General features: G+C 45.7%; 110 protein-coding genes, 1 tRNA gene and 1 pseudogene (2 of these 112 only partly in view). 58 read left to right on the forward strand and 54 right to left on the reverse strand.

Annotated elements, in window-relative coordinates:
• Positions 1-1269 carry the 3' portion of a glutamine--tRNA ligase/YqeY domain fusion protein gene (locus ICV89_RS09095; RefSeq protein ID WP_215308344.1) on the forward strand. Its footprint begins 504 nt before the window's first position, so the window shows 1269 of its 1773 coding nt (coding positions 505-1773); its start codon lies off the left edge, out of view; the stop codon is at positions 1267-1269.
• On the opposite strand, the gene ICV89_RS09100 is transcribed toward ICV89_RS09095, so the two are convergent.
• Entirely contained in the window at positions 1250-2137 is an 888-nt protein-coding gene (locus tag ICV89_RS09100; protein WP_215308345.1) for an SDR family oxidoreductase, read from the reverse strand. The two genes, ICV89_RS09095 and ICV89_RS09100, sit on opposite strands and share 20 nt — an antisense overlap.
• Positions 2138-2173: 36 nt before the next feature.
• Between ICV89_RS09100 and ICV89_RS09105 the strand changes: the two genes are divergently transcribed.
• Together ICV89_RS09105 and ICV89_RS09110 are read left to right on the forward strand one after the other, a co-directional pair.
• Positions 2174-3214, forward strand: coding sequence for a CDP-6-deoxy-delta-3,4-glucoseen reductase (locus ICV89_RS09105; protein WP_215308346.1), 1041 nt, complete (start codon positions 2174-2176; stop codon positions 3212-3214).
• A 51-nt stretch (positions 3215-3265) separates the two neighbouring features.
• On the forward strand, positions 3266-4459 hold the full coding sequence (locus tag ICV89_RS09110) for an acetylornithine transaminase (RefSeq protein WP_215308347.1): 1194 nt from the start codon (positions 3266-3268) through the stop codon (positions 4457-4459).
• An 85-nt stretch (positions 4460-4544) separates the two neighbouring features.
• On the opposite strand, the gene ispH is transcribed toward ICV89_RS09110, so the two are convergent.
• Positions 4545-5510: a 4-hydroxy-3-methylbut-2-enyl diphosphate reductase gene (gene ispH, locus ICV89_RS09115; RefSeq protein ID WP_215308348.1), complete on the reverse strand. Its 966-nt coding sequence runs from the start codon at positions 5508-5510 to the stop codon at positions 4545-4547.
• 3 nt (positions 5511-5513) lie between these two features.
• Positions 5514-5960 carry a peptidylprolyl isomerase gene (locus tag ICV89_RS09120; RefSeq protein WP_215308349.1) on the reverse strand — a complete coding sequence of 149 codons (447 nt, stop codon included), beginning with the start codon at positions 5958-5960 and terminating at the stop codon, positions 5514-5516.
• A 30-nt stretch (positions 5961-5990) separates the two neighbouring features.
• On the opposite strand from ICV89_RS09120, the gene radC reads away from it, so the two are divergent.
• The 3 genes from radC to rpmG all read left to right on the forward strand — a co-directional run bounded on the left by radC (position 5991) and on the right by rpmG (position 7243).
• The gene (radC, locus tag ICV89_RS09125; RefSeq protein WP_370624501.1) at positions 5991-6686 is read left to right on the forward strand and encodes a DNA repair protein RadC; all 696 of its coding nucleotides are present in this window, start codon (positions 5991-5993) and stop codon (positions 6684-6686) included.
• 144 nt (positions 6687-6830) lie between these two features.
• Complete coding sequence (gene rpmB, locus ICV89_RS09130; RefSeq protein WP_011903570.1) at positions 6831-7064, forward strand: 50S ribosomal protein L28; 234 nt, start codon at positions 6831-6833, stop codon at positions 7062-7064.
• A gap of 11 nt (positions 7065-7075) precedes the next feature.
• The gene (rpmG, locus tag ICV89_RS09135; RefSeq protein WP_015421876.1) at positions 7076-7243 is read left to right on the forward strand and encodes a 50S ribosomal protein L33; all 168 of its coding nucleotides are present in this window, start codon (positions 7076-7078) and stop codon (positions 7241-7243) included.
• A 76-nt stretch (positions 7244-7319) separates the two neighbouring features.
• Here rpmG and ICV89_RS09140 read toward each other — a convergent pair whose 3' ends face one another.
• Genes ICV89_RS09140 through purN form a run of 3 tightly spaced genes read right to left on the reverse strand, consistent with a single transcriptional unit; the run spans position 7320 to position 10757 of the window.
• Positions 7320-8513 carry a fatty acid desaturase gene (locus ICV89_RS09140; protein WP_215308351.1) on the reverse strand — a complete coding sequence of 398 codons (1194 nt, stop codon included), beginning with the start codon at positions 8511-8513 and terminating at the stop codon, positions 7320-7322.
• A 28-nt stretch (positions 8514-8541) separates the two neighbouring features.
• Positions 8542-10131 carry an RsmB/NOP family class I SAM-dependent RNA methyltransferase gene (locus ICV89_RS09145; RefSeq protein ID WP_215308352.1) on the reverse strand — a complete coding sequence of 530 codons (1590 nt, stop codon included), beginning with the start codon at positions 10129-10131 and terminating at the stop codon, positions 8542-8544.
• Positions 10128-10757, reverse strand: coding sequence for a phosphoribosylglycinamide formyltransferase (gene purN / locus ICV89_RS09150; protein ID WP_215308353.1), 630 nt, complete (start codon positions 10755-10757; stop codon positions 10128-10130). The genes ICV89_RS09145 and purN overlap by 4 nt, the downstream gene beginning before the upstream one ends.
• A gap of 51 nt (positions 10758-10808) precedes the next feature.
• On the opposite strand from purN, the gene ICV89_RS09155 reads away from it, so the two are divergent.
• The 5 genes from ICV89_RS09155 to dut are packed head-to-tail and all read left to right on the forward strand — an operon-like array spanning position 10809 to position 16834.
• Positions 10809-11765 (forward strand): bifunctional riboflavin kinase/FAD synthetase, encoded by a 957-nt coding sequence (locus tag ICV89_RS09155; RefSeq protein ID WP_215308354.1) that lies wholly within the window; start codon positions 10809-10811, stop codon positions 11763-11765.
• Positions 11740-14619: an isoleucine--tRNA ligase gene (gene ileS, locus ICV89_RS09160; protein ID WP_371817892.1), complete on the forward strand. Its 2880-nt coding sequence runs from the start codon at positions 11740-11742 to the stop codon at positions 14617-14619. Before ICV89_RS09155 ends, ileS begins: the two co-directional genes overlap by 26 nt.
• A 30-nt stretch (positions 14620-14649) precedes the next feature.
• Positions 14650-15144 carry a signal peptidase II gene (gene lspA, locus ICV89_RS09165; protein WP_046330735.1) on the forward strand — a complete coding sequence of 165 codons (495 nt, stop codon included), beginning with the start codon at positions 14650-14652 and terminating at the stop codon, positions 15142-15144.
• Between the two features lie 9 nt (positions 15145-15153).
• On the forward strand, positions 15154-16365 hold the full coding sequence (gene coaBC / locus ICV89_RS09170) for a bifunctional phosphopantothenoylcysteine decarboxylase/phosphopantothenate--cysteine ligase CoaBC (RefSeq protein ID WP_215308356.1): 1212 nt from the start codon (positions 15154-15156) through the stop codon (positions 16363-16365).
• 19 nt (positions 16366-16384) lie between these two features.
• Positions 16385-16834, forward strand: a complete 450-nt coding sequence (gene dut / locus ICV89_RS09175; RefSeq protein WP_215308357.1) for a dUTP diphosphatase — start codon at positions 16385-16387, stop codon at positions 16832-16834.
• Positions 16835-16892: 58 nt separating this feature from the next.
• On the opposite strand, the gene clpA is transcribed toward dut, so the two are convergent.
• On the reverse strand, positions 16893-19199 hold the full coding sequence (clpA, locus tag ICV89_RS09180) for an ATP-dependent Clp protease ATP-binding subunit ClpA (RefSeq protein ID WP_215308358.1): 2307 nt from the start codon (positions 19197-19199) through the stop codon (positions 16893-16895).
• Positions 19196-19552 (reverse strand): ATP-dependent Clp protease adapter ClpS, encoded by a 357-nt coding sequence (clpS, locus tag ICV89_RS09185; protein ID WP_046331280.1) that lies wholly within the window; start codon positions 19550-19552, stop codon positions 19196-19198. Before clpS ends, clpA begins: the two co-directional genes overlap by 4 nt.
• A 275-nt stretch (positions 19553-19827) precedes the next feature.
• On the opposite strand from clpS, the gene ICV89_RS09190 reads away from it, so the two are divergent.
• Both ICV89_RS09190 and ICV89_RS09195 read left to right on the forward strand, forming a co-directional pair.
• Positions 19828-20031 carry a cold-shock protein gene (locus ICV89_RS09190; RefSeq protein WP_011903586.1) on the forward strand — a complete coding sequence of 68 codons (204 nt, stop codon included), beginning with the start codon at positions 19828-19830 and terminating at the stop codon, positions 20029-20031.
• Positions 20032-20167: 136 nt separating this feature from the next.
• Positions 20168-20608 carry a DUF192 domain-containing protein gene (locus ICV89_RS09195; protein ID WP_215308359.1) on the forward strand — a complete coding sequence of 147 codons (441 nt, stop codon included), beginning with the start codon at positions 20168-20170 and terminating at the stop codon, positions 20606-20608.
• Between the two features lie 94 nt (positions 20609-20702).
• Here the strand turns inward: ICV89_RS09195 and ICV89_RS09200 are convergent, their stop codons facing one another.
• The 3 genes from ICV89_RS09200 to argF are packed head-to-tail and all read right to left on the reverse strand — an operon-like array spanning position 20703 to position 23289.
• Positions 20703-21008, reverse strand: a complete 306-nt coding sequence (locus ICV89_RS09200; RefSeq protein ID WP_215308360.1) for a pyrimidine/purine nucleoside phosphorylase — start codon at positions 21006-21008, stop codon at positions 20703-20705.
• 45 nt (positions 21009-21053) lie between these two features.
• Positions 21054-22283 carry an argininosuccinate synthase gene (locus tag ICV89_RS09205; RefSeq protein ID WP_215308361.1) on the reverse strand — a complete coding sequence of 410 codons (1230 nt, stop codon included), beginning with the start codon at positions 22281-22283 and terminating at the stop codon, positions 21054-21056.
• A gap of 58 nt (positions 22284-22341) precedes the next feature.
• Positions 22342-23289 (reverse strand): ornithine carbamoyltransferase, encoded by a 948-nt coding sequence (argF, locus tag ICV89_RS09210; RefSeq protein WP_215308362.1) that lies wholly within the window; start codon positions 23287-23289, stop codon positions 22342-22344.
• A gap of 152 nt (positions 23290-23441) precedes the next feature.
• On the opposite strand from argF, the gene ICV89_RS09215 reads away from it, so the two are divergent.
• Positions 23442-23756, forward strand: a complete 315-nt coding sequence (locus ICV89_RS09215) for a DUF3579 domain-containing protein (RefSeq protein ID WP_215308363.1) — start codon at positions 23442-23444, stop codon at positions 23754-23756.
• 75 nt (positions 23757-23831) lie between these two features.
• On the opposite strand, the gene rpsT is transcribed toward ICV89_RS09215, so the two are convergent.
• Positions 23832-24098, reverse strand: a complete 267-nt coding sequence (gene rpsT, locus ICV89_RS09220; protein ID WP_215298755.1) for a 30S ribosomal protein S20 — start codon at positions 24096-24098, stop codon at positions 23832-23834.
• A gap of 153 nt (positions 24099-24251) precedes the next feature.
• Between rpsT and murJ the strand changes: the two genes are divergently transcribed.
• Both murJ and ICV89_RS09230 read left to right on the forward strand, forming a co-directional pair.
• Entirely contained in the window at positions 24252-25805 is a 1554-nt protein-coding gene (gene murJ, locus ICV89_RS09225) for a murein biosynthesis integral membrane protein MurJ (RefSeq protein ID WP_215308364.1), read from the forward strand.
• A 5-nt stretch (positions 25806-25810) separates the two neighbouring features.
• Positions 25811-26653, forward strand: coding sequence for a SirB1 family protein (locus tag ICV89_RS09230; protein ID WP_215308365.1), 843 nt, complete (start codon positions 25811-25813; stop codon positions 26651-26653).
• 19 nt (positions 26654-26672) lie between these two features.
• Here ICV89_RS09230 and ICV89_RS09235 read toward each other — a convergent pair whose 3' ends face one another.
• Positions 26673-27332, reverse strand: coding sequence for a DedA family protein (locus ICV89_RS09235; protein WP_215308366.1), 660 nt, complete (start codon positions 27330-27332; stop codon positions 26673-26675).
• A gap of 67 nt (positions 27333-27399) precedes the next feature.
• Between ICV89_RS09235 and miaA the strand changes: the two genes are divergently transcribed.
• Entirely contained in the window at positions 27400-28404 is a 1005-nt protein-coding gene (gene miaA, locus ICV89_RS09240; protein WP_215308367.1) for a tRNA (adenosine(37)-N6)-dimethylallyltransferase MiaA, read from the forward strand.
• A gap of 14 nt (positions 28405-28418) precedes the next feature.
• Here miaA and purM read toward each other — a convergent pair whose 3' ends face one another.
• A complete protein-coding gene (gene purM / locus ICV89_RS09245; protein WP_371817844.1) occupies positions 28419-29471 on the reverse strand; it encodes a phosphoribosylformylglycinamidine cyclo-ligase in 1053 nt (350 codons plus the stop codon).
• 73 nt (positions 29472-29544) lie between these two features.
• Here purM and ICV89_RS09250 point away from each other — a divergent pair, with 73 nt between their 5' ends.
• From ICV89_RS09250 to panB, 6 genes are all read left to right on the forward strand, one after another.
• Positions 29545-30534: an AI-2E family transporter gene (locus tag ICV89_RS09250; RefSeq protein ID WP_215308368.1), complete on the forward strand. Its 990-nt coding sequence runs from the start codon at positions 29545-29547 to the stop codon at positions 30532-30534.
• Between the two features lie 12 nt (positions 30535-30546).
• Entirely contained in the window at positions 30547-31305 is a 759-nt protein-coding gene (hda, locus tag ICV89_RS09255) for a DnaA regulatory inactivator Hda (protein WP_215308369.1), read from the forward strand.
• Between the two features lie 6 nt (positions 31306-31311).
• Entirely contained in the window at positions 31312-31992 is a 681-nt protein-coding gene (locus tag ICV89_RS09260; protein WP_215308370.1) for an HAD family phosphatase, read from the forward strand.
• Positions 31989-33389 (forward strand): polynucleotide adenylyltransferase PcnB, encoded by a 1401-nt coding sequence (gene pcnB / locus ICV89_RS09265; RefSeq protein WP_215308371.1) that lies wholly within the window; start codon positions 31989-31991, stop codon positions 33387-33389. Before ICV89_RS09260 ends, pcnB begins: the two co-directional genes overlap by 4 nt.
• A gap of 71 nt (positions 33390-33460) precedes the next feature.
• On the forward strand, positions 33461-33988 hold the full coding sequence (gene folK / locus ICV89_RS09270) for a 2-amino-4-hydroxy-6-hydroxymethyldihydropteridine diphosphokinase (protein ID WP_215308372.1): 528 nt from the start codon (positions 33461-33463) through the stop codon (positions 33986-33988).
• Positions 33989-34005: 17 nt separating this feature from the next.
• Positions 34006-34821 carry a 3-methyl-2-oxobutanoate hydroxymethyltransferase gene (panB, locus tag ICV89_RS09275; protein WP_215308373.1) on the forward strand — a complete coding sequence of 272 codons (816 nt, stop codon included), beginning with the start codon at positions 34006-34008 and terminating at the stop codon, positions 34819-34821.
• A gap of 14 nt (positions 34822-34835) precedes the next feature.
• Here the strand turns inward: panB and dnaJ are convergent, their stop codons facing one another.
• The 5 genes from dnaJ to hrcA all read right to left on the reverse strand — a co-directional run bounded on the left by dnaJ (position 34836) and on the right by hrcA (position 40976).
• Complete coding sequence (gene dnaJ, locus ICV89_RS09280) at positions 34836-35966, reverse strand: molecular chaperone DnaJ (protein ID WP_215308374.1); 1131 nt, start codon at positions 35964-35966, stop codon at positions 34836-34838.
• 99 nt (positions 35967-36065) lie between these two features.
• On the reverse strand, positions 36066-37997 hold the full coding sequence (gene dnaK, locus ICV89_RS09285) for a molecular chaperone DnaK (protein WP_215308375.1): 1932 nt from the start codon (positions 37995-37997) through the stop codon (positions 36066-36068).
• Positions 37998-38170: 173 nt separating this feature from the next.
• Positions 38171-38731 (reverse strand): nucleotide exchange factor GrpE, encoded by a 561-nt coding sequence (grpE, locus tag ICV89_RS09290; RefSeq protein WP_215308376.1) that lies wholly within the window; start codon positions 38729-38731, stop codon positions 38171-38173.
• Between the two features lie 82 nt (positions 38732-38813).
• On the reverse strand, positions 38814-39908 hold the full coding sequence (gene hemH, locus ICV89_RS09295) for a ferrochelatase (RefSeq protein ID WP_215308377.1): 1095 nt from the start codon (positions 39906-39908) through the stop codon (positions 38814-38816).
• A 45-nt stretch (positions 39909-39953) separates the two neighbouring features.
• Positions 39954-40976, reverse strand: coding sequence for a heat-inducible transcriptional repressor HrcA (hrcA, locus tag ICV89_RS09300; protein ID WP_215308378.1), 1023 nt, complete (start codon positions 40974-40976; stop codon positions 39954-39956).
• A gap of 37 nt (positions 40977-41013) precedes the next feature.
• On the opposite strand from hrcA, the gene ICV89_RS09305 reads away from it, so the two are divergent.
• Together ICV89_RS09305 and recN are read left to right on the forward strand one after the other, a co-directional pair.
• Complete coding sequence (locus ICV89_RS09305; protein ID WP_215308379.1) at positions 41014-41919, forward strand: NAD kinase; 906 nt, start codon at positions 41014-41016, stop codon at positions 41917-41919.
• Between the two features lie 26 nt (positions 41920-41945).
• The gene (recN, locus tag ICV89_RS09310; RefSeq protein WP_215308380.1) at positions 41946-43616 is read left to right on the forward strand and encodes a DNA repair protein RecN; all 1671 of its coding nucleotides are present in this window, start codon (positions 41946-41948) and stop codon (positions 43614-43616) included.
• On the opposite strand, the gene glnE is transcribed toward recN, so the two are convergent.
• Positions 43613-46438, reverse strand: a complete 2826-nt coding sequence (gene glnE / locus ICV89_RS09315) for a bifunctional [glutamate--ammonia ligase]-adenylyl-L-tyrosine phosphorylase/[glutamate--ammonia-ligase] adenylyltransferase (RefSeq protein WP_215308381.1) — start codon at positions 46436-46438, stop codon at positions 43613-43615. The two genes, recN and glnE, sit on opposite strands and share 4 nt — an antisense overlap.
• A 79-nt stretch (positions 46439-46517) precedes the next feature.
• Here glnE and ICV89_RS09320 point away from each other — a divergent pair, with 79 nt between their 5' ends.
• The 4 genes from ICV89_RS09320 to ICV89_RS09335 are packed head-to-tail and all read left to right on the forward strand — an operon-like array spanning position 46518 to position 54184.
• Complete coding sequence (locus tag ICV89_RS09320) at positions 46518-50687, forward strand: YhdP family protein (protein WP_251370829.1); 4170 nt, start codon at positions 46518-46520, stop codon at positions 50685-50687.
• Positions 50688-50691: 4 nt separating this feature from the next.
• Positions 50692-51525 (forward strand): carbon-nitrogen hydrolase family protein, encoded by an 834-nt coding sequence (locus ICV89_RS09325; protein WP_215308382.1) that lies wholly within the window; start codon positions 50692-50694, stop codon positions 51523-51525.
• A 24-nt stretch (positions 51526-51549) separates the two neighbouring features.
• Positions 51550-53040, forward strand: coding sequence for a metalloprotease TldD (tldD, locus tag ICV89_RS09330; RefSeq protein WP_251370830.1), 1491 nt, complete (start codon positions 51550-51552; stop codon positions 53038-53040).
• A 19-nt stretch (positions 53041-53059) separates the two neighbouring features.
• Complete coding sequence (locus ICV89_RS09335; RefSeq protein WP_215308383.1) at positions 53060-54184, forward strand: 3-deoxy-7-phosphoheptulonate synthase; 1125 nt, start codon at positions 53060-53062, stop codon at positions 54182-54184.
• Positions 54185-54236: 52 nt separating this feature from the next.
• On the opposite strand, the gene ICV89_RS09340 is transcribed toward ICV89_RS09335, so the two are convergent.
• Complete coding sequence (locus tag ICV89_RS09340; protein ID WP_215308384.1) at positions 54237-54806, reverse strand: cob(I)yrinic acid a,c-diamide adenosyltransferase; 570 nt, start codon at positions 54804-54806, stop codon at positions 54237-54239.
• A gap of 42 nt (positions 54807-54848) precedes the next feature.
• On the opposite strand from ICV89_RS09340, the gene ICV89_RS09345 reads away from it, so the two are divergent.
• The 5 genes from ICV89_RS09345 to proC are packed head-to-tail and all read left to right on the forward strand — an operon-like array spanning position 54849 to position 60370.
• Entirely contained in the window at positions 54849-56339 is a 1491-nt protein-coding gene (locus ICV89_RS09345) for an FAD-linked oxidase C-terminal domain-containing protein (protein WP_251370956.1), read from the forward strand.
• Positions 56339-57487, forward strand: coding sequence for a glycolate oxidase subunit GlcE (gene glcE / locus ICV89_RS09350; protein WP_215308386.1), 1149 nt, complete (start codon positions 56339-56341; stop codon positions 57485-57487). The genes ICV89_RS09345 and glcE overlap by 1 nt, the downstream gene beginning before the upstream one ends.
• A 20-nt stretch (positions 57488-57507) precedes the next feature.
• The gene (glcF, locus tag ICV89_RS09355) at positions 57508-58785 is read left to right on the forward strand and encodes a glycolate oxidase subunit GlcF (RefSeq protein ID WP_215308387.1); all 1278 of its coding nucleotides are present in this window, start codon (positions 57508-57510) and stop codon (positions 58783-58785) included.
• A complete protein-coding gene (locus ICV89_RS09360; protein WP_215308388.1) occupies positions 58785-59510 on the forward strand; it encodes a YggS family pyridoxal phosphate-dependent enzyme in 726 nt (241 codons plus the stop codon). Before glcF ends, ICV89_RS09360 begins: the two co-directional genes overlap by 1 nt.
• Positions 59507-60370, forward strand: a complete 864-nt coding sequence (gene proC, locus ICV89_RS09365; RefSeq protein ID WP_215308389.1) for a pyrroline-5-carboxylate reductase — start codon at positions 59507-59509, stop codon at positions 60368-60370. The genes ICV89_RS09360 and proC overlap by 4 nt, the downstream gene beginning before the upstream one ends.
• Here proC and ubiA read toward each other — a convergent pair.
• The gene (gene ubiA / locus ICV89_RS09370; protein WP_215308390.1) at positions 60353-61204 is read right to left on the reverse strand and encodes a 4-hydroxybenzoate octaprenyltransferase; all 852 of its coding nucleotides are present in this window, start codon (positions 61202-61204) and stop codon (positions 60353-60355) included. The two genes, proC and ubiA, sit on opposite strands and share 18 nt — an antisense overlap.
• A 48-nt stretch (positions 61205-61252) precedes the next feature.
• Complete coding sequence (gene recG, locus ICV89_RS09375; RefSeq protein ID WP_215308391.1) at positions 61253-63340, reverse strand: ATP-dependent DNA helicase RecG; 2088 nt, start codon at positions 63338-63340, stop codon at positions 61253-61255.
• A 30-nt stretch (positions 63341-63370) separates the two neighbouring features.
• On the opposite strand from recG, the gene queA reads away from it, so the two are divergent.
• The 5 genes from queA (at position 63371) to secF (ending at position 68894) form a co-directional block, all read left to right on the forward strand.
• Positions 63371-64405: a tRNA preQ1(34) S-adenosylmethionine ribosyltransferase-isomerase QueA gene (gene queA, locus ICV89_RS09380; protein WP_215308392.1), complete on the forward strand. Its 1035-nt coding sequence runs from the start codon at positions 63371-63373 to the stop codon at positions 64403-64405.
• An 8-nt stretch (positions 64406-64413) separates the two neighbouring features.
• The gene (gene tgt, locus ICV89_RS09385) at positions 64414-65571 is read left to right on the forward strand and encodes a tRNA guanosine(34) transglycosylase Tgt (protein ID WP_215308393.1); all 1158 of its coding nucleotides are present in this window, start codon (positions 64414-64416) and stop codon (positions 65569-65571) included.
• A gap of 133 nt (positions 65572-65704) precedes the next feature.
• A complete protein-coding gene (gene yajC, locus ICV89_RS09390; protein ID WP_215308394.1) occupies positions 65705-66031 on the forward strand; it encodes a preprotein translocase subunit YajC in 327 nt (108 codons plus the stop codon).
• 25 nt (positions 66032-66056) lie between these two features.
• Positions 66057-67916 (forward strand): protein translocase subunit SecD, encoded by a 1860-nt coding sequence (gene secD / locus ICV89_RS09395; RefSeq protein WP_215308395.1) that lies wholly within the window; start codon positions 66057-66059, stop codon positions 67914-67916.
• 3 nt (positions 67917-67919) lie between these two features.
• Positions 67920-68894: a protein translocase subunit SecF gene (secF, locus tag ICV89_RS09400; RefSeq protein ID WP_215308396.1), complete on the forward strand. Its 975-nt coding sequence runs from the start codon at positions 67920-67922 to the stop codon at positions 68892-68894.
• A 14-nt stretch (positions 68895-68908) separates the two neighbouring features.
• On the opposite strand, the gene ICV89_RS09405 is transcribed toward secF, so the two are convergent.
• Positions 68909-70279 (reverse strand): 3-deoxy-D-manno-octulosonic acid transferase, encoded by a 1371-nt coding sequence (locus ICV89_RS09405; RefSeq protein ID WP_251370831.1) that lies wholly within the window; start codon positions 70277-70279, stop codon positions 68909-68911.
• Entirely contained in the window at positions 70276-71655 is a 1380-nt protein-coding gene (gene purB / locus ICV89_RS09410) for an adenylosuccinate lyase (RefSeq protein WP_215308397.1), read from the reverse strand. The genes ICV89_RS09405 and purB overlap by 4 nt, the downstream gene beginning before the upstream one ends.
• Before the next feature lie 93 nt (positions 71656-71748).
• Between purB and ICV89_RS09415 the strand changes: the two genes are divergently transcribed.
• Positions 71749-72363 carry a glutathione S-transferase N-terminal domain-containing protein gene (locus tag ICV89_RS09415; RefSeq protein ID WP_215308398.1) on the forward strand — a complete coding sequence of 205 codons (615 nt, stop codon included), beginning with the start codon at positions 71749-71751 and terminating at the stop codon, positions 72361-72363.
• Positions 72364-72387: 24 nt separating this feature from the next.
• Here ICV89_RS09415 and mnmA read toward each other — a convergent pair whose 3' ends face one another.
• Positions 72388-73503 (reverse strand): tRNA 2-thiouridine(34) synthase MnmA, encoded by a 1116-nt coding sequence (gene mnmA, locus ICV89_RS09420; protein WP_215310389.1) that lies wholly within the window; start codon positions 73501-73503, stop codon positions 72388-72390.
• Positions 73504-73676: 173 nt separating this feature from the next.
• On the opposite strand from mnmA, the gene ICV89_RS09425 reads away from it, so the two are divergent.
• The 4 genes from ICV89_RS09425 to ICV89_RS09440 all read left to right on the forward strand — a co-directional run bounded on the left by ICV89_RS09425 (position 73677) and on the right by ICV89_RS09440 (position 77646).
• Complete coding sequence (locus tag ICV89_RS09425; RefSeq protein WP_215308399.1) at positions 73677-74807, forward strand: Re/Si-specific NAD(P)(+) transhydrogenase subunit alpha; 1131 nt, start codon at positions 73677-73679, stop codon at positions 74805-74807.
• 24 nt (positions 74808-74831) lie between these two features.
• Positions 74832-75170 carry a proton-translocating transhydrogenase family protein gene (locus tag ICV89_RS09430; RefSeq protein ID WP_215305241.1) on the forward strand — a complete coding sequence of 113 codons (339 nt, stop codon included), beginning with the start codon at positions 74832-74834 and terminating at the stop codon, positions 75168-75170.
• A gap of 34 nt (positions 75171-75204) precedes the next feature.
• Positions 75205-76572 carry an NAD(P)(+) transhydrogenase (Re/Si-specific) subunit beta gene (locus tag ICV89_RS09435; RefSeq protein WP_215308400.1) on the forward strand — a complete coding sequence of 456 codons (1368 nt, stop codon included), beginning with the start codon at positions 75205-75207 and terminating at the stop codon, positions 76570-76572.
• 108 nt (positions 76573-76680) lie between these two features.
• Complete coding sequence (locus ICV89_RS09440; RefSeq protein ID WP_215308401.1) at positions 76681-77646, forward strand: tripartite tricarboxylate transporter substrate binding protein; 966 nt, start codon at positions 76681-76683, stop codon at positions 77644-77646.
• Between the two features lie 86 nt (positions 77647-77732).
• On the opposite strand, the gene groL is transcribed toward ICV89_RS09440, so the two are convergent.
• Positions 77733-79385, reverse strand: a complete 1653-nt coding sequence (gene groL / locus ICV89_RS09445; RefSeq protein ID WP_215308402.1) for a chaperonin GroEL — start codon at positions 79383-79385, stop codon at positions 77733-77735.
• Between the two features lie 26 nt (positions 79386-79411).
• Entirely contained in the window at positions 79412-79702 is a 291-nt protein-coding gene (locus ICV89_RS09450) for a co-chaperone GroES (protein ID WP_215308403.1), read from the reverse strand.
• A gap of 318 nt (positions 79703-80020) precedes the next feature.
• Between ICV89_RS09450 and ICV89_RS09455 the strand changes: the two genes are divergently transcribed.
• The 4 genes from ICV89_RS09455 to dacB are packed head-to-tail and all read left to right on the forward strand — an operon-like array spanning position 80021 to position 85500.
• On the forward strand, positions 80021-80848 hold the full coding sequence (locus tag ICV89_RS09455; RefSeq protein ID WP_215308404.1) for a diguanylate phosphodiesterase: 828 nt from the start codon (positions 80021-80023) through the stop codon (positions 80846-80848).
• Positions 80848-81471, forward strand: coding sequence for a response regulator transcription factor (locus ICV89_RS09460; RefSeq protein ID WP_046330786.1), 624 nt, complete (start codon positions 80848-80850; stop codon positions 81469-81471). The genes ICV89_RS09455 and ICV89_RS09460 overlap by 1 nt, the downstream gene beginning before the upstream one ends.
• Positions 81472-81478: 7 nt before the next feature.
• Positions 81479-83905, forward strand: coding sequence for a response regulator (locus tag ICV89_RS09465; RefSeq protein ID WP_215308405.1), 2427 nt, complete (start codon positions 81479-81481; stop codon positions 83903-83905).
• Between the two features lie 38 nt (positions 83906-83943).
• Positions 83944-85500, forward strand: a complete 1557-nt coding sequence (dacB, locus tag ICV89_RS09470) for a D-alanyl-D-alanine carboxypeptidase/D-alanyl-D-alanine-endopeptidase (protein WP_215308406.1) — start codon at positions 83944-83946, stop codon at positions 85498-85500.
• Here the strand turns inward: dacB and ICV89_RS09475 are convergent.
• The 7 genes from ICV89_RS09475 to ICV89_RS09505 form a co-directional block, all read right to left on the reverse strand.
• Complete coding sequence (locus ICV89_RS09475; RefSeq protein WP_215308407.1) at positions 85446-86540, reverse strand: L-threonylcarbamoyladenylate synthase; 1095 nt, start codon at positions 86538-86540, stop codon at positions 85446-85448. The genes dacB and ICV89_RS09475 overlap by 55 nt on opposite strands.
• A gap of 2 nt (positions 86541-86542) precedes the next feature.
• A complete protein-coding gene (locus tag ICV89_RS09480; RefSeq protein WP_215308408.1) occupies positions 86543-87727 on the reverse strand; it encodes a 5-(carboxyamino)imidazole ribonucleotide synthase in 1185 nt (394 codons plus the stop codon).
• A gap of 4 nt (positions 87728-87731) precedes the next feature.
• Positions 87732-88226 (reverse strand): 5-(carboxyamino)imidazole ribonucleotide mutase, encoded by a 495-nt coding sequence (gene purE / locus ICV89_RS09485; protein WP_215308409.1) that lies wholly within the window; start codon positions 88224-88226, stop codon positions 87732-87734.
• 80 nt (positions 88227-88306) lie between these two features.
• Complete coding sequence (locus ICV89_RS09490; RefSeq protein WP_215308410.1) at positions 88307-89203, reverse strand: phosphoribosylaminoimidazolesuccinocarboxamide synthase; 897 nt, start codon at positions 89201-89203, stop codon at positions 88307-88309.
• Positions 89204-89210: 7 nt separating this feature from the next.
• Entirely contained in the window at positions 89211-90275 is a 1065-nt protein-coding gene (gene fba, locus ICV89_RS09495; RefSeq protein ID WP_215308411.1) for a class II fructose-bisphosphate aldolase, read from the reverse strand.
• Positions 90276-90336: 61 nt separating this feature from the next.
• The gene (gene pyk / locus ICV89_RS09500; protein ID WP_215308412.1) at positions 90337-91773 is read right to left on the reverse strand and encodes a pyruvate kinase; all 1437 of its coding nucleotides are present in this window, start codon (positions 91771-91773) and stop codon (positions 90337-90339) included.
• 2 nt (positions 91774-91775) lie between these two features.
• Complete coding sequence (locus ICV89_RS09505; RefSeq protein ID WP_215308413.1) at positions 91776-92987, reverse strand: phosphoglycerate kinase; 1212 nt, start codon at positions 92985-92987, stop codon at positions 91776-91778.
• Positions 92988-93198: 211 nt separating this feature from the next.
• Between ICV89_RS09505 and ICV89_RS09510 the strand changes: the two genes are divergently transcribed.
• Genes ICV89_RS09510 through ICV89_RS09530 form a run of 5 tightly spaced genes read left to right on the forward strand, consistent with a single transcriptional unit; the run spans position 93199 to position 96523 of the window.
• Positions 93199-94122, forward strand: coding sequence for a branched-chain amino acid transaminase (locus ICV89_RS09510; RefSeq protein WP_215308414.1), 924 nt, complete (start codon positions 93199-93201; stop codon positions 94120-94122).
• A 14-nt stretch (positions 94123-94136) separates the two neighbouring features.
• Entirely contained in the window at positions 94137-94328 is a 192-nt protein-coding gene (locus tag ICV89_RS09515; RefSeq protein WP_082091923.1) for a zinc-finger domain-containing protein, read from the forward strand.
• A 45-nt stretch (positions 94329-94373) separates the two neighbouring features.
• Complete coding sequence (waaF, locus tag ICV89_RS09520; protein ID WP_215308415.1) at positions 94374-95411, forward strand: lipopolysaccharide heptosyltransferase II; 1038 nt, start codon at positions 94374-94376, stop codon at positions 95409-95411.
• A gap of 34 nt (positions 95412-95445) precedes the next feature.
• The gene (locus tag ICV89_RS09525) at positions 95446-95880 is read left to right on the forward strand and encodes a nuclear transport factor 2 family protein (protein WP_215308416.1); all 435 of its coding nucleotides are present in this window, start codon (positions 95446-95448) and stop codon (positions 95878-95880) included.
• Positions 95881-95893: 13 nt separating this feature from the next.
• Positions 95894-96523: a DUF2946 family protein gene (locus ICV89_RS09530; RefSeq protein ID WP_251370832.1), complete on the forward strand. Its 630-nt coding sequence runs from the start codon at positions 95894-95896 to the stop codon at positions 96521-96523.
• On the opposite strand, the gene ICV89_RS09535 is transcribed toward ICV89_RS09530, so the two are convergent.
• On the reverse strand, positions 96524-98221 hold the full coding sequence (locus ICV89_RS09535; protein ID WP_251370833.1) for a M48 family metalloprotease: 1698 nt from the start codon (positions 98219-98221) through the stop codon (positions 96524-96526).
• 44 nt (positions 98222-98265) lie between these two features.
• Here ICV89_RS09535 and moaC point away from each other — a divergent pair, with 44 nt between their 5' ends.
• Complete coding sequence (gene moaC, locus ICV89_RS09540) at positions 98266-98739, forward strand: cyclic pyranopterin monophosphate synthase MoaC (RefSeq protein WP_215308418.1); 474 nt, start codon at positions 98266-98268, stop codon at positions 98737-98739.
• A 76-nt stretch (positions 98740-98815) separates the two neighbouring features.
• On the opposite strand, the gene ICV89_RS09545 is transcribed toward moaC, so the two are convergent.
• From ICV89_RS09545 to ICV89_RS09575, 7 genes are all read right to left on the reverse strand, one after another.
• Positions 98816-99313: a pilin gene (locus ICV89_RS09545; RefSeq protein WP_215308419.1), complete on the reverse strand. Its 498-nt coding sequence runs from the start codon at positions 99311-99313 to the stop codon at positions 98816-98818.
• A gap of 119 nt (positions 99314-99432) precedes the next feature.
• Positions 99433-100140 carry a TerC family protein gene (locus ICV89_RS09550; protein ID WP_215308420.1) on the reverse strand — a complete coding sequence of 236 codons (708 nt, stop codon included), beginning with the start codon at positions 100138-100140 and terminating at the stop codon, positions 99433-99435.
• A gap of 81 nt (positions 100141-100221) precedes the next feature.
• A complete protein-coding gene (sucD, locus tag ICV89_RS09555) occupies positions 100222-101115 on the reverse strand; it encodes a succinate--CoA ligase subunit alpha (RefSeq protein ID WP_215308421.1) in 894 nt (297 codons plus the stop codon).
• 14 nt (positions 101116-101129) lie between these two features.
• Complete coding sequence (gene sucC / locus ICV89_RS09560) at positions 101130-102299, reverse strand: ADP-forming succinate--CoA ligase subunit beta (RefSeq protein WP_215308422.1); 1170 nt, start codon at positions 102297-102299, stop codon at positions 101130-101132.
• A gap of 157 nt (positions 102300-102456) precedes the next feature.
• Entirely contained in the window at positions 102457-102999 is a 543-nt protein-coding gene (locus ICV89_RS09565; protein WP_215308423.1) for a regulatory protein RecX, read from the reverse strand.
• A gap of 7 nt (positions 103000-103006) precedes the next feature.
• Entirely contained in the window at positions 103007-104095 is a 1089-nt protein-coding gene (recA, locus tag ICV89_RS09570; protein ID WP_046330807.1) for a recombinase RecA, read from the reverse strand.
• A 117-nt stretch (positions 104096-104212) separates the two neighbouring features.
• Positions 104213-104746 carry a DUF2878 domain-containing protein gene (locus ICV89_RS09575; RefSeq protein WP_215308424.1) on the reverse strand — a complete coding sequence of 178 codons (534 nt, stop codon included), beginning with the start codon at positions 104744-104746 and terminating at the stop codon, positions 104213-104215.
• A gap of 440 nt (positions 104747-105186) precedes the next feature.
• On the opposite strand from ICV89_RS09575, the pseudogene ICV89_RS11020 reads away from it, so the two are divergent.
• From ICV89_RS11020 to ICV89_RS09585, 3 genes and pseudogenes are all read left to right on the forward strand, one after another.
• Positions 105187-105384: pseudogene (locus tag ICV89_RS11020) on the forward strand (hypothetical protein); the annotation flags it as partial.
• The gene (locus ICV89_RS09580; protein ID WP_251370834.1) at positions 105385-106296 is read left to right on the forward strand and encodes a hypothetical protein; all 912 of its coding nucleotides are present in this window, start codon (positions 105385-105387) and stop codon (positions 106294-106296) included.
• Between the two features lie 59 nt (positions 106297-106355).
• Entirely contained in the window at positions 106356-107282 is a 927-nt protein-coding gene (locus ICV89_RS09585; protein WP_215308426.1) for a DUF5655 domain-containing protein, read from the forward strand.
• A 1252-nt stretch (positions 107283-108534) separates the two neighbouring features.
• Here the strand turns inward: ICV89_RS09585 and ICV89_RS09590 are convergent.
• The 7 genes from ICV89_RS09590 to ICV89_RS09620 all read right to left on the reverse strand — a co-directional run bounded on the left by ICV89_RS09590 (position 108535) and on the right by ICV89_RS09620 (position 112909).
• On the reverse strand, positions 108535-109092 hold the full coding sequence (locus ICV89_RS09590) for a surface-adhesin E family protein (protein WP_215308427.1): 558 nt from the start codon (positions 109090-109092) through the stop codon (positions 108535-108537).
• Positions 109093-109524: 432 nt separating this feature from the next.
• Positions 109525-109761, reverse strand: coding sequence for a hypothetical protein (locus ICV89_RS09595; RefSeq protein ID WP_215308428.1), 237 nt, complete (start codon positions 109759-109761; stop codon positions 109525-109527).
• Positions 109762-109935: 174 nt separating this feature from the next.
• A complete protein-coding gene (locus tag ICV89_RS09600; RefSeq protein WP_215308429.1) occupies positions 109936-110697 on the reverse strand; it encodes a hypothetical protein in 762 nt (253 codons plus the stop codon).
• A gap of 149 nt (positions 110698-110846) precedes the next feature.
• Positions 110847-111368, reverse strand: coding sequence for a hypothetical protein (locus ICV89_RS09605; protein ID WP_215308430.1), 522 nt, complete (start codon positions 111366-111368; stop codon positions 110847-110849).
• 25 nt (positions 111369-111393) lie between these two features.
• Complete coding sequence (locus tag ICV89_RS09610) at positions 111394-111843, reverse strand: hypothetical protein (protein WP_215308431.1); 450 nt, start codon at positions 111841-111843, stop codon at positions 111394-111396.
• Complete coding sequence (locus tag ICV89_RS09615; protein WP_215308432.1) at positions 111840-112409, reverse strand: hypothetical protein; 570 nt, start codon at positions 112407-112409, stop codon at positions 111840-111842. Before ICV89_RS09615 ends, ICV89_RS09610 begins: the two co-directional genes overlap by 4 nt.
• Entirely contained in the window at positions 112409-112909 is a 501-nt protein-coding gene (locus ICV89_RS09620; RefSeq protein WP_215308433.1) for a hypothetical protein, read from the reverse strand. Before ICV89_RS09620 ends, ICV89_RS09615 begins: the two co-directional genes overlap by 1 nt.
• A 41-nt stretch (positions 112910-112950) precedes the next feature.
• On the opposite strand from ICV89_RS09620, the gene ICV89_RS09625 reads away from it, so the two are divergent.
• Entirely contained in the window at positions 112951-113358 is a 408-nt protein-coding gene (locus ICV89_RS09625) for a hypothetical protein (protein ID WP_215308434.1), read from the forward strand.
• On the opposite strand, the gene ICV89_RS09630 is transcribed toward ICV89_RS09625, so the two are convergent.
• From ICV89_RS09630 to ICV89_RS09645, 4 genes are all read right to left on the reverse strand, one after another.
• Entirely contained in the window at positions 113355-113936 is a 582-nt protein-coding gene (locus ICV89_RS09630; RefSeq protein ID WP_215308435.1) for a recombinase family protein, read from the reverse strand. The genes ICV89_RS09625 and ICV89_RS09630 overlap by 4 nt on opposite strands.
• Before the next feature lie 200 nt (positions 113937-114136).
• Positions 114137-114213 (reverse strand) — tRNA-Met (locus tag ICV89_RS09635).
• 70 nt (positions 114214-114283) lie between these two features.
• Positions 114284-115018, reverse strand: a complete 735-nt coding sequence (locus ICV89_RS09640) for a fumarylacetoacetate hydrolase family protein (protein WP_215310391.1) — start codon at positions 115016-115018, stop codon at positions 114284-114286.
• 178 nt (positions 115019-115196) lie between these two features.
• Positions 115197-115343: the 3' portion of a hypothetical protein gene (locus ICV89_RS09645; RefSeq protein ID WP_215308436.1), read on the reverse strand. The gene runs 264 nt beyond the window's last position; the window shows 147 of its 411 coding nt (coding positions 265-411); its start codon lies beyond the right edge, outside the window; its stop codon occupies positions 115197-115199.

Here is a 115343-nt window from a genome sequence, read left to right on the forward strand (position 1 = left end):
AATAGTCCGTACCGCGATCGCACTTCCGATGAAAACCTAGCTTTATTTCGCAAGATGCGTGATGGTAAATACAAAGATGGTGAGCATGTACTGCGCTTAAAGATCGACATGGCGCATCCAAATATCGTGATGCGCGATCCCGTGGTTTATCGTATTCGTCATACGGATCACCACCGCACCGGCAGCAAGTGGTGCATCTATCCTTTATATGATTTCACACACTGCATTTCTGATGCCCTAGAAAATGTTTCTCACTCCATTTGCACTCTGGAATTTGAAAATAATCGCCCACTCTACGATTGGATTGTTGCCTCATTAGCCGAACTGAGGATCTTCAAAAATCCTGTTCCGCATCAATATGAATTTGCCCGCCTCAACTTAACTTACACCATCACTAGTAAGCGCAAGCTCTTGCAATTGGTAGAAGAAAAGCATGTGGATGGATGGGATGATCCACGAATGCCAACCATCGTTGGCATTCGTCGTAGAGGTTACACACCGGAGAGTATTCGCTTGTTCTGTGAACGCATTGGCGTCTCTAAAGCAGATAGCTGGATTGACATGAGCACCCTAGATCAAGCTTTACGGGACGATCTTGAAGCTAAGGCGCCGAGAGCCACAGCGGTCCTCAAGCCTCTCAAGCTTCTTATTGAAAACTGGGATACATCCGCAAGCGAGCCTTGCTCAGCACCGCGCCATCCACAGCATCCCGAGTGGGGTAATCGCGAGTTTCATTTCACAAAAGAATTGTGGATTGAAGAAGATGATTTCATGAAAGAGCCCATCAAAGGCTTCTTCAGACTCTATCCACCAATTGGTGATCAAGCCGGTGGACGCGTGCGTTTGCGTCATGGCTATGTGATTGAGTGCACCGGATTTGAAGTGGATGCCAATGGCAAGGTGATTCAGGTGAATGCAATGCATTTTTCAGATAGCAAGAGCGGTACCCCCGGCTCAAATAATTACAAGGTAAAGGGCAATATTCATTGGGTCAGTGCAGCAGAAGCTATACCTGCACAAGTGCGCCTTTACGATCACCTGTTTAATGACCCGCATCCGGATAGCGGGGATAAAAATTTCCTTGACGCAATCAATCCTCACTCGAAGGAGACAATTACTGCGTACTTAGAACCTTGTATGAAAGACGCTAAAGCAGAAGATCGCTTTCAGTTTGAGCGCCATGGCTACTTTGTTGCGGATCAAAGTGACTCCAAAGCAGGTCAACCGGTATTTAATCGTACGGTCGGACTTAAGGATTCTTGGAAATAGTTTTTAAAAACTCTGCAACGCTGGGATAGCGTAAGGGAGTTTTTAATTCAGAAAGCCTCGTATTCGTTACGCGCCGTGACTCCCGCATAAACGACCACAGCATAGGGGATACGATTTTCTCTAACTGCTCAGCCGGCAATCTGGGGGGTCGCTCCAAACCAAAGGTATCAGCCACTTCATCAAAGTAATCACCCATCTTGGTTTCACCACCGTCACAGGCGTTAATGACACGCTGTGGTTTACCGTGATAGACGGCGGCACAAATCAATCTTGCCAAATCATCACTCTGAATATGATTTGAGTAGGCATCCTCCTCCGCAATGAGGGCAGGCGTTCCTGCCTGAATGCGCTCAACTGGTAAGCGGTCGGCAGCGTAGATACCCGGCACACGCAGAATGGTAAGGACTGCACCATGAGCCGGCGCCCAAAGACGCAGGCATTGTTCTGCATCCACCCTTCTCTTAGCTCTCTCACTTTGAGGTTTAACCGGTGTTACTTCACTCACCTTACCGCCCGCGTGATCACCATAGACACCTGTTGTACTCACATAAATCAAGCGCCCAACGGTATCGGAGCCTTGGGCTAAAATTCGGAGAAGGTTGCGAGTTCGGCAATCACGATGACCTGTATTTTGGGGTGGTGCCAAGTGGATCACGGTTTGCGCTAATCCACTTAAACGCCACAAGCTATCGGGCTTATCCAGATCCCCCAAAATCGGAATCGCGCCAACCGCTCTCAACTCCTGAAAACGTGCTTTCTGGGAAGTTAAGGCATATATGTGATGACTTCGAGCGAGCTGCTTGGCAACACGCAGACCAATGTCACCACAGCCAACGATCAGGATTCGAGATTTACCAAAAGATTGCATAGATCACATCGTAACGATTTATTGAAAGGAATGAGAGTGTCTTATCAAGTCACGCTCAAGGCGAGCGGCAAACAATTTACTGTACAAAAGGATGAAACCCTTCTAGAAGCAGCATTACAACAGGGCATCACCCTGCCCTACGGGTGTAAAAATGGTGCCTGCGGATCCTGTAAAGGCAAGATTCTAGAAGGTCAGGTAGAGCATGGCCAACATAGCGCTACTGCCCTAAGTCCAACCGATGAAGCTGCCGGTGGCACCTTGTTTTGCTGCGCCCACCCCAAATCCGACCTTCTCATTGAAGCTCGTGAAGTTCAGGGTGCTGGTGATATCGCCATTCGGAAAGTACCTTGTCGCGTCAACACTATCGTAAAACCGAGCGCAGATGTGGCCATTCTTCAATTGCAATTACCCGCTGCTGAGCGCTTTCAATTTTTAGCCGGACAGTACTTAGAATTTCTTCTCAAGGATGGGCAGCGCCGCGCCTACTCTATTGCCAGTGCACCCGATCAAGAAGGCCCCCTTGAATTGCATATTCGCCACTTGCCAGGCGGACTCTTCACCGACCAAGTCTTTGGTGCAAAAGACCCCGCTTTAAAAGAGAAAGATATTCTGCGTTTTGAAGGTCCATTGGGTAGCTTCTTTTTAAGAGAAGATTCTAAGAAACCCATCATCTTTGTTGCAGCAGGTACAGGCTTTGCGCCGATTAAATCCATCGTCGAGCAAATGCGGCTCAAAAAAATCCAGCGCCCAATTCATCTGTATTGGGGTGGGCGGCGCCCAAGTGACCTCTACCTCAATCAGCTCTGCCAGTCATGGGCAAAAGATATTCCAAACTTCAAATACATCCCAGTCATTTCGGATGCCCTACCGGAGGATCAATGGACTGGGCGTACAGGCTTTGTACACCAAGCCGTGATGGCCGACCATCTCAGTATGAGCCCTTACCAGGTCTATGCCTGCGGCGCTCCTGTGATGGTCAATGCGGCTCGCCAGGACTTTGCATCCCAGTGCAGTCTGCCCGAAGAGGAATTTTTTGCAGACTCCTTTACCAGCGCTGCTGATCTTGCGACAAACTAATCTGCTAAGCGCGATAATAGAAACCTCATTTGATTTCACTTTGCATACGATATGAATAAGCCAGCCCAATCCGTAGATGCCCACTCAGTGATGTTTATTACCCCGCGACCAGAGTTGACTATGGTTGAGGGTAAAGGCTCATGGCTGACTGATAACAACGGCAAGCGTTATTTAGATTTCTTGCAAGGCTGGGCAGTGAACTGTCTCGGCCATAGCAACCCTGGCATGATTGAAGCGCTCAACACACAAGCAAAGAAGCTCATTAATCCGAGTCCTGCTTTTTATAACGAGCCAATGATTCGCTTATCGAATCTTCTGACTGAAAACAGTTGCTTTAACAAAGTATTTTTCGCCAATAGCGGAGCTGAGGCTAATGAAGGCGCCATCAAGTTGGCGCGCAAATGGGGGCAACTGAATAAATCAGGCGCCTTTGAAATCATTACTTTTGACCACAGCTTTCATGGTCGTACCTTAGCAACGATGAGCGCATCTGGCAAACCAGGCTGGGACACCATGTTTGCCCCACAAGTTCCCGGCTTTCTTAAAGCCGATTTAAATGACTTAGATTCCGTCAAAAAACTGGTAACCGATAAAACAGTTGCAGTCATGCTTGAGCCAGTACAAGGTGAAGGTGGCGTCATTCCCACTACCAAAGAATTTATGCAAGGCCTGCGTAAATTCACTAAAGAAAATAATATTCTGTTAATCGTCGACGAAGTCCAAGCCGGCTGTGGCCGAACTGGCAGCCTCTTTGCTTATCAGCACTACGGTATCGAACCAGACATCATGACCTTGGGCAAGGGCATTGGTGGTGGCGTGCCATTAGCCGCACTGATGGCAACCGATGCGGTTGCTTGTTTTGTGCCTGGCGATCAGGGCGGCACCTATAACGGCAATCCATTGATGGTTGCAGTAGGGATCAGTGTGATCGAGCAATTATTGGCACCAGGCTTTCTAGAGTCTGTGCGTGCCAAGGGTGAACTGCTAAGCAAAGAACTCCTTGCCATCTCTGCAGAATTTAATCTGGATGGCGAGCGCGGTGAGGGGTTGTTGCGCGCCCTGATGTTGAGTAGTGATATCGGCGGGAAGCTGGTTGAACTAGCTCGCGATAGAACTCCAGAGGGCTTATTAATTAATTCACCGAGACCTAATTTGCTACGCTTTATGCCAGCACTCAATGTTACTGATGATGAAATCCGTCAGATGTGCAATATTTTAAGAGAGCTGTTCAAGCAAGTAAGCTAAACAATACTTTGATTGAATGTAATAAAGGGGCTCTAAGCCCCTTTATCTTTTATTGCAGTAATCACTCTAACAATGGCGCTACTTGCTAGCCAACTAAATTCTTTGGCAGCGAGAACGTGACATCCTCCACCACGCCTTCCAGGTTACGAATACTGCGCGGCCCAAATTCTTGAATCTTTGCCACAATCGAGAGGGCTAGGCTTTCGGGGGCTGATGCGCCTGCGGTGAGGCCTACGCGCTTCTTACCTACAAACCATTCGGCCTGCAGCTGCTCTGGCGCATCGACCATGTAGGCCGGTACACCCAGTTTTTCAGCTAATTCACGCAAGCGATTCGAGTTGGAGCTTGCCTTACTTCCGACCACAATAACTACCTCAACCTGAGGAGCCATAAATTTCACAGCATCTTGGCGATTTTGAGTGGCATAACAAATATCTTGCTTGCGGGGTTGCACAATATTCGGGAATTTTTGAATTAAGGCATCAACAATTTCTTTGGTCTCATCGACGGAGAGTGTCGTTTGCGTGACAAAGGCAATTTTTTCATTCTCAGTAAAAGGCAACTTAGCAATATCTGCTACTTTCTCAATCAGATGAACACCTTCCTTAACCTGCCCCATCGTCCCCTCGACCTCCGGGTGCCCCGCATGGCCAATCATCAACACTGTAAATCCATCCTTGCACATCTTGATGACCTCAACATGTACCTTTGTAACCAAAGGGCAAGTTGCGTCATATACCTGCAAGCCACGCGCCTCAGCATCTTGCCGAACTTCTTGAGAGACGCCGTGGGCACTAAACACCACAATGCCGCCTTTAGGAACTTCATGCAACTCTTCCACAAACACAGCGCCCTTTTCACGCAGCTCGTTCACGACATAAGCATTGTGAACAATTTCATGACGCACATAAATTGGTGCACCAAAGCGTGTCAGCGCTTCATTCACAATATTGATTGCACGATCAACACCCGCACAAAAGCCACGGGGCTGCGCCATCAAAATTTCAGCAGCGCTTTCTGCGGCTGTTGGTGTAATAGTTTGCTTATTCATAGACTACAAAATCGCAACAATTTGAGCTTCGAAGGTAACAGGTCTTCCAGCAAGCGGGTGATTGAAATCAAACCAAGCGCCCTCTTCATTAATCGATTGCAATACACCCGCGTATTGAGCGCCTCCTGGCGCATTAAATTCAATGACATCACCAGGATTAAATTCCACATCTTCATCCCGACCCTCTTTAAGTGCATTCAGAGAAACCCACTGAATTAATTCTTCTTTGCGCTCACCAAAACTTTCTTCTGGCGGCAATAGGGCGCTCTTCTTATCACCCACAGCCAGTCCGATTAATACCTTTTCAAAACAAGGCGCAAATTGTCCAGAACCCATCAACACCGTCGCAGGGCGATCGATAAAAGTATTGATGTAGTCATCCCCGCTCGGCAAAGTCAGCCGATAGTTGAGGGTCAGAAAGGAATTGGGCAAAACCGTAAGCTTAGTCATAAGGTAATTGTATCTAGGCCCGACCGGAGCGTGCACTTGCCGATTACGGAATGGCCAAAAATAGAGCAACCTCGCGAAAAACTGCGTGCTCTTGGTGCGGCAGCCCTGAGCGATGCCGAGTTACTTGCGATCTTTCTGCGTGTTGGCATCAAAGGTAAAACTGCCGTAGCCCTAGCTGAGGACCTTCTCCACCATTTCGGCAATTTACCGCGTCTAATGTCCTGCACCCCTGAAGAATTAACCCAGATTCATGGCATGGGCATTTCTAAGTGGTCACAAATCCAAGCGGCCCATGAGCTTGTCAAGCGTAGCCTTGAGGAAACCCTCTCCCAGGAGCCTGTCCTTACGTCACCAAGCTATGTCCGCGAGTTCTTGCAGGCTAGATTTGGGCGCCTGCCACACGAAGTCTTCCTGTGCCTATACCTTGACTCCCGCTTACGCCTGATTGAATGCCAGGAGCTCTTTAGAGGCTCTCTAAGCCACACTGCCGTCTACCCGCGAGAAATCCTCAAGGAGGCCCTTGCCAGGAATGCTAGCGCCCTGATCGTGGCACATAACCACCCCAGCGGAAACCCACGACCGAGCATTGCTGATCAAGAATTAACCAAGACACTAGCAAAAGCCTTGCAGTTAATAGATATCCCCCTGCTTGATCACTGCATTGTGAGCGATGGCGGTTTTTTCTCATTTTCTGATGAGGGTCTTATGAAAAATGATGATAAATAGAAGTGATCACTAACTTAATGGTATATTGTGCCCAGTATTAGCAACTATTTTTCCTCACCCTCAAAACTAAAGCCAATAAGGGGTAGATCAAAGTAGCTGGAGACTGATACAATCTTCTTTTTTCGCAATTAATGGAGTTATGTCATGGCAAAAGTTTGCCAAGTCACTGGGAAGAAGCCGATGGTTGGCAACAATGTATCCCATGCAAACAATAAAACGAAGCGTCGCTTTTTGCCGAATTTGCAAAACCGTCGTTTCTGGGTTGAATCTGAAAACCGTTGGATTAGCTTGCGCTTAACCAATGCTGGTTTGCGCGTTATCGACAAAAACGGCATTGATGCTGTGCTGTCTGATCTGCGTGCACGTGGCGAAATTTAAGGAGCGCACAAATGGCTAAAGGCGGCAGAGAAAAAATTAAATTAGAGTCATCAGCTGGTACTGGTCACTTCTATACAACATCAAAAAATAAGCGTACAAAGCCTGAGAAAATGGAGATCATGAAATTCGATCCAACCATTCGTAAGCACGTTGCTTACAAAGAAACCAAGCTCAAGTAATTTATCGATTCGATATTTATTTCAGCAATAAAAAACCCGCTACACCAGCGGGTTTTTTATTATCTTTAATTTTCCACTAGGCGTAGCGACGCAATCTCAAAGAGAAGTCGCGCAGACTCGATAAACCACTCTCCTCAGCGCGCTGACACCAAACATGCAATTGAGCTAACAGTTGATCGCCTGTGGCATTAGAGCGACTCCAAATCGCTTGCAAGTCACGGCGCATCTCAACCATCTTCCGTAGCTGAATATTGGTTGCCATCAACTCTTCAAGCTTCATTTTTTCTTCGGTAGTTAAACGAGATTCATCCTTACCCAACCAAGTGCGCGCGTCTTTTAAGTGAGCGGCCAATACCTGCATATGCTGGACTTCATTACTAAAGAAATTACTCAAGGTCTTGCTATAGCGGGCCATGATTTCATAACGGTTGGCAATGACGGCTTCGAGTGTGCTCTGATCTGCAGGACGTAAATTGCTCAGCACCGGCTTTGGAGAAGTCTTTTTCACCTTGGCCAGGCCAACAGCACTCATGATTTGAATGTACATCCAACCAATATCAAACTCATACCATTTACTCGAGAGCTTAGCGCTTGTGGCGAAGGTATGGTGGTTGTTATGCAACTCTTCTCCGCCAATCAAAATACCCCAAGGCAAAATGTTTCTTGAGGCATCTTCGCAATCGTAATTACGGTAACCCCAGAAGTGGCCAATACCGTTAATGATTCCAGCGGCAGTAATGGGAATCCACAACATCTGCACAGCCCACACAGTCAAGCCAATGGCACCGAACAAGAGTACGTCGATAATCAACATCAAGGCTACACCTTGCCATGAATACTTTGCATAGAGGTTGTGCTCAAGCCAATCATCTGGAGTACCGTGGCCAAACTTGTCTAAGGTCTCTTGATTGTGTGACTCTTTTTTGTATAACTCAGCGCCACGAGAAAGCACAGTATTGATACCCAAAATTTGCGGACTATGTGGATCATCCACAGTCTCACATTTGGCATGATGCTTGCGATGAATCGCTGCCCACTCTTTGGTTACCATGCCAGTTGTTAGCCAAAGCCAAAAACGGAAAAAATGGGATGCAATCGGGTGCAGCTCCAAGGCGCGGTGCGCTTGGCAGCGATGCAGAAAAATAGTCACTGCAGCAATGGTGATGTGGGTGGCAATCAAAGTAAACACAAGGATTTGCCACCAAGCCCAATTTAAATAGCCATTGGAAAGCCAATTAAGGAATAAATCAAAGCCAGAAACTGTGTTCAAAAGGGTATCCCCAAAGAAATCTAAACCCTTATTTTAGCTCTTTATCAGCTTTCTTGCTTTTGACTTTTACCGGCTTTTCGTCATCTTTATCGACAGTTAGCGCTGAAATAGCCGCTTTCTTCTGAAAAACAGCCCCAAAGAAGCCATCAGTCCCATGAATATGAGGCCATAACTGCCACCACGGGTTGTCAGGACTGCAACCCAAAGGCATTTTATCCTTTGGAAACAATGCCTTAAGAACCTCAGCTGCAGGAACCACTTCAAAATTAGGATGCTTTACCAAGAAATCCTCTGCAATTTGCTGGTTTTCTTGTGGCAACAGGCTGCAGGTGGCATAAACCAAGCGGCCACCGGGTTTAAGTAAACGACTTGCAGAGGCCAAAATATTCATCTGCTTTTGATTCAGCTCCAAGACGCCTTCTGGGGTCTGGCGCCATTTGAGATCTGGGTTGCGTCGCAATGTACCCATGCCACTGCAAGGAGCATCCACTAAGACGCGATCAATCTTTCCAGCTAAGCGCTTGATCTTGGAATCATTCTCACTATCAATCCAGACAGGATGCACATTAGACAGGCCACTACGGGCTTGTCTAGGCTTTAAATTAGCTAAGCGACGTTCGGATGTATCGAGAGCATACAGACGGCCTGTGGAGCGCATGATTGCCCCAATAGCCAAAGTCTTGCCGCCGGCGCCAGCGCAAAAGTCCACCACCATCTCGCCACGCTTAGGTGCCAGCAAGTAAGCCAATAGCTGACTACCTTCATCTTGAACCTCAAACATTCCCGTCTTAAAGCTAACGGTATTTTGCAAAGCAGGCTTACCCATAATGCGAACACCATCCGGTGCGTACGGAGTTGGAATAGCTTGATATCGACCACCTAAAGCATTCATCTCGGCCAGCAATTGCTCGCGAGTCGTTTTCATGGTGTTCGCACGTAAATCCAAAAGGGCTGGATGCATGAGTGATTTAGCTAATGCTTCACGTGATTCTTCGCCGGGGTACTTTCCAAATGCATCCCAAAGCCATTCAGGCAAATTATTACGAACCAAGGGATTGAGTGCCGCTGGATCAACCGTTGCAAAACGCTGCAACCATTCGTATTCACCTGTTTTCAACACATGAGCTAAGTCAGCAATAGCGCTCTCTGCACGGTTAGCAGAGCCCAGGCCACCTTCAGAAAGAGCAGACAGCAAACCCAATAGGGCTAAGCGTCTAGCCTGTGAACCCTCGCCACTTGAAGCAAATTGTGAGAACTCATTCTTCCGACGCAGGATGGCAAAAGCACTCTCAGCAATCAAGGCGCGATCACGATTACCCAGCTGAGGCTCTGAGCGGAAATAGCGACTTACTACACGATCGGCCGGTTGCTCAAAATTGAGGAGCTCTGGAAGCAGGCGCTCCAAATGAATCGCATGCTGAGGTAGAGCCTTGGCATTAGAAAAGTTTTTTTGACCTTCTGGTGCAATGATGTTGCCACTCGCATTACGACGCTCTGGGCGACGTAATGGATCTTTAGAATTAGCGGCATAACTTTTTTGTGGGCCTAAGCGTGACCCAGATCTTGATCCAGATTTACTGCCAGCGCTAGCTGCGCGAGATGAACGTTCTTTACTCATAATTTTATTAATTGCGACTCCGGTGGTTTAACCTGAACTTGATTACCTTCTATTCGCAATCGTCCATCTAGGAACCATTTTACGGCCCGTGGGTAAATCTGATGCTCCGCAGCCAAAACTCGCGCTGCTAAGCTATCCGCATCATCGCCGGGAAGCACTGGAACTGAGGCTTGGCAGATAATAGGACCCTCATCCACGCCCTCGGTAACAAAATGCACGCTGGCACCATGTTCAGCCACCCCAGCCTCCAATGCCCGTTCATGAGTGTGCAATCCTGGGAAAGCTGGCAGCAAAGCTGGGTGAATATTAATCAGACGACCCTCAAAATGGCGAATAAAGCCCGGGGTCAGAATTCTCATAAAACCCGCTAGAACCACTAAATCAGCCCCTAATTCATCGATTTTTGCCATGAGAGCGGCATCAAAGGATTCGCGAGTAGTGTGTTCGCGATGTTCAATGGCAAAGGCCGGAATGCCCTGAGAGCGAGCAAAATCAAGGCCTTTGGCAGCAGAGTGGTTGGCAATTACCCCGGTAAAAGTAACCGGCCACCGCTCTTTTTGAGCTGTTTTGACGATAGCCTCGAAATTAGATCCGCGGCCTGAGATTAAGGTGACGATAGATGGCATGCCCACAATATAATTGATGGTTACCCCGAAAGCGACCCTGAAAGCGATTTAGTGAACGTATTCCGCGGCCCCATCCAGTTTTCTGCAGGACCGGCTTGTGCTTTAACCATTGGTAATTTCGATGGCGTGCACAGGGGTCATCACGCCCTCCTCAAGAAGCTGAAGGATGGCGCGCAAGAACGTGGTTTGGTTAGCTGCGTCATGACCTTTGAACCACATCCCAAGGAATTCTTTTCTCCAGAACAAGCGCCGCCACGAATTCTGAATTTGCGGGACAAGCTTGCTGCCTTTGCCGGCATTGGTATCGATCGCGTAGTAGTGGAGCACTTTAATTCCGCATTTGCTCGCCTCACTCCCGAAGAATTTGTTTCTGAGATTATTGTCAAGCAACTCAATGCCAAATGGATTTTGATCGGGGACGATTTTTGCTATGGCGCAAAACGTGCCGGCAACTTTGCAAGTCTCAGAGCAGCAGGTGAACAATTGGGTTTTGAAGTTTCTAGCATTCACACCGTGCAAGAAGATGGCGAAAGAATTTCTAGCTCTGCGTTACGCAATGCCTTGGCTAACGGAGATATGGATCAAGCTAATACATTATTAGGTCGTCCTTACGGCATCTCCGGTCACGTTATTCATGGGCAAAAGCTGGGTCGTACTTTAGGATTCCCAACCTTAAATCTCGCTGTTGCGAATCATCTGCATCACCGCAAGCCCGCCTGCTCTGGCATCTTTACTGCACAAGTCCTAGGGCTTGGAGATAAGCCGCTGCCTGCCGTAGCCAGTCTTGGCGTGAGACCAACGGTTGAAGATGAAGGTCAAGGTCGCGTATTACTTGAGACTCACATCTTTGATTACAACGCAAATGTCTACGGAAAAATTATTACCGTGGAGCTCTTAGAAAAAATTCGTGATGAGGCAAAGTATTCTGACCTCGATACACTTACCAAAGCGATTGCATCTGATGCAGCGCATGCTAGAAATTATTTCAAGAAAAAATCTTATGTCTGAAAAAGAAAACTCTTATCCCGTTAATCTTCTAGAAACATCGTTTCCGATGCGAGGAGATTTGCCAAAACGTGAACCGCAATGGGTTGCACAGTGGCAGAAAAATAAACTCTACGAGAAGATTCGTGCAGCGCATTCTCATCAGCCAAAATTTATTTTGCATGATGGTCCTCCCTATGCAAACGGTGACATTCATATTGGTCATGCAGTAAATAAGATTCTTAAGGACATGATCGTAAAGTCCCGCTGGTTAATGGGCTATGACTCTGCATACGTTCCTGGCTGGGATTGCCATGGTATGCCAATTGAGATTCAGATTGAAAAGCAGTTTGGCAAGAATCTACCGACAGCTGAAGTACAAGCTAAAGCACGCGCATATGCAAAAGTGCAGGTGGACAAGCAAAAAGTCGACTTTGAGCGTTTAGGCGTTTTGGGTGACTGGAATAATCCTTATCTCACCATGAACTACCGCAATGAGGCTGATGAAATTCGTGCACTCGGGAAGATCTGGGACAAAGGCTATGTTTTCCGTGGCCTCAAACCAGTGAACTGGTGTTTCGATTGCGGCTCCGCATTAGCTGAAGCTGAAGTGGAATACCAAGACAAGACTGACCCAACAGTAGATGTGGGATTTGCTTTTGATGATGCGCAGCGCCCACAACTCGCCAAAGCATTTGGCCTTGCTGAGATTCCAGTCAAGCCTGGAATGATTGTGATTTGGACAACAACACCTTGGACTATCCCATCCAATCAAGCACTGAATGTTCATCCCGAACTCAGCTATGCTTTAGTAGACGCTGGCGATAAATTGCTCATCTTGGCAGAAGACCGAGTAAAAACTTGCCTAGAAGATTTTGGACTTGAAGGAAAAGTAATTGCTACTTGCTTGGGTAGTCAGCTGGCAAATATTTCTTTCTGGCATCCACTGGCTTCATTGCATGAAGGATACAAACGCCTCTCGCCAATCTACCCTGCCCAATACGTCACCTTAGATACTGGTACTGGCGTAGTGCACTCTGCACCAGCCTATGGCGAGGAAGACTTTAAGTCTTGCAAAGCAAACCACTTAGCTGATAAAGATATCTTGAACCCTGTCATGGGCAATGGTGTTTATGCCTCTTGGCTCCCTCTCTTTGCCAATGAATATATTTGGAAAGCCAATCCCAAGATTGTGGAGGCCATGCGTGAAGCAGGCAGCCTCTTGCGAGATAAGACCTATACCCACTCTTATATGCATTGCTGGCGTCACAAGTCGCCGATTATTTATCGTGCGACCTCGCAGTGGTTTGCGAGCATGGATAAAAAACCATCTGATGGCAAAGCCAGTCTGCGTGAATTAGCCTTAGCCGGGATTGAAAGCACTGAGTTCTTTCCGGCATGGGGTAAGCAACGCCTAAACAGCATGATTGCTAACCGTCCTGATTGGACACTATCTCGTCAACGCCAATGGGGCGTACCAATGGCTTTCTTTGTTCACAAGGAAAGTGGTGAGCCTCATCCTCGTACGGTAGAGCTGCTTGAGGAAATTGCAAAGCGTGTTGAAAAAGAAGGTATTGAAGCTTGGCAAAAACTTGAAGTAGCCGAACTACTTGGTGAAGAAGCTGCTCAATATGAAAAGAATCGTGACACCTTGGATGTATGGTTTGATTCTGGTACTACGCATTGGCACGTTATTCGTGGCTCGCATCGTGCGGAACTCTATCGCCCAGAATCTGAAAATGCAGAGGGTCGTTTAGCCGACCTTTATTTAGAGGGCTCAGATCAACATCGCGGCTGGTTCCACTCCTCTTTACTCACTGGCGCCATGCTAGATGGCAAGCCACCCTACAAAGCACTACTTACGCACGGCTTCACGGTTGATGGCCAAGGCCGCAAGATGAGTAAGTCTGTAGGTAATGTGATTGCTCCGCAACAAGTTGCGGATAAGTTAGGTGCGGAGATTATTCGTTTGTGGGTAGCTTCTACTGACTACTCTGGTGAGATGACCATCTCCGATGAAATTCTGAAACGTGTAGTGGAAAGTTACCGCCGTATTCGTAATACATTGCGCTTTTTATTAGCCAACCTATCTGACTTTGATCCAAGCAAGCATGCGATGCCTGCAAGTGAATGGCTAGAAATTGATCGCTACGCTGTTGCACTCGCCAATCAGTTACAGCAAGATGTTCAAGCCCACTACAAGGCTTATGAGTTCCAACCTGCTGTAGCGCGCATGTTGACTTTCTGCTCAGAAGATTTAGGTGGCTTCTACTTAGATATTCTGAAAGATCGCCTCTATACGAGTGCGCCGGATTCGAAAGAGCGGCGTGCAGCGCAAAACGCCCTCTTCCACATCACCCGTAACCTACTCAAATGGCTGGCTCCTTTTCTCTCGTTTACGGCTGAAGAGGCTTGGCTATCATTTCCACATGATATGAATGAAAAAGCTAAAGAGTCTATCTTCATGGAAGAGTTCGGCGCTTTCCCAGAAATTACCCAGGCTACTGAGCTCCTTGCCAAATGGAATCGTGTTCGAGAAATCCGCTCTGAGGTAACTAAAGCCATTGAGATTGAGCGTGAAACCGGCAATGTAGGCTCATCTCTGCAAGCTGAACTCACTATTAAAGTGGGTGATATCGATTTTGCAATTCTGCATTCTCTCGAGGACGATCTGCGTTTTGTGACCATCACCTCTAGCGCCAATCTAGAACTCAGCAATGCAGGCCTCGAGGTGCTTGTTCGCGGTAGTCAATACAAGAAATGTGGTCGTTGCTGGCATCACACTCAAGATATTGGCCTCAACACTGAACATCCAGAGTTATGTGGTCGCTGCATCAGTAATCTTTTCGGAAGCGGTGAATCCCGCCTTTTTGCATAATCAATATAGTAAAAAGATCGCCACTACACCATGAGCACAAACCTCTCTTTTCTCCGTTATCTAGCAATTGCAATTGTTACGCTCTTGCTAGACCAACTGAGTAAATGGTCTGCCTTGAGTAATTTACAGCTGGGCGTTCCTGAACCTGTTTTGCCATTTATGAACTGGTTGTTGCTGTTTAACCCAGGTGCAGCGTTTTCATTTTTAGCGCAAAGCTCTGGATGGCAACGGTGGTTCTTTACAGTCCTGGGCTTAGCGGCATCCGCTTACATTCTTTGGCTACTACGAAAGAGCTTGGGTGACAAGATGCTCTGCTGGGCTCTTAGCCTCATTCTGGGAGGTGCACTAGGGAACGTCTTAGACCGCATCATGTATGGCGCAGTAGTAGACTTCATTGACCTACATTACGCTAACTGGCATTGGCCAGCCTTCAATATTGCCGATAGCGCCATTTGTATCGGTGCAGCCCTCATCATTTGGGGCGAGTTACGTAAGTCATTTGGCAAAAACCCCCAATCCCTTTAAGCTGGCGTAATGCAATCACTTTTAAATAAGAAAATCGTTCTCGGCATTTCTGGTGGTATTGCGGCCTATAAGTCTGCAGAGCTAGCACGTCAGTTGATACAAGAAGGTGCCAGCGTCCAAGTGGTAATGACAGAAGCTGCTCAGCAATTTGTTACGCCCGTCACTATGCAGGCACTCACAGGCAATCCTATATTCACAAGCCAATGGGATAGCAGTATTGCCAACAACATGGCACATATTGAACTCTCTAGGGCTGCAGATGCAATTTTGATTGCGCCAGCAAGTGCAGATCTGATGGCTAAGCTCTCGCTCGGCTTGGCTGATGATTTGCTCAGCACCTTATGCCTGGCAAGAGATTGTCCGCTTCTCTTGGCTCCTGCCATGAACAAGCAAATGTGGGAGCATGCGGCCACACAAAGAAGTGCAGAACGGCTCATTGCTGACAAAGTCACATTGCTAGGCCCAGCCAGCGGATTCCAAGCGTGTGGTGAAGTCGGCTTTGGGCGCATGCTTGAGCCTGCAGAAATTACCGAGCAACTCATAGCCTTTTTTCAAAAGAAACTGCTCCTCGGCAAGCGAATACTGATTACGGCTGGACCCACTTTTGAAGCGATTGACCCGGTGCGCGGCATCACTAACCGTAGCTCAGGCAAGATGGGTTTTGCAATTGCCCGCGCAGCTGTTGAAGCTGGTGCAGAAGTGCACTTAATAGCAGGCCCTTGTGATCTCACCACACCATTAGCCGCAACTGGAAAAGTTACCCGCACTAATGTAGTCAGCGCCAAAGAAATGCATACGGCCACAATGCAATCTAGTGACTGTGATGTCTTCTTTGCGGTTGCTGCAGTGGCTGACTGGGGCATTGCTAAGCCAGCCAAAGAAAAAATGAAGCGTCAAGCTAAGCAGGCCCCGAATTTAGAATTTGTGACCAACCCAGATATTCTTGCTGATGTAGCTAAAACGGTCAAAACCAAAGGCGGTAAGTTGCGCCCATACTGCGTTGGCTTTGCAGCCGAGTCTACTGAGCTCCAAAAGCATGCAGAAGAAAAGCGCAAACGCAAAGGCATTCCGATGATCGTCGGTAATATTGGTCCAGATACCTTTAGCAGTGATCTTAACCAACTACTCATCGTTGATGAAGGCAGTAGCAAGAAAATGGCCAAGGCCGAAAAGCTTCAGCTTGCACGTCAGCTGATTCAGTTAGTCGCCAAGAAAATTTAATCTCGTTTTAGGAAATTCTATGCAACAACTTCAAGTCAAAATTCTCGATGAGCGCATGCGCGATCAATTGCCTGCATATGGAACCCCTGGAAGCGCTGGATTAGATCTGCGCGCCTGCATTGATGAAGTCATTGAAATTGCTGCTGGACAAACAGTCCTCGTCCCAACGGGTTTAGCGATTTATGTAGAAGATCCACGCTATGCCGCATTCATTTTGCCGCGCTCTGGTCTTGGCCATAAGCATGGGATCGTTCTCGGTAATTTAGTGGGATTAATCGATTCGGATTACCAAGGTCAACTGATGGTGAGCACTTGGAATCGTAGCTCTACCGCATTCAAATTAGAGCCCATGGAGCGCTTAGCGCAACTGGTAGTGATGCCAGTTCAACAGGTAGAGCTCAAGGTCGTTGAGGAGTTCACTGAGAGTAGTCGTGGGGCTGGTGGGTTTGGAAGTACAGGCCGCAGTTGATTTAGATTTTTCGGAGTTAGCTAATAAAAAACCACCCTTAGGTGGTTTTTTATTTTCCTTAAATCTCCTCGACTGGGGCTACATCAGCTTTTGGCCGCTTACCCGGCACTACTGGGGCATCAAACTGAAGTTGAACTTTGCCATCAGCATCAATATCGACATCCACATGACCGCCCTGGGCCAATTTACCGAACAACAATTCATCGGCAAGTGCTTTTCGTACTGTATCTTGAATGATTCGCTGCATTGGTCTTGCGCCCATGAGCGGGTCAAAGCCGTGTTTCGCTAAATGGGCACGCAATGCCGGGCTAAATGTAGCGTCTACCTTCTTCTCATGGAGTTGCTCCTCTAGCTGCATCAAGAATTTATCCACCACACGCATGATGATGGTCTCATCGAGCGCCTTGAAGGAAACAATCGCATCTAAACGATTACGGAATTCTGGCGTGAAGAACTTTTTAATATCCGCCATCTCATCACCGGACTCACGCGCATTAGTAAAGCCGATGGTGGACTTCTGCATTGCTTCAGCACCAGCATTGGTTGTCATGATGATGATGACATTACGGAAATCCGTCTTACGACCATTGTTGTCCGTGAGAGTGCCGTGATCCATGACCTGCAAGAGAATATTGAAAATATCTGGATGTGCTTTTTCAACCTCATCAAGCAAGAGGACGCAATGCGGCTTCTTGTTTACGGCCTCAGTTAGCAAGCCACCTTGATCAAAGCCTACATATCCTGGAGGCGCGCCAATTAAACGACTAACCGCATGACGCTCCATGTACTCCGACATATCAAAGCGCAGGAGCTCGATGCCCAAGATGTAAGCGAGCTGTTTGGCAACTTCCGTTTTACCAACCCCAGTTGGGCCGGAGAATAGGAATGATCCAATCGGTCTATCGATTTTGCCAAGACCGGCACGAGTCATTTTGATTGCGCTCGCTAGGGCCTCAATGGCAGGATCTTGACCAAACACCACGCTCTTAATATCCCGATCTAATGTTTGTAGCTTGCTACGATCATCCACCGTTACAGATTGTGGCGGTATACGAGCGATTTTTGCGACGATCTCTTCAATCTCCGGGCGACCAATGGTTTTCTTTTGCTTAGACTTGGGCAGAATGCGCTGTGCAGCACCAGCCTCATCAATCACATCAATTGCTTTATCTGGTAAATGACGATCATTGATATAACGCGAAGACAATTCAGCTGCGGCTACCAACGCTGCAGAAGCGTACTTAACGCCGTGATGTTCTTCAAAGCGTGATTTCAAACCACGCAAGATTTGCACGGTCTGATCAACGGTTGGCTCAACCACATCCACTTTTTGGAAGCGACGCGACAGAGCCGCATCTTTTTCGAAAATGCCTCGGTACTCAGTAAAGGTAGTTGCACCGATACACTTGAGCTGGCCATTCGATAGCGCAGGCTTTAATAAATTGCTCGCATCCAATGTACCGCCAGATGCAGCACCCGCACCAATTAAGGTGTGAATCTCATCAATAAATAGAACGCCATGGGCACTGTCTTTTAAAGACTTCAGAACACTCTTCAAGCGTTGCTCAAAATCTCCACGGTACTTAGTACCCGCTAATAGCGCACCCATGTCTAATGAATACACTGTGGCATCAGCCAAGATCTCAGGGACATCACCCTTCACAATTCTCCAAGCTAAGCCTTCAGCAATCGCAGTCTTACCTACGCCTGCCTCGCCTACCAATAGCGGATTGTTTTTACGACGACGGCAAAGCACCTGAATCACGCGCTCGACTTCACTATCGCGGCCAATCAGCGGATCAATCTTGCCCTGCTTAGCAAGCACATTGAGGTTCTGAGTGTATTGCTCTAAAGGACTCTCCTTGCCGCCAGACGATGCATCCTCGGTCTCTTGGCTTGCCTCGGCAGGCTTAACGCTCTCAACTTGATCTTTACGTACACCGTGGCTAATAAAGTTCACTACATCCAAACGAGTGACCCCTTGCTGTTGCAAGAAATACACCGCATGAGAATCTTTTTCACCAAAGATAGCCACTAGAACATTCGCCCCCGTAACTTCCTTCTTCCCATTGGAGGTGGATTGCACATGCATGATGGCGCGTTGGATCACGCGCTGAAAACCCAGGGTTGGCTGGGTATCGACTTCATCATTACCCGGAACTACGGGCGTGTTGTCGTTAATAAAATTTTTGAGCTGGGCACGAAGCTCAGCAATATTGACAGCGCAGGCTTTTAAAACCTCCACTGCAGTCGCATTGTCTAGTAAAGCGGCAAGCAAATGCTCTACCGTAATAAATTCATGTCTTGAAGCTCGCGCATCAACAAACGCCATGTGCAAACTCACTTCTAATTCCTGGGCAATCATGCTTCCTCCATAGTGCACTGTAGTGGGTGACCCGCTTCGCGGGAGAGCTCGATAACTTGATGCACTTTTGTTGCTGCAACATCACGTGTAAATAAACCGCAAATGCCTTTGCCAACCAAATGAACCTGCAACATGATCCGTGTAGCTGTCTCATGATCCTTATTAAAATACTCCTGAATGACCATCACCACAAATTCCATTGGCGTGTAATCGTCATTTAATAGTAAAACTTTATACATCGAAGGCGACTTTAGTTTCTCGGCCTGCTTTTCGAGAAGAATAGTGTCTTCAATGTGGGGGTTGTTTGGATTGCCAACCGTTGGATTTTTCGTTGTACGACTCATATGAAACATTCTAAACACAGATGTGAAATTAGGATTTGGTGGCTTTGTTGCATAAAAACCATCCAGAAAGTGCCTTAAACACTATATTGGGGCATTTTTCGATAAAAAAAGGGGGGTTAAATAGTAACTATATTTACCCACCCCCTTGACACCCCACCATAAAGGGCAAACAATCAGGGGGTAGGATTCATTTGAAGTCCTATTTAGGCGTGTTGTAGAGCGAGACTGATTAAAAAGTATTCACCCTCATCACGGTTGTTTTAAGTTTATGTAATGGAGTTCGCATGGCGACCGGAATTGTTAAGTGGTTCAATGATGCAAAAGGTTTTGGCTTTATCAAACCTGATGATGGTGAAGAAGAGTTGTTTGCGCATTTCAGCGCAATCACAATGCCTGGGTTTAAAACACTCAAGGAAAACCAAAAGGTAACGTTTGATATTACCCAAGGTCCTAAGGGCAAACAAGCTACTAATATCCAAGCAGCTTAATCTGCTTTAGATCATTACTAAAACCCAGGACTTGTTCCTGGGTTTTTTTTCGTCTGCATTTTCTTGTCTTGCCAGCCCTGCCTTAGAATGACCCTCACCCACCAAGTACACTCAGAACATCATGTATTTACCCCATATGAAACAATTCATTTTTTCTCTTACGGCGATCGCTGGGGTCTTTTCAGCACCATTGTTTGCACAACAGAATGTCGGCCTACCTACAGTTGAACTCAAAACTGGGATCTATCGTATTCAGGCAGAGTTAGCCGATACACCCAAAGCACGCGAGGTCGGGCTCATGAATCGTACTAGTATGCGCACGAACTCTGGCATGCTTTTTATCTTTGAGCAAAAAGCAGGACATTGCTTCTGGATGAACAACACAAAGATTCCTCTATCGATTGCCTTTATTGCTGATGATGGCAAGATTGTGAATATCGAAGAGATGCAAGCGGAGACTACCAACAACCATTGCCCTAAGGCAGCAGTACGTTATGCACTTGAGATGAATAAGCAGTGGTTCTCTGAGAGAGTCATCGTGCCTGGCACAGTCATTCAAGGGCTTCCTAAAAAATAAGGGAGTACTCGTAGCTATAAAACAAAAAACGCAGACCAAAGTCTGCGTTTTCTTTTGGGCAAGAAAGAAAAGTTTGCTTTACTCGCCGACTCACTTATTCAAAATGGCATACGTAGTGCACTGGAGACTCGGCACGAATGATGAAATAACCGCCTTTTTCCACTTCCCAGCTTTGACCCGCTTTGAACTCGACCTCTGGGGCGCCGTTAATACTGACAAACGCATTACCATCAACTACTTCCATAACTTCCTTTGTGCTGAGGTCAAAACGTAAAGTACTTGGCAATACCACGCCAACTGATTTACGAACGCCATTTGGCAAAGTCACAGTATGAGATACGCACTTACCATCAAAAAATACATTAGCTTTTTTGCCTACAGAAACTTGATCAAATTGCATCTTTATTCTTTCTAATCTGAATTACTAGTTTGTTGTTTATCTTGGTTATTTAGCACGCTTACGTCTTGCAGTTTCAGCAATTCGCATACGCAAAGCATTGAGCTTAATAAATCCACCCGCATCGGCTTGGTTGTACGCACCACCATCATCATCAAAGGTGGCGATTGTCTGATCAAACAAAGTATTCGCTGAATCGCGCGATATCACAGAGACAGATCCCTTGTAGAGCTTCAGACGCACAACCCCGTTAACCATTTGTTGCGTGTGATCGATCAAGGTTTGCAGAGCTAGGCGCTCTGGCGCCCACCACAGTCCGTTGTAGATGAGGCTTGCGTAACGTGGCATGAGATCATCTTTGAGGTGAGCGACTTCACGGTCCAAAGTAATACTCTCAATACCGCGGTGCGCTTTCAACAAGATAGTGCCGCCAGGGGTTTCATAGCAGCCACGGCTCTTCATGCCTACAAAGCGGTTCTCAACTAAGTCAAGACGACCAATGCCATGCATGCCACCAATACGATTAAGTTCAGCCAGCAACTCATGTGGTTTATAAGCTTTACCATTGATAGCAACTGGATCACCAGCACGGAATTCAATTTCAATAATTTCTGGGGCGTCTGGAGCCTTCTCTGGAGAGACCGTCCAACGCCACATGGACTCTTCCGCTTCAGCATTCGGGTTCTCAAGATGACGACCTTCGTAGCTGATGTGCAATAAATTAGCATCCATCGAATACGGTGAGCCACCTTGCTTATGCTTCATTTCTACTGGGATGCCATGCTTTTCTGCATAGGCCATCAATTTTTCTCGGGAGAGTAAATCCCACTCGCGCCATGGTGCAATTACCTTAATTCCTGGCTCGAGTGCGTAATAGCCCAACTCAAAACGTACTTGGTCATTACCTTTACCAGTAGCGCCATGCGATACAGAGTCCGCACCAGTCGCGCGAGCAATTTCAATTTGACGCTTAGCAATCAACGGACGCGCGATGGAGGTACCCAAAAGGTACTCGCCTTCGTAAATCGTATTGGCGCGGAACATGGGGAACACAAAGTCACGTACAAACTCTTCACGCAAGTCGTCGATAAAAATATTTTCTGGCTTGATGCCAAACTGCAGCGCTTTGGCGCGTGCCGGCTCCAACTCTTCACCCTGACCTAAGTCAGCTGTGAAAGTAACGATCTCACATTGATAGGTATCTTGAAGCCATTTGAGAATCACACTGGTATCAAGACCGCCGGAATACGCTAAAACTACTTTTTTAATATCAGACATAATTTCTATTCAATCAAAAAATGAATCAATAAAGAACCAAGATAAATTACTTAATCACTTAGTCCAAACGGCCGCAGAGTAAATACTCCATCAAGGCTTTTTGAACATGCAAACGATTTTCAGCCTCTTCCCAAACGATACTTTGAGGACCATCAATCACTTCTGCAGAAACCTCTTCACCACGATGCGCTGGCAAGCAATGCATGAACAAGGCATCTGGTTTTGCCAATGACATTAACTCTTCATCGACCATCCAGTCTTTAAAAGCAGTCATACGAGAAGTATTTTCATCCTCGTAGCCCATGCTAGTCCATACATCAGTGGTGACCAAATCGGCACCTTTACAAGCTTCCTTTGGATCAGCGCAAATCGTCAGATGCTTTAAAGCCTTCTCGGTCAATCTGGAACTATCTAACTGATAACCACTAGGAGCGGAGAAGCGAATTTGAAAATCCAAACATTCCGCCGCCTGAATCCAGGTATAGGCCATGTTGTTGGCATCGCCTACCCAAGCAACTATTTTCCCCTGGATCGGACCGCGGGCCTCTACAAAAGTAAAGATATCAGCCAATACTTGGCAAGGATGGTACTCATTGGTCAGGCCGTTGATTACGGGCACACGAGAATTTGCTGCGAAGCGCTCAATAATCTCTTGGCCAAAGGTACGAATCATGATGATGTCCGTCATCCTAGAAATCACCTGCGCAGCGTCCTCTACAGGCTCACCACGACCCAACTGGGTATCTCGGGTATTGAGGTATACGGCATGGCCACCAAGCTGGTGTATGCCCGCCTCGAAAGAAAGGCGGGTACGAGTCGAATGCTTCTCAAAGATCATTGCTAGAGTGCGATCATGTAAGGGATGCCAAGTCTCGTAACTTTTGAACTTCGTCTTAAGCCAAGCAGAGCGCTTGAGGAGGTAATCGTATTCTGCGCGCGTCAGGTCAGCAAACTGCAAGTAATGCTTAACCTGGCCAGGCACTTGGGGCTTTGCCAAAGATGTCATTGTTGAGCTTTCTACTAGAGTTTTAGCTTGCATTTTTTGTTTGGGGCATCGAACTGCACGAAAATAGTTCCTAAAGTCATCTTAAGACCTTCGCAGACTGTTAAGCTAAGGTCTAAGTAACACCGATTCCTTACTACGATTTCTACGCCAACTTGAACCACAAAAAGCTTTTCATTCAAGGCATTACAACCTCTGGCAAACCTTTTCGGCCTAGTGACTGGGCCGAACGACTTTGCGGAGTGATGGCCACTTTTCGCCCACCAGGCGATGCTGGCGACCCCCGCTTCTCTTACTCACCTTATGCCAGACCGGTGGTTATCGCAAAAGTAACATGCGTTGTAATTGATACCAGGCTAAGAGACCTCGATCCGAGAGCGCTCGACTTTGTCATCAACTTTGCCAAAGACAATTGCCTGCCAATCGAAGAAGCCTGCGAATTCGAACCGAATCCACAATCCCAGCCCTAAAAACAAAAACCCGCTCTGATAAGGAGCGGGCTAAGACCCAGATTACTCTAAAGTCTGCCTAAATCTATAAAAGACTTACGCTGCCATCGCCTTAATAGCTGCAGACAAACGTGACTTCTGACGTGATGCCGTATTTTTGTGAGCGATCTTTTTATCAGCAATCTTGTCGATTGTGGACTGAGTTGCTGCAAATACTTTAGCAGCAGCGTCCTTGTCGCCAGCCTCAATTGCTTTGCGAACTGCCTTGATGGAAGTGCGAAGCTTTGAACGCAAGCTAGAGTTGTGTTCATTCTGTTTTACTGCCTGCCGTGCGCGTTTACGCGCTTGTGCGGTATTGGCCATCTTTAAACCTTGCTATATAAAAAATACAAAATACGGTTAACTAAAATTCTGTGTGGGTTCGCCAAATTTGTAAGCTGACTCACCAAAACCCAAGATTTTACATTAAAGGACTAAAAAAGCCCAGCCGCTTGATAAATAGGGGAAAATTAGCCCATGAATCTGCTTTCAGCTGCCGCAAAGGTCAGCTCCCTCACCATGCTCTCTAGGATTACCGGACTACTCCGGGAGACCCTAATTGCCCGTAGTTTTGGGGCTTCAGAGTGGACTGACGCCTTTAATGTGGCCTTCAGACTACCCAATTTGCTCCGTAGACTCTTTGCTGAGGGGGCCTTTTCTCAGGCATTTGTACCTATTTTGGGAGAAATCTCAAGTCAAGGAGACATAAAACAGTCCCAAATCCTCGTCAATGCAGTCGCTACGCTCTTATTTTGGGCTTTGCTGCTTACGGTACTCCTAGGTGTCATTGGCGCCCCCCTGCTGATTCTGGCTATTGCTACAGGCTTTGAGGGCGGTCCAGCCTATGAGGCAAGCGTAGTCATGACACGCATCATGTTTCCCTATATCGGTCTGATTTCGATGGTTTCTCTCTCTGCGGGGATTCTCAATACCTTTGGCCGCTTTGCCATTCCAGCATTTACACCAGTTTTGCTCAATTTAGCCCTCATTAGCAGCGCCATCTTTTTGGCGCCCCACCTGGACCAGCCGATTTATGCTCTGAGTATCGGTGTGCTCTTAGGTGGCGTCTTGCAGTTGGCCATTCAAGTTCCGGCCCTCGCTCATTTGGGCTTGCTGCCTAGAGTAGGTTTTCTACCCGGAGCAATTAAAGCAGCAGTTCAAAATCCAGATGCCCGTCGCGTCATGAAATTAATGGGGCCTGCCGTGTTTGCAGTTTCAGTCGCCCAAATTTCTCTCATTATTAATACCAATATTGCCTCTCGTTTACAAACAGGTAGCGTATCTTGGCTCTCCTATGCTGATCGCCTCATGGAATTTCCAACAGCGCTTTTGGGAGTAGCGCTGGGAACAGTCTTACTCCCAAGCCTGAGCAAAGCAAACGCAAAAAATGATTTGGTACATGCGGGCGAACTCTTAATTTGGGGATTGCAACTCACCTTTTTGCTCGCTGCGCCTTGCGCGATTGCCCTCTTTATTTTTGGAGAACCGCTAGCAGCAGTTTTGTATCACTATGGTAAGTTCAACGCATTAGACGTCTTGATGACGCAGCGCGCTCTAGCAGCTTATGGCGTTGGGCTCATTGGCCTCATTCTAGTGAAGATCTTGGCTCCCGGCTTTTATTCCCGCCAAGATATCCGTACACCAGTAAAGATTGGCTTACTGGTGTTGGTGGCAACCCAATTAGCCAATTTAGTTTTTGTTCCCTGGTTGGGTCATGCCGGCCTTGCGCTATCGGTTGGCGCTGGCGCCTGCTTAAATGCCGCATTACTTTGGGTAGGCCTGCATCGACGGGGCGCCCTACCTGGCTTTGCGTGGTTAAAGTATTTGGGGCAGCTATTACTTGCCTTAATTCCTTTTGCATTCCTCTTGTATTACGCCGCGACTGCACATGATTGGATTGCACTGCAATCGAGCCCCTGGATTCGAGTTGGCTTACTGGCTGCCTGGCTAGCCGCTGCTGCTGTAGTGTATTTCGCAGCCTTATGGCTTGTCGGAATCCGCTGGCAAAAATTCCTACGTCATGCAAAATAGCCTTTATGCCTACACAACAACTCGACTATTTCACATCCCTCGTAGCCGAAGACGAGCACTTTCCCTTAACTGAGGCAGCGGTGGCAGTTGCACAACACGCCTACCCAGATCTCGATGTTCAGGGCGTACTTGATCAGATTGATCAGTGGGGCAACAAAATCAAGCAGCGTATTACTCCTGACACGCCACCGATTCAGCGCCTGCAGTTGCTCAAACATTTCTTTTATAACGAGTTAGGCTTTGGCCCAAACCAGAATGACTTCTACGCCCCCGAGAATTCTTACCTCCACCAAATCATTGAGAATCGTCGCGGTATTCCAATCTCATTGGCGATCTTAATGATGGAGCTTGGACAGCAGATTGGTTTAAATATTCGCGGAGTATCTTTTCCAAATCATTTCATGATGCGCATTTCGTTGCAACAAGGCGAAATCATCATGGATCCATTGAATGGCGAATCCCTCTCCAAAAATCAGTTACAAGAAATGCTCGATCCCTATCTCGATGCTAAAGGCTATCGTGGTGAGCTCAGTCTGCCACTCAATATTTTCTTGCGAGCCTCTAGCTCTCGAGAAATTCTCTCGCGCTTTATGAGAAATCTCAAAATGATTTATTCGGAAGATGAGCGTTGGGAGCGCTTACTGGGCATCCAAGAACGTCTAGTAATTTTGCTGTCAGATTCAGCGGAAGAGGTTCGTGATCGCGGCTTGATCTTTGCACAACTAGAGTATGTACGACCTGCGATAGCTGATCTGCATCACTACTTAAGCGAAATGCCTGGCGCAGAAGATGCGGCAGATATTCGCGAGCATATCGCGACGCTAGAGAGTCAAACTAAACTGCATTAAGCAGCTCTATTGAGCGTTCTTAATTCTTTTTACGTTGAAATAATTTATAGATAGCAGCCAACACAATCGGAATCGCAGCTGCACATATGCCAATCAATACGATCACGTTGAGGTTTTGGCGAATGATCGGGATATTGCCGAAGAAGTATCCAGCAATAACCAAACCAAAGACCCATAAGAGCGCGCCGGTCACATTGAAAAACTGGAAGCGAGAAAAGTTCATTGCTGAAACTCCAGCAACAAATGGTGCAAAGGTACGAATGATCGGCAAAAAGCGCGCCACAATAATTGTCTTGCCGCCATGCTTCTCATAAAAAGAATGGGTTTTGCGCAAAGCTGCTTGATCGATCCAACGTGATTCGCTGCTAAAAATTCGTTCGCCAATCCACCGACCAATAAAGTAGTTCACTGTATTACCAGCAATTGCAGCAATCAACAATCCAATACATAGTGTCCACAGATTAAAGTGCTCGGTAGCGCAATAGGCTCCAGCAATAAACAATAATGAATCCCCGGGCAAAAAGGGAGCCACCACTAGACCAGTCTCGGCAAATACGATCGCAAAGAGTAAGCCATAAGCCCAGTAACCGTATTGCTGAATCACTAGGTCTAAATGACGATCAATGTGCAATAGTAAGTCGCCTAACTGCAATAAGGTATCGATCAAATCGTGCTCCATGTATTCGTTGCAAGGATATTAACAGGCTAGCAATACAGAGTGGGGCATTTCATTCTTATAATGGGTTATGCAAACTGAACCTCACATTCAGCCTACGCATTCACCTCATCAGCCACCCATACTCTGTATTGTTGGCCCTACAGGCGCAGGCAAAACTCATCTTGCGATGTCATTGGCTGAGCATGCTAAATCCATAGGTCAAACCGTTGAATTAATCAGCATGGACTCCGCTCTGGTCTATCGCGGCTTAGATATTGGCAGCGCTAAACCTACTCAGGCTGAGCGAGCTGCTGTTCAGCATCACCTCATCGATATTTTGGAACCCACCGAATCTTATTCAGCCGCGCGCTTTGCAAATGACGCCAAGCAGCTCAGTAAAGAAATTCGTGATCGCGGAAATATTCCCGTTGTAGTGGGTGGAACGATGTTGTACTGGCGGGCCTGGGCATATGGCCTCTCATCTCTACCGCCAGCAGATCCAGAAATCCGCGCCCGTCTTGATGAGCAAGGTAAAGCTATTGGCTGGCCTGCGATGCACGCTAAATTAGCTCAAGCTGACCCCATGACTGCTGCGCGTTTACAGCCTAATGATTCTCAACGAGTACAACGTGCTTTAGAAGTTTATGAAATTACGGGCAAGCCGATGTCAGCACTGTTGGCAGATTCACCAAGCGAAGATGGTAGAGAAGGGTCGACTATTCCAGAATGGATTGATCTCATTTCATTAGAGCCAAGCGATCGCTCCCGCTTACATCAGAACTTAGAAAAGCGTTTTGATGAAATGCTGAGCGGAGGATTATTAGAAGAGGTTGAACTGTTGAGAAAAAATCCAGCTCTGCATGGTGACCTACCGGCCATTCGCTCAGTGGGTTACCGTCAAATCTGGGAATATTTATCTGGTGAAGTGGATCAAACTGAAATGCGCTACAAGGCACTAGCAGCCACTAGGCAGCTTGGCAAACGACAATTAACTTGGTTGCGCGCAATTGCTGGAAGAAAGACATTTGACCCGTTCAACCCAACTGAGTTAAACGCGGCCCTAGAGTACTGCAAGCAAAGTCTAGTTAAATAGGCTTTTACTGAGTATTAAATAACGATAGTTTGTGGTGCGCCAGCAGGACGCTCTACAACCTCGCCAACCGTCCAAGCATATAAACCTTCAGCCTTGAGAGATTGGATTGCAGTGTCAGCTTGATCAGCAGACACAATGACCACCATCCCAATACCGCAGTTAAATACGCGCACCATTTCTGCATCGGCTACGCCACCCTTCATTTGCAGCCAGCGAAACAGTTCTGGCATTTGCCAACTATCGCGATGCAGTACAGCTTGAGTATTTTCTGGGAGTACTCGTGGTACGTTGTCCACTAAACCGCCGCCAGTGATGTGAGCCATGCCCTTCACATTCATTTCATTGATCAACTTCAGTAATGGCTTTACATAAATTTGTGTAGGGGCCATGACTACATCGCCTAAAGGTCGGCCACCCAAATCATCAGTCGGCTTAGCACCGGCACGTTCAATAATTTTACGAACTAGTGAATAGCCATTGGAATGTGCGCCGCTCGAAGCAATCGCTAAAACGACATCGCCTGGGGTAATCGTTGCACCAGTAATAATTTTGGATTTTTCAACTGCACCAACAGCAAAACCGGCTAGGTCGTATTCGCCTGGAGGATACATACCAGGCATCTCAGCAGTTTCACCACCGATGAGTGCGCAACCAGATAACTCACAACCTTTCGCAATACCGCCAACGACTGTGGCTGCAGTATCCACAGTAAGCTTGCCGCAAGCGAAGTAATCCAAGAAAAAGAGGGGTTCAGCACCCTGAACCAAAATGTCGTTCACGCTCATCGCCACCAAATCCTGGCCGATCGTATCGTGACGATCCCACTCAAAGGCCAATCTGAGCTTTGTACCAACCCCATCAGTACCGGATACCAAAACTGGCTCTTTGTAGCGCTTTGGGACCTCAAAGAGGGCGCCAAAGCCACCAATCCCAGCCAGCACGCCTTCACGCATGGTTTTCTTGGCCAAAGGCTTAATGCGATCAACCAAATCATCCCCGGCATCGATATCGACACCTGCATCACGGTAGGAAAGGCCTTTTGAGGAAGAATTGGTAGGTGAGTTCATGGCAGAGATAGAAGATTAGTAAGAAACGCTACTTGGTCGGTAGAATCATTGAATTCTAGAGGATTCGAGGACGATGGCTGAAATTTTTACCCCTTTTCTGACTGCATTTATTCTGGCTTATGCCCTGCGCCCAGTTTGCTTGTGGCTTGAGAGGCAGCGCCTGCCCCGCGCAGCGGCCGCCGGGATTGCCATGATTATTGGCCTTGCAGTCGTATTTTTAATCTTGACCCTCTTTATTACCCTCATCAAAACCGAAATTCCCCTGATTAAGGCTCAGTTTCCGACTTGGATCCAAAACACCCAATCCTGGCTTGGGCCTAAGTTGAGTGAATTTCACATTGATGTGGATTGGGGTACTCTGAAATCCAGTGCGACTCAAAAAATTACTACGCACCTCAACGACAACTCTGATGCACTCATGTCCTCCACCTTGGAGACCGTGCTGATGTCAGGCAGTTCGGTAATCGCAGGATTCGTTAATGCGGTTCTGATCTTGTTTGTCATGTTTTATTTATTAATCGACTGGACTCATTTTTTCAAACTCATTAGAACGATTGTTCCGGTCCGCGCACAAGAGACGATTCACCACCTCGCAATGCATGCCGATGGCTTACTCTCGCAATACCTCCGGGGCATGCTGATTGTGATTTCGATCATGTCCGTTTTCTACAGCGTAGGATTAAGTCTGATTGGCATTAAAGGTGCGGCAGCCTTAGGCGTCTTTACTGCACTCATGATTGTGATTCCCTATATTGGCATCACCCTGGGTTTTACTCTAGCCGTCCTTGCAGCTCTTTTGCAGTTTGGGCCTGGTAGCGCAATTATTGGAGTCCTCGTCCTATACGGATTAGGTCAATTCATTGAGGGCTTCTTTCTCACGCCACGCCTCGTAGGTGAGCGAATTGGCTTACACCCCGTTGCCGTGCTCTTTGCCTTATTGTTATTTGGAAAGTTATTTGGCTTCTTTGGTGTCCTACTCGCATTACCTATCAGCGCTGTGGGTTTAGTACTCTTGCAATATGGTTGGACGCGCTATATTCAAAGTCCGTGGTACCAAAAGTAAATTACTGCAGCAATGAATAGTCCCTCACTACCAAGGCAGTTTGCACTCGACATTGGCCACACACCCAAACCCAGCTTCAGTAATTTTTTAGCCGGAGAAAATCTAGCGCTGCACTCTACCTTGCAGGCAATAGCTAAATCCTGGGAAATGAATGCGCCAAGATTAGATAGTGAGAATCCTCTCAATCAACGCTGGATCTATTGGTGGGGCCCAGAAGGCTCTGGTCGCAGCCACTTACTTGGCGCCATCGGCAATGCTGCTCAGCAATTAGACTTGGAATACTTCCCCCTAACCCCTCATGAACCCATTTCCTGGGTGAGTCTGGAGGAAAGCCTGCCTGCACTATGCTCCAGCGTGACACCCTCAGTCATTACTGTTGATGATGTGGATCGACTTGATGAGCGCCTAGTAGCCTCCTTGTTTCGTATTCTGAATGCTATACAGGGTAGCGAAGCAATGCATATTTTCATGGCGGGTAATGCTGCCCCTGCCGTACTAAGACTTCGAGAAGACTTGCGCACCCGCCTAGGATGGGGTTTGATCTTTCAAACTCATCTTTTGAGCGATGATGAGAAAATAGAAGCCTTACAACAAGCAGCACAAGCACGTGGCTTAGTTTTATCGTCAGATGTATTACCTTGGTTGTTAAATCGCTTTTATCGGGATATGCCCAGTCTGATGGCATTAATTGATGCTTTGGATGCTTACTCACTAGAAACAAAACGCGCTGTCACCTTGCCCCTCGTTAGAGAGCTCTTGCAGCCTAAATAAATATTCATGACTCAATTAGCACTGTTCGATTTAGATCACACTCTTCTCCCCTGCGATAGCGATTACGAATGGGGTCAGTTCTTGGCGCGTATTGGTGTAGTCGATAGTAAATACTATGCACAGCAAAATGAACGCTTTTATCAAGATTACAAAGATGGAAAGCTCAATATCCAAGAGTTTCTGCGCTTTGCATTAAAGCCACTCTCCGAACACTCCCGCGCACAGCTTAAAGAATGGCATGAGGCCTTTATGCAAGAGGTCATTACAGGCCAACTCCGCCAACAGGCGCTTGATCTCGTGAAGCGCCACCAAGATGCTGGCGATCTTTGCTGTGTTGTGACTGCAACCAATAGCTTTGTTACTCGCCCCATCGTAGAAAGTTTTGGCATCGAGCATCTGGTAGCCACTGAACCCGCCACCGTGGGAGATCAACCTTTTGCTGATTTCACAGGTGAAGTTAAGGGGATTCCGAGTTTTCGGGAGGGCAAAATTCAACGAGTTCATGATTGGCTTGCCACTCAAAAGCTCGCATTGAATGAAATGCCACACAGTTATTTTTATTCAGACTCGATGAACGATTTACCTCTGCTGGAAAAAGTGAGCAATCCTGTTGCTACTAATCCGGATGCTCGCCTACGTGATGAGGCCTTAAAACGTCACTGGCCCATACTTGAACTGTTTGCATGATTACCAAATTTATTAAACGTATTTTGCGTCGCGATCCCATGATCCGACATACTGCAGCCCATACCTCTGGTGCGCCGAAACGAGTCCCTAAAAAAACTCACCGTATTGACCCAGACTTACTCTCTAAAAATGCCGTGAAGGTAACTCAGACACTGCAGCAGGCTGGCTATGATGCTTTTATTGTGGGTGGCGCTGTAAGAGATTTAGCTTTAGGTATTGGCCCCAAAGACTTTGATGTGGCAACCAATGCCACCCCAGAGCAAGTACAAAAACTATTTCGCAAAGCGCGCCTCATTGGTCGTCGCTTTCAGATTGTGCATGTCACTTTCTTTGGTAAAGGCCAACCTGAAATTATTGAGGTATCTACCTTTAGAGCTCTATTGGAGAACGCTGGCGAGCATGTAGCAGAAAATGGCCGCATCTTACGCGATAACGTCTGGGGCAGCCAGCATGAAGATGCTGCACGCAGAGATTTCAGTATCAATGCGATGTACTACGACCCTGCTACTGAAACCGTACTCGACTATCACGGCGGTATGGCTGACATGCAAAAGAAGACATTGCGCATGATTGGTGACCCGGCGAAGCGCTATCGTGAAGATCCGATTCGCATGTTGCGCGCCATTCGCTTTGCGGCCAAGACAGGCTTTACCTTAGACGCAGCAACTCGCGCACCTATCGCTAAATTAGGTAAATTGATTCATGATGTTCCGTCTGCTCGTCTCTTTGATGAAATTCTCAAGCTACTCATGTCTGGTTACTCATGGGCTGCGATTCAAGGCCTCAAGGACGCGGGGCTCCATCATGGCCTACTGCCCTTGCTAGATCACATCCTGGATCAGAGTGCAGACTCCAAAGAAGCCAATGATTTTGTTCGCACTGCCCTGGCCAATACCGATCAACGCATTCAATCTGGCAAAAGTGTTTCAGCTGGATTCTTGTTCGCCACTTTGCTCTGGCCAGATCTCCTGAGCAATTGGAAAAAGAATATCGGCAAAGGGATTTCTAATATTCCTGCACTACATGATGCGATGGATGAGACTATCGCCAGTCAAAGCAGCGGCATGGTAATTCAGCGTCGCTTCGAGAGCGATATGCGGGAAATCTGGTCAATGCAACCCCGCTTTGAAAAGCGTGTTGGACGCTATCCTTATCGCCTGATTGAATCTCCACGTTTTAGAGCGGGTTATGACTTTATGCTCCTGCGTTGCGCCACGGGAGAGAAGAATTCAGCTCTGGGCGAATGGTGGACAAGCTTTATTGAAAGTGACCCAACTGGGCAAGAGGCCCTGATGGCGAGCGTCAAAAATGAGACTGGCAACAGCGACTCTCCCACAAAACGACGTCGCCGAAGAAAAGCCAAAGTGTCCTCGCCCACTGAAAGTGCAGCAGACTAAGCAGACTTGAGAAAAATTCAGTAAAGTAGTTTCAGTAGTTTCTCTGCACCCTTCTTTTGTTTGGAATGAGCATGGCTCGAGCTTTTATTGGATTTGGCGGCAATATCGGTGACACACGTCAGCTTATTACTGATGCAATTGTGTGCCTTGCACAGCGTTGCGAGCTCCAAATACTAGCTAAAAGCTGTTTTTACCAAAGCGCGCCCTTTGAAGCTACCGGCGGGGACTACATCAATGCAGTCATTGAAATTGAAACGCAATTAAGCCCTTACGGCCTTTTGCACGTCTGCCAAGCAGTCGAACAAGAATTTGGGCGTGAGCGTCCTTACGCTAACGCACCCCGGACGATTGATCTAGATATCCTATCCTTTGAGGGTGTTTCTCAAACAGATACGGAACTCACCATTCCCCATCCTAGAATCATTGAACGCTCGTTTGTTCTACTTCCTTTGCTGGAAATTGCCCCAGATTTCTTTTTGCCCAATTTGGGCGAGCTCAAGGCGTATTTGCCTAAGGTAGCCGATCAGCGCATTGAAAAACTCTCTTGCCGCAACTGTAATTGTGGTGAAAAACAGGTTTATAGCCAATCAGCGCATTAATTCATTAAACTCACGCCATGGGTTACTTGCAAGGCGAAAAGCCAATTACGATCTCTAAACTCCTCACCATGCATGCCGAGGGTGAAAAAATTACGATGCTGACGGCATACGATTCCACAATGTCAGCCTTGTTAAATCGCAGTGGAGTAGAAACCATCCTGATTGGGGACTCTTTAGGTAATGTGATTCAAGGTCACTCCAGCACAACACCGGTAACTGTTGAGCAAGTGGCTTATCACACTGAATGTGTCGCTCGAGCTAACACCCATGCATTCATCATTGCCGACCTACCTTTTGCGAGCTATGGTGACCCTGTTCAAGCCTTAGATTCAGCAGCAGAGCTCATGCGCGCTGGTGCCGACATGGTCAAACTTGAAGGTGGTGATTGGCAAATCGACATCATTCAGTATTTAGTAGAACGTAGTGTTCCTGTTTGCGCCCATCTTGGACTATTACCCCAGTCTGTTCACATCTTGGGTGGTTATAAGGTTCAAGGTAAATCGAAAGATGCTGCAAGCCTCATGCTTGAGCAGGCAATTGCTTGCGAACAAGCTGGCGCGCAAATGATTGTGCTCGAAGCCATTCCATCCTCATTGGGCAAGCTCATTACCGAATCACTCACCATTCCTACCATTGGAATCGGTGCAGGTACGAATTGCTCAGGTCAAGTATTAGTATTGCAAGATATGCTAGGCATCAGCCCCGGGAAGCCACCAAAGTTTGTTAAAAACTTTATGGATGGCCACACCTCTATTGAAGCAGCAGTCAAAGCCTATGTCCGAGAGGTTAAATCCGGAAAGTTCCCCGGACCCGAGCACGGCTTTGCTGGATAAATTCAAGCTACTAGTTAACTAAAAAAGCTCTTTACCCCATCAAACCAACCCTTTTGATGGGGGTTATGTTTGTCTCCACCTGATTTCAGGCTATCGTCAAAACTCTGCAGTAATTTTTTCTGTTCATCAGTTAACTTCACTGGAGTCTCGACAGCAACGTGGACAAAGAGATCGCCCACCATAGTTGAGCGCAAACCTTTAATGCCCTTGTTACGCAAACGGAATGTTTTTCCAGTTTGCGTACCCTCAGGAATCGGAAACTCCACACGCCCTGAAAGCGTTGGGACTTCAATATCCCCACCAATCGTTGCAGTTGCGAAGGAGATCGGCATTTGGACATGCAGATCACTGCCATCACGCTCAAATACCTTATGGGGCTTGACTCTCACCTCTACATAAAGATCGCCGGATGGCCCACCATTGACGCCAGGCTCGCCATTGCCAACGGAGCGCACACGCATACCATCATCAATACCCGCTGGGATTTTGATTTCCAACGTCTTTTGTTCTTTATGCTTACCGCTGCCATGGCAAGTCTTACATGGCTTAGGAATATATTCGCCTGTGCCACGACACTTAGGGCAAGTTTGCTGCATGGAGAAGAAGCCTTGCTGGACACGGACTTGGCCATGACCGCCACAAGTAGTACATCTCTCGGCTTTGCTACCAGGTTCAGCGCCAGTGCCATGACATGGCTTGCAATTGCTCCAACTTGGCACCCGAATTTGAGTCGTGTAACCCTCGGCAGCTTGCTCAAGAGTGATCTCCATGTTGTAACGTAAATCAGCACCTTTATATACCTGCGGTCCCGACTGACGCCCGCCACCTTGACCAAAAATATCGCCGAAGATGTCGCCAAAAGCATCGGCAAAACCGCCGCCACCAAATCCGCCACCGCCAAAACCACCAGATTGATCGAGACCAGCGTGACCATACTGATCATATGTGGCACGCTTATTTGGGTCCGTTAAAGTTTCGTAAGCCTCTTTAACTTCTTTAAATTGCGCTTCTGCCGTTTTGCTATCGGGATTGCGATCAGGGTGATACTTCATCGCCATTTTTCGATAGGCTTTTTTTAGCTCATCTTCGCTAGCGCCTTTGGCAACTCCAAGGACCTCGTAATAATCGCGTTTACTTGTAGACACAAAATTCCTCTCAACAACCTGAATGACACAAGTCGGCACGTGGCCGACTTGTTATTTAAGTACTTCTAAACTACGTTAAATGGCTTTCAATCTCCGAAATTACTTCTTGTCATTCACTTCTTTGAAATCCGCATCCACTACATCAGCATCGGGGGCTGCACCTGGCGCACCACCAGGCGCTGCGCCAGGAGCGCCACCAGCCTTAGCCTGTTCTGCAGCCATGGCTTTTTCACCGAGCTTCTGACTTGCTTTACCCAAAGCCTCGGTCTTGGCCTCTATGGCAGCTTTATCACTACCTTTGATGGCTTCGTCCAATTCTTTCAAAGCGGCTTCGATAGCTTCTTTCTCAGAAGCCTCCAAAGCAGAACCGTGCTCTTCTAGGGCTTTCTTAGTTGAGTGAGCCAAAGCATCAGCGGTGTTACGTGCTGTTACTAATTCCAATGCTTTTTTATCTTCATCGGCATTCGCTTCAGCATCTTTCACCATGCGTAAAATTTCCTCCTCAGTCAAACCTGAGTTTGCCTTGATGGTGATCTTGTTCTCTTTGCCAGTCGTTTTATCTTTTGCGGTTACATGCAAAATACCATTGGCATCAATATCAAAAGTCACTTCAATTTGTGGCATACCACGTTGCGCCGGAGCAATACCTTCCAAATTGAACTCACCGAGCAATTTGTTGGCAGCAGCCATTTCACGCTCACCTTGGAAGCACTTAATGGTTACCGCAGGCTGGTTATCTTCCGCTGTAGAGTAAACCTGCGAATGCTTCGTCGGAATAGTCGTGTTCTTCGGAATCATCTTAGTCATCACACCGCCCAAGGTTTCGATACCCAAAGACAAGGGGGTTACGTCCAGGAGCAATACGTCTTTTCGATCACCCGACAATACCGATCCCTGAATCGCAGCACCAACTGCAACCGCTTCATCTGGGTTTACATCTTTACGCGGCTCTTTACCGAAAATTTCTTTTACCTTATCCTGAACAGCAGGCATACGAGTTTGACCGCCGACCAGAATCACATCATCGATATCAGCGGGATTTACGCCAGCGTCTTTAATTGCAGTCAAGCAAGGACCAGCTGTACGGTTGATCAACTCCTCGACCAACGACTCTAGCTTAGCTCGGGTCAACTTCAAGTTCAAATGCTTGGGACCGCCTGCATCAGCAGTCACGTATGGCAAATTGATTTCAGTTTGTTGCGCAGATGACAATTCGATCTTGGCTTTCTCAGCAGCATCTTTTAAGCGCTGCAATGCCAATACGTCTTTACTCAAATCTACGCCCTGTTCTTTCTTGAACTCAGCAATGATCCAGTCAATGATGCGCTGGTCAAAATCTTCACCACCCAAGAAGGTATCACCGTTGGTAGAGAGCACTTCGAACTGCTTCTCGCCATCCACGTTAGCAATCTCAATAATGGATACGTCGAATGTACCGCCGCCCAAGTCATATACGGCAATCTTGCGATCAACCTTGTCCTGCTTGTCCAGGCCGAAGGCTAATGCCGCGGCAGTTGGCTCATTAATGATGCGCTTTACATCTAAACCAGCGATTCGACCCGCATCTTTAGTAGCTTGACGTTGGCTGTCATTGAAGTAAGCAGGAACCGTAATCACCGCCTCAGTCACTTCTTCACCGAGATAATCTTCGGCTGTCTTTTTCATTTTGCGCAGAATTTCTGCTGACACTTGTTGTGGTGCCATTTTTTTGTCGCGCGCTTCCACCCAAGCATCGCCGTTATCCGCCTGAACAATTTTGTAGGGCATCAAACCGATGTCTTTTTGCACTTCCGCATCAGTAAACTTACGACCCATCAAACGCTTTACTGCGTAGATGGTGTTTTTAGGATTGGTTACGGATTGGCGTTTTGCAGGTGCGCCAACCAATACTTCACCGTCTTCAACATAAGCGATGATGGAAGGAGTTGTGCGACCGCCTTCTGCGTTCTCGACAACTTTAGGTGCATTGTTTTCAACAACAGAAACGCACGAGTTCGTGGTTCCCAAGTCAATTCCGATAATCTTTCCCATAATGGCTCCAAAAAATTAAGTTACGTGTAATTTCGTCAAACTGCGAATAATTCAATAAGGAATAAATGGGGTCGAAGCAGAGAAATTCAAGGGTTAAAAAGCAAAAAAGGCAGATTTCTGCCTTTTATATCTTTTTTTGACCCAGAAAACCCCATTTAGGGGCTTTCAATACCTTATTTGGGTGCGCTCACGGTTACTAAAGCAGGACGCAAAATCCGATCAGCTATGGAATAACCCCTCTGGAGCACTGAAACTACGGTATTGGCCTCTTGGTCCGAAGGAACTGAAGCAATAGCCTGATGATGGTGGGGGTCAAACTTATCACCTACAGCAGGATTAATCTCAGTCAAGCGACCTTTTTCAAAAGCGGATAACAATTGTTTTAGGGTGATCTCTAGGCCCTCTTTAAAGGCTTTGGCATCTATAGTCTCTGCGTTCAGGGCCGCATAGAGACTGTCGGTAACTGGCACGAGGTGCTCAGCAAAACTCTCAATCGCAAACTTATGTGCCTTTGAGATATCTTCGGCGGCACGGCGACGAATGTTTTCGCCCTCGGCTTTAGCACGAAGGTAGTTATCCTGCATCTCGGTTAGCTTTTGATTTAACTCGGCAATTTCTTGCTCAGGAGTCTTTACTTCGGCATCCGCAGGAGCTGCTTGTGCACCAGCTTCAGCCTGAAGATCGGCAGCAGTATTTTCTTGCTCAGGAGATGGATTTTGATTTTCTTGGGTCATAGGTGCAAATTCACTTTTCTATCAGGATGGCTACTTCTCAACAATATGGGGCCGATTTAGGCAATTTCAAGTATGCCCAGCTTTAAGCAATCTTCGTTTTAGCTAATTCAGCCAAACGGTCGCGCTCCTGTAATACCGCATCGGACTCAACCCCTAAACTCCAGCCAGATAGATGCTGATGAGCAATTTCGTACATCGCATCGATCCACTTTGGATTGCTATTTAAGCAAGGGATGTAGCGGTAGTCTTTGCCGCCATGCTCCAAAAAGATCTCACGTGCCTCCATTGCAATCTCTTCTAAGGTTTCCAGGCAATCTGCCGGAAATCCTGGGCAAAAAATATCGACTCGTTTACAGCCTGCTTTACCCAACTCCTCAATCATGGGAGCCGTGTAAGGCTTGAGCCACTCCGCCTTACCAAAGCGAGATTGAAAAGTAACTAAGTATTGTCCAGGCTCTAGACCTAATGACTCACCAAGTAAGCGACCGGTTTTCAAGCACTCACAATGGTAGGGATCGCCCTTCATTAAATTGCGCTTGGGTAGGCCGTGAAAAGACATTACAAGGCGATCACCAGCAGCAAAATCTGGGCGACCATCTTTATCCCATGCTCCGAGTACTTGGTCACGTAATGCTGAAATATATGCAGGGTTGTCGTGATAGTACTTAACTAAACGCAACTCAGGTTGATTGCGCCAAGTCCCCAATACGCGAAACACTTCATCAAAACTGGAGGCAGTGGTTGTCGCAGAATATTGTGGGTATAGTGGCAGCAACAATAAACGCTCCATGCCCTGTGCTTGCAAGGCTTCCAGGGCTTGCTGAGTTGAAGGTTCACCATAGCGCATGGCTAAATCTACCAGCACTACTTGACCGTGATTAGCGAATTTCTCACCCAACTCTTTTGCTTGCAAGCGCGAGTAGTGCATTAATGGGGAACCCAATTTTGGCAACCAAATGGAAGCATATTTCTTTGCAGAAGCACCACTACGAATCGGCAAAATAATGCCATTCAAAATACACCACCAAATAATGCGGGGGATTTCTACAACGCGGGGATCAGATAAAAATTCCTTGAGATAAGCCCTTACTGCTTTAGCAGTTGGTGCGGAAGGAGTGCCCAAGTTGAGCAATAACACTGCTGTCTTAGAGGGGCGTAGGTGAGGATTTTGATTCAAGGAAGATCCGTCTTTATTAAGGAGAGCTAAAAGATATAAACATGACTAAGAACTTATTGGCGCACTTAATGCACCCGATAACAACTTAGAGGTGATGTCGACAATTGGAATCACCCGATCGTATGCCATGCGAGTAGGGCCAATCACGCCAAGAGTTCCAACGATCTGACCATCCACACTGTAGGGCGCACTGATGACAGCTAAATCTTCATAAGGCAGTAAATCACTTTCACCGCCAATGAAAATTTGAATACCATCGGCATGACTAGACACGTCTAGCAACTGCATAAGGACCGACTTTTGCTCGAGCATATCGAACATCTTGCGCAGCTTATCCAAATTCGTACTGAGATCGCCAACATTCAGTAAACGCCGCTCACCTGATAGCAGCATATCGCCTTGACCCATACCGTAATCACTAACGCCGCTATGCAATGCCAGAGCCATCAGCCCCGAGATATCGCTTCGCAAACTATCTAAATCAGAGGCAAGGTGCGCGCGCACCTCTGCAAAACTCTTGCCGGCAAACTGAGTATTGATGTAATTTCCAGCCTCAACTAGCTGACTTGGGGTGTAGTCTTGCGAGGTAGGCAGGATACGATTTTGCACATCACCCTCAGGCGTAACCATGATAAGCAGGATTTTGCCCTCACCAAGCCTCAAGAATTCAATATGCTTAAAGACCTGAGCTCGCTTGGGCGTCATCACCACCCCAGCAAAATGGGTCAAATTAGACAATATTTGAGCAGCGGAGTTCAGCACCCTTTGGGGTGAATCTGGCAAAAGACCTTTTTCCATCTCACGGGTCGCAATTTCCTCCAAAGGGCGAACAGTCACCATCGTATCCACAAAGAGGCGATAGCCCCTTGGGGTTGGGATACGACCTGCTGAGGTGTGGGGGCTAGTTACCAAGCCCATTTCCTCTAAATCAGCCATCACATTGCGAATCGTGGCCGCAGAAAGATCCAATCCCGAGAATCGAGATAGGGTGCGTGAGCCAATAGGCTGACCCTCTTCGATATAGCGCTCGATGAGGGTTTTCAGTAAGGCGCGGGAACGATCATCCATGGTGGAAGGGATTTTATGCGTATGGTTTAATCGTTATATGTTAAGCCCATCCCCAAATTCCAGCAAAAAGGCCTTTAGCCGGGTTGCGCTTGTAGGCAAATATCAGGCTGACGGCATGCAAGAGCGTCTTAAGGACCTGGCAGCACTTCTCGGCCAGCAAGGCTGTGAGGTCTATGTAGAGAGTTCCACTGCCAGCCACTTAAACCTAACCGCCTACCCGATCAAAAAAGTAGAGGAGTTTGCGGGAGCCATTGATTTAGCAGTGGTTTTAGGTGGTGACGGAACAATGCTGGGGATTGGGCGCCAACTGGCTGGCAGTAATGTCCCCCTCGTTGGCATTAATATGGGCCGCTTGGGCTATATGACCGACATCCCCATTCAGAACGTTCAAACGGTTTTGCCGCAAATGATTGCCGGTGACTACGAAGCCGACAGCAGAACACTGCTAGATGCAGTCGTGATGCGTGATGGCCAAAAAATCAATCAAGCTCTCGCCTTAAATGATGTAGTAGTCAATCGCTCCGGAATATCAGGGATGGTAGAGCTTGCAGTGCGCGTCAACGGTTCATTTATGTATAACCAGCGTTCAGATGGCTTGATCGTGTCTACCCCTACCGGCTCAACAGCTTACGCACTCTCCGCTGGCGGACCGATTCTGCATCCTCGGGTTGCCGGAATTCTATTGGCGCCAATTGCACCACACTCCTTATCTAATCGCCCCATTGTCTTACCGCAAGATATTGTGGTGAGTATCGAAGTGGTTGATGGCAGAGAAGTGATTGTGAACTTCGACATGCAATCACAAACTCATTTGCAATCAGGTGACATCATTGAAGTCAGTCAATCTGAAAAAACTATCACCCTACTTCACCCTCGCAGCCATAGTGATTACAAAACCTTGCGCGAGAAGTTACATTGGAATGAGTACCCATCGACATTCTGATGTCGAATTTTTTGGTACGCTAAACCATGTTACAAACACTATCGCTTCGCGACTTTGTCATTGTTGATCAGCTGGAGCTAGACTTTTCCTCTGGGTTTACAGTCCTGACTGGCGAAACAGGTGCCGGTAAATCTATCCTCTTAGATGCTCTCAGCTTAGTATTAGGTGAGCGTGCAGATAGCAGCCAAATTCGTGAAGGCTGCAACCGCGCAGAAATTAGCGCCCTCTTTCGGATTGATGTACAGCAAATTGAACATTTCAATCAATGGCTCGATGAACAAGGCTTTCCAATTGAAGACGATGGGAAAAGTCTTTTACTGAAAAGAACTGTAGAAGCTAATGGCCGTAGCCGTGCCTTCATTAATGGCAGCGTAGCAACCTTGGCACAACTGCGAGAAGCAGGTGATCAGCTAGTCGATATTCATGGTCAACATGCACATCAATTACTACTCAAAGGTGGTGCGCAACGGGAACTACTGGATCGTCATGCCAATCACCTAGATCTTATTACTGAGGTCTCCCAATTATTTAAAACCCTAAATGAATCGCGTCGCAGACTCGAGCAAGCTGAAAATGCTGGGCAAGATATTGAACGCGAGCGTGAGCGTTTGGAATGGCAATTAGAGGAACTCACTGAACTCTCTCCGCAAGAGTGCGAATGGAGTGCTATTCAAAGTGAGCATGCACGCCTTGCAAATGGTGCAAAAATTATCAGCGGGTGCCAAGAAGCAATTGATGCTCTGAGCGATGCGGATAACTCTGTCGAATCTACCCTCTCCAAGGCTAGCACCAATATAAGCGCTTTAGCCGAACATGACTCTGCACTCAGTGATATCAGCCAAGCCTTAGAGTCAGCCCAAATTCAGATAGATGAAGCGGTTCATGGCCTCAATCGTTATTTGCAAAAACTCGATTTAGATCCTGCACGCCTCAGCGAAGTGGAGGAGCGTATGCAAGCGCTTCATGGTGCAGCCAGAAAATACCGCACCGAAGCAGATGACTTACCAAAGCTTCTTTTGGATACCACCGAACGCTTAGAGGCATTAACTGCCTCGCAAAATATAGAAGCCTTGCGCGAGAGGGTGAAGCAAGAAGAGCTTGCCTATCTCAAGCAAGCAAAGCAGCTCTCACAAAAACGTAACAAGGCTGCGCTAGATTTAGGTAAGCAAGTTAGTGCTGCAATGCAGGACCTATCGATGGCAGGTGGACAGTTGGAGATTGCCTTGCTACCGCTGGCTGAAGGTGGCGCTCATGGTCTTGAGCAAATTGAGTTTCTCGTTGCAGGGCATGCTGGAAGCACTCCTCGCTCATTGGCAAAAGTAGCTTCCGGCGGTGAATTAGCCCGTATCAGCCTAGCTATTAGCGTCATCACCAGCAAGGCGTCCTTTACACCTACGCTGATATTTGATGAAGTCGATGCCGGTATTGGCGGCGCTGTTGCAGAAACCGTTGGGAAGTTATTACGTCAACTTGGTGAGTCACATCAAATTCTGTGTGTAACCCATTTGCCACAAGTGGCTGCGCAAGGTAATCACCACCTCAAAGTCAGTAAATCTCAGGCGGGCGATAAAACGCTCTCTCAGGTCATGCCGCTTGGAAGATCTGAGCGAGTAGAAGAGGTTGCGCGTATGCTGGGCGGAGCAACGATTACAGACACGACGCGCCGACATGCTCGCGAGCTACTAGAGCAAAACTAAGTTAGTTCAGCATCTGAAGGGGCGAGAAATATTTCTTGCCACAAAGCCAGTACTACCTCTCTTGCTTGAACCAGTTGCGGTTCAAGCTCCAAATTTACCCGCGTCTTTTCTGCACCATCTAAACGCAAACGATGTTGACGCGCCCGAAGCAAGCGATAGGCATCCCCCACATCTTGCGCTATTGCAGCCTGAATTAAGCCCGCCTCTCCAGCAATCCGAAGTAAAGCGATGTTCCCTAGATTACCAATCAGCTGTGGATAGGCGTTTGAGAATGCCAGGACTAAAAATTGCACGATAAATTCAATATCCACCATACCGCCGGCATCATGCTTCAAATCAAAGTCAGAGCCGGGGTTTGGATGTCCCGCATGAACCTTGCGACGCATTTCTAAAATCTCATGACGCAGTTGTACAACATCACGCTTCTGACTTAAAACATCAAATCGCACACTATCAAAGAATTCTCCAACCACTCTTGATCCCGCTGAGAATCTAGCTCGTGTTAGAGCTTGATGCTCCCAAACCCATGCGGCATTATCACCCTCCCGCATTTGGTATTTCTTAAATGCATCGGCATTTGTCACTAAAAATCCGGCAGAGCCATTTGGGCGAAGACGTGTGTCGATTTCAAATAAGTTGCCAGCTGATGTATAGGCGGTGAGCCAGTTAATCATTCGCTTAGCGAGTAGCGCATAAATTTCTTGGGCAGCAAAATCAGCCTCTTTAGCTTGATACAAAAAAACCAAGTCCAAGTCGGAGGCGTATCCCAACTCTTTACCGCCTAACTTGCCATAAGAAATTACTGCGAATGGTGCAGTCGTATCAAGCGGTAATCCAAACTTCTGGGCAACGCTAGGCCAAACCCGCTCAAAAGTGGTCTGCAATATTAAGTCCGCCAAAGCAGATAGATGATCACTCACCTTCTCTACTGAAAGCTCGTGATCCATGCCAATTCCCAAATCTGCGAGCAAAGTAATAAAGGTTTCTGTGTGATGGGTAATACGCAAGATATCCATCGCCTGCTCTGAGCCACCCCCATCCGCCATCACGTCATCAAGACGCATATCTAAAGTCGCTTTTACTTCCTGCCAATACTGTTCAGGATATTCAATCAGCGCCTTCTCGGTGCGCGAGTTGAGCAAGTAATCCAAGAGGTGAGGATGTCTGGTTAGGTATCCCGCACCCCATTGAGAGGTCTTGAGTAAAGCCAACACATTCGATAGTGCATGAGGATATTCAGACAAGATGGATAGATAAGCGCTACGCCTTGCAACCGCTTCTAGCAGATCAAAAAAACGTAGCAGGGTTTGATCTGCGCTAATCACAATAGGCTGATCCAATTGCAAATTCTCTGCAGCCTTGCGAATGAGGTTATTGAAAATGATTCTGCTTTTTTCTGATAGCTGTCTTTGCTTAGAGCTATCAGCCCAAGCCAGCCATCGGGCTGCAGACTCGGGGAACAGCGTGATGTCAGGCTCCCACCCTGCTGGCAAAGAGATATTGTCTAAACGTGCAGTATCATCGAGTACAAAAGCTTTTTCAAAATACTGAGCTACTGCCGTTTGGTGTCTATCAAGCTCAGATAAAAAACGAGTCTGCTCTTGAATCTGATTAGGACCGGCCATACTCACTGCTAAACGAGTACGAGGCCCCTCATCCTCGGGCAAATAGTGTGTCTGCTGATCTTCCCAAACTTGGATCCGATGCTCTAAGCGACGCAAGTAAATATAAGCTGTCTTTAAATCATCAATTTCTTTGGCAGGCAAAATACCTTGCTGCTTTACCAGCTCCAATACCTCCAGAGTAGGTCGGATACGAAAGCGAGGATCGGTGCCACCTCGCATCAACTGGAACATTTGCGCCAAGAACTCAATTTCACGGATGCCACCACGACCCAACTTAATATCTCTAGAGCGACCATGATGGCTGGAGGAGCGCTTCTCAGCCTCATGCTGTATTTGTGCATGCAGCTCACGGATGGACGCAATCACACCGTAATCAAGATGGCGGCGATATACGAAGGGACGAATCAACTGATCGAGTTCGCGCTCGCAATAGGCAAAAGAAGGGGAGTCAGGTAAGGGTGAGATTAACCTGCCCTTAATCCAAGCGTAGCGCTCCCACTCTCTTCCCTGTACCAATAAATATTCCTCGAGCATATCGAGACTGCAGACTAGGGGCCCAGAATCTCCATTGGGCCTTAAGCGCATATCCACCCGAAATACAAACCCATTGGCATCATGCTCGGCCAACAATTTAATCAGACGCTTACCCATTCGCGTAAACCACTCGTGATACGACAAACTCTTAGGTCCGCCCTGAGTATCACCTTCGTGCTCATACAAAAAGATTAAGTCGATATCAGAAGACAGGTTGAGCTCCAGCCCACCTAACTTACCCATACCCACCACCATTAAAGGCATCTCTGAATCTGTGACCTCACTCCAAGGCAAGCCAAAACGACGCTGCTGATCCTCTCGGATGTAGGCGATCGCGAGGGCAATTGCCGCCTCAGCAAAATGACTCAGCGCATGAGTTACCTCACTGAGATCGGCCATACCATTGAGGTCTCGGAAGGCAATCCAGAGCATGAGACGTTGCCTAGCCAGCCTGAGATCCGTCATAAACTGAGCCTCATCTTGCTCGGGTGCGGCTAATGCATCTCGGCAAGGACTCAATAGATCCTCAATTCCAATCACATCCACTTTTTGGGCGCCCTGAGTCCGAAGCCAATCAACCCAATCAGGGTGGGAGTTGAGCCAGCGTTGCGCGTAGCTGGAGTGCTGCTTTAGAAATTCAATTTGAGCGACAAAATCAGTCATTTCTCCATCTTAATCCGACTCCAGACTCAAACCTGCAGAAGCTTGGCGATCACCTAATAGCTGACGGATAATAGAGTCCATGCTTGTAAATATCATCCGGACTCGCCTGCAGAGCGTGCTTCAAAAACGTCCTCCAGGTTTTGGTGGTCGCTGGGGCAAGCGCGCCCTCATTCTTGCCGGCGTCACCATGGCTTTTTTTGTATTTGGACATCTTGGGGTGCGCTTTGTTCTATGGCCACAGATTGAGAAATCAAAGCCCACCATAGAGCACTTAATAAGTGCTCGCTTGGGCACCAATGTCACGATGGATGATGTCCAAGTATCCTGGACTGGAATTCGACCAAACTTTGTGATTCAAGGTTTGCGATTCAATAGCGCAAGTACCTCCACCCCGCCCTTGCTCATTGAAAATATTAGCGGGCAACTAAGCTGGCTTTCTTTCTATTATTTAGCGCCCTATTTTCACGAGATCACTATTGATCAGGCGCAGCTATACGCACAGCGAGATGCAAAAGGCATCGTTTCGATTGCCGGAATTCCGATTCAAGGCAATGCTGATAATTTTTCAACCGGAAACTGGTTACTCGCTCAAAACAATATCCAAGTTAACAATGCCAAAATTTATTGGGAAGACCAACAAAGTCGAAGGCTAAAAACCGCCATTGATATTCAAAGCTTCCGCTTAATCAACGGCATTCGCAGTCATGAAGGCCAGCTCATCACCAAAACCCCTTGGAGTCCAAGTCCAATCAAACTCGAAGCTGACTTTGTCCATCACCTTGGTGGCCAGGCGGGTAATTGGCGCGACTGGGTCGGAAGTGTTTCATGGGATTTTGCTGACCTCAAGCTCAGTCAAATTTCCAAAGACCTGAGTCTTCCAATATATGACCTGGGTGGCAAAATCAACTCTAAGGGCAGCCTGAAGCTTGATGGGGGCAATGCTAATGGCGGGCAAATGTCCTTAATAGCTGATCAGCTCATAGTGCAACTAAATAAGGATGAGGATCCCCTTGAGTTTGGCAGGCTAGAGACAGAGCTAATCCAGGACACAGATGATGGCTTAAATTCCCTCACAACAAAAACCTTGGCATGGCGCAATATCGATAGCCTACAAACTGCGTCACTTGAAAAATTAAGCCCAATTACTTTTCGTTGGCGTCCACCAAAAGATGGCGGTGAGATCAAAGAGTTTGGCTTCTCATCACCAAAAATTCAATTGGAAGATATTGCACTCTTTGCGCTAAATCTTCCCCTGCCAAAAAAGATTCATCAATGGATCAAAATTTCTGAAGCAGATGGTGAATTACAGAATGTAGATATGAATTGGTCCGAAAGCCAATCCGCTCTATCTGCTTTACCCATTCCAGGAAATTGGTTTTCCTCCAACAAACTCGACTTCACTATTAGTGCAAAGCTCAATGATATTAGTTTCACTGGAGTCAATAAATCGATGCCCTCGGCTTCACATTTGTCTGGCAACTTAGTGAGTAATCAAAAGCAAGGTAACTTCACGCTGGACTCTAGAAATCTTGAGTTAGAAATGAGCGATTTTTTATCCGCTTCTGAAATTCAATTGGACAGCGCAAAAGGTGAGATTAGTTGGTCCAAGCAAAAAGGTGGCTGGCTAGTTAATGCTAAGAAATTGCAGCTCAGTAACTCTGAAATCACCACCAATTTTGATCTTAGCTATCTGATCGGCGCCCCCAAACAACCCGACCAAATGACACTTGATATGGAGTTTGTTAAAGCCAAATTAGCAACAGCGCATCGCTATCTGCCAGTTGGAATGGATAAAGATAGCCGCCTATATTTAAGCAAAGCCTTTGAGTCTGGGGAGATTCAAAATGGCACTTTGCACATTAAAGGTGATCCTAATCAAGCGCCCTACCCGGCAGGCAGCGCGGGAGAGCTCAATTTAAGCTTACCTTTCTCCAAAGCAAGCTTCAAGCCAGCTCCTCTACTACCAAAAAGCCAAGGGGTTTGGTCAGCACTCAACAATGTCAGCGGCAGTATCAATATGAAACAAGCAGTTTTGAATATTGATGTTGATAAAGCAAGCTATAAAACGGTGGGTATCACCAAGGTTAAAGCACAAATTCCGGATCTCAGCGCTAAAAATCTAGCCTTACTCATCAATGGCTCCATTCAGGGGGATGGCTCTGAAGTCCTCGAATACTTATTTGCATCACCTGTAGGAATTGCGCAAGCCAACTTAGCCAAGAATCTCTCCCTTAAAGGCGCCGTAAATGTGGGTCTTGACTTAAAAATTCCGCTATCTGGAAGTAATGATGTCAACTTCGATGCAAAAATTAATCTTCCCGGAAATCAAGCGCAATGGGGGCAGGTTCCTCCCCTAGAAAATCTGAAGGGCAAGATTCGCATTACTGAAATTAACCCAGAGTTTGATAACGTCACTGCAAACTTTTTGGGTGGCGACCTCAAGATTACCAGTGCCCCCTCATCAGCAGGTAACACTAGCTTTAGTATCGGGGGCGACATCAATGCTAGCTTCATCAAAGATTACATTTCAGGAAATTTAAGATCTCGAGCACACCCAGCACTCCTGACTGCGATGAGTGGATCGGCTAAATACGAAGGCCTGATCAACTTTAATAAAGCAGGCAGCCAAACCAAACTCAATTTTGATTTACGCAATTGGGCAAGCTCTGCCCCCTCACCCGCTAAGAAATTAGCAGGAACTCCTATGTTGGGAGAGCTCAGCCTAAACATTTACCCAGCCAGCAAAAATAGTTTAGTGCGTGCAGATTGGTCTGGAAAATTAGGAGGGCAATATTTCCTTCAGGGAAATCTCAATTCGGCTAATGAAGTAAAAAATGCAGTCGGCTTTGGGTCTCCAACGCCATTACCACAGCAAGGCATTTCACTACACTTAGCAAGCAATGAACTAGATCTTGATCAGTGGGTAGAGTTTTTGGGAGCAGGAAAATCAAAAGGGAAAACGAATGAAGTCAATCCGTCAAATACTCCCGAGGAAGATATTCAAGTCTCTGCTCAAGTTAAGAAATTAATTGCCCTAGATCGCGAGTGGGCTGATGTCAGCATACAGTCTCAGAAAAAAAATATTGCTTGGCAACTGCGCTTAAATTCACCCCAAATTGCTGGACAACTGCAATGGCAACCCAGCAGTACTGATCACCCTAGTGGATTTGTTTCTGGAAGACTTGCACGCTTAAAAGTTCCAGATCAACGCACTTTTCAAGACTTAACAGCTAAGGAAAGTGCGCTACAAAAAGCGGCCCCCCTCAAGACCCCAGTCGATCCAAATGCTATCCCCAGTCTAGATTTAACGATCGATGATTTGAGTTGGACAAAGGCGCAGCTTGGTGCCGTAAAGATCAAATCCAAAACCAGTCGTGATCTCATGAGGCTTGAGTCAATGCAAATTAATAACCCTCAAGGCAATTCCATCATCAAAGGTCAGTGGCAGGCTCGCACCCCAAATAATTCTGAACTGAGCTCATTTACAGCAGACGTGAATATTAAAGATGCGGGACAGATTATTGCTCATTGGAGTAACTCTAAGTCGGTAGAAGGTGGTGAAGGAAAGCTCAATGCCTCACTCTCATGGTCTGGGTCACCCTTTTCTCCAGTCTATGATTCTCTTGCTGGCAAAGTTAGCCTAGACCTTGCCAAAGGCCGCTTACTAGAAGTCAATTCAGATGGAGCCAAGTTACTGGATGTTCTGAGCCTACAAAGTCTCTTTAGGTTTGCAACCTTTGATCTAAAAGGTAGTTTAGGAAATTTAGCAACCAAGGGAACGCCCTTTAATTCGATTGCTAGTAACTTTGAAATTGCGCAAGGAGTTGCACAAAGCAAACAATTCACCATGATTCTTGATCAAGCTCGAGTTGCTATGACGGGGCAAATCAATATCGCCAAAGAAACTCAAGATCTCCGCATCACCATCTTTCCCACAATTGACGCCACTGCAGGCTCACTAGCAGCATTTGCAATTAACCCCATCATTGGCCTAGGAGCAGTATTAGGGCAGTACCTCATCACAAATCAAATTAACCGTACCATGCAGACAGATTATTTGGTTCAGGGCTCATGGGAAAATCCGGAAGTGGTTCCGCTAGATCAAAAGGGTCAACCACTCGATGCTAAAACTTTAGAGACAATTCGCACTAAGAATCTTTTGAAAGAGCAAACAAAACCAAGCTCCCCTAATTCCGCTCCTGCAAGTCCACCCGCAAACCAAAACACCCCCGCTCAAATGCCAGGTTAAATAGATGAACGCACTAAGCAATGCTTCTGAACTCAACATAGCATCAATTCAAATGGTGTCGACTCCCAATCTCAATGAAAATCTTGAGACTGCAGCTCGCTTAATTAAAGCCGCTTCAGATTGCGGAGTACAAATTGCCGTGTTGCCGGAATATTTTTGCTTAATGGGATTGAGGGATACCGATAAGGTGCATGCACGCGAAGCGGCAGGGTCTGGCCCAATTCAAGAGCGTCTTGCCGCGATTGCAAAAGAAAATAATATCTATTTAGTTGCAGGGACTATTCCCCTAGAGGCTAAAGAATCCAATAAGGTCCTCAATACCTCCTTAGTGTTTAATCCTCAAGGCGAACAAATCGCTCGTTACGACAAAATTCATTTGTTTGGTTTTCAAACTCCAACGGAGCGTTACGAAGAATCTGAAACGATTTCAGCGGGCAGTCAACCAGGCCAATTTGTAATCCAGCTTAATGAAGTGGAGTGGCGTTTTGGCTTAAGTATTTGTTATGACTTACGTTTTCCAGAGCTATACCGCGCCCTTGGCCAAGTGGATTGCCACATTATCCCAGCTGCATTCACCTACACCACCGGCAAAGATCATTGGGAAATTCTTCTGCGCGCTCGTGCAATTGAAAACCAATGCTATGTCCTAGCTTCAGCACAAGGTGGTATTCACTTGAATCAACGGCGTACCTGGGGCGAGAGTATGCTGATTGATCCATGGGGGGAGATATTGAGCAATCTTCCTGAAGGTGAGGGTTTTATAGAGGGCAGGCTCAGCAAAGATAAATTAAAAGAGGTACGCTCTAAGCTACCTGCACTAAAACACCGCAAGCTTTAATACAGAAAGTTCAGCAAAATTAAGATGAGAGCACCAGAAGCATTATTTCCAAGTGATTGGACTCAGCCCAAGAAACAGGCCGACCTTCTCAAGCTGGCTAAATCCATTTTGCTTGAGCCAACCGGCCTCTCTGAGCAAGATTTGCATCACACCTTTGGCAATATGTTTACCCATCAGCTTGATGATGCAGATCTTTATTTCCAACATACCCGTAGCGAGAGCTGGAGCCTGGAAGAAGGTATTGTGAAATCCGGCAGCTTTAGCATTGACCAAGGCGTTGGTGTGCGCGCAATCTATGGGGATAAGACCGCTTTTGCTTACTCGGATGAAATTAATTTAGAGGCTCTGAATAAGGCAGCCAAATCTACTCGAGTGATTGGACCCCAAGGTGGCACACGTGCGGTTGCAAGCAAAATCTTTACGCCAGTTTCCAATGGACTCTATTCAGACTTAAATCCCTTAGATTCACTAGCTCCCCAAGAAAAGATTGCTTTACTTGAGGGCATTGAGCGTCGCGCAAAAGCACGTGACCCGCGCATCATTCAAGTGATGGCTAGTTTGGCTGGTGAGTTTGATGTGGTGCTCGTAGTTCGAGCGGATGGCCTATTGGCAGCTGATGTCCGCCCACTAGTACGGGTATCAGTTCATGTGATTGCCGAGCAAAATGGTCGCCGCGAATCCGGGTCTTCAGGAGGCGGCGCTCGTCATGATTACCACTACTTCAATACGGAACTGATCAATCAATATGTTGATGAGGCTGTTGATGGCGCACTGATTAATCTGGATTCTCGCCCTGCCCCAGCAGGTCCAATGACTGTAGTGATGGGGCCGGGATGGCCTGGAGTATTGCTACACGAGGCAGTAGGTCACGGCCTTGAAGGCGACTTTAATCGCAAGGGCTCTTCTGCTTTTGCCGGCTGTATTGGGCAGCGAGTTGCTGCTAAGGGCGTTACCGTAGTTGATGACGGAACACTTTCTGGTCGTCGTGGCTCACTCAATATCGATGATGAGGGTACGCCTACCCAATGCACCACCTTGATCGAAGATGGCATTTTGAAGGGTTACATTCAGGACAGCCTGAATGCCAGACTTATGAACATGCCCCTCACAGGCAATGGACGGCGCGAGAGTTTTGCTTCCTTACCGATGCCCCGCATGACCAATACCTATATGCTGGCCGGCAAGGATGATCCTCAAGAAATCGTAGCCAGCATTAAACGCGGCCTTTATGCAGTCAACTTTGGAGGCGGTCAAGTTGATATTACTAGCGGTAAATTCGTATTTTCAGCCTCAGAGGCCTATTGGGTAGAAAATGGCAAAATTCAATATCCCGTCAAAGGCGCAACCATCATTGGTAGTGGCCCAGAGTCCTTAAAACAGGTCTCTATGATTGGAAATGACCTGAAATTAGACGGCGGTATCGGGGTTTGCGGCAAGGAGGGTCAGAGCGTCCCTGTGGGCGTTGGACAGCCAACTTTACGTATTGACAGCCTGACTGTCGGAGGAACGGCTTAATACGGCTTAAAATAGCCGGATGAGCCAACAAAATACGAATCCCGCAAACTGGTACGCTGCCGTTGATAAAACGTCAGATACGGATGATCAACGCATTCACAATATTACTGTTCTGCCGCCACCAGAGCATTTGATTCGCTTCTTCCCGATCGCTGGAACACCTACAGAAGCACTCATCAGCAAGACACGTAAAAAGATTCGCGACATCATTCATGGAAAAGATGATCGCCTGCTGGTGATCATCGGACCCTGCTCGATTCATGATCCCCGTGCAGCACTAGAGTACTGCCAAAGACTACTCGCAGAGCGTGATCGCTTTTCGAGTGAGCTCGAAATTGTGATGCGCGTCTATTTTGAAAAGCCACGCACAACTGTTGGCTGGAAGGGTTTAATTAATGACCCGTACCTAGATGAGAGCTATCGCATTGAAGAAGGTTTGCGAATGGCTCGCCAAGTATTGATGGAAATTAATCGCCTTGGCATGCCAGCAGGTAGCGAATTTTTGGATGTGATTTCCCCGCAATATATTGCAGACCTGATTTCTTGGGGCGCTATTGGTGCACGCACAACCGAGAGCCAAGTACACCGCGAACTTGCCTCGGGCCTCTCTGCACCAATTGGATTTAAGAATGGCACTGATGGCAACATCAAGATCGCTACTGATGCCATTCAGGCAGCCAGTCGTCCACACCATTTCTTATCTGTTCATAAGAATGGTCAAGTATCTATTGTGGAAACTAAAGGTAATAAAGACTGTCACGTTATCTTACGTGGTGGCAAAGAGCCTAACTATGAAGCGAAATATGTTCAATCAGCTTGCTCTGAGCTAGAAGCAGCCAAGCTTCCAGCTAGTTTGATGGTTGACTTATCGCACGCTAACTCCAGCAAAAAACATGAGCGTCAAATTGTAGTGGCAGAAAATATTGCCGAACAAATTGAATCCGGTTCAAAGCAAATTTTTGGCGTCATGATTGAAAGTCACCTTCATGATGGTGCACAAAAATTCTCGCCTGGAAAAGACGATCCAAACAAATTAGAATATGGCAAGAGTATTACGGATGCTTGCATTAACTGGGAAGACTCAGTCAATGTATTGCAACGCTTGGCTTTAGCTGTAAAGAACCGCAGAAAAGCAAAGAAATAATGAGGTAAGAAAATAAAGTGAGACTGCTTTATTAATCCTAAAAGAGACTAATTTAATTAGTCTCTTTTTTTTCGTGCTTCCATAAAACGTCTTGACCACCCGCTGCACGATTAAGTACCCGCGCTAAAACAAATAATAGATCTGATAAACGATTGACGTATTGACGCGGAGCATCGTACAAAGGCTCCTCCCAGCCCAAACGCACAATTGATCTCTCTGCCCGTCTGCAAACTGTGCGACAGACGTGAGCCTGAGAAGCTGCGCGGGTGCCACCTGGAAGAATAAATTCAGTCAGGGGAGGTAAAGTTGCATTGAATTTTTCCAGCCAAATATCCAGCTGGGCTACTTGCTCTGGCTTGAGTAGGGTGTAATTGGGAATGCAAAGCTCCCCACCTAAGTCAAACAAATCATGCTGAACTTGCAAAAATAGGTCTTTGAGCTCCTCAGCAAGACTCTCAGGGATCGATTCAGTCATCAAAACCCCGATTTCGGAGTTCAATTCATCTACATCACCCATCGCGCAAATGCGCAAATGATCCTTTTCCACCCGGCTACCATCGCCAAGCCCGGTCATACCAGCATCACCAGTTCTGGTGGCTATTTTTGAAAGTCGATTTCCCATAAAACTAATTATAGGTAAATGGCTAAAATGATTCCTATGAATATGGTGACCCCACCCCCCGAACTCGCGGCTATTACCGCCCTGCAATCCAAATTGGTATCGGCCCTGCGCCCCATCCTCCCTGAATATGCCTTGTTATGGGAACCTGAGGACACGATTCCTTATGAATGCGATGGCCTAGCAGCCTATCGACGCATGCCCTTAGCAGTAGCCCTGCCAGAAACCGAGGAGCAAGTTGCTCAAATTCTGAAGATTTGCTTTGCGATGCAGGTGCCCATCGTCCCCCGTGGATCTGGTACTGGTCTATCGGGTGGCGCCATGCCGATCTCCCAGGGCCTGGTGCTTTCACTAGCCAAACTCAAAAAGATCATCAGCATTGATCCGTTCACCAGAACTGCAGTTGTGCAGCCGGGCGTTCGTAATTTAGCAATCTCCGAAGCGGTGGCCCATCTTGGACTGTATTACGCCCCAGACCCTTCCTCGCAGATCGCCTGCTCTATTGGTGGAAATGTCAATGAAAACTCTGGTGGTGTGCACTGTCTCAAATACGGCCTAACACTTCACAACGTTTTAAAAGTGCGCGGCATCTTGATGAATGGTGAGATTGTAGAATTTGGCAGCCTTGCACCTGACTCCCCAGGACTCGATTTATTAGCAATCGTGATGGGTAGCGAAGGCATGCTTGCTGTAGTGACTGAAGTCACAGTAAAGCTGGTTGCTAAACCCAAGCTGGCGCGCGTCATCATGGCTAGCTTTGACGATATCGAAAAGGGTGCCGATGCAGTTGCGGCCATCATTGCTGCCGGGATTATTCCAGCCGGCCTGGAGATGATGGACAAAGCCACCACGCGCGCAGTAGAAGAATTTGTTCATGCGGGATATGACCTTGAAGCAGAAACCATTCTGCTCTGCGAATCCGATGGTACGCCTGAAGAGGTTGCAGAAGAAATTGAGCGCATGACAAAAGTTCTAGAGCAAGCAGGCGCTAGCGGTATTCAGATTTCTCAAAATGAAGCGGAGCGCCTGAAGTTTTGGAGCGGTCGTAAAAATGCCTTTCCAGCAGCCGGTCGCTTGGCAGCCGACTACTACTGCATGGATGGCACTATCCCACGCAGAAATATTGGCACCCTACTCAGACGCATACAAGGCATGGAAAAGAAATATGGCCTTGCCTGCTTAAACGTATTTCATGCAGGTGACGGCAACATGCATCCCCTCATTTTATTTAACGGCGCCGATCAAGAAGAGTGGCACCGCGCTGAAGAATTTGGTACTGAAATTTTAGAGGCCTGTGTTGAGCTTGATGGCACGATCACCGGTGAACACGGCGTTGGTATTGAAAAAATTAACTCCATGTGCATTCAATTTGGTGAAGGTGAACGTGAATCATTTTGGGGCGTTAAATCTGCATTTGATCCAGAGCGCTTATTAAATCCCGATAAAGCTATTCCTACTTTGAATCGATGCGCTGAGTATGGTCGCATGCGGATTAGTGGTGGCAATCTACCGCATCCTGAGTTGGAGCGCTTTTAATGTCCACAACTAGCAATGCAAATATTGACTTATTTCACGAGCAAATTCTGGCAGCAGTTAAAAATAAAACGCCTTTATCGATTGAAGGTGGTGGCACAAAGTCTTGGTATGGGAACTCCAATTCTTATACCAAGTTAGATACCCGTATTTACTCTGGGATTCTGGAATACCAGCCTGAAGAGCTAGTGATAACTGCATGCGCGGGTACACCACTAAAAGAAATTGAAGCTGCTCTAGCTGAAAAAAATCAAATGCTGGCATTTGAGCCGCCCCACTTTGGTGAGGGCACAACTTTTGGTGGAGCGATTGCCGCAGGCTTAGCAGGCCCAGGACGCATTAGTGCGGGTAATTTACGTGATTTTGTTCTAGGCGTTCGCATTCTTGATGGTAAGGGCCAAGACCTCTCCTTTGGTGGCAAGGTGATGAAGAACGTTGCGGGATATGATGTCTCGCGCTTATTACCCGGATCATTGGGGACCTTGTCGCTGTTGTTAGAGGCCTCTGTAAAAGTATTACCGCGACCAGCTGCCACAATATCTCTTCGTTGCAAGATTACCCAAGTACGTGCATTACGACTCGTAAATGAGTGGGCAGGGCAGCCTTTACCGCTCTCAGCAAGTTGCTGGATCGGCAGCCCAATAGGCGGCGACGGTGAACTCACCATTCGCTTAAGCGGTGCCGCTGCTGCAGTTAAAGCAGCGATTCCGATCATGGGCGCAGCTGTCAATGCTAGCGAATTAGACCCTCAAGTTGCTACGGAATTTTGGACCGCCTTGCGCGAACAGCAGTTAGCTGTATTTTCAAATCTTAATAGTGATGAGACTTTGTATCGTCTCGCGCTTCCAGCTGCCTGCGGACCGCTCACTCTTGAAAATATCAGTGGTGATATTGCTTTGGAATGGCATGGCCAGCAACGTTGGTTAAAGGCGCTGGGCGATGATGCTACTTATGCATCCATCAAGGCCTTAGCTAGTGCTCATGGCGGGCATGCAACCCGTTTTAAGCAAGGCGACAATATTGATCCAGGCAAGCAACGCTTTACCCTTTTGAGTGAGCAAGTGCACTCAACTGCTTTAGAGGCAGTGCAAGCACGCCTCAGAACCGCCTTTGATCCTGCAGGCATATTTGCTACTTCACGCCTTCCTTAAGCTTCTTTTTTAGCGCCCTTATGCAAACTCAACTCGCCCCCCAATTCGTCAATACCCCTGAGGGAATTGAAGCCGCCAGAATTCTTGGAAAATGCGTGCACTGCGGCTTTTGCACGGCTACATGTCCCACCTATCAATTACTTGGTGATGAACTTGATGGTCCTCGAGGTCGCATCTACCTCATCAAGCAAATGGCAGAAGGCCAAGCCCCCACTGAAAAAACACGTCTGCATTTAGATCGCTGTCTCACTTGCCGTAATTGCGAGAGCACTTGTCCAAGCGGTGTGCAATATGGCAACTTAGTCGATATTGGTCGCAAGTGGGCAGAAGAAAATACTCCCGAGCGCCCTCTTGGTCAGCGCCTCACCCGCTGGGCTTTAAAAGAGGGCTTAACCAGTCCTAGGTTATTTAACTCCGCAATGGCGATTGGTCGCTTGGTTCGCCCGCTGATGCCGACTGGTATCCAACGCAAGATTCCGGAAGCCAAAAATAAAGCACTCAATTCAAATACAGATCCCTATGCAAGGCCGCAGACTAGCCACTCACGCAAGATGCTATTGCTCGAGGGTTGCGTTCAACCTGGCATGCTGCCAAACATCAACTCAGCAACGGCACGTGTTTTAGACGCCCTTAAGATTCAGTTAATTGCTGCGCCCAATGCTACTTGCTGTGGTGCATTGCGTTACCACCTAAATGATCAAGCTGGTGGCCTAGAAAATGCTAAACAAAATATCGATGCTTGGTGGCCGCAAGTTGAGCAAGGTGTTGAAGCTATTGTGATGACCGCTTCTGGTTGTGGCGTGATGGTCAAAGATTACGGCCATCTATTTTCGAGTGATCCTCAATATGCTGCTAAGGCCAAGACTATCTCCGATCTCACTAGAGATATTTCAGAAATATTGCCAGCGCTTCAGGAAGAACTCGTTGCGCTAGTGGGCGCTGATCCAAAGCCTGGTGTGGTGTATCACCCTCCCTGCACACTGCAACATGGTCAACAAATTCGGGGCAAGGTAGAAGGTCTTTTGACTAGTATTGGCATTGGAGTACGCCTATGTGCTGATAGCCATCTCTGCTGCGGCTCTGCGGGAACCTATTCAGTAACCCAGCCAGAACTCTCAGCACAGTTACGCTATAACAAGTTAACTCACCTCAATGCGGCCTGCGAAGAGTCTGGTGCACAAGTCATTGTTTCCGGAAATATTGGCTGCATCACCCACCTTCAACAAGATGACACTCCAGTCCTTCATTGGATCGAGATTGTTGACCAACTCATTAGCCAACAAAGCCGAATCCAATAATGAGTCAAGTCACCACTAAGCTCATGATGGTCAGGCAGCGACTGGAGTTGGCAGCTTTGGCAGCCAAACGTGAGCCCGAAGACATACAACTACTTGCTGTGAGCAAAACCTTTCCTGCCATAGCAGTTGAGGAGGCTATGCATGCTGGGCAAACTGCCTTTGGTGAAAATTATGTCCAAGAAGGTGTTGACAAAATTCAGCAGCTATCCAAATTGCGCCCTTGGCTAGAGTGGCATTTTATTGGTCCACTACAAAGCAATAAGACACGTGATGTTGCAGAATACTTTGACTGGGTACACAGTATTGATCGCCTCAAAATTGCAGAACGTCTTTCTAGTCAACGTGGTGAATTTTCTAACTTAGGCCCATTGCAAGTTTGCGTTCAAATTAACGTCAGCGAAGAAGATAGTAAAAGTGGTATTCCTCTCGAAGAAGTTGACGCTCTTTGTGATGCGATTTCCAAATTACCAAATTTAGTTCTTCGTGGACTCATGGCCATCCCTGCGCCCAGCGACGATGTCAACCAACAACGTCAATCCTTTGCAGCCGTTCGAGAGTGCTTTGTTGGGATTAAGGCAAAGCATAGTAATGATGTTGGGTATGATTTCTTTGATACGCTATCCATGGGGATGTCTGATGATCTGGAGGCTGCAGTCGCTGAAGGTAGCACCATGGTACGTATAGGTAGCGCCATTTTTGGGAAGCGCGATAAGATCAAGACATGAGTACACAACAAATAAACCAAAACGCCCACATCACCTTTATTGGCGGGGGTAATATGGGCCGCGCTTTAATTAGTGGCTTACTAAACAATGGTTTTGAGACCAATCAACTTTCTGTAGTCGAGGCCAATGCTAGTACTGGCTTGCAATTGCATCAAGATTTTGGTGTGCGGATCATTAGCGCTTTGGATCAAATTACTTTTGACTTCTCTAAAAACAACGTTGTAGTAATGGCAATTAAGCCCCAAGACTTCAATGTGGTAGCCAAGTCTTTAAGTGTAAAACTCAAACATGCGACAGCACCAGGTCCACTCATTCTCAGTATTGCTGCTGGCATTCGTCTCAAAGACATGAGTCGCTGGCTTGATCATGAGCGTTGTGTGCGTGCGATGCCTAATACCCCAGCATTAATTGGTAAAGGCATTACTGGACTATTCGCCGATGCTGCCGTCAATATTGCCGACCGTGCCCTAGCGGAAACTATTTGCAATGCAGTAGGTCAAGCAGTCTGGGTGCATGAAGAAAAACTCATGGATGCAGTAACCGCCGTTTCTGGAAGTGGTCCTGCCTATGTTTTTGCTTTCTTAGAAGCCATGCAATCGAGCGGGGAGAAACTTGGACTGGACTCGGATACCGCTCGCAAACTTGCTTACGCCACTTTAGAGGGCGCTACACAATTAGCCCATAACTCAGATGAGCATGCGGGTGTTCTGCGTGAACGAGTCACTTCCAAGGGTGGAACTACTGCTGCCGCACTAGATATGCTCAAGCAACTCGATTGGCATGGTGCACTTGAAAAAGCAATTGACGCGGCTAATCAACGTGGCAAGGCCATGGGTGATGAGTTAGGTAAGACCCAATAGGATTCCCAAAAATAAGAATCCACCCAACCAATTGTTGTGCCTAAAGGCTTTGAAGCAATCCTCCCGCTTGCGAGTAGATATCAATTTCAGATGATACGCAGCGCAAGCTATAGCGAGGCACCAACCCATCCAAAAGTAATTATTCAGGTTTGCTAGTTGAGCAACCCAAATCTGACTCAGAAATAGCATGCCGTAACTCAGAGCAATCGCTAAAACATCAAACCGACCAAAGGTAATGGCCGAGGTGCGCAAACCCAAACGTAAATCATCATCACGATCAACCATGGCATAAGCTGTATCGTAAGCAATCGCCCAGAAGATATTGCCAACAAACAAAACCCAAGCTTCCATTGGAATGAAACCCAATACAGCGGCATAAGCCATCGGAATTCCAAAACCAAAGGCAATACCAAGGACTGCTTGCGGAATAGCAAAAAAACGTTTGGTAAAAGGATAAATAATCGCAAGCGCTAAGGCAAAAAAAGAGAGCTCTTGAGTTAAAGCATTCAGGGGTTGAATGAGTAAGAATGCTATCAATGCCAAAGTGGCCGCTACGGCTAATGCTTCTTTTCCAGAAATTTTTCCACTTGTAATAGGGCGCTCTTTGGTTCTCAATACATGACGATCAAAATCTTGATCCGCATAATCATTCACAGCACACCCGGCACTACGCATTAAAAATGTGCCTAAGGTAAAAATAATCAACAGATGCCATTCAGGAAAACCGCCACTTGCCAACCAAAGTGCCCACAAAGTTGGCCATAATAGAAGTAGCGTTCCGATTGGTTTATCCAGACGGATCAGGTAAGCGTAAGCAATAATACGATCGCGCATCAGATAATTAGTCTTTCTTTAATAGCAATCATAGTCATGATGCAATTATCAAGCTTTTAGAAATTCAGTGCGAGAGCCAAGCCAACGCTCAAGATGTCTTTCCACCAAGTCGCCATGCTCAGCTAAAAGACGCTCTGCTGCCGTCTGAGCCAACTCAATGAGCCATGCATCTCGCTGAATGTCGACAAATCGCAACATCGCATCCCCAGACTGCTTGGCTCCCAATAATTCACCTGGGCCACGAAGCGATAAGTCGCGCTCTGCTATTACGAATCCGTCTGCCGTTTCTCGTAAAGTTTGTAGGCGCTCTTTAGCAGCCATGGATAGTGGCTCCGCATACATCAAGATACAGACTGAATCAGCAGAACCGCGCCCAACACGTCCACGCAACTGATGAATCTGTGCATAGCCAAAACGTTCAGCATGCTCGATCACCATCAGCGCTGCATTTGGTACATCCACGCCCACCTCAATCACAGTAGTTGCTACTAGTAATTGAATCTGATTAGCCTTAAATGCGGCCATCACCGCAGCTTTCTCTTCACTCTTTAAACGGCCATGCACCAGACCAACTTTGAAAGTTGGCAATGCTTGCATGAGTTGCTCAAAACTCTCAACTGCTGTTTGCAACTGCAATACTTCTGACTCTTCAATCAAAGGACAAACCCAATAGGCTTGCAACCCTTTTACCAGCCAATCATGCAGACCGCTAATCACCTCATCTCTACGAGCTGCCTTGACTACCTTAGTAGCGATCGGTTTTCTGCCGGGAGGCAATTCATCAATTACAGAAACATCCAGATCGGCGTAATAGGTCATCGCTAAGGTACGTGGGATAGGAGTCGCTGACATCATGAGCTGATGGCAATAAAAAAGTTCAGAGCCAACCCGCTGCTGAATCTCTAAACGCTGTCTTACACCAAATCGATGTTGCTCATCAATGACTGCTAAACCCAACTTCGCAAAACTGACCCTATCCTGAATGAGTGCATGTGTGCCAATCATGAGTTGAGCCTCACCACTCTCAATCATTTCTTGTGCGAGTCGTTTTTCCTTAGCTTTCAAGCTGCCAGAGAGCCATGCAATTTTTACCCCTACAGGCTCAAACCACTCCTGCATTTTGAGATAGTGTTGTTCTGCCAGAATTTCTGTCGGCGCCATGATGGCAGCTTGATAACCATGATCCATAGCACGCGCAGCAGCCAATGCTGCAATCACTGTTTTCCCGCTACCCACATCACCTTGTAGCAAGCGATTCATTGGAAAGGTATTTGATAGATCGGATCCGATCTCTGACCAGACACGAGCTTGGGCACCAGTTAGCTCGAAGGGCAAAACTTTGAGTAAGCTTTCCTCAATGCTGGCATTTTTTTTGATTTCATTAATTGCTTGCTGATCCTTGGAAAAGCTAGGAGCTCGCCTTTCTCTACGAATGGCATGCGCACGCTTTAAAGAAATCTGCTGGGCGAGTAATTCTTCAAACTGTACACGCCGCCAAGCAGGGTGAGTGCGCTCTAAAAGTGATTGGGTGTCAGCGTCAGCAGGTGGTTGATGCAAATAGGTAATAGCATCTTGTAGCTGTGGCCAATCATTTGTTGGCAGAATTTCTGCCATTAGCTTGGTGGGTAAAAATTCCGCCAAACTCTCTTTGAGGCTAGCATCCTGCAAAGCTTTCAGCACTGCCTTACGAATCATGGTTTGCGAGATACCAGCACTTGCTGGATAGACAGGGGTCAAGCTCTCAGGTAACGGTGCCTCTGGAATAACTGCACGAACAGTAGGGTGAACTATCTCTGCACCTTGATAGCCCTCTCGAATTTCGCCCCGCACTCGGATATGACTTCCGACTGCCATTTGCTTTTGCTGGCTTGGATAGAAATTGAGGAAACGGAGTTGCAGCGAAGCAGTATCGTCCTCGATCGTGACCAATAGCTGTCTTCTGGGGCGAAACGTCACCTGATTACGAATCACGACGCCCTGAGTCTGAATCGAATGAAATCTCCCCAAGCCCAAAGCTTCCTCAATGGTGAAGAGCTCTGTCTCATCCTCGTAACGAGATGGCAGGTGCAAAGCAAGTGCCATAGGGCTGTTTAAACCCATCTTTTCGAGTGCAGTTGGCGGTCGCTTAGTCGTCATCGTTAAAATCCAATACCTGATGGTAATGCTATGCAACTTTCCGACTTCAATTACGACCTTCCGCCCGAACTGATTGCCCAGCACCCGCTAGCAAATAGAACGGATAGCCGCCTCTTAGAGCTGAATATAGAGGGGGGTAATGTCGCCCAATTGCTTGATAGGCAGTTCCCAGACATCCTTAAGCTGATCAAACCCGGCGATTTACTAGTCTTTAATGACACCAAAGTGATTCCTGCTCGCCTACATGGCAAAAAGGAGACGGGCGGCAATGTTGAGCTCCTGATTGAACGCATCAGCGGAGATAAACAAGCTTGGGTACAAATCAGAGCCTCCAAGGCCCCTAAAACTGGCAGCATTGTTCATGTGCACAATCAGGCTGGTGAAACTTTCCCCGTTGAAATGATTGGCTATGACGGCCGATTCTATGAAGTTCGCTTTCCCGAGAATGTATTTGATTTACTAGAGCGCTTCGGTGAATTACCCCTGCCACCCTACATTGAGCATCAGCCAGATCAAGAGGATGCCAATCGTTATCAAACTGTCGTTGCCAAGAATCCTGGTGCTGTAGCAGCTCCTACAGCAGGCTTACACTTTGATGAAGCCATCCTTCAGCAACTGAGCGAGCTCGGCGTTAAACAGGCCGCTGTCACTCTACATGTGGGCGCAGGCACTTTCACACCAGTTCGCGAAGAAGATCTTACTAAACACAAGATGCATTACGAGTGGTTTTCAATTCCTGTAGAAACGCTTGCAGCAATTACGGCTACCCAGCAGTCGGGCGGTAGAGTCATTGCAGTGGGGACGACGAGCCTGCGTGCCCTAGAGAGTCAGGCCCAAACCCAGCAGGCTAGTGGAGAAACGAATTTATTTATTACGCCTGGTTACACATTCAAAACGGTAGACTGCCTACTGACTAACTTTCATCTACCAAAATCAACCCTACTGATGTTGGTGAGTGCCTTTGCTGGTGTAGACAATATCCGCAATGCCTATCAACATGCCATTCAGAATCAATATCGCTTTTTTAGCTACGGCGATGCGATGTTCTTAAGCCGTCTTAACTAAACCAGCCCATGACAAAACCTGTTCACTTTAATATCCTCGCGCGTGACTCTGCTAGCCCTGCACGCCTTGGTCAGCTTGACCTTCCTCACGGCAGCGTTCAAACACCAATCTTTATGCCGGTGGGCACTTATGGCACCGTAAAGGCGATGACCCCACGGGATCTGCATGAGGCTAAAGCCCAAATTATCTTAGGCAATACCTTTCATTTGTGGCTGCGGCCTGGTTTAGATGTTGTGAAGAAGCATGGTGGCTTACACCGCTTCATGGGCTGGGATAAGCCGATTCTGACTGATTCTGGTGGCTTTCAGGTCTTTAGCTTAGGAGCACTGAGAAAAATTTCTGAAGAAGGGGTTACATTTGCGTCCCCGATCAATGGCGATAAGTTATTTATGTCACCAGAAGTGTCTATGGAAATTCAGGCGGTACTGAATAGCGATATTGCGATGCAGTTTGATGAATGCACCCCTTACGAAATCAAGGGGCAGGCAACCTCAGAAAAAACTGCGCGCGCCTCATTGGAAATGTCGCTGCGCTGGGGTGATCGCTCCCTAAGACGCTTTCGCGAACTCGAGACTGGCAATGGCCTTTTTGGCATCGTCCAAGGCGGCATGTTTGAAAACCTCCGTGAATTCTCCCTAGATGCCGTCAGTCAGCAGGGCTTTGATGGGATCGCAATTGGCGGTCTCTCCGTTGGGGAGCCAAAGCCTGAGTTTGAGCGCATTCTTAATTTCACAGCCCCTAAGTTGCCAGAGCACATGCCCCATTACCTTATGGGGGTTGGAACACCTGAAGACTTGATGCTAGGCGTCAGTCTCGGCATTGATATGTTTGACTGCGTCATGCCGACTCGTAATGCCCGTAATGGCTGGCTCTTTACCCGCTTTGGTGACCTCAAGCTTCGTAACTCAGGGTACAAGGATGATGATCGCCCTGTCGACCCTAGCTGTGCTTGTTATACCTGTAAAAACTTCACCAGGTCCTATTTAAATCACCTCCAAAAGGCGAATGAGATTCTGGGGTCGCAGCTTAATACCATCCACAACCTCTCTTATTACCTACAGCTAATGGAAGAGGTTCGAGAATCTTTAGCTAAAGACCGATTTAGTGCCTATCGAGAGGAATTTCATCGGAATCGCCAACGCGGCGTGGAACCCGGACAGGATTAATAGGCCCAGGGCACTAAATCAGCCCTAAAGCCCCATACAGTTTAGAATTGCGGGTTTACGGCTTCGCTTTAAAAGCCTAAAACTGAAGCAGTTCCTTAAGCAGTTTTCAACTGGTAATTAATGGAGGTTTTGTATGTGGATTAGTAACGCTTTTGCCCAGGCTCCAGCCGCGGGCGCAGATTCTGGTGGCTTGATGAGCTTTCTTCCCTTGCTGTTGATGTTTGCAGTGTTGTACTTCATCATGATTCGCCCACAAATGAAGCGTCAAAAAGAAACTAAAGCAATGCTGGAGTCTCTTTCTGTTGGCGACGAGGTAGTGACTGTTGGCGGCATCATGGGCAAAGTAACTGCATTAAAAGACCAAGTGGTGACTGTTGAAATTGCTAGTGGCACTGAAGTGCAAATGCAAAAAGGCGCCATCACAACAGTACTGCCAAAAGGCTCAATGAAGTCTGCTTAATAAGCTTGTTTAAAAGTATCTCAATATGAATCGCTACCCTCTCTGGAAATACATAGTCATCCTCTCTGCCTTATTGATTGGAGGGCTATATTCATTACCCAATTTCTTCGGAGAGGCGCCAGCGGTTCAAGTCTCGTCCGCCAAGCCAACCATCAAGGTTGATTTGGCGACACAGTCTCGAGTAGAAAAGATTTTGACTGATGACAACATCAGTAACACTGGCATCTTCTTTGAATCTACAGGTAGTGTAGGTTCAATCAAAATTCGTTTTAACAATACCGACATCCAACTTCGTGCCCGCGACTTGCTGCAACAGAAATTGAACATCGATCAAAACGAACCTAATTTCACCGTGGCATTAAACCTACTCTCCAACACACCGAGCTGGTTAAACGCACTCAATGCTTTACCAATGCCTCTTGGCCTTGACTTGCGTGGTGGCGTGTACTTCTTACTACAAGTGGATATGAAAGGCGCCGTTCAAAAGAAGGTTACTTCTTTGGCAACAGATATTCGTAGTCAGCTGCGTGACAAATCCATTCGCCAGCAAGGTATAGAGCGTGGCCAAGACTCCATCACCCTAACATTTGGCAGCACCGAAGATGCTGAGAAGGCGCGCACCGTCTTGATGACGAGTCAGCCTGATCTGATCTGGCAAGTTAAGCCTACCGGCCTGTCTCCAAAACTGGTTGGCGAATTTAAACCGACCGCCCTGAAAGAAATTCAAGATAACGCAGTAAAACAAAATATCGTCACGCTCAATAAGCGCGTCAATGAGTTAGCCGTGAAAGAGCCAGTCATTCAACAACAAGGTGCTGAGCGAATTGTTGTGCAGCTTCCAGGCGTGCAAGATACTGCGCGCGCTAAGGACATCATTGGTCGTACCGCAACTCTGGAGTCTAGGTTAGCCGACCCAATCGTTTCAACTATCGCCATTGGTGAGACTCCACCTCCAGGCATGGATGTATTCCGCTTTGGCGAAACTCGCCAAGGTGTATTCAAAAAATCGGTCATCTTTAGTGGTGATCGCATTACCGATGCAAGTGCCGGCTTTGATCAAAACCAACGACCTGCGGTAAATATCTCTTTGGATGCTGCTGGTGGGCGTGTGATGCAAGAAGTGACCCGTGAAAACATCGGCAAACCGATGGGCATGATCTTGTTTGAAAAAGGTAAAGGTGAGGTCCTCACGATTGCCACGATTCAAGGTGAGTTTGGCTCTAAGTTTCAAATTACTGGCCAACCAACTACCGAGAGTGCAAATGACTTGGCGCTCTTGTTACGCGCAGGCTCATTAGCAGCGCCGATGGAAATCATTGAAGAGCGCACGATTGGACCAAGCTTAGGTGCAGAAAATATTGAGAAGGGCTTTAAATCTCTCATCATGGGTTTTGCTGCAATCTCGATTTTCATGATTGCCTACTACCTCTTGTTTGGCACATTCTCAGTAGTGGCTCTAGCAGTCAACTTGTTACTCTTGATCTCGGTGTTGTCAATGCTACAAGCCACCCTAACATTGCCAGGTATTGCTGCAATGGCCTTGGCACTGGGTATGGCTATTGACTCCAATGTGTTGATCAACGAACGTATTCGTGAGGAGCTGCGTAACGGCGCCGCGCCGCAAACAGCAATTGCTGTTGGCTTTGACAAAGCTTGGGCAACAATCTTGGATTCAAACGTCACCACCTTAATTGCTGGTCTTGCATTACTCGCATTTGGCTCTGGTCCAATTAAAGGCTTTGCAGTAGTGCATTGCCTTGGTATTTTGACTTCTATGTTTTCAGCAGTCTTTTTCTCACGTGGCCTAGTTAACCTCTGGTATGGCAGAGGAAAAAAAGTCCAGAAACTCGCTATCGGCCAAGTTTGGCGCTCACAGGAGAAATAAGTCATGGAATTTTTCCGAATTAAAAAAGATATTCCCTTTATGCGCCATGCATTGGCGCTGAATGCAGTTTCTCTAATTACCTTCTTTGCGGCCGTTTTCTTCCTTTGGCAAAACGGTCTTCACTTATCTATCGAGTTCACTGGCGGTACAGTGATGGAAGTTTCTTATCCACAAACAGCCCCTCTAGATTCAATCAGATCAAAGGTAGAAAAACTGGGCTATGCCGATACCCAGATTCAGAACTTTGGCAGTTCGCGTGATGTGATGATTCGCCTGCCATTGCAAAAAGATGCCGAAGGCAAAATAATTTCTTCTGCGGACCAAAGTGCAGCGGTCATGCAAGCACTTGAGCCAGCCACTTCAGGCGTCAAGTTACAGCGTGTTGAGTTTGTTGGTCCACAGGTTGGACGTGAGCTAGCAATAGATGGATTGATGGCACTACTATTTGTGATTATCGGCATCGTGGTTTATCTCTCTTTCCGCTTTGAGTGGAAATTTGCTGTTGCTGGCATTATTGCCAACTTACATGACATCGTGATTATTCTGGGCTTCTTTGCCTTCTTCCAGTGGGAGTTCTCTCTGTCTGTTTTGGCTGCGGTATTGGCCGTATTGGGCTACTCAGTAAACGAGTCTGTGGTGATCTTTGACCGTATTCGCGAAAACTTCCGCAAATACCGCAAGATGAATACCCGCGAAATTATTGATAACGCTATCACCAGCACAATCAGTCGTACCGTAATTACCCACGGCAGTACTGAAATGATGGTTTTGGCGATGTTGATTTTTGGTGGTCCTACCCTCTTCTACTTTGCCTTAGCCCTCACCATTGGTATTTTGTTTGGCATCTACTCGTCCGTGTTCGTGGCAGCGGCTTTGGCCATGTGGCTTGGTGTGACGCGCGAAGATTTAGTGAAGGGCGATAAAAAGCCAGATGATGTTGCGCGCAACGATGATCCCAACTTTGGGGCTCAGGTTTAATCTCCCAATCGGAGTTAATTGATATCCTCAAGGGCGGCCATAATCTTTTGGGTCGCACCTTGATGTTCGAGTGCATACGACTTTGCAGCGCTCGACATCTTTGCCAGTTCGGCAGTATTTAATAGCAACTCTTTTAAAGCCTCCATGAGAACAATGGGCTCACTCAAGATGAGCTCACCCTGGATGCGCTTGGCAGCGCCCATCTCAATGGCATCTAGGGCGGCTTGTTGGAAGTTATACGTATGCTCACCGAGCAATACTGGACAACCAGCAGCACAAGCCTCAATTAGATTTTGCCCGCCAAACGGAAGTAGACTGCCTCCCATGACCACTAAGTCAGCAGCACTGTAATACATTGGCATCTCACCCATGGAGTCTCCCAGAATCACATCCACGCCAGCATCGCTCTTTGGTGTCTCAATCCATTCTGTACGGCATCTAAATTTCAGACCAGCATCTTGAATTTGATTGGCTACTTCAGAAAAGCGCTCAGGATGACGGGGAACTATACAAAGCAGCGGGGCAATCTCAAAAGTGTTGCCAAGTAAAAGATCTTTCCAAGCCTTCAGGATAATTACCTCTTCGCCATCGCGAGTACTGGCAGCGCAGACCATCAATCGTTGTTTGCCATGTAGATCTTGCTTCCAAAATTGACCTTGCAGAACTAGATTGGGATCAAGCGGTACATCAAACTTCAGATTGCCAACAATCTTCACTTTTTTAACGCCAAGACTACGATACCGATCAGCATCTAATTGTGTTTGAGCCAAGATACCTGAAAATGCCTGAAATAAAGATCTGCCGGCATTACCAAATCGATTGATGCGACGAGCACTTCGTTCGGATAGGCGTGCGTTTACTAAAAATAATGGCAGCCCAATTTCTGCGCAATAAAACACAATGGTTGGCCAAGCCTCGGTTTCCATAAACAAACCGAACTTCGGTTTAAATGTACGAATGAAATTAGCAACAGACCAGCAGAGGTCGTAGGGTAGATAAACCTGATGCAATTGACCTGTAGCAATCGCTCGCTCAAATAGAGCAGCGCCAGTACGGCGACCATTCAGTGTCATATGCGTCAACAGAATCGTCTCACCACGAGCTAGATAAGCTTCAACCAAAGGTTGAGCCGCTCTAGTCTCACCAACAGATACCGCATGAATCCATACAGATCCCTGCGTAGTTGTTTTGCCATCAGCAAAACCCAAGCGCTCAGAGAAGTGACTTAAATATTCAGAGGAGTGACGTGTGCGCCAGGCTAGGCGAAAAAATGCAAAAGGCAGAAGCAGATGCCAAAGCACTTGATAAACAGCAAACCAGATCTTAGGGCGAGCACCGTATTCCAAATCCTGTGATGCGGGCCCAAGGCTTGGAGTCAAACTCACTTTTTCAGACGTTCGGTCAATTCGACCGCCTTACCTAAATAAGAAGATGGGGTCATCTCGAGTAATAAGGTCTTTGCATCATCTGGAATCTTTAGACCACGAATGAAGGTTTGTAAATCAGCCTGGTTGATGCCTTTGCCACGAGTGAGTTCTTTGAGTTGCTCATACGGATTCTCAATGCCATAACGACGCATCACAGTTTGTACTGGCTCTGCCAATACTTCCCAGCACGCATCTAGGTCAGCAGCAATCGCCGCATGGTTAACCTCTAATTTTCCTAAACCACGCAAGGCGCTGTCATAAGCTAAAACGCTGTGGCCAAAGGCTGGGCCTAAATTACGCAAGACAGTTGAATCAGTTAGATCGCGCTGCCAGCGAGAAATTGGCAACTTCTCTGCAAGATGACGCAATAGCGCATTTGCTACCCCCAAGTTCCCCTCGGAATTTTCAAAGTCAATTGGGTTGACTTTATGCGGCATGGTTGAAGAACCAATCTCACCCGCTTTAGTACGTTGCTTGAAGTAAGCAATAGAAATATACGCCCAGAAATCACGATCCATGTCCAACAAGATTGTGTTGGCGCGAGCAATTGCATCAAACAATTCAGCCATGCCATCATGTGGCTCAATTTGAATCGTGTAAGGATTAAAGGTGAGACCTAAGCGTTTCTCAACGACATTCTTAGAAAAGTTTTCCCAATCAAAATTAGGATAAGCAGATAAATGCGCGTTGTAGTTACCCACTGCACCATTCATTTTTCCTAATAAAGGGACTGCTGCAATTGCTGCAATCGCACGCTCTAAACGTTTAGCGATATTGGCTAACTCTTTACCTAATGTACTTGGAGAAGCAGGTTGACCATGAGTGCGTGACAACATAGGCACTTTTGCATTCTCAATTGCCAAATCCGTTAATACGGAAAGTATTTTTCTAAGTTGCGGCAACAAAACTTTATCACGAGCGCCACGCAACATCAAACCATGCGAAGTATTATTGATATCTTCAGAAGTGCATGCAAAATGAATAAATTCACTTGCCTTTAAGAGATCTGGGCGACCGGCTACTTTTTCTTTTAAAAAATACTCTACTGCCTTGACATCGTGATTGGTGACTGCCTCGATATCTTTAATACGTTGCGCATCGGCATCAGAGAAGTTTTCTGGCAAAGATAATAGGAAGGCTTCATCTGCCGAACTAATTTTTGGCACATCTGGCAGGCCCGCTGAGGCCAAAGCCAATAACCAATGAATCTCTACAAACACGCGCTGCCGCATAAATGCGGCTTCGGATAACCAGGGCCTCAAGGCGTCCAGCTTGCCTGCATAGCGACCATCTAAAGGGGATAGTGCATTAAGAGTAGAAATCGGCTGACTCACGAATATTGCCTTTACATTGATTGTTTCAATAAAACCTAATTTTAATCGCTCTTAGGAGCAATTCAGTTTGATTGAGATCGCTATACTAAGGACATGAAACTCATCGGATCCCTCACTAGCCCTTACGTACGTAAGGTACGCATTGTTTTTTTAGAAAAAAAGGTGGATTTAGACCTCGAACTAGAGAATGTCTGGGCTGCAGACACCAAAATAGCCCTCAACAACCCCTTAGGCAAAGTGCCTTGTCTTGTTTTAGATGACGGTGAGGTCATCTACGATTCGCGGGTGATTGCTGAGTACGCAGATACATTGAGCCCGGTGGGCAAACTGATCCCGACAGGTAGTCGTGAACGCGCTACTGTCAAAACTTGGGAAACCTTGGCTGACGGGGTGGCAGATGCAGGAATTTTGGCTCGTTTAGAGGCGACCTTACGTCCACCTGAGCAGCAGAGCCCCGCTTGGGTTGAGCGTCAAATGGGTAAGATGAATACCTCTCTTGCCCAAATGTCCCGTGTATTAGGTGAAAACGCCTGGTGCCACGGCAACCAGATGACTTTGGCTGACATTGCTGTTGGCTGCGCTTTGGGTTACCTGCTGTTCCGCTTCCCCAATATCGCTTGGCAAGCGCAATATCCTAATTTAGATGCCCTATATCAAAAGTTGATGCAAAGGCCTTCCTTCGCAGAAACAGCGCCCCCAGCCGCCTAAATCAGGGCGCTAGAGCTGGAAGCCTTAGGCGGAAATAATGCCGCCGCCCAAGCAAATATCTCCGTCGTACAAAACGGCAGACTGGCCTGGAGTAACGGCCCATTGGGCCTCTGGAAAGGCCAATTCAAAACTCAAAGGTCCCGCAGCTCCAGTAGCAAGCGTGCATAGTGAGTCTGCTTGGCGATAGCGGGTTTTTGCAGAGTACTGCCCCGGAGTAGGTGCAACTCCAGCAATCCAACTAGCATCAATTGTAGAAAGCTGATTGGCCAGTAGCCATGGATGATCATGGCCCTGGGCGACGTATAGGGTGTTATTGGCCACATCCTTACGAGCGACGTACCATGCATCACCATTGCCGTCCTGGCTGCCACCCAAACCAATGCCCTTGCGCTGCCCTAGGGTGAAAAAGGCAAGACCCATATGCTCCCCCACTGTTTTACCTTCTGGGGTTTTAATGGGGCCAGGAGCACGTGGTAAGTAGCGGTTTAAGAATTCGCGGAAGGGGCGCTCACCAATAAAGCAAATCCCTGTGGAGTCTTTTTTGGCGGCATTATGCAAGCCGATTTGTTCGGCAATCTTACGTACCTCCGTCTTTGGAATCTCCCCCAAAGGAAAAAGTACATTTGCCAATTGACTTTGGGTTAAGCGATGTAAGAAATAACTTTGGTCTTTACTGGCATCCAATGCCTTTAATAGCTGAACACGGCCATCCTCATGACGAACCCGTGCATAGTGACCTGTTGCAATGGCATCTGCACCCAAACTGATGGCGTGATCCAAAAAGGCTTTAAATTTAATTTCTGCATTGCACAATACATCCGGGTTGGGCGTCCTGCCGGCAGCATATTCACGCAAAAACTCCGCAAAAACACGCTCACGGTACTCAGCGGCAAAATTAACAGCCTCGACATCAATCCCAATGAGGTCGGCTACAGAAACTACATCTAGCCAATCCTGACGTGCAGAGCAATATTCGTCGCTATCATCATCCTCCCAGTTTTTCATGAAAAGGCCAATCACTTCATAGCCTTGCTGCTTGAGCATCCAAGCTGCAACAGACGAATCTACCCCTCCAGACATCCCAACCACGACTTTGGAGGGTTTTGAAGCAGGTATTGCGACAGAATTGAGGGAGATCATCAAAAAATGCGAGAATTCGTTATCAGCTAAAAACCCATTGTAGAAGTCTTGCTCCAAATTTACGAGATTTGTGGCAAAACCAAATAAATGGCATTAAGGGAAATAGATAGGTAGATTTTCGCCTAACTAACTAAAATAGATTTTTTTGAAAAATTTGCTTTTGGAGACATGCCATGCGCATAGGAGTACCGCTGGAAATCAGACTCGGGGAGACTCGAGTTGCCGCCACACCGGAAACCGTTAAGAAACTGATTGGTCAAGGCCATACAGTTGTTATTCAAAAAGATGCGGGTCTTACAGCCAGCCAGCCTGATTCCGCCTATGAAGCTGTTGGCGCCACGATTGGTAGCGCAGCAGATGCATTAAGTGCAGAGATCGTTCTAAAGGTGCGTGCACCTGAAGCGGCAGAGCTCAAACAAATTCAATCTGGCAGCGTGCTCATTGGCATGCTCGATCCATTTGATAATAATAATATCGCCGCGATGGCTGCCCAAGGCGTAACTGCATTCTCATTAGAGGCTGCACCACGTACTACTCGTGCACAAAGCATGGATGTCTTATCTTCGCAAGCCAACATCGCAGGCTATAAAGCAGTGATGGTTGCCGCCAATGAGTATCAGCGCTTTATGCCTATGCTCATGACTGCAGCCGGAACCGTTAAAGCAGCACGCGTACTGATCTTGGGCGCTGGTGTTGCTGGCCTCCAAGCCATTGCAACTGCAAAGCGTTTAGGTGCCGTCATTGAGGCATCTGACGTGCGCCCTGCTGCCAAGGAACAAATTGAATCTCTTGGCGCCAAGTTTGTTGACGTTCCTTACGAGACAGATGAAGAGCGCGAAATCGCTAAAGGCGTTGGCGGTTATGCGCGCCCTATGCCTGAATCTTGGATGAAGCGTCAAGCAGCATTGGTTGCAGAACGTGCTCAACAAGCTGATATCGTCATCACAACCGCCTTAATTCCCGGTCGTAAGCCACCCGTCTTATTGCACAGCGACACCGTTGCCAATATGAAACCCGGTTCGATCGTGATCGACTTAGCTGCCGGTCGTGGTGACAATGGATCAGGTAACTGCCCATTGACCCAAGAAGACAAGATTGTTGAGAAAAATGGTGTGAAGATTATTGGTTACAGTAATCTCGCCAGTATGGTAGCTGCGGATGCTTCTGCCCTATACGCACGCAACTTGCTCGATTTCATGAAGCTCATCGTTGACCCAGAAGCGAAGTTAGTTATCCCAACCGATGACGACATCGTTACTGCCTGCCTCATGTGTCGTGATGGTCAGGCTATCCGTAAAAACTAATACAGAATATTCAAAGGAAACATCATGGATCTCGCTGCTTTTCAAAGCATCCTCACAGTCCAAAACATCACCGTGTTTGTTTTGGCCATTTTTGTTGGCTATCAAGTAGTTTGGAACGTCACCCCTGCATTACATACTCCACTCATGGCAGTTACCAACGCTATCTCTGGAATCATCATTGTTGGCGCCCTACTTCAAACTGAGGTCATTGGTGGCGATGAGATTACTCTCACTAGCATCATTGGTGCAGTAGCCGTCTTCTTAGCATCAATTAATATTTTTGGTGGCTTTATGGTCACCCGTCGCATGCTTGAAATGTTCAAGAAAAAAGCCCCTAAAGCTGATGCGACTGGAACTAAATAAAAACTAGAACAAGATCTATATAGAGACCACAAACATGTCAAATATAACCGCGATTTCCTACCTCATTTCATCGGTGCTTTTCATCCTCGCCTTGCGTGGATTGTCTTCACCAACTACATCACGTCAAGGCAATACCTTTGGCATGATCGGCATGTTGCTTGCCGTAATCACCACCTTCATGATTCCTGACTTTAAGCCAGTCTTCTCATTGATTATTGGTGCGATTGTTGCTGGTGCAATCATTGGAATACTTGCTGCTAAACGTGTGCAAATGACCAAGATGCCAGAACTCGTAGCGTTGATGCACTCTTTTGTTGGCTTGTCAGCAGTATTGATTGCGATTGCGGCAGTGTTTAATCCAGCCCAAGACCATACTGGCGCGCAAAAGATTGAACTCTTTATCGGTGCATTTATTGGCGCCATCACCTTTACTGCTTCCATTATTGCTTTTGGTAAATTATCTGGCAAAGTCAGTGGTAAATCAGTCACTTTTGCTGGTCAGCACTTGCTCAACCTGATTCTCGCAATTGTCATGGTTGCTGGTGGAGTCATGTACTTCATGACCGGTAGTCACGAAGCATTTTTAGTAATGTGTGCGATTGCTTTGGTATTAGGCGTGACCTTGATCATCCCCATCGGTGGCGCAGATATGCCTGTGGTTGTGTCGATGCTCAACAGTTACTCTGGATGGGCGGCTGCAGGCATTGGCTTCACATTAAACAACCCAGTATTGATTATTGCTGGTGCTTGCGTAGGCTCCTCTGGTGCGATTTTGTCTTACATCATGTGTAAGGCAATGAACCGCTCAATCTTGGCAGTCTTGCTAGGTGGCTTCGGTGCCGAGGCTGCTGCCGGTGGCGCTGATGATGGCGGTCCAAAGAACTACAAAACTGGTTCACCAGAAGATGCTGCCTTCCTCATGGAGAATGCCGACACAGTCGTGATTGTTCCTGGCTACGGCCTCGCAGTTGCCCGTGCTCAGCATGCACTTAAAGAGTTAACAGAAAAACTGACTCATCATGGCGTGACCGTAAAGTATGCGATTCACCCAGTGGCAGGTCGTATGCCCGGTCACATGAACGTACTCTTGGCTGAAGCTGAAGTTCCATACGACCAAGTGTTTGAGATGGAAGACATTAACAGTGATTTTGGTCAGGCTGACGTGGTGCTAGTACTTGGTGCAAACGATGTGGTAAACCCTGCCGCTCGTACGCCAGGTAGTCCAATCTTTGGTATGCCAATTTTGGAAGCCTATAAAGCCAAAACCATTATTGTCAACAAGCGCTCTATGGCAGCAGGTTATGCTGGTCTAGATAACGAACTCTTCTACATGGATAAAACGATGATGGTCTTCGGTGATGCGAAGAAGGTTGTAGAAGACATGGTGAAGTCAGTAAGTTAAATCAAACACTTCTCAATCAAGAACCGCCTTCGGGCGGTTTTTTATTACGTTAAGATATATACGAACGCCCCTAGAGCACTAAAAAATTATATTAATACGAGACGAACAATGAATATTAAAAAACACTTGCTTTTAGTAATGGGTTTAATTTGGATTACATCCGTCCAAGCTCAAAATACCTACCCTAATAGACCGATTCAGATGATCATGCCATTGCAGGCCGGAAGTGGTGTCGATATTTTGATGCGACCCATTGCACAAAAAATGAGTGAGAACTTGGGACAGGTAATTACGATTGAAAACCTTCCTGGTGGCGCCGGTTTAATCGGAGCTAGCAAGGTAGCTCAGGCTAATGCAGAGGGCTATGTACTAGGTGCATTTAATGACAGCATCTTAACAATGCTACCCAATCTGCACAAGAAAATTGACTACGATCCCATTCAAAGTTTTGCTCCAGTCTCCGAAGTAGCTGCAATCACTTTCGTCATGGTAGCAAACCCGTCATTTCCGGGAAACACAGCGGCAGACTTAATTCGGATTGCTAAAGAAAATCCAGGAAAAATTGATTACGCCTCAGGCGGCAATGGCTCACCTCAGCATATTGGTATGGAGATCTTTCGCCAGTATACGGGTGCGCCATTGGTGCATATCCCCTATCGTGGAGCGGCAGCAGCAGTAACCGATGTCATGGCAGGACAGGTGCCTGTGATGATTAGCGCTTTATCTGTTGTCCTTCCACATATTCGATCAGGGAAACTAAAGGTGTTAGGTATCACTAGCAAAATGCGTTCACCTTTGCTACCAAATGCGCCGACTGTGAGCGAGAGTGTTAAAGGTTATGAGTTCTCTACCTGGGGTGCGATTGTCGCCCCCAAGGGTGCAACATCAGCTGTCGTTAGTAAACTCAATGATTCATTGGCTTTAGCGTTAAAAGATCAGAAGTTGCGGGATCAGTTAATACAGCAAGGTTTTGAATTTGTACCTTTAGGACCGGATCATTTAAAAGAAATGATTGCACAAGGCTTAGTGAAGATGAAAAAGGTTATCAAAGATGGCGGTATTCAGCCGGATTAATTTCTAATATACCAATAAAAAACGCCTGGTCTTTTGAACCAGGCGTTTTAGTTTCTACAGCTAGATAGCTGAGGAATCAACAGCAATTACATCATGCCGCCCATGCCACCCATGCCACCCATGCCGCCCATATCAGGCATGCCACCACCAGCGGAATCATCCTTTGGGGCTTCGCTGATTGCGCAATCAGTAGTCAACAATAAGGCCGCAACAGAAGCAGCATTAACCAATGCAGTTTTTGTTACTTTAGTCGGATCGATTACACCTTGAGCTACGAGGTCACCATATTCACCAGTTGCTGCGTTGTAACCGTTATTGCCCTTGCTAGCCAATACTGCATTAACAACTACGCTAGCTTCGTCGCCTGCGTTAGAAACGATGATGCGAATTGGCTCTTCCATTGCACGCAATACGATACTGATACCAGCGTCTTGATCAGGATTATCACCCTTCAAGCCCTTGATACCCTGCATCGCGCGTAATAAAGCAACGCCACCGCCAGGAACAATACCCTCTTCAACTGCTGCACGAGTTGCGTGTAATGCATCGTCAACGCGGTCTTTCTTTTCTTTCATTTCTACTTCAGTAGCAGCACCAACACGAATCACTGCAACACCGCCTGCCAACTTAGCAACGCGCTCTTGCAACTTCTCTTTGTCGTAGTCGCTAGTCGCTTCTTCGATCTGAACACGGATGTTCTTCACACGTGCTTCGATTGCTTTAGCATCGCCAGCACCGTCAATGATGATGGTGTTTTCTTTGCCAATTTCGATACGCTTAGCTTGACCTAAGTGCTCAAGAGTTGTTTTCTCCAGTGTGAGGCCGATTTCCTCAGCAATCACAGTACCGCCAGTCAAAATTGCGATGTCTTCCAACATAGCCTTACGACGGTCACCAAAGCCTGGAGCCTTAACGGCGCAAGTTTTGATGATGCCGCGAATGTTGTTCACGACTAAAGTTGCTAAGGCTTCGCCTTCAACATCTTCTGCAATGATCAACAATGGACGGCCAGACTTTGCTACTTGCTCGAGTACTGGGAGCAAATCACGGATGTTGCTAACTTTCTTGTCAAACAAGAGTACGTATGGGGTTTCTAATACGGCAACTTGCTTTTCAGGTTGGTTAATGAAGTATGGAGACAGATAACCGCGGTCAAACTGCATACCTTCAACTACTTCAAGCTCATCCTCCAATGACTTACCATCTTCAACAGTGATAACGCCTTCTTTACCTACTTTTTCCATTGCCTCAGCAATACGCTGACCAATACTTTGGTCGCTATTAGCCGAGATAGAGCCAACTTGAGCGATTTCTTTAGTAGTTGTGCAAGGCTTGCTAATTTTCTTGAGCTCTTCGAGTGCCGCTGTAACTGCTTTGTCGATACCACGCTTCAAGTCCATTGGATTGTGGCCTGATACTACGTATTTCATGCCTTCGCGAACGATAGACTGAGCCAATACAGTAGCGGTAGTCGTACCGTCGCCAGCGATGTCATTGGTTTTGGAAGCAACTTCCTTCACCATCTGAGCGCCCATGTTCTGGAGCTTGTCTTTAAGTTCGATTTCTTTTGCTACGGATACACCATCTTTGGTGATGATTGGGCCGCCAAATGAACGCTCGATAACTACATTACGACCTTTTGGTCCTAAGGTTACTTTTACTGCGTTAGCAAGAATATTTACGCCTTCTACCATCTTGGTACGGGCGTTATCTCCAAATACAACGTCTTTTGCTGCCATGATTGAATTCCTTTCTTAGGTACTAATTACTTCTGTACAACAGCCATGATGTCTTCTTCGCGCATGACGAGAAGCTCGTCAGTGCCGACCTTAACTGTTTGACCTGCATATTTGCCGAATAACACGCGATCGCCAACTTTGACGTCTGGTGCATTCAACTTACCGCTGTCATCACGTTTGCCCGGGCCAACTGCCAATACTTCGCCTTGATCCGGCTTTTCAGCAGCAGCATCCGGAATGATGATTCCAGAGGCAGTTTTTGATTCTTGATCTAAACGTTTGATGATTACGCGATCATGTAAAGGACGCAGATTCATTCCTTCTCCTATGTTAGTAAGTGTTAACTAATTAAAAAACCAATATAAATCAATGTGTTGCATTCTCTTAACACGCAGAAAACAAGCTTTTCAGCTGAATAAGCCTGTTTTAGCACTCGCGTGTAGGGAGTGCTGATTATATAGGTCTGTTTCTAGGGATTTCAAGGGCAAATTCACCTTAAATTTCAAATGAGCCTCCTGCTCTTTCTATAATGAGGGCAGGCAAGTAGGTAGATTCCTACACACAAATAAGCCTTAAGCCCTTACCCCTCCAATCTGTCCTGCCTAGACTGACTGTTCAATGATTGGAGAATGCTGATGAGCCCGAAATCCCGGCTGTACACGCTTGTAAAGGCTTGGAAGAACAAACCCTTCCAAGAAGTACGCGATGCCTGCGGCCAGCCTTGGCTTGGTCTTAGCGGCGAAGCGCTAGAAGAACACCAATCCTGGTCCCAGCGACAAGCGATTAGTAACGAACCCATCTTTAATAGCCAAGGAACTAAGCTGACGAGCTCTTTATTTAGACCATTACTGACCGCCACCGACACGCAGCTCCTCAGATTATTCATGGAGGGCCTAGACACCATTACGTATTGGTACCGTAGCGGACGCTTCATCCCTGGCATCTTACCGATGCCAGCGCAATATCTAGCATCCAGCAGTTTTGTAGATGCTTTAAGCGACCTCATTCTGAACTCACGACTCCCAGTTGGTCTAGTGAGCCTAGGAATACACAAACTCAAGGATGCTGACTCCATGGAATCTAGCATGGAAGGATTATTGCGTATGCGTCGTCTCGGCGTCCTGATCCATCTTCTGGATTTTTCTGGAGCGCATGCGCAAATCCGCTGGGTAGAGCAGATCGAGCCTGAAGGCATTCATATTGAGATGGGGCAATTTCGAGCTGATGGCTTACCAAGCGAAATGAGTTCCCTTGGCCAGAAATTCCATACCCTAATCTATGCCAGCAACATCACTCTGGTAAAGGATTTAGAAAATGTCATAGCAATGGGAGCACACCATAGCTATGGCGGACTCATGATGCCGCCGGTGAGCCGACATCAAATGCTACACATGAGCGATAGCCGTATCGCTAAGGCCATTTTTTCGCTGCACCCTCATAAAACCCAAAATGGAGACAAGTAATGAGAAAACGCGTGATGTTGGTAGATGACCATCCAGCTATGCTGATGGCATTAAAAAGTATGTTGCAAGATCAATTGCTTTTTGAGATCGCAGGACAGGCGCAGCATGGTGAAGAGTGCCTACGCTCAATCAAAGAAGTCAATCCTAATATGGTCATCTTAGATTTGGATATGCCCAAGACGGATGGTTTTGATGTGATCCGTCGGATTGGCTTGATGCATCCAGAAGTTCGTATTTTGGTGTTGTCTAGCCTAGATGAAGCAGTCTATGGTGGCCGAGTACGGTCCTTGGGTGCACATGGTTTCGTAAATAAGACTGCTGGAGCCGATGTCATTTTGGCTGCCTGCGTTGCCATCTCACAGGGATATACCTTCTTCACACATGGGAAGAATGGCAACACCTCTCTGAGCGACAACGATAAATTGGCATTGATATCTGATCGTGAGCTACAAGTTATGAAGTATCTCGGCAAAGGTAATACTAACCAGCAGATATCTGACCTACTGCACATCAGTAATAAGACAGTAGCAACCTACAAGACTAGAGTCTTTGACAAACTAGGCATTAACAATATTGCTGATTTGATCCTGTTCTGTCGCATGAACAACATCATCGAAAGCTAAGCAGCACATGCATCGATTCATATTGAAAAAAGTATTCACACTCTGCTGTATCTATACAAGTTTGGCGCATGCCGGATCATTTAGCACTTCAGAGCAATCATGGATCGATGCCCATCCAGTGGTGCGATTTAGTATTCACGAAAAATATGCATCCTATCTCAACCCATCCAACCAACAATATGGTGCAGCACCCTTTATGGCGCTTCTGTCAAAAATGGAAGAGTGCACACGACAGCAATATGTGCCGATATGGAGAACATCAGACCCTGAAGGCTTAAAGCAACTCAGAAAAGGTGAAGTGGATTTCATCATCGATCCGCCAAGCATTGACGATCACGTGTTGCAATTTGGATCTCTATCTGAAGCCATCTTTTGGGGTCATGATGCCGTCCTTACTAAGGCCTCAAACAGATTGGATTCAACTTATACCAAGATTGGCTACTTTGATCGAGGCCTTGAAAATTCGCCGTCCGGCGCTGATATCCACAGTGAGACCAAACAAGGGCAATCCCCCACCAGCTTAATTCAATCCCTCATTAAAAATGATATCGAGGCGCTAGTCCTACCCATTCGCTTGGCACAGCAACTGATTCGCGAAACCCAAAATACAGATCTAAAAATTGATGGTTTATATAGTCGCGATCCATTTGCCTATCGCTGGCTTATCTCAGACCATAATGCCCCTCTTCATGATGTACTAAGCCACTTTCTAAATGACTTAGATCCCATGGCATCACGCCAACTTTTTGCATTAGGGGATGAACACAAACCAAAGTCAAATGTACTACCCTGGCTGAGCACCGCTCTCATCCTAATAATTGGTTTAGTGATGTTTTATCAACTCCAAAGAAAATATTTCTATCAAAAGAAAACTGCTCTGGAATTACTACATTCAAAAGAGCTGGCTGAAAAAGCAAATGCTGCGAAGTCTGCATTTTTAGCAACTATGAGCCATGAAATTCGGACACCAATGAATGCCATCTTAGGCGTTCAAGAACTACTGCTTGGTAGCGCACAATTTCCCAAGAAAGATAAGCCGTTATTAAAGAGTGCTCAAGCTTCTGCCGAATCTCTTTTAGGCATGCTCAATCAAGTGTTAGATATTTCCAAGATTGAGGCTGGCAAACTTACTCTCAACCTAGAGCCTTGTAATCCATATCAATTGATTATGGATATTCATGCGGCATTTTCTACAGTAGCTAAGAAACAGAATTTGCTACTCCATACCTCGATTGATCCCAGAATCGCTGAAGTGCTCATGATTGATTCTTTACGTCTGAGACAAGTTCTGCAGAATTTACTGAGCAATGCGATTAAGTTCACCGCCGAAGGTGAGGTGTACTTTTCTATTAGCGTCCTCGCTGATGATCATGCCGGCCAATTACTTGAGTTCAGGGTGATTGATACTGGAATAGGAATGGGAAATGATCAAATCAAATTGGCTCTACAAGCTTTTGAACAATTACCAGCCACACAAGAGTCCTGTCTATCAGAGCAAAAGAGGGGGACGGGCCTTGGGCTCACCATCACTAATCATTTGGTGACTTCCATGAACAGTCATCTTTATTTTGAGAGCGCCCCAGGCTTTGGAAGTAATGTCCACTTTTCAGCAGCCTTTCCTAGAACCAGTGTTGCTGCCGCACAGGCTCCAGGCTTTGATTCTCTCGGGCCATTATCTAAGAACTTCATCTCAAAAAAGCCGGGCAGAAGAAATTCTCATATAAATGCTTTAGTAGTTGAAGATCACCCAGCTAGTCGGCAAATTTTGTCGCTGCAATTAGAAGCGCTTGGTATCAGCGCTTGCGTTTGTGAGAATGCAGTTGCGGCACTCGAATTAATGAAGGAGCGTCATTTTGATCTGATGCTCACAGATCAATCGATGCCCGGAATGCAGGGCTCTGAGTTAGCCAAACAAATCCGATCTCTAGGTAATCGTGATTTGATTATTATTGGCGTCACTGCAGATATTTATGCCCTAGACTCTCGCCATCAATTTTTATCATCCGGTATGAATGGCGTACTCATCAAGCCTTTGAGTTTAGGCGCCCTCGAGAATGAACTTATGCGCTATTTTGACGCCAGCCAAGAGTTAGCCTCCTCTGGTGAGCCCTATTCGTTTGATGCCTTCTCTAATCTCATCAAAAATGATTCCCATCAGATCATAGTGATCCTAGAGGAAATTGAGAAGGTTCACTTAGACGCTCTGAATCAATTGCAATCAGACGGCAAGCAAATCCGCATTGATGAAGTCCATTTTCAAAGTCTAGTTCATAAAGTCAAAGGTGGGGCACAACTACTTCAAGCTACTGAATTTACCCGTGCCTGCGAATCACTTGAAGTGAATGGATCGCTTACCGAGCGCATTGAGAGATTCACCGTCCTTCTAGAAGAGCAAAACCAAACTATTGAGGCCTATAAGAAAAAATATCGATAGCCACGGGCTGGTGAGCGCCAAGGTTTATCCTATGGGTAATGCGCACCAAACCCTATTCGCCCTCTGCCATCCGTCTATTAGCCTTTTTATGGGCTAGTCTGATTACTTGTCAAGCCCACTCCGCTGACATAATTGCTCAAAATACTGCTCTTCAGTATATCCCTAAGGCCGTAGCTGCCAGCCTTGAAAAGAGCCAGATTCCAAAAGAATCTATCAGCATTTCAGTGATGGAAATAGAGCCAGGCCAGCCAGGGAAAATAACAGCAAAAACAAAGGTGGACTGGCGTTCTAAGCAGGCAATGAATCCTGCGTCAACCATGAAACTGCTCACTACACTCACTGGTCTAGATGTACTAGGACCGCAATATCGTTGGCGTACAAATATCTATACCGATGGGCTTATTCGTCAGGGCACCCTTAAAGGGAATCTATATTTGCAAGGCACCGGAGATCCAAAGCTAGTTCCCGAAGAAATGGCCAAAATGATGAAGGCCTTGCAAAATCTGGGGATTCAAAAAATTGATGGTAATTTATTTTTTGATAGAAGCGCCTATGCCCCTAATGCCATGGAGCACAACACAATTGATGGGGAATCCTTGCGCGCCTATAACGTGCCGCCAGATCCTCTCCTATATGCTTTTAGAACCCTCTCATTTCAATTAGGTAAATCGCGTACTGCAGACTTTATTGACATAAGCTACACACCTCCACTATCACAACTCAAAGTGATCAATCAGATGCAATTGGTTGATCAATCCTGCGATAGCAGGAAAGGTAACATTCGCTTTAACTTAGATCCGGAGAGCGATGGAGCAAACACTAACCAACCTCTGACCGCTCAATTTTCTGGTAACTTTCCAAAAGGCTGCAAGGGGGTGAGCTATAACGTCGTTGTTTTGGATGCGAATACCTTTTTCACTCAAGGCTTCGCCGCAGCTTGGGAGTTAGCTGGTGGATCTTGGATTCAAGCACCCACCGGACAATCTGCTACGGTCCCTCTAGCAGCCCGACTATTACTCCAGTTTGAGGGCATCCCCCTGGCTGATGACGTACAAGACATTAACAAGTTTTCGAATAATGTCATGGCTAGACAATTGATGCTGACCTTGGCTCTAGAGAAGATGGGTAAGCCTGCAAGCACTAAAAATGGTGAGCTCGTAATTCAGAGCTGGCTAAAGGGTTTAGGACTTCAGTTTCCAGAACTCGTCATTGAGAATGGCTCTGGTCTATCCCGCAATGAAGCGATCTCTGCTGAACATATGACGCAATTATTAGTTACGGCTCGTAATTTATCCGTTACGGATGCGTTTTATAACAGCCTTCCAATTGCAGGAACAGATGGCACGATGAAAAATCGCCTCATGACACATTTACGGAAATTTTTGCATTTGAAGAAAAAACCTGAGGCTCGAATCAAAACAGGGGCACTTGTGGATGTAAGGGCAATCTCAGGCTATGTGATGAGTAAATCTGGAAGGATGTATGCGGTGACCTCCTTCATAAACCATCCCAATGCTTTGAGAGGCTTAGAGGCGCATGATCAATTATTGGCGTGGCTACTAAATGATGGGCCAGACCCAAAACAGGCACGCTGAAGTCGGTCCCGAACCCCATCCCACTCTTCGCCTGCTGGGGGTTCAGGAAACAAAATCAAATCCCAACCCTGTTGATCTAGATCTCGCAGGGATCGGTATAGGCGGCTTGCAAATGCAACACTATCACTGGGCACAATAAGCTCTTCAAAATGCGCTGATGGATGTCCATCCTCACCTAGTGAAGAATCTGAATCCCAAACTGCAACCGCTACCCGTGACTTGATATCTGGGAACTCACTCAGAGCGTCCAAGACTCTACCTGGTGGATACATTCTTAATGGGGTTGTCGGGGCATAATGCGCACGTAGATTACCAGAGACTCTTGGCAGGACATCTTCTGACTGCGTTGGACTGAGCTCTCCAGGTAAATAGACTTTGATGCCCGTCTTTAAAAGAATTTCTTTGGGAGTGATGAGGCCTGGACGCAATAAGACTGGATGATCGCCTGAAGATAAATCAATGATGGTTGATTCAATGCCGACTTCGCAATCACCACCATCCAAAATCATAAGATCCAATATGCCTTCAAACTCACTTCGGACATCAGCAGCACTGGTTGGTGAGACTTTTCCAAAACGGTTCGCCGATGGTGCAACAACCCCACCCTTAAATTTACGGATTAACTCCTGCGCAATTGGATGGGCAGGTACTCGAATTGCTACCGTATCCTGACCGCCAGTAAGTTCGTTTAAAACGCTTTTGTCTTTTTTAAAGACTAGGGTCAGTGGACCCGGCCAAAAAGCATTGATGAGTTTTAACGCAGATTCCGACAAATCTCTTACCCACGGCGCAAGTACTGGCACCCAATCTACTTGAGCCTGATCAAACTGATCAGGTGCTGCTAAGTGAACAATTAGTGGGTGATTAGAGGGTCTACCCTTGGCCGTAAAAATTTGTTTAATTGCATCAGGATTCTTTGCATCCGCTCCCAAGCCATAAACCGTCTCAGTCGGAAAGGCTACTAAGCCGCCATCTCGCAAAGTTTGTACCGCTTCGTTAATGACTGCAGATGAATGCAGTGCGCTACTGTCACTGGACATTACTAAGGCTCGATCCCTAATTCAACTGCGACAGCTGCGCAATTTTGGCGAGCCTGGTTAATTGATTCACCTAAACAATTGATATGGCCCATCTTTCGACCCATACGTGGGTCAGATTTACCGTATAGGTGTAGCTTCGCATCTGGATGAGAAAGCACCTTATCCCAAGCAGGCTCTCTTGCCTTATCCTCGCTGCCTTCGTACCAAAGATCTCCCAAGAGATTGAGCATGGAGACTGGCGCTAGCAAGCGGGTGTCGCCTAAAGGTAAGCGAGCCATACTTCTGACCTGCTGTTCAAACTGACTACTAATGCAGGCATCCATGGTGTAGTGGCCTGAGTTATGCGGACGCGGAGCAATTTCATTGGCAACGATGTCACCGCTCTTGAGCACGAAAAACTCCACACATAACACGCCCACGTAATCAATCTTACGGATCAGCGCTTTAGCAGCCTCAATAATTTTTTTCTCTTGAGCAGGCTTCAGTGATGGGGCTGGCACGGTAGAAGTATGCAAAATACCATCGCGATGGATATTTTGAGAAACAGGGTATGCCACTACCGCATCATCATATCCGCGCACTACTAAAGCAGAAACTTCGAAATCTAAATCCATCCGCTTTTCAAGAACACAAGGCACCTTACTCAATTGGGTCCAAGCAGCAACTAGATTGGCAGAGTCATAAACTGTAATTTGACCTTTGCCGTCATAACCCATGCGAGCCGTTTTCAGAATGCCAGGAAATAGATCTGCAGGAACATGAGCAATATCTGCATCATGCTCAATGACAGAGTAAGGTGCAGGCCCAATACTGGTTTCCGCTTTCCAAGTAGCCAAGAATTTTTTTTCAGCCACGCGGTTTTGTGCCAAAGATACGCAACTACTGCGAGGCGCTACAAAGACGCCTAAAGATTCGAGTTCGTCTAAAGCTTGTGCAGGAACATTCTCAAATTCCGTACTAACGGATTTACATAATGTTGCCATCTCTTTTAGCGCTGCAGAGTCGGTGTAATCGGCTTGAATAAATTTTTCTGCAATCGAGCCAGCTGGACTATCTGATCCAGGATCCAGAACGCAGACCTTGTAGCCCATCGCTTGAGCAGCTTGAGTAAACATCCGCCCTAATTGACCGCCACCCAATATTCCTAAATACGAGCCCGGCAAGATGGGCTCCAAACGATCTACCATCTGATTAATATCCCGGCAAATTCATGGAGCGCGCGGTAGCAGACTGCTTTGCACGAAACTCTTCCAGCTGTTTTGCCAAAGCAGGATCGTTCACTGCCAGATTGGCAATGACATGTAAGGCTGCATTTGCAGCCCCAGCCTCACCAATCGCAAACGTTGCTACCGGGATTCCTTTAGGCATTTGCACAATGGAATACAGAGAGTCTTCGCCACGTAAGTATTTGCTAGCGACTGGAACGCCATAAATCGGAATAATTGTTTTTGATGCCAACATGCCCGGCAAATGCGCCGCACCACCAGCGCCAGCAATAATCGCCTTAAGGCCATTTTTGGAGGCATTTTCTGCATAGGTAAACATATCGTCTGGCATGCGATGGGCAGAAACGACTTTAGCCTCGTGAGCAATGCCAAACTGCTCTAGCATTTGAGCAGCATGCTGCATGGTGTCCCAATCTGAATTGGATCCCATTACTATTCCGACTACTGGCTTTTTGCTCATTGACCTCTCCAAATGCCCTGATCTACATCGTTAATCTATCCAAGGCCTTATTATCCCAGCCTTTTGAAGGCTTTATAAAATTAGGCCTTAGTTAAGCGAGCGAGGGCTTCGCGGTACTTTTCCGCTGTTTTATCAATCACATCTACCGGCAAAGCAGGTGCCGGAGCTGTTTTTGGCCAAGGCTTGCCATCAACTATTGCTGTTTCGAGCCAGTCCCGGACAAATTGCTTGTCATAGGAAGGGGGATTTGCACCCACATAGTAGGTTTCTGCAGGCCAAAAGCGAGAAGAGTCGGCGGTGAGGATTTCATCCATTAATACCAACTGACCAGCGTCATCTAAGCCAAATTCAAACTTAGTATCAGCAATGATGATTCCACGAGTAGCGGCATATTCAGAGGCTTCTTTGTACAAACGAATACTAACCTCACGAATTTGATTGGCCAATTTCTCACCAATCATCTCAATCACTTTGTCAAAAGAGATATTTTCATCATGCTCACCCATTTCCGCTTTAGCAGCAGGAGTAAAGATAGGCTCAGGCAACTTCTGCGCATTTTCAAGGCCTGCTGGCAATGCAATACCGCACACCTTGCCAGTTTCTTTGTAATCCTTCCAACCACTACCAGCTAGGTAGCCTCGCACTACCGCTTCAACCAAGATTGGCTTGAGGCGTTTAGCTACTACTGCACGACCTTTGACCTGATCAAGCTCATCGACTGGCACTACGCTTTCAGGATCAATACCCGTCAAGTGATTCGGAATCACCTTAGCCAACTTCTCAAACCAAAAATTAGCCATTTGATTGAGCACAATTCCCTTTTCAGGAATCGGTTGACCCATCACTACGTCAAAGGCAGATAGGCGATCTGTGGTGACCATGAGCAACTTGTCATCACCTAGTGCATATACATCACGCACCTTTCCTTTAGAGAGTAAAGGGAGTGACTTAATGGAAGTAGCGTACAAAGCGGGCATATTTAACTCACTTCACGATCTGGGCTAATTTGCCACTCTTGTATAGCTCAGCCATTTTTTCCAAAGGAATTGGTTTAATTTTGGATGCCTGACCTGAACAGCCAAAAGCATTGAAGCGGGCAATGCAAACCTTCTTGGCCGCTTCACGTGCAGGCTTGAGGTAATCACGTGGATCAAACTTACTTGGATTCTCGAACAGATAACGGCGAATAGCGCCAGTCATCGCCAAACGAATATCAGTGTCGATATTAATTTTACGAACACCATTCTTAATGCCCTCTTGAATTTCTTCAACAGGCACGCCATAAGTTTCCTTCATGTCACCACCAAACTCACGAATCTCAGCGAGCAACTCTTGTGGAACACTAGATGAACCATGCATCACTAAATGTGTATTTGGAATGCGGGTATGAATTTCCTTAATACGCTCAATCGCTAAGATGTCACCTGTTGGCTTCTTGGTAAATTTATAAGCACCATGACTAGTGCCAATCGCAATCGCCAGGGCATCACATTGGGTAGCTTTTACAAAGTCAGCAGCTTGCTCAACGTCAGTTAATAGTTGCTCGCGCGTCATCTTGCCATCTGCGCCGTGACCATCCTCTTTATCACCTTGCATAGTCTCTAGTGAGCCAAGAACACCTAGCTCAGCCTCAACAGTAACTCCAATAGAGTGGGAGAACTTGACAACCTCTCTAGAGACATCAACGTTGTATTCATAGCTAGCAACAGTCTTGCCATCAGCCTCTAAGGAGCCATCCATCATCACGCTAGTAAAACCACTCTTGATAGCAGCCATACATACTGCAGGACTTTGGCCATGATCTTGATGCATCACAACTGGAATATGGGGGTAGGCCTCGACTGCAGCTGAGATTAAATGACGCAAGAATGATTCACCAGCATATTTACGAGCACCAGCAGAGGCTTGCATGATGACCGGGGAATCTGCTTCATGAGCAGCCTCCATGATCGCAGTTACCTGCTCTAAATTATTGACGTTAAACGCTGGCAGGCCGTAGCCATTTTCAGCAGCGTGATCCAAGAGTTGTCGTAAAGATACTAAAGCCATGATGGTCTCTTAATTGAAATGTTAGTAATAAATAATATGACTCAATGTTTTCAAAAGTGAATTACTTCACTTGAATAATCTTGAGTGAATTTGTACCACCTGGCTCGCCCATTGGCTCACCAGATGTCAGGACAACGACGTCACCCTTCTTCACTGCACCCATCTTTTTTAAGCAATCCTCTACTTCTTGCAACGCGGTATCACGATGCTTGGTGTAATTTAAGCCAATAGGAAATACATTGCGGTAAGTACTCAAGGCGCGCTGAGTAGCAATCTTTGAAGTCAAAGCAAAAATAGGCAAATGGATATTGTGGCGACTCATCCAAACTGCAGTAGATCCGGAGTCGGTTAAGGCGGCGATCGCATTGGCATTAAGGTGATGCGCTGTAAATAGAGCGCCCAAGGCAATCGTTTGATCAATTCGTGAGAAGGTCTGATCCAAGAAATCCGTATCTAGTTTTACACGGTCTGACTTTTCCGCCTCAACACAAATCTCAGCCATTGCCTTGATAGTTTGCACTGGGTAGTTACCTGCAGCAGATTCAGCTGACAACATAACTGCATCTGTGCCATCCAGAACCGCATTAGCCACGTCACTCACCTCAGCACGCGTAGGTACTGGAGCATTAATCATGGACTCCATCATTTGCGTGGCAGTAATCGTAAACTTATCAGCCTCGAGTGCGAGTTTAATCATGCGTTTTTGCAAAGCAGGAACAGCTGCGTTACCAACTTCAATCGCTAAGTCCCCACGCGCAACCATAATGCCGTCACTCTCCGCGATAATGCTTTTTAGAGCTTCAGTTTCAATAGCTTCAGCACGCTCCACCTTAGCAATCGTACGAACCCTACCAACGCCATGCTTTGCACTAGCCGCATCTGCCAGTTTGCGGGCATAGACCATGTCTGCACCGTCTTTTGGAAAACTGATCGCCAGAAAATCTACGCCCATCGCAATTGCGGCATCTAAATCAGCAATATCTTTTTCCGTTAGTGCTGGTGCAGTCAAGCCACCGCCAGCACGGTTAATACCTTTGTTATTTGAGAGTGGGCCACCTTGCTCTACCAAGGTAAAAATTTCTCCACCTTTTACGCTCTCGACTCGAAGAACAACTAAGCCATCATTCAATAACAGTCGATCACCCGGCTTGACATCTTGTGGTAACTCTTTGTAATCCAAACCTACGCGCTCTTGATTACCAAGCTCACATGCAACATCCAAAATAAATTGCGCGCCTTCTTTGAGGAGAATTTTGCTATCAACAAATTTACCCACACGAATTTTGGGGCCCTGTAGATCGGCCATGATGCCAACCTCTTTGCCAACTTCTGCGGAAATACTTCGCACCAAATCGTGACGCGCTTTGTGATCTGCAATGGTGCCATGAGAAAAGTTCATTCTCACAACATCTACACCTGCACGAATCATATCTCGCAATACTTCAGGCTTTTCTGATGCAGGTCCCAAGGTGGCAATGATCTTAGTTGCTCTCAACATATTTAGTCTTTCGCTCGTTCAGCCAATACTGCAAAGGCTGGCAAGGTTTTACCTTCTAAGAATTCTAAGAAAGCGCCACCGCCAGTAGAGATGTAATCCACTTGATTTTCAATACCGTACTTCGCAATCGCCGCCAAGGTATCGCCACCACCAGCAATAGAAAATGCGGGTGAATGGGCAATCGCTGCCGCCAACATCTTAGTGCCACCACCAAACTGATCAATCTCAAATACGCCCAATGGCCCATTCCATACAATCGTGCCAGCGTGCGCAAGCATGGTAGATAAACGCGCTGCAGTCTTGGGGCCGATATCCAAAATCATGTCGTCATCAGCCACTTGATCAGCAGCGACACGATTTGCACGCGCTAATGGAGAAAGTTCATTTGCCACAACGACATCTTCAGGGATAGGCACATGCGCACCGCGCTTTTCCATAATCTCCATGATTTCTCGAGCCTCATTCACTAAATCTGGCTCTGCTAATGATTTACCAATTGGCAAGCCTTTGGCCAACATAAAAGTATTTGCAATACCACCACCCACAATCAACTCGTCTACTTTGTCAGCTAAGGCCTTGAGAATAGTGAGCTTCGAAGATACTTTGGATCCTGCCACAATCGCTACCAATGGGCGCTTTGGGCTTGCTAGAGCACGGCTCAAGGCATCCAACTCTGCTGCCATCAATGGGCCAGCGCAAGCAATCGGTGCATATTTGGCTACGCCATTCGTAGTTGCTTCAGCACGGTGAGCAGTACCAAAGGCGTCGTTGACATACACATCACACAAAGCAGCAATCTTCTTAGCCAACTCATCATTATTCTTTTTCTCGCCCACGTTGAGGCGACAGTTCTCTAGTAATACCAACTCACCTGGATTGACTTCAAAGTTACCCTCTACCCAATCGCTAATTAAAGGCACTTTACGATTTAAGAGCGTAGCAATCCTGTCGGCTACGGGAGCCAAACTATCTTCGGGTTTGAATTGACCTTCAGTTGGACGCCCTAAGTGAGAGGTCACCATGACTGCCGCACCCGCATCCAAGCACATTTGTACTGCTGGCATAGACGCTCTAATCCGGGTATCTTCCGTGATATTACCTACCTCATCCTGAGGAACATTGAGGTCGGCACGGATCAAAACTCGCTTTCCCTTGAGAAGACCTGCTGCAGCTAGTTCACTAAGGCGCTTTACTTTAAAGAGGGTTTCCGGCATGAGAATAGGCAAATAGAGTGGTTTATAGGGAATGCTCCATTCTAAATCGTCTGAGCTTCCTACCCCAAAGGAATTGGGCTGTCAGACTGTCCTGCCTGCTCTACAATAAAGGCTTAGGCGTATTTTAGGTCTTAAGGCACCTCAGGAGCTTGGACCCCTGTTTTACTGAATTGAATCACCCAATTTATTAAATATTTAAAAGGTAGAGAAAATGTCGATGTCCGACCGCGATGGCTTTATTTGGTCCGATGGGAAGCTTGTTCCCTGGCGTGAGGCCAATGTTCATGTGCTAACCCACAGTCTTCACTACGGAATGGGTGTATTTGAGGGTATTCGTGCCTATAAAACCCCCCAAGGTACCGCCATTTTCCGTCTTCCAGAGCACGTTAAGCGCTTATTCAACGGAACTAAGATTTTTCAGATGAATATGCCTTGGACCCCCGAGCAGATCTCCAGCGGCATTATTGAGGTCGTAAAGAGCAATAAGCTGGAAGCTTGCTACATCCGACCGATTATCTTTATCGGCTCCCAAAAACTCGGTATCTCCCCCAAAGGTAATAGCATTCACACCGCGATCGCTGCATGGGAATGGGGCGCTTATTTGGGTGAAGATGGTCTTAACAAGGGTATTCGCGTTAAGACATCCTCATTTACCCGCCACTTTGTGAACTCCTCACTAGTTCGCGCTAAGGCCTCTGGTTACTACATCAACTCCATTTTGGCTAACCAAGAAGTAACAGCTAATGGCTACGATGAAGCCCTCCTACTAGATACAGAAGGTTATGTATCGGAAGGTTCTGGCGAGAACATCTTTATTGTTAATAACGGCATTATTTACACCCCAGATCTAGCCTCTTGTTTAGACGGCATTACTCGTAACTCCATCATGCAGATCGCTAAAGATCTTGGCTATGAATTGCGTGAGAAGCGTATTACTCGCGATGAAGTGTACTCAGCAGATGAGGCTTTCTTTACCGGTACTGCCGCTGAAGTAACGCCTATTCGTGAGTTAGATGACCGCACCATTGGTGATGGTAAGCGCGGCCCGATTACTGAGCAAATCCAGAAGACTTACTTTGATGCGGTCTACGGCAGAACCGATCAATATCAGTCTTGGCTAACTTACGTGAAGTGATTGGAAATCAGATCATGAGTGAAGCTCAAGTTGTAATGGTTGATGGCAATAAAGATTTGCCTTTACATTGCCCAACCAATAAAACCCCTAGCTGGAATTCGCATCCACGTGTATTTCTTGATGTAGCTAAAACGGGTGATGCTAAGTGTCCTTACTGCGGCACTGAGTACAAACTCACTCCCGGTACCGAGCCTCACGGGCACTAAGCCTAGCAGCACCCCAGCGAGGGGTGCTGTGTCGGGATACCTCATATGAATCGTATTCTGATCATCGCTCCCAATTGGATTGGTGATGCTGTTATGTCCCAGCCACTGCTAGCGAATCTCAAAGCAATTTACCCGCAAACACAGATAGATGTTTTAGCAAGTCCTTGGGTTGCACCGATTTATCGTGCTTGCTCAGAAGTACATCAAGTCATTGAAGCGCAACTAGAGCATAAGCAATTGCAATGGGGCTTACGTAAGCAACTAGCAAAGCAACTTGAATTAAACCAATACACGGTCTGCTTCGTTCTGCCCAATAGTTTCAAGTCTGCCCTCATTCCTTGGCTTGCTAATATTCCCTTTCGAATTGGCTATCGCGGAGAGATGCGCTTTGGGCTTATTAATCTTGCTCTAGATAATCCGAGCAAAGTAAATCGTCCACCGATGGCGAATCATTACTTTGCACTTGCTAATGTGCTGGAGCACTCACAAGAGATTGATGCCGGCAAGCCTTCAGATCCTAGGCTCAATATCCTACCTACAGCCAAAGAATCAATCGGCGCGAAGTTACGAGCCGCAGAAATTAACGGAAATTTAATTTATATACTTTGCCCAGGTGCTGAGTATGGCGCAACAAAACGCTGGCCTGCCGATCACTTCGCCTCTCTCGCACAGCAGTTAATCGCCAATGAGTCAGATGCTCATGTGATTCTTCTAGGCGGCAAGGGTGATCATGCGTTGGGTGAGAGCATTAAGGCTGGAGCAGGGAATGACTTACAAATATATAACTGGTGCGGTAAGACTTCACTAGACGAAGCAATTGCACTCATTGGGGCGAGCAAGGCACTGGTCAGCAATGACTCGGGCTTAATGCATATTGGTGCTGCATTGAAAATTCCACAGGTCGCTATTTTTGGCTCAAGTGATCCACATCACACCCCACCACTGTCTGATAAAGCTAAAGTACTTTGGCTAAATCTAGCTTGTAGCCCATGCCATAAAAAAGAGTGTCCACTAGGTCACCTAAAATGCTTAAACGATATTTTGCCTAACACCGTACTAGACGCTATTCAAACACTCCATTAATTTTGCAGCACCACACATCACCAGAAAGTAAGTCATGTCAAAACTAGCCAGACTTTTTCATAACGCAGATGAAGTAGTGGATGCTTGGCGTGATGCCTTAAAGAATCGTGATGTCAAAGGGGCCTTGGCAATCTGGCTGGATGATGATTCGATTACTTGCGTACTACCAGAAGGCCAGCGACTCAGTGGTCATGCAGAAATTCGGGAAGGTCTAGAACGCCTCTTAGCTAAGCAAGCTCTTTTTTTAGAGCCGATTGCCTGCATTAGTCACTCTGTTTTAGGGGCTGCAGTCTACGACACCACTGAGGCTGTTCATATCAGACCCGATCAAATTGAAGCAGCATTCTTTCTTAATATCACCTTAGTTCTTCTACAAGATAGTCAAGGTTGGCGGATTGCACATCTTCATGCCAGCCACTCCACTGAGGATACCTTTGATGCGCCCTCCACTCCACATGGACTGCATTAACTAGTAATGCCATATGGATTGGTGTCTCATGGATGAGCAGGTTCTTCGATCACTAATCAAGTGGCCAAATGTCCCGCACTGCTTTGGCTGGTTAGTCCTTGATCGTCGCGGTCAATGGCGCATGCGTGATGAATTTTCCCAAGCCAATCAACTAGCTGGGAATGTAATTCGCCATACAACCCTGAATGAATATATCTCCAGAAATTACGCACACGACTCTTTGGGTAGATATTTTTTCCAGAATGGGCCGCAACGGGTTTTTATTACACTAGATGCTACGCCCTTCATTGCTCGAATAATTCCGAGTGCAAGCGGTCCTGAGCTATTAACCCAATGCGGCACAGAAATAAAACCACAGGGTGTCCTAAGTGATGAAAAAGGGAATATCTATATCACTGGATTATTTCAACAAACATTCTCTGATCAAGTCGATAGCGCGGTATTTACAAAAACAGAATCTCTATCTGTTGCACTCTTGCATGATCATGATTTAGATCTCTTTTCGGAGCAATCTCAGGTCAATGAAGATGCTTGCAGCTTTAGAGGCTTTTGGCAATGGAAAGGCAATCAACTGCCCATTGAGCCTATTCACTCTAGAGAATTAGCTCATCGCTTTAATTTCATTAAAGCACCAAGCGAATAATTAGCTAGGCATATTTTTGCCCTGCTCCTTCAATTCTTCTTGATATTGCTTTTGCATTTCACGAAGACGTGCATCAATACTAGAAGCCTGATAGAAATCTGCTCCACCAGAAGATCTGGCAATTTTGAGTTGCTCGATAGCAGATGGCCATGCACCCTCAAGCGCATACTTTTCTCCGAGGGCGTAATGACGCATCGGCACATTTTTAGCTTGATCATAAGCATTAGAAAGCATGCTCCACCAAACCACTTCATTTGGCTGCAATCTTGTGCGCGCCTTTAACCAGTTGATAGCGTCACTGGTACGACCTAGTTTCAGATACGCATTCATCATCGCCGCTCCAGCAGCATAGGATTGTGGAAAAGCTTTCAAAGTAGCTTGAGCAATTTGCAAAGCCTCATCACCTTTTCCCCTGGCCAATGCCAACTCGGAAGCTGTAATGTCTAAGGAGAGGCTTTGGCGCAAAATGGGCGATCCTGGTGCACTAGCGCTATTTGCTAAATTACGAGCTTGTTGCAAATAGCCAGCAGCCTGGTCTAACTTCCCTTGTTTTTGTGCAACGAGCGAAAGCCCATAAACACCTTCCATTTGTTTGCCAGGGGCTGATTGTTTACTCAATCCCTCAAAGGTATTTTTTAAGTCATACATCTGGCTAGAGCTTCCAGACTGCTCCATGCGAGCACGTGCTTTGATGAAATAAAACTCTACTGCCGTAGGTACATTTTTACTCGCGATATTACGAGCACGATCTTGCATATCCGCAATACGATCAGTGGTTAATGGATGGGTGCGTACATAAGAGGGCACACCACTATCCATAATGCCTGTCGCTTTTTGTAGGCGCTGGAAAAAACCTGGGGCACCATTGACGTCATAGCCACTCGCCGCCAGAATCTGAAAGCCAATCCGATCAGCCTCGCGCTCAGCATCTCTTGAGTAGGAGAGTTGGTTATTGATTGCTACTGCTTGACCACCCTGCATGAGGCCAGAAGCAGCGCCCGGATTACGTGAGGCAGCTAAGGCACCCAACAATATGCCAGCGAGGGCAATCATCGTATTGGTAGTCTGCCTATCCATCTGGCGAGCCAAATGACGTTGCAATACGTGACCGGTCTCATGACCCATAACAGAAGCTACTTCTGAATCTGTTTCAGCACTTACCAGCAATCCCGTATGAAAACCAATAAACCCACCTGGCAATGCAAATGCGTTAATGCTGCTGTCTTTAACGGCAAATACCTCAAAGTTATAGGCGCCACTACCCTGCTCATTCGCACCGCCCAATTGCAGACGTTTTGCCGCCTGTAATAAGCGTCGCTCCATTTGATTTAAATAGTCATAGATCGGTAAATCATTCGAATAATCCGGATCCGGACGAATCTGCCGCATGATCATTTCGCCATACTTTTTCTCATCCATGCGACTCAAGCTATCGCCACCTGGGTCACCCATATCCGGGAGCACAAAACTGGGTTGGCTAAGAGGTGCATTGCGTGATGGCAGATTTGAGGAGCGAGCATCAGGCGACTGGACCGCTCTACCCAAGTTTTGCAAGGCAGCCGACTCCCCTTGCACCGACACATCCCCTGTTATCGAGGAAGGTGCAGGTCCAGCTGCATAGACAAATCCAGCACTTGGCCAGGCCAAACTCAGAATGAGCTGAGTAGCCAAGATTCGTCTAAAAAACGATATACCCATTGATGTCTTTATGACTTGCATCCCTATATGGTAAAACTTATCCCATGAACAAACTAACTCATTTTGATGCCAGCGGCCAAGCCCATATGGTCAACGTTGGCGATAAGCCTCATACCCACCGAATTGCCGTTGCTACAGGCAAGATCACCATGCTCCCAGAGACCTTTGACATGATTAAAGCGGGCACCCATAAAAAAGGAGATGTTTTAGGTATCGCCCGAATAGCTGGTATTCAGGCATCTAAAAAGACCTCTGACTTGATCCCTCTTTGCCACCCTTTGGCACTGACCCACGTCAGCCTGGAGTTTGTTCTAAACGAAGACACTAGCAGCATTACTTGCCAAGTCAGAGCTGAAACAACCGGTCCCACTGGCGTTGAAATGGAAGCCCTCACCGCAGTTCAAGTTGCCCTTCTCACAATCTACGATATGGCCAAAGCTGTTGATAGGGGCATGGTGATGGGCGATGTCCACCTGCTAGAAAAGAGTGGTGGTAAATCTGGGGAGTGGAAGGCTTAATACACAAAGCTTCACTATGAAAATAATAAAGCCACCCCAAGGTGGCTTTATTTCTGATGAAGTAGTGATGAGTTTCTTATTTGCTGATACGGCACTCTGAAGGTAACAGTTGAGGTAGCAGATTCGTTTCAGAGGAGCGACAAGACCATCCACCAGCCCAAATCGATCCTTCTGGCTTAGATAAATCAATTGCTTTGGGAACATTGGCATCTGGATCATTTGTCGGAATAAGATGTAATGTATTTTTATTGTCTGGCGCAACGTTATTCTGAAAGTCAATGGCAATAGCGCCTGAAGGTGTAATCTCAATTAACTTCACACTGCGCGTTGGCACAAAGGTAAATGAACCGCTAGTTGCTTCATCCATCAGCACTGTACCTCTGCTAGCAAATGCTTCTGTCACAGCCAATTTTGCACTTGAAGATAGATTCATGCCTTCTACTATGCGACTACGTGCAATGTAATCTTGGTACTGAGGAACCGCAACGGCAACCAAAATACCAATGATGGCTACGACAACCATCACCTCGATTAAGGTAAAACCGGATTCTTGTTGTTGATCTTGCATAGGCATGGTGATTAGCTCCTGAGGTTAAATACCTCATCATCCAGTCTATACCCATGGGACTCAAGATGTCCAAATGTAGGAAAAGCCGGCTTTGAAGGCCGGCTTTTCTGATTAATGCTAAAAAATTAATGCGCTTCTTGAGCTGCGTTCTTTTTCTTAAAATAGGTGCCAACAAGAATAACAATTACTATACCGATGACTTCAAAAGCCAACTTCGCATCGCCCAGCGCCTCCTGAATACTGTCTTTAATTGCTGGATCATCCACCAACATACCGCCAGCTAACAAGCCCAACAGGCCCGCACCCAAAGTAATGATGATCGGAAAACGCTCCATTACCTTCAGTAACATGGCGCTACCAAATATGATTAGCGGAATAGACATACCTAGACCAATAATCAACAACAGGAGTTGAGTCTCTTGTGGGCCTTTTTGAGCTGCTGCTGCAACCGCTAAAACGTTATCCAAACTCATCACTAAGTCTGCGATCAAAATCGTACGAATAGCCGCCCAAATACTGGTCTTGGCTTCCATGTGTTCTTCGCCGCCACTATCGGACAACAACTGAATGCCGATATAAAGTAATAGCAAGCCGCCAACGATTTTTAAATATGGCAGCGTTAATAAAGCAACTGCAGTAATCGTAAGGACAACACGCAAAATAATAGCCGCAGCACTACCCCAAAAGATTGCCTTTTTTTGCTGAGCTGGCGGGAGATTGCGTGACGCCAGTGCGATCACCACTGCGTTGTCACCTGATAACAAGATATTAGCGACGATGATTGAAAGTAATGCCGCCCAAAAGCTTGCATCTGAAAATGCTGAAAAATCCATGATGTCTCCGTACTTTTATATTTTAGTTTTAACTACAAGATGATACAAAACTCATGCCGACGAATCGGCATGAATCTTCTATTACAACATGGCTTTAAGTAAAGCAGCCATTTCTGATGGGTTTCTAGTTACCTTAAAGCCACATTCTTCCATCACAGCAAGCTTTGCATCCGCTGTATCTGCACCGCCAGAAATCAATGCGCCGGCATGGCCCATACGTTTACCAGGAGGCGCTGTTACACCAGCGATAAAGCCAACAATAGGCTTCTTCATATTGGCCTTACACCAGCGCGCTGCTTCAGCTTCATCTGGACCACCGATTTCGCCGATCATGATAACTGCATCCGTATCTGGATCTTCGTTAAACATGCGCATCACATCAATGTGCTTCAGACCATTGATTGGATCGCCACCAATACCTACCGCTGTGGACTGACCTAAACCAACCGCTGTCAGTTGACCAACGGCTTCATATGTCAAAGTACCTGAACGGCTCACTACACCAATACGGCCCTTTTTATGAATATGGCCAGGCATGATGCCGATTTTGATTTCATCTGGAGTAATGATTCCAGGGCAATTTGGGCCAAGCAATAAAGTCTTCTTGCCGCCGGCAGCTTCTTTTGCATGCATCTTGTTACGAACTTCCAACATATCCTTAACTGGAATGCCCTCAGTAATACAAATCACAAAATCAAGATCGGCTTCAACAGCTTCCCAAATGGCAGCAGCAGCGCCAGGAGGTGGGACATAAATTACAGAAGTGGTGGCACCAGTTTGCTGGGCGGCCTCTTTTACTGTTCCATAAATTGGAATATTGAAAATAGACTCACCAGCTTTTTTAGGATTAACGCCAGCAACAAAACAGTTTTTACCGTTAGCGTATTCCTGACACTTTTCTGTATGAAATTGGCCAGTCTTACCAGTAATACCTTGAGTAATTACTTTAGTATTTTTATTTACCAAAATAGACATATTGATTTCCTTGATTATTTGTTTTTCGCAACAGCAGCAACTACCTTAGTAGCAGCTTCTGCCATTGAATCGGCGCTAATGATTGGTAAACCAGAGTCTGCAAGAATCTTCTTGCCTAACTCCTCATTGGTACCCTTCATACGCACGACCAAAGGTACAGTCAAGTTCACTGCCTTACACGCTGTAACGACACCGTCGGCAATCACGTCGCAACGCATAATGCCGCCGAAAATATTCACCAAAATTGCTTCAACGCTCTTGTTCTTGAGCATGATCTTGAAAGCTTCTGTTACTTTCTCCGCAGTTGCGCCACCACCAACGTCCAAGAAGTTTGCTGGCTCTCCGCCAAATAATTTAATGGTGTCCATCGTTGCCATTGCCAAGCCTGCACCATTCACTAAGCAACCGATATTACCGTCAAGTGAAATGTAGGCTAAGTCAAACTTAGAAGCCTCGATCTCGGCTGCATCTTCTTCATCTATATCACGGTAAGCCATGATTTCTGGATGACGATATAAAGCATTTGGATCAAAATTGAATTTGGCATCAAGCGCCTTGATTTTGCCGTTGCCTTCAAGAATGAGTGGATTGATTTCCACTAATGAAGCATCGGTTTCCCAATAGGTTTTGTACAAGTTTTTAAATACATCGCTTGCCATTGGAATTGAAGCATCTGGAACACCAATGCCTTTCGCAATAATCTGACAATCAGCATCCGTCAAACCAATTAAGGGATCAACAAACACTTTAATAATTTTTTCCGGATGAGATTCTGCAACCTCTTCAATATCCATTCCGCCTTCGCTGGACGCCATGATCACATTCTTCTGTGTGCCACGATCTGTGACGATACTAAAGTAGTACTCTTTTTTGATGTCAGCGCCATCTTCAATCAAGAGACGATTTACTTTTTGACCTTCTGGGCCTGTTTGATGAGTTTTCAGCTGCATCCCCAAAATTTCAGAAGCGTACTTCTTCACTTCGTCCATGCTGCGGGCTAACTTCACACCGCCGCCCTTACCGCGACCACCCGCATGAATTTGTGCTTTAACAACCCATACTGGTCCGCCAAGCTTTTCGGCAGCTTTCATTGCCTCATCAACACTAAATGCAGGGATGCCGTTTGGAACAGGCACATTAAATTGGCGTAGTAGTTCTTTGCCTTGGTACTCGTGAATTTTCATTATTACTCCCGAAACGATATCTTTTAGCAAGCGATGAGGATTAGTAAAACCGAATTAACCTTGTCCACCTATTTAAGCAAAGGGTAGCGGTTTAGCCGACTTCGTAAGTCTATCATGCTGCAATGCGTCAACTTGGTCTATTTGCTCCGTAATTGCCCTAGTCTGGACGCCCTGCCACTATCTTAGATACCACGGCTAAGCTAAAGCCCTTGGAAGCCAGAAAACGATATTGCCGAGCCCGTTCCTTTTGCTCGCTTGCCACTACACCGAACTTACGCAACCACAATTCATGTGCACGCTGGTATTCAGTCTCTTTTAAGGTCTTGAGAAGGTCCGCAGTCTTTGAGCTATCGATACCTGCCTGTGTGAGCTCGTCCTGTATTTTTCGGGCGCCAAATCGCTCGCTACGACGTCGTACAAGAGCCTCCGCAAATCGCTGATCGGAAAGCCAGCCGCGCGTCTCAAAATCATCTAAGACAGCCTCGATCTGAACAGTGAGGGAAGTGGAAGTGCTTGGTGCAACTTCGTCAGAATCCTCCTCGGCAGACCTGAACTTCAACATCCTTGTCGCAGACTCTTCAAGTTTTGCTGCTAGCCCCTTGCGACTGTACTCTCGCATAGATAAAAGGCGCAAAGCCCGAGCTTTGAGACTCGGGCTTTGTTTCTTCTTTTTTTGAATAGTACTACCTAACTCTGACATCGAAGAATTACGCTTCCTCTTCTTCGCTCAAAACGTCACTGACTATTGCTGTGCCAGTCTTTACTCCTAATTTCGCACGAATTTTGGCTTCAATATCTTGAGCGATGGCAGGATTCTCTTTCAAGAACTCTCGCACATTGTCTTTTCCTTGTCCAATACGATCACCGTTGTAGGCATACCAAGAACCTGACTTTTCAACGATATCTGCCTCAACACCCATATCGATAATTTCACCTTCTCGAGAAATTCCAGCGCCGTACATGATGTCAAAGATGGCTTCGCGGAATGGTGGGGATACCTTGTTCTTGACTACTTTCACGCGAGTCTCATTACCAACTACTTCATCGCCTTTCTTGATGCTACCAATGCGACGAATATCTAAGCGCATAGAAGCGTAGAACTTCAGTGCATTGCCGCCAGTTGTAGTTTCTGGTGAACCAAACATCACACCAATTTTCATGCGAATCTGGTTAATAAAGATGACTGTTGTATTGGTACGCTTGATCGCGCCAGTCAATTTACGCAAAGCTTGACTCATCAGGCGGGCTTGGAGGCCTGGTAATGAGTCGCCCATATCGCCTTCGATCTCAGCTCTTGGAACTAATGCTGCTACTGAGTCAATTACGATTAAATCAATTGAACCTGAGCGCACTAAGGCATCCGCAATTTCCAAGGCTTGCTCACCAGTGTCCGGCTGAGAGATCAATAAATTATTCACGTCTACACCTAAACGTGAGGCGTACTGAACATCTAAAGCATGCTCCGCATCAATGAAGGCACAAGTTCCACCAATCTTCTGCATCTCCGCAATCGCGTGCAAAGTTAGCGTGGTCTTACCTGAAGATTCTGGGCCGTAAATCTCAATGACGCGCCCGCGGGCTAAACCACCCACTCCAAGTGCAATATCTAAGCCCAATGAACCACTGGAAACTACCTGAATGTCCTGATGAATCTCTGCATCACCCAATCTCATGATTGAGCCCTTACCAAATTGCTTTTCAATTTGTGCTAAGGCTGCAGTCAACGCTTTTTGCTTATCTCCGCTCATTCCGTCAAATTCGGATGAGGCTGATTTTCTCTTATCGTCCAAGGCCATTTTTGATCCCTTTTCACTATTTGTTAGGCTGTTTTTCGAGTTTTTTGTGTTTTTTGTCAACATGCAACTTACTGTATATAAAAACAGTACTATTTGCAAGTGCCTTTTAAAAAGAATTTACTGCTTTTGAATTAGTCCCTCACTGACATGACGACTATGCCAATGGAAAAAGAGTGGCATAGCACCCCCCCAAATGATGGCCAAGAGCACCATTCCCCCCAGCTGTCCATTGGGCCCCCATGAACCTGCGCCCATACGAATACCAGCCTCATAAGACATTGGACCCGCAATTGCCCCCAAGACCGCTCCCAGCCATGGTCTGCCACGCAACCAGGATAAAGATCCGTTAATAGTGCTAGCTACCAATGCCCATAGGGTCCACATCCAAAATGGGGATAAGTAGGCGCTAGGCCAAGCGTCTTTAAAGTACAGAAAGCCTAAATTAGCTATAAGTGTGTCAGCACTCACTCCAAATATAACCGCCTTAAATATTAGCTTTAGCTCTAGCTTTGAGTGCTCTGAGCGCCAAATGTGTATGACAAGATAGAAAAGGGTGCCAATGACGGGCCATAAAACCTGCTCATTAGCAGCGCCAATAATGCAGGCAAACCAACCGATTTGGAAAAGCACGAAATTCCAAAATTTAGCCATCGATCAGCTCCAAGCAAAATTACCTAAGAAAAAGGCCACTGCCGATGGGCAATGGCCTCTTGATTTGGTGGCGATTCAGGGATTCGAACCCCGGACCTGTGGATTATGATTACGATTTGATCCACAGAACCAAACATTATACCCTTATATCTATTGGGCGCCAAGGCGATTCAACTAAAAAGTACCTAACTATGTACCTAACTCGTAATACAATAAATGAACCCAATTATTGAATCATTATGAGTAGATCCACCCCTATTACATCCTCAATACAGACTATCTCGGGATATCCCAAAAAACTAGTCGTGTACCTAACTTTATCTAGTAAGTATTACTGGGTACGGGTTTACTTTCAAGGGAAGTATTTCACTAAATCCACAAAAACAACGAATTTAGTCGAATCTAAGAAGTTCGGGATTAAGTTCTACGAACAAGTCTTGATGAATAGTGTCATTACGAAGACTTCAGACACAAATAAGTCATTTACGGTGGTTGGTCGAAATTATCTCGAATCGATTAAACCGACCTCCCTACCGACTGTGTATCGAAGTGATAAATCTCGATTTGAGTATGAGTTATCCCCATTTTTTAATGAACAAGATATCTCGACTATTACGAATTCTCAAATTAGTCGATTTTTGAACAAACTATCAGAAAAGACCCGATCCCTCTCTACTCTGAAACATTACATCGTTGTTTTACGAAAAATTCTCAAGTTCGGTCTATCTAACGACTTAATCGACAAACTTCCTGTTTTTCCAAAACTCAGTAATAAAACACGAACAACACAAAAACGAGATTACTTAACAGACGAAGAATACGAATCAATCGTCAGAATGAGTGAACTGTGTTCAAACGAAAATTTAATAGTTCGTGGTGTAGAGATAACACTAGAGATGAAATTCTTAATTCAGTTCATGGTCAATTCTTTCATCAGACCCTCCGACTTACGAGTGATTAAACATAAACACGTCACGATAAAGAAAGAGGGTAAAGATGAATGGATCGTCTTATCACATCCCGCGACTAAGACAAACGCAAATGAAGTTCAATGTATGACCGCAAGTGTAGGAATATACAAACAACTTTGTGAACTTCGATTAAAGAATCAAACAAAGATTTCTCCTGACGAATATTTGTTTTTTCCTCAATACACTAATCGTGACACGATGATGAGTGTTGTCGGTAGGTTGTTCAGAAAAATAGTCGAGAGAACAAAACTCGAAACTACAACAGATAAGAACATCACACTCTATTCATTACGTCACACATCAATCATGATGAGATTAGTAAAGGGTAATGTAAACACACTTCATCTTTCTAGAAATGCTCGTACCTCACAACAGATGATTGACCAGTTTTATAGTCAACATCTAACCACCGACCAAGTTCGTGTTCATTTACAACGATTTGAGAGTGTCGAAAAGAAAAAAGAAGAACAACTCAAAAAACGACTAGATAAACAGAAACAAAAAGAAATTGAGAGAAAAGTTGTAGAAAAGATGAAATCCAAGACCCCCTTAAAAACCACCAAGAAAGTTCAAAAATAGTTCGGAATCAGAGTTAATATATCTCTGTCAAAACATCAATAAATTGATTGGAAGTAACAATGGACTTATACAGACTAACTAAGAATAAGAAATTAGAGTTAATTGAAACTACTAAGTTCGATTTAGAAAAAGACATTCAATCTGTAATAGAAAACCATACCCAAGAACTTTTTAATCTTCAGTTTGTAAAAAGTGAATTCTCAATCAATGGATATCGTCTAGACACTCTCTGTTTCAATCAAGAAACAAATTCATTTGTAATTATCGAATATAAAAACACTAACTCGTATTCCGTAGTTGACCAAGGATTCACATATCTATCAACGATGTTGAATAATAAATCCGACTTTGTATTGGAATACAACGAAGTTACAGGAACAAATTTAAAACGAGATCAAATTGACTGGTCTCAATCAAGAGTAATTTTTGTATCACCTTCATTTAGTCAATATCAAAAAGATAGTGTGAACTTTAAAGACATCCCTTTTGAACTATGGGAAGTTAAAAAATATAGTGACGACTTAGTAGGTTTGAAACAACTCACAAGTAACTCACGTCAAAGTATGAAAGGTCTCGAAAAATCGAAAGACAAAGTATTGAGTGAAGTCGAAGTATTTGATGAAGATTCTGTATTTCAAAAAAGTTCAAAGAATGTTCAAAAATTATATGAAGAAATAAAAGAAAAAATGTCAACGTGGAATGATGTTTCTTTTAACTCAAAGAAAAATTATGTTTCAGTTCTAAGAGGTAACAAAGTTAAGATTTATCTAATTCCACAAAAAAATCAACTCAAATTTGATATGGTTAGAAGAATTGATTTCAAGGGAAATGTTCAATCTATACCAATCAAATTTACTCTTGATGATCCAAAGAATATTTTCAAGTTACTAGTCAATGAATATAAAGAAATTTATACACTTAGTATTGATGACAATAAAAACCTTGACTACATTCTTCTGTTGATGAAACAGAAATTTGATTCTTAATCTCTATCTTTTTAGTTAATTTGATTCTTTATAAAAAAGTTCATTTCCACTCAAACTGAATATTTCTGAAATTTTATTTCTGGAGAGAATCACGATTTTTTGAATTTTCCATTTTTATGAATTTTTAGGAAATCACTAAATTGAAAGAATTTAAGATTTTTGACTTTTCGTCAATTTTTCACTTTCGACAAAACCATCAAAATTCACAAAAAAATCTCAAAATATTTTGGTTAATATCACAATGTGGAACGATTTAAGGTATCAACTTGTATAAATAGATATGTAACAAGTGATTCCGACACAAACACCACAACCATTGACAAATGTAGGTATGGAGATGTGGGTCAATACATGATGAAGTAGTTACCAAAGACAGACTGGGTAAATTAAATAATTACTGTCACGATGAGTAATGAATACTCAATTAGTTTGGATATCGTTCGTGTGGTACCAAACTGATACCGTTGGAAAGAAGATGTAAAGGAAAACGACTAACCGTCCTCCCTGTTTAACAGGTTATCTACACGAATGTATCTGAGAGTCCTAGACACAGATGAACACTTTATCTCGGATAGGTAAAGTGTATCTTCAAATCCTTCCACAGATACATTGGTACTAGATTGGTTCTCGTGGATGGATCCATATTTCTTATATTAATTAATTCAATGGATCCTTAATACGAGGAACGAGTATTAAATGACGTAGTCATCCACTAGATTGTTCCATTGATGAACTTTCCTAGTTTCCACTATCAATCACCAGATTCCTTTCCATATAAATAACCATAAGAACCTAGTATCCACTTACTTGTCGTTACCAGTATCGGGACATTGAAGTGAGTTCTAGTCTTAGTTTCTATCCCCAATTTACCAAAGGAACCAAATGAACCAATTCACTATTGAATCTACTCCACAAGTTCAATATCCGTTAAGACTTGATTACCAACTCCATAACAAGTTTCATTCCCTATCTAAACGAACCAAGATTCCCATGTCTACCTTAGGAAGACTATCTATCACTATGTTCTTAGATGAGGTTGATAACAAAGGAATTACAACAGTATTAAATGAAATGGAGACGATATGACATCGAGAGAACTAGAACAACTGGAGAAGAAGTCTATCTACACGATGAGAGTAAGTTCAGACTTAAAGGATCAGGTCATTAATGGATACTTAAACGAACTGAATAAGGTGATTAAGATGAATGTGAAGAAGAAGAAAATCGTAGTGTTAGTTATAGAGGATCTAATTTAACGACAGAGGTATTTTTTTATATTTACAAGAATTGGATCTGTTTTAAACCCATCTGATGTGAACTTCTTAGGTTGGTCATCTAATATTACTTCTCTTCCAAACAAATTTTCTTCAGAAAAATAAGTATCAGACAAGACCAGAAAAGTAGGTAGTTGACAATACATATGTCCACCAAGAAGTCTACTGTAGTAAGTTATATTGTTTTTGTATTGAGGAACGGAACTATTTACAAATAGTTGAAAATAAATATAGTCATACTTACTTTTTTTTATCATTGACTTAATTATATAAAAAGACCTTGTTTCTTTATTTCCAAGAAAATATAAATCTGGATTTCGAGAATTTTGATTACCACCTACACCATTGGATTTCAAAATTTCTCTATTAATTCTGTCTGTTTCTCTGTCAATTCTGTCGTTTTCCCTTTTGAGTTTATCCATCTCTCGTTCAAATTCCATCTCATCAAGTCTATTCAAAATATCTTGGTTACTTACTTGTGAGTAAGATGAAGTGGAAACCAGTAATAAAATTGTGAGAAGTATTTTATTTAACATTGAAATATAAATGAATTAACTAATTATCAATGATTGACTTAGAAACTAAGTCGAACTTCTCACCTTTTGAATCACTACAGACACCAATCGACTTCGTATCGTCATATGTAAACTCACACGTGAGTTTGTCACCACTACTAGAAAACAATATAGAACGACCTGAGTTTCCAGAGATATAGACTTGTGTTGTTCCGTATGAGTATTTCTTACCGAAATTCTGAACATTTCCATAACCAACACTACTGTTAGTTACATAGTTCCCTTTATATAAAGAACCATTGTGGACAACTTCCATTGTTTTACCCAATGTATTGAACGTCATGACATCTCTATTATTGTTCTTATCAATGAGATACAGAGTTCCTGTCGTAGAACAACCTGTCATTAAGATTACTAATGTAAAGATGGATAGGTTTTTAGTTAGATTCTTCATTATTTTGAATTGTAGAGGTAGATAAATGTTGAGATGATTACTATCGAAATTACCGAAGTTACTATGATGTAGAGATTTCGTTTTCTTTCTCTTTCATACTCTCTTAGATTTGATTCTCGAATTTTATCTACATTCTGTTCCCAAAATTGTTCATGTTCTTGAACACCCTTGTTAAGACTGTCAATAACACCTTCCATCAACCCTTTGAATTCGTCATCTCTTTTTGGATACTTCATTTACTTCTCCTATTCCTCAACTCATCTTCTACCGAGTTCTCAAACTCTTTCTGTCGTTTCTCTTGTTCTTTGAGATTGTGAATCACTTCTTTACCTGTGATGACATCTTTGGACGATAGGAGGTCATCTAAGGTCTTTTTTGGAGGTTTGGTTTCTCTTGTAAAACTCAATGAATTAATTTCCCGAATCAACTACAAATTTAATTTCGTCTTCTGTAGGTAAGTCACCTCTAAAGTTAACAGTAATTAATTCTGAGATATAAGAACTTGAGGTTAAGGGGTCGAAATCATTATTCCATTCATACGACTTACCAAACATCCTTTTAATCAGAGGTGGTGTTGTCTGAACAAATGAACCAATGAGATTTCCTGTACCCTTTGACTGAATCGTAGAAACAGATGGAAACTTTTTTGTTAGAAGTTCATACATCTTTTCTGAATCAAATCTTTTTGGATATATTTTTGAACCGATGTATATAACCCATACAGATGGTAATCCCAACTTTATAGTTAGAATTCTTTCCCTCATTGTTTCAATATGAAAGTTACGTTTGATATTAGTTAAGTCATACTCTGGGAGTTTATGAAATTTACTTATCTCATCAAGAACAATAAGTTCATAACATCCATTTTGTTCAAGAAGTTCTTTCTGTAGTTGTTCTTTGGTTAATGGGGATTGGATCGACCACATAATTCCAACATCAAACTTACCGTTATGACTGAAGTCTTCTTTACTTCTTGGGGAGAACTTAAACTCACATCTCTTAACTTGATAAGGACTTTTTCTCATATCCAAGACTAAACAGTCTGGACTAGGATCAATTTTTCCATTCTGATCCAGTACTGGACCAATATATGACATCCCCAATAACTCTTTACCGAATTCTGTTGAAAAGAGTTGTCTTAATGACATTTCATCTATGGGTTTGAAGTTCATGATTACCTTATAAAAACTATCATTTATCCTTCAATTTACCATCAAAATATGGGTTCAGAAAACAATAAAAAAGACCCTCGTTTTATTGAGGGTCTGGTGATGATTTAAGGATGAATTGTTAGAGTTCAAGAATCAGTTGTTTACCGAATTTATTTGTTAAACCTAATTGTCGAAAAGTTTACCTTTAATAGACTATCTCTGTTGTAATTTTCATAGGAGTCAATGATTGGGTAATTACCATCTCGAAAACTCTTTTCAATCTTCTCCAATAATTCATCATCAAACTGTAGACCAATCTCCATTTTCCCAAAATTATGATAACTATTCTGAAAATTTGTAAATGAATCTTCATACATATCAATACTGATGTAACCTGATTGAAGGTCAAAATCACCTCTTATACGAGGTTCTTTACGAAGAATATGTCTTAGTAATGACTGGGTTTTTCTGTATACCAATAAATTGTATGACCGGGATTCGAGATGTGAAATTAACAATGGGAATTTTTCACGATGATGTGAATTAATTGAGTAAATTTCATGAACTCCAAAATTAATTCTTGTCGAAAGACCCAAATTCCACCAAGTTTTCTTACGAGTGTAGGACTCGAAAATACTCAAACCATCAGTTCTTCCACTTGATAAATCTTTCTTAAAGGTAAGAATAGTCATGTTCATTTAATTATTTTTATATGAATTACGAACGAACTCCAATCAAAAAGGTTCCATTTTGAAATACCAAAGGTTGACCATTTGACAACTCTTTAAATTTATCTACACTAAACATAGGGGTAGTAAATTCAATGGATATCTGTTTTGAACTCAGTGAAATCATGTAGAGGTAGTTAAATTTTTCTTTGTCTACAACTATCCTGACATTAATTTGTCTTTTAGGATCATCTCGGTAATAGTAGATATGAGTATCACCCCTCTTAATATCTAATTCGTTGTCGTAAACCGAAACCAATGAAAATGAGTTTTTTAAACCTAACTCACAAGGGAATCCACCCGACATGACAGAATTTGAAAATTCTAGTTCCGTTAAACTGACACGTCCTGAATCATTTATTCCATTAGAAAAACTAAATTTTCTAAAAATTGGATCCCATGAATTCTCGTATTCAATTTTTTTTCCAAAGATACTCATTTCTTTTTACCCTTCTCAGTAATAAACCCATTATTCATATACCAGAAGTAATTAAACATATCATCTTGACCATTTTTGTCGGTTACTTGTGTTGGTATATCCCTAACTGATACTTGTTTATATGTATTACCTACCAACTTATATTCCACATTTCTGTATTGATATCCCATCCGTTCATAAACTATCAATGTATTTGATTTACTCGGAACAGGGAAAAATATAAATCCACCAAAGATATCAACCAGTCTTCTCCATGTTTTACCGTTGTATTGAAGAACTGTAGTATTTTTTCCTCCCGTACCACCTATCCCACCAGAGACCTCTTGAATGATTACTTCAGTTGAATCTTTGGATGTTAAGTGGATTTGACTCCACCTAACTGTAAAAGTGTCAGAGTTATCTTTTGTCCAATCCTTGTAAACCTTACTTTCCCTAATTTCTTTTGGAAGTTCATTGTTTGTCCACTTGATGTTTGATGGTGAAAGATAAAAGTCAAAATCTTGAATCTCAGAACCTTGAACGAAACTAGAAAAAAATACTAAGACCACAAGAAGTAGTTTTTTCATCAGAAAAGATCCCCACTTTTTCTCAGATTTCTAAATGTCCTTAATAACCCCTCAAGAAACTCTTCACCTTTATTCTTTACCTCTTGATTCCTAACTCTCTTTTCGTTTGAATACTGACAAACATCAAATTTATTTCTTAAGTTAGATTCAATATTTAATTGGTATTCACGTAATATTGTCTTGAATTCTAAAATGAATTTTTTACTACTTTGACTATCAATATTCTGTTCGTAGGTAAATCTCTCGAACTCATTAATTAAAACTAGAACTTGTTCTTCAATAAATTTTGATTGATTCTTTACATAATCTAGTTGTTCTAATATACCAACTCTATATCCACCATCGAACAATGAAATGACTTGATCCGTTGATAAGTTATGGTCTTCATAGGAGTGTGTTGTGACAGGAACAAGGTCATTCACATAGACCAATCTCTTATTGTCATAGTCAATTTCCTCATTACTAGTAACTTTGGTACTGAATAGGTTAACTTTTCTCATATTTTGTGACCATTTTTTTCTTCTATGATAGTCTGATAATTATGAAAAATACTACCATTTCGTTACTACTCGGACTACTGGTTTCTACTGTGTTTCTTACATCTTGTGGAAAAAGTGATGACGACTCCTTCATACTCTCATGTGAGGGAGAAACAAAATGGGTTGGTAATGTGATGGGTAAAGATACGACAGGTATTACACCTGAGAAATTGACCTTTAAATTCGTAAATGGTCAACTACCAGATTACCAGTGTCAACCATTCTCAAAGGAATATATTACTTGTGTAAAAAAGGTTGATGAAATAAATGAAAGTTTTCTTGAGACCCTCTATTTTGAAAGATTGACTGGATTTGGAAAATCTCAATCTACAAAATTAGATAAATTATCTAACTCAACAGTTTCAAAACAATTTATTGGTAACTGTAAAAAAGAAACTAATAAATTTTAAAGTACCGAGTAAACAGTTCCGACTCCAATCTGAAGTTGTTTTGAGATTTGTTTGATACCCATTCCCTTTTCTCTCAACAACTTGACCGCACTTTTCATTCCTTCATTCATCTTTGTTGGACGTCCGAGTTTCTTTCCTTGACTGACCGCTCGATCCAATCCACTTTTCACTCTCTCCGAAATTAAACTTCTTTCCATTTCAGAGATACAACCAAAGATTCCAAAAATCATCCGACCTGACGATGTAGACGTATCAATCGACTGTTGATTGAAATACAAGTCAATTTTGAGTTCATTGAGTTCATTCATGACTTCTACCAAATGAGTGACTGAACGACCTAATCTGTCCACAGACCACACTAGAACCATCTCAAACTTCCTCTGAACACCGTCTTTTAACATCTGATCCAGTCCAGGACGATCCTGACGTCCCTTAGAACCCGATATACCGTTATCTGAGTAGATTTGAGTGATATGGTACCCACATCTATCTGAATACTCTCTAAGAACCTGTATTTGGTTCTCTACAGTCTGTTTGGTGGTAGATACTCGAACATAGATACAAACTCGTTTAGACATGATTTAAACCCTTTCTGAACCTGTTTTAGGAACTAGGAAGGTACAAGGTACGGAGGAGAAATCAACCAGTTCTAAGTGTGAACAGACAAGAAAAAACCCGTAGACCTTGAATCTACGGGTTTCTTGATGGATCTTGAAAAAAGTACCTAACTCGTCACTTAGATACTTTTAATCTGAAAAAGACTCCAGACCCTTATGTTTGGTGGCGATTCAGGGATTCGAACCCCGGACCTGTGGATTATGATTCCATCGCTCTAACCAACTGAGCTAAATCGCCGAAGGTCAGATTTTAGCTTATTTGGTCAGAATGCTCAATTAATCTACTTTGAACTGATAAACATAGATTATCAAACGATCTTAATGCTTAAATCCGGCAAATTATCGATAGCGCATCGAATAACATCTCCACGAATCACTGGCCCAACATTCTCAGGGGTGCCAGAATAAATGATATCGCCGGGAAATAATTCATTCGCCTCGGATAGCTTGGCAATTTGCTCTGCTACCGACCAAATCATTTGATCTAAATTGGCCTTCTGTTTCACAACACCGTTTACAGAAAGTGAAATTGTGCCTTTAGTAAAGTGGCTCACCTGACCCACCCGAAAAATCGGTCCAATAGGGGCAGAGTAATCAAAAGATTTACCAATTTCCCAGGGCTTTTTCTGGTCACCCATAAAGCGTTGTAAATCACGGCGCGTCATATCTAAACCCAAAGCGTACCCAAAGACATGCTCCAGCGCCTTCTCTACAGAAATATTTTTTCCACCCTTGTTGAGAGCTGCAACCAACTCAACCTCGTAGTGATAGTTTTTAGTCAGCGATGGATAGGGATGATCCACTAGCTTATTAGGCGCTACGAACTGAATGGCATCTGTTGGCTTCTGAAAAAAGAATGGTGGCTCCCGAGTAGGGTCAGATCCCATCTCACGTGCATGGGCTGCATAATTTCTACCGATACAGTAAATACGACGTACAGGAAATTCAGCGTCACTCCCCGCAATGGGTATCAGTGTTTGCGCAACTACAAAAGGGGTCTGGATTGAGTCACCCGACTTGTGAGCTTGAGCAGCGGTAACCATGCCCGCCGTGGAGAGTGATGCAAAACCAAACTTAATCGCATTACGTCGACTAAGAAGATCGTTTTCTTGATTTGACATGCCCAACCCCTTTAAAAAGATAAGTTATCGTAATCCCATTACTAAATATGTATATCAGGAAAACCCCCAGCATAATTACCACTAATAAAAAGATGCGGTCTTACTTAATCTGAAAGACGCTCACCGCCTCATCCCGGTTATAGCGTACGAAAACTTCAATTTTTTTGGATAAAAAGAGTTTCTTTAAGACCTCATCTTTGTTTTCAAAAGTAATCGCCGTTTGCTCTGGAAAGCGTGAAAAAGGGTC

Source organism: Polynucleobacter sp. Adler-ghost, from assembly GCF_018688495.1.
GTDB lineage: Bacteria > Pseudomonadota > Gammaproteobacteria > Burkholderiales > Burkholderiaceae > Polynucleobacter.

What these genes read in the sequence shown, in the direction of transcription:
- ICV89_RS09195 (WP_215308359.1), top strand. Translation starts at nt 20,168, where the DNA reads ATGAAACAATTCATTTTTTCTCTTACGGCGATCGCTGGGGTCTTTTCA.
- ICV89_RS09565 (WP_215308423.1), bottom strand. Translation starts at nt 102,999, where the DNA reads ATGTCAGAGTTAGGTAGTACTATTCAAAAAAAGAAGAAACAAAGCCCG.
- moaC (WP_215308418.1), top strand. Translation starts at nt 98,266, where the DNA reads ATGAACAAACTAACTCATTTTGATGCCAGCGGCCAAGCCCATATGGTC.
- waaF (WP_215308415.1), top strand. Translation starts at nt 94,374, where the DNA reads ATGAATCGTATTCTGATCATCGCTCCCAATTGGATTGGTGATGCTGTT.
- ICV89_RS09510 (WP_215308414.1), top strand. Translation starts at nt 93,199, where the DNA reads ATGTCGATGTCCGACCGCGATGGCTTTATTTGGTCCGATGGGAAGCTT.
- ICV89_RS09605 (WP_215308430.1), bottom strand. Translation starts at nt 111,368, where the DNA reads ATGACTATTCTTACCTTTAAGAAAGATTTATCAAGTGGAAGAACTGAT.
- ICV89_RS09625 (WP_215308434.1), top strand. Translation starts at nt 112,951, where the DNA reads ATGAAAAATACTACCATTTCGTTACTACTCGGACTACTGGTTTCTACT.
- clpS (WP_046331280.1), bottom strand. Translation starts at nt 19,552, where the DNA reads ATGTTTCATATGAGTCGTACAACGAAAAATCCAACGGTTGGCAATCCA.
- ICV89_RS09360 (WP_215308388.1), top strand. Translation starts at nt 58,785, where the DNA reads ATGAGTCAAGTCACCACTAAGCTCATGATGGTCAGGCAGCGACTGGAG.
- ICV89_RS09425 (WP_215308399.1), top strand. Translation starts at nt 73,677, where the DNA reads ATGCGCATAGGAGTACCGCTGGAAATCAGACTCGGGGAGACTCGAGTT.
- ICV89_RS09205 (WP_215308361.1), bottom strand. Translation starts at nt 22,283, where the DNA reads ATGTCTGATATTAAAAAAGTAGTTTTAGCGTATTCCGGCGGTCTTGAT.
- rpsT (WP_215298755.1), bottom strand. Translation starts at nt 24,098, where the DNA reads ATGGCCAATACCGCACAAGCGCGTAAACGCGCACGGCAGGCAGTAAAA.
- ICV89_RS09535 (WP_251370833.1), bottom strand. Translation starts at nt 98,221, where the DNA reads ATGGGTATATCGTTTTTTAGACGAATCTTGGCTACTCAGCTCATTCTG.
- ICV89_RS09345 (WP_251370956.1), top strand. Translation starts at nt 54,849, where the DNA reads ATGGTGACCCCACCCCCCGAACTCGCGGCTATTACCGCCCTGCAATCC.
- ICV89_RS09550 (WP_215308420.1), bottom strand. Translation starts at nt 100,140, where the DNA reads ATGGATTTTTCAGCATTTTCAGATGCAAGCTTTTGGGCGGCATTACTT.
- ICV89_RS09610 (WP_215308431.1), bottom strand. Translation starts at nt 111,843, where the DNA reads ATGAGTATCTTTGGAAAAAAAATTGAATACGAGAATTCATGGGATCCA.
- ICV89_RS09480 (WP_215308408.1), bottom strand. Translation starts at nt 87,727, where the DNA reads ATGGTAGATCGTTTGGAGCCCATCTTGCCGGGCTCGTATTTAGGAATA.
- ICV89_RS09200 (WP_215308360.1), bottom strand. Translation starts at nt 21,008, where the DNA reads ATGCAATTTGATCAAGTTTCTGTAGGCAAAAAAGCTAATGTATTTTTT.
- ICV89_RS09335 (WP_215308383.1), top strand. Translation starts at nt 53,060, where the DNA reads ATGAGCCAACAAAATACGAATCCCGCAAACTGGTACGCTGCCGTTGAT.
- ICV89_RS09615 (WP_215308432.1), bottom strand. Translation starts at nt 112,409, where the DNA reads ATGAAAAAACTACTTCTTGTGGTCTTAGTATTTTTTTCTAGTTTCGTT.
- recA (WP_046330807.1), bottom strand. Translation starts at nt 104,095, where the DNA reads ATGGCCTTGGACGATAAGAGAAAATCAGCCTCATCCGAATTTGACGGA.
- ICV89_RS09145 (WP_215308352.1), bottom strand. Translation starts at nt 10,131, where the DNA reads ATGAGTAAAGAACGTTCATCTCGCGCAGCTAGCGCTGGCAGTAAATCT.
- ispH (WP_215308348.1), bottom strand. Translation starts at nt 5,510, where the DNA reads ATGAATAAGCAAACTATTACACCAACAGCCGCAGAAAGCGCTGCTGAA.
- ICV89_RS09465 (WP_215308405.1), top strand. Translation starts at nt 81,479, where the DNA reads ATGCATCGATTCATATTGAAAAAAGTATTCACACTCTGCTGTATCTAT.
- ICV89_RS09505 (WP_215308413.1), bottom strand. Translation starts at nt 92,987, where the DNA reads ATGCCGGAAACCCTCTTTAAAGTAAAGCGCCTTAGTGAACTAGCTGCA.
- secF (WP_215308396.1), top strand. Translation starts at nt 67,920, where the DNA reads ATGGAATTTTTCCGAATTAAAAAAGATATTCCCTTTATGCGCCATGCA.
- recN (WP_215308380.1), top strand. Translation starts at nt 41,946, where the DNA reads ATGTTACAAACACTATCGCTTCGCGACTTTGTCATTGTTGATCAGCTG.
- pcnB (WP_215308371.1), top strand. Translation starts at nt 31,989, where the DNA reads ATGATTACCAAATTTATTAAACGTATTTTGCGTCGCGATCCCATGATC.
- hrcA (WP_215308378.1), bottom strand. Translation starts at nt 40,976, where the DNA reads ATGGATGATCGTTCCCGCGCCTTACTGAAAACCCTCATCGAGCGCTAT.
- ICV89_RS09305 (WP_215308379.1), top strand. Translation starts at nt 41,014, where the DNA reads ATGTTAAGCCCATCCCCAAATTCCAGCAAAAAGGCCTTTAGCCGGGTT.
- dut (WP_215308357.1), top strand. Translation starts at nt 16,385, where the DNA reads ATGCAACAACTTCAAGTCAAAATTCTCGATGAGCGCATGCGCGATCAA.
- glnE (WP_215308381.1), bottom strand. Translation starts at nt 46,438, where the DNA reads ATGACTGATTTTGTCGCTCAAATTGAATTTCTAAAGCAGCACTCCAGC.
- ICV89_RS09590 (WP_215308427.1), bottom strand. Translation starts at nt 109,092, where the DNA reads ATGTTAAATAAAATACTTCTCACAATTTTATTACTGGTTTCCACTTCA.
- recG (WP_215308391.1), bottom strand. Translation starts at nt 63,340, where the DNA reads ATGACGACTAAGCGACCGCCAACTGCACTCGAAAAGATGGGTTTAAAC.
- ICV89_RS09235 (WP_215308366.1), bottom strand. Translation starts at nt 27,332, where the DNA reads ATGGAGCACGATTTGATCGATACCTTATTGCAGTTAGGCGACTTACTA.
- lspA (WP_046330735.1), top strand. Translation starts at nt 14,650, where the DNA reads ATGAGCACAAACCTCTCTTTTCTCCGTTATCTAGCAATTGCAATTGTT.
- ICV89_RS09435 (WP_215308400.1), top strand. Translation starts at nt 75,205, where the DNA reads ATGTCAAATATAACCGCGATTTCCTACCTCATTTCATCGGTGCTTTTC.
- ICV89_RS09455 (WP_215308404.1), top strand. Translation starts at nt 80,021, where the DNA reads ATGAGCCCGAAATCCCGGCTGTACACGCTTGTAAAGGCTTGGAAGAAC.
- ICV89_RS09430 (WP_215305241.1), top strand. Translation starts at nt 74,832, where the DNA reads ATGGATCTCGCTGCTTTTCAAAGCATCCTCACAGTCCAAAACATCACC.
- ICV89_RS09630 (WP_215308435.1), bottom strand. Translation starts at nt 113,936, where the DNA reads ATGTCTAAACGAGTTTGTATCTATGTTCGAGTATCTACCACCAAACAG.
- ICV89_RS09325 (WP_215308382.1), top strand. Translation starts at nt 50,692, where the DNA reads ATGAACGCACTAAGCAATGCTTCTGAACTCAACATAGCATCAATTCAA.
- ICV89_RS09545 (WP_215308419.1), bottom strand. Translation starts at nt 99,313, where the DNA reads ATGCCTATGCAAGATCAACAACAAGAATCCGGTTTTACCTTAATCGAG.
- grpE (WP_215308376.1), bottom strand. Translation starts at nt 38,731, where the DNA reads ATGACCCAAGAAAATCAAAATCCATCTCCTGAGCAAGAAAATACTGCT.
- groL (WP_215308402.1), bottom strand. Translation starts at nt 79,385, where the DNA reads ATGGCAGCAAAAGACGTTGTATTTGGAGATAACGCCCGTACCAAGATG.
- ICV89_RS09340 (WP_215308384.1), bottom strand. Translation starts at nt 54,806, where the DNA reads ATGGGAAATCGACTTTCAAAAATAGCCACCAGAACTGGTGATGCTGGT.
- ICV89_RS09475 (WP_215308407.1), bottom strand. Translation starts at nt 86,540, where the DNA reads ATGTCCAGTGACAGTAGCGCACTGCATTCATCTGCAGTCATTAACGAA.
- ICV89_RS09525 (WP_215308416.1), top strand. Translation starts at nt 95,446, where the DNA reads ATGTCAAAACTAGCCAGACTTTTTCATAACGCAGATGAAGTAGTGGAT.
- ICV89_RS09585 (WP_215308426.1), top strand. Translation starts at nt 106,356, where the DNA reads ATGGACTTATACAGACTAACTAAGAATAAGAAATTAGAGTTAATTGAA.
- ICV89_RS09450 (WP_215308403.1), bottom strand. Translation starts at nt 79,702, where the DNA reads ATGAATCTGCGTCCTTTACATGATCGCGTAATCATCAAACGTTTAGAT.
- purM (WP_371817844.1), bottom strand. Translation starts at nt 29,471, where the DNA reads ATGAACTCACCTACCAATTCTTCCTCAAAAGGCCTTTCCTACCGTGAT.
- ICV89_RS09640 (WP_215310391.1), bottom strand. Translation starts at nt 115,018, where the DNA reads ATGGTTACCGCTGCTCAAGCTCACAAGTCGGGTGACTCAATCCAGACC.
- coaBC (WP_215308356.1), top strand. Translation starts at nt 15,154, where the DNA reads ATGCAATCACTTTTAAATAAGAAAATCGTTCTCGGCATTTCTGGTGGT.
- tgt (WP_215308393.1), top strand. Translation starts at nt 64,414, where the DNA reads ATGACAAAACCTGTTCACTTTAATATCCTCGCGCGTGACTCTGCTAGC.
- proC (WP_215308389.1), top strand. Translation starts at nt 59,507, where the DNA reads ATGAGTACACAACAAATAAACCAAAACGCCCACATCACCTTTATTGGC.
- ICV89_RS09230 (WP_215308365.1), top strand. Translation starts at nt 25,811, where the DNA reads ATGCCTACACAACAACTCGACTATTTCACATCCCTCGTAGCCGAAGAC.
- tldD (WP_251370830.1), top strand. Translation starts at nt 51,550, where the DNA reads ATGAGAGCACCAGAAGCATTATTTCCAAGTGATTGGACTCAGCCCAAG.
- ICV89_RS09620 (WP_215308433.1), bottom strand. Translation starts at nt 112,909, where the DNA reads ATGAGAAAAGTTAACCTATTCAGTACCAAAGTTACTAGTAATGAGGAA.
- purN (WP_215308353.1), bottom strand. Translation starts at nt 10,757, where the DNA reads ATGCCATCTATCGTCACCTTAATCTCAGGCCGCGGATCTAATTTCGAG.
- ICV89_RS09320 (WP_251370829.1), top strand. Translation starts at nt 46,518, where the DNA reads ATGCTTGTAAATATCATCCGGACTCGCCTGCAGAGCGTGCTTCAAAAA.
- ICV89_RS09415 (WP_215308398.1), top strand. Translation starts at nt 71,749, where the DNA reads ATGAAACTCATCGGATCCCTCACTAGCCCTTACGTACGTAAGGTACGC.
- rpmG (WP_015421876.1), top strand. Translation starts at nt 7,076, where the DNA reads ATGGCTAAAGGCGGCAGAGAAAAAATTAAATTAGAGTCATCAGCTGGT.
- sucC (WP_215308422.1), bottom strand. Translation starts at nt 102,299, where the DNA reads ATGAAAATTCACGAGTACCAAGGCAAAGAACTACTACGCCAATTTAAT.
- fba (WP_215308411.1), bottom strand. Translation starts at nt 90,275, where the DNA reads ATGGCTTTAGTATCTTTACGACAACTCTTGGATCACGCTGCTGAAAAT.
- glcF (WP_215308387.1), top strand. Translation starts at nt 57,508, where the DNA reads ATGCAAACTCAACTCGCCCCCCAATTCGTCAATACCCCTGAGGGAATT.
- ICV89_RS09100 (WP_215308345.1), bottom strand. Translation starts at nt 2,137, where the DNA reads ATGCAATCTTTTGGTAAATCTCGAATCCTGATCGTTGGCTGTGGTGAC.
- ubiA (WP_215308390.1), bottom strand. Translation starts at nt 61,204, where the DNA reads ATGCGCGATCGTATTATTGCTTACGCTTACCTGATCCGTCTGGATAAA.
- miaA (WP_215308367.1), top strand. Translation starts at nt 27,400, where the DNA reads ATGCAAACTGAACCTCACATTCAGCCTACGCATTCACCTCATCAGCCA.
- glcE (WP_215308386.1), top strand. Translation starts at nt 56,339, where the DNA reads ATGTCCACAACTAGCAATGCAAATATTGACTTATTTCACGAGCAAATT.
- ICV89_RS09190 (WP_011903586.1), top strand. Translation starts at nt 19,828, where the DNA reads ATGGCGACCGGAATTGTTAAGTGGTTCAATGATGCAAAAGGTTTTGGC.
- argF (WP_215308362.1), bottom strand. Translation starts at nt 23,289, where the DNA reads ATGACATCTTTGGCAAAGCCCCAAGTGCCTGGCCAGGTTAAGCATTAC.
- clpA (WP_215308358.1), bottom strand. Translation starts at nt 19,199, where the DNA reads ATGATTGCCCAGGAATTAGAAGTGAGTTTGCACATGGCGTTTGTTGAT.
- queA (WP_215308392.1), top strand. Translation starts at nt 63,371, where the DNA reads ATGCAACTTTCCGACTTCAATTACGACCTTCCGCCCGAACTGATTGCC.
- ICV89_RS09120 (WP_215308349.1), bottom strand. Translation starts at nt 5,960, where the DNA reads ATGACTAAGCTTACGGTTTTGCCCAATTCCTTTCTGACCCTCAACTAT.
- ICV89_RS09515 (WP_082091923.1), top strand. Translation starts at nt 94,137, where the DNA reads ATGAGTGAAGCTCAAGTTGTAATGGTTGATGGCAATAAAGATTTGCCT.
- panB (WP_215308373.1), top strand. Translation starts at nt 34,006, where the DNA reads ATGGGTTACTTGCAAGGCGAAAAGCCAATTACGATCTCTAAACTCCTC.
- ICV89_RS09530 (WP_251370832.1), top strand. Translation starts at nt 95,894, where the DNA reads ATGGATTGGTGTCTCATGGATGAGCAGGTTCTTCGATCACTAATCAAG.
- ICV89_RS09110 (WP_215308347.1), top strand. Translation starts at nt 3,266, where the DNA reads ATGAATAAGCCAGCCCAATCCGTAGATGCCCACTCAGTGATGTTTATT.
- ICV89_RS09460 (WP_046330786.1), top strand. Translation starts at nt 80,848, where the DNA reads ATGAGAAAACGCGTGATGTTGGTAGATGACCATCCAGCTATGCTGATG.
- ICV89_RS09490 (WP_215308410.1), bottom strand. Translation starts at nt 89,203, where the DNA reads ATGCCCGCTTTGTACGCTACTTCCATTAAGTCACTCCCTTTACTCTCT.
- folK (WP_215308372.1), top strand. Translation starts at nt 33,461, where the DNA reads ATGGCTCGAGCTTTTATTGGATTTGGCGGCAATATCGGTGACACACGT.
- dacB (WP_215308406.1), top strand. Translation starts at nt 83,944, where the DNA reads ATGCGCACCAAACCCTATTCGCCCTCTGCCATCCGTCTATTAGCCTTT.
- purE (WP_215308409.1), bottom strand. Translation starts at nt 88,226, where the DNA reads ATGAGCAAAAAGCCAGTAGTCGGAATAGTAATGGGATCCAATTCAGAT.
- ICV89_RS09250 (WP_215308368.1), top strand. Translation starts at nt 29,545, where the DNA reads ATGGCTGAAATTTTTACCCCTTTTCTGACTGCATTTATTCTGGCTTAT.
- murJ (WP_215308364.1), top strand. Translation starts at nt 24,252, where the DNA reads ATGAATCTGCTTTCAGCTGCCGCAAAGGTCAGCTCCCTCACCATGCTC.
- ICV89_RS09260 (WP_215308370.1), top strand. Translation starts at nt 31,312, where the DNA reads ATGACTCAATTAGCACTGTTCGATTTAGATCACACTCTTCTCCCCTGC.
- yajC (WP_215308394.1), top strand. Translation starts at nt 65,705, where the DNA reads ATGTGGATTAGTAACGCTTTTGCCCAGGCTCCAGCCGCGGGCGCAGAT.
- pyk (WP_215308412.1), bottom strand. Translation starts at nt 91,773, where the DNA reads ATGTTGAGAGCAACTAAGATCATTGCCACCTTGGGACCTGCATCAGAA.
- mnmA (WP_215310389.1), bottom strand. Translation starts at nt 73,503, where the DNA reads ATGATCTCCCTCAATTCTGTCGCAATACCTGCTTCAAAACCCTCCAAA.
- ICV89_RS09600 (WP_215308429.1), bottom strand. Translation starts at nt 110,697, where the DNA reads ATGAACTTCAAACCCATAGATGAAATGTCATTAAGACAACTCTTTTCA.
- rpmB (WP_011903570.1), top strand. Translation starts at nt 6,831, where the DNA reads ATGGCAAAAGTTTGCCAAGTCACTGGGAAGAAGCCGATGGTTGGCAAC.
- ICV89_RS09440 (WP_215308401.1), top strand. Translation starts at nt 76,681, where the DNA reads ATGAATATTAAAAAACACTTGCTTTTAGTAATGGGTTTAATTTGGATT.
- sucD (WP_215308421.1), bottom strand. Translation starts at nt 101,115, where the DNA reads ATGTCTATTTTGGTAAATAAAAATACTAAAGTAATTACTCAAGGTATT.
- ICV89_RS09575 (WP_215308424.1), bottom strand. Translation starts at nt 104,746, where the DNA reads ATGGCTAAATTTTGGAATTTCGTGCTTTTCCAAATCGGTTGGTTTGCC.
- dnaK (WP_215308375.1), bottom strand. Translation starts at nt 37,997, where the DNA reads ATGGGAAAGATTATCGGAATTGACTTGGGAACCACGAACTCGTGCGTT.
- hda (WP_215308369.1), top strand. Translation starts at nt 30,547, where the DNA reads ATGAATAGTCCCTCACTACCAAGGCAGTTTGCACTCGACATTGGCCAC.
- ICV89_RS09595 (WP_215308428.1), bottom strand. Translation starts at nt 109,761, where the DNA reads ATGAAGTATCCAAAAAGAGATGACGAATTCAAAGGGTTGATGGAAGGT.
- secD (WP_215308395.1), top strand. Translation starts at nt 66,057, where the DNA reads ATGAATCGCTACCCTCTCTGGAAATACATAGTCATCCTCTCTGCCTTA.